Raw genomic sequence first — 112,405 nt, 5'->3', positions numbered from 1 at the left:
CGTTCCGTCCGGCACACCGTCAAGCGCCTCAGCGCCGCCGGTGAAGGGGGTTCTAAGTAAAACAACAATCACCCGCAACCCGAAAATGAACAGAAATCAGACTTTTTCCAAAAAATGCTGAAAATAGAAACAAAAACAAAGGGTTATGACCCCGCCTAGACCGTCTCACCCAGGCCTTGATCGGTCTTTGTGAGTTACCCACAGGGCGTGGCTTCAATCGGTGCGGCACCACCCTACTATATATAGGGTATATGCGCAGCTTTTCCACTAATCGGCGCGACTCGGGGCGGGCGAGTCGGTCTCTGCGCCCAGCATCGACTCGCCACCAAGGGTCCGGGATCGCGGGCTGAACGGCCATGAAGGCTTGGGGGATTTACGCAAAATCACCGCAAAACCGGTTTTGCGGTATAGGTATTGGAAACTATTGTCTTATGAAGTCTGACATGGGACCGTTATTGCCGTGATGCAGGCTGTGCCCCTGACAGACGAGGTCGCCAGATTGCACCTGACCGCGGCGCCACATCGGCTATGACTGACCGGCTTTGACCGAAGGGAGCGGTTTGCCCAAGGGGGCCAGAGGCGGATCAGTGGGGGATCAGGCGGGCCGAATTTTGATCACGGCGAGGCCGAGACAGGGCCCTGCCACCAGGACCCGGCCCTGTTTTCTGCTCTGGGCCGGAGCCGTTACATTCATTCCCGCCAGGCAAAACCCGCAGGCGGGCCGCATTCAAGGACATTGGGCGCGATGATCACAAACGGGGAAATTGCCCCCCCTGCCCCCCCAAAGGCCACTGGCGCGCAGACAGCTGGCCTGCGCATGGAGCTGCGGCGTGCAACCCGCGGCGAACATGATGCGGCAGAGGCCGCCTTTGCGCCGTTTCATGCGGCGCCAGCGCAGCATCTCAGCTGGTTTCTGGGATGTCAGCTGGTGGCGCTGCGCCCGCTTTATGCACTGGCGAGCCGCTCTGGCGCGCAGGCAGAGGCGTTGATTGGCGATCTGTTGAAGGCACTTGAACAGGACTGTGCCGACAGGGGGTGGCACCCAGCGCCGGTCGCGGGCCATGGCGCGCAGACGGGCCGCGACCTGGACGGGCTGGCGATCGACTATCTTGTGCTGGGCTCTCGCCTTGGCACCGAGGTGCTGCGCCGCAGGTTGATGGAAGAGGCAGACGACCCGCTGCCTGCCTATTTTGCCCCTCGCCCGCACAAGGACATGTGGCAGCAAAGCTGCCGTGAACTGGATGCAATCCCCGCAGACAGCCCGCGCGCTAAACGGTTGATTGACGATACGCGGACCGGATTTTCGTTTTTTTACGCCGCAGCGCGCGCAAATCCGATTATGATCGGCACAGATATTCAACCCATTCTTTGACGTGACCAATACGAAGGCCCTGAAATGGCAGCCCAGCACACCCTGACGCAAACAGATTTGACAAATTGCGACCGCGAGCCGATCCACCAGCTGGGTCGGGTGCAATCCTACGGGGCCCTCGTGGCTGTCTCTGATGACTGGCTGGTGCAGCATGCCTCGGACAATCTCAAGGACATCCTGGGCGTGGATGCTGCCAGCGCCATCGGGCGACCGATCAGCGAATTTATCGTGGCCGATGCCTTTACCCGGATCCGCCGCAGCCTGGGGGAACTGTCGGAGCCCGACAGCTCGTTGCGGTTCTTCAAGGTGGTGCTGAAGAACAGGGCACAGTCCTTTGATGTGAGCGTCCATCAAAGCGGCCGACACCTGATTCTGGAGTTTGAGCCCAAGACAAGCGGCAGCCAGCGTGATGTCATCTCGGAGGTTTACCCCTATTTCAGCAAGCTGCAGCGCAATGGGGCACTGGCGACACTGGCGCGCGGGGCTGCGCAGGGGCTGCAGGCGATTTCTGGTTTTGACAGTGTGATGGTCTATCAATTTCAGCCAGATCATTCCGGGCAGGTGCTGGCCGAGGCACGGCTGGACGGGCAAAGCAAATATGACGGCATGTTTTTCCCCGCCTCCGATATTCCCGTGCAGGCGCGTGCCCTCTATACACGCTCGCTGCTGCGTCTGATCGCCGATGTCGACGATCCCGGCTCCGCCATCAACCCGCCGTTCAAGGTGGATGGTGCGCCGCTTGACCTGTCGCTGTCGGTCACCCGCTCTGTTTCGCCCATTCATCTGGAGTATCTGCGCAACATGGGGGTCAAGGCCTCTATGTCGGTGTCGATCATGAAGGATGGCGAACTCTGGGGGCTGTTTGCCTGCCACCACCACAGCCCACGCTATATCGACTACGAACGCCGCACCGCGGTGGAGATGTTTGCGCATATCTTCTCGTATGAGCTGTCGCAGTACGAAACCTCTCAGCGCGCGCGTGAGGAAAAGGACATCAACCGCCTGCAGACCCGCCTGATGGCGATGATGGCGGATGGCCAACCGTTTGAAGACAGCCTGTTTTCCGTCTCCCGCGATATTCAGGACGTGATCCCCCATGACGGGCTGCTTCTGTATTCCGACGGGGTATTTCACACCACCGGCACCACCCCCACGCTTGAGGAAACACGCGCCCTTGCGCGGATGCTGGATGGCAATATCGGCACCACCGTGTTTTCCACCAATCAGCTGGAAACCATTCATCCGCCTGCACAAGATTATGTGGAACGCTGCGCAGGCATTCTCGCCATTCCGATTTCCAAACGACCACGGGACTATCTTGTCCTGTGTCGCCGCAATATCAGCCAGACGGTCAGTTGGGCGGGCGATCCGACCAAACCGATGTCGATCGGGCCCAATGGGGTCAGGCTCACCCCCAGAAAGAGCTTTGAGGTCTGGAAGGAAACTGTCGAATGGCGGTGCTCCCCCTGGAGTGATGTGAACCTTTATGCCGCCAACCTGCTGCGGACCGTTCTGCTTGAGATTTTTCTCAAGGTGACAGAGGCGGCCAATGCCGAAAGAAAACGGGCACAGGAACAGCAGCAGCTGCTCATTGCCGAGCTCAATCACCGGGTGCGCAATATCCTGAACCTGATGCGGGGTCTCGTCAGTCAGACCAAAGGGTCGGCGCGCACCTTGTCGGAATTCACCGACAATCTGGATGGGCGCATCCATTCGCTGGCCCGCGCCCACGACCAGCTGACCAGCGAACGCTGGGTTCCGGCCTCCTTGCGCACGCTGATCGAATGCGAGCTGGAGGCCTATGCCGAACAGAGTGACACAAAAATGCACATCACCGGCCCTGATGTGCTGATCATCCCGACCGCCTACACCACGCTGGCGCTGGTTTTGCATGAATTGACCACAAACTCGGTCAAGCACGGCGCGCTCGGCACGGATGCGGGGCGCGTTGAAATCACGCTGAGCGAGGATGACAGCGGCGCGTTGCTCATTGGCTGGATCGAACGCGGTGGGCCCGCCGTCATCCCCCCGGAACGGCGGGGCTTTGGCAGCCTGATTGTCGAAAACTCGATCCCGCACGAACTGAAGGGCGATGCCGATATCAGCTACAAGACATCCGGGTTTGAGGGGCATTTCCGCATTCCGGCCAGCTATCTTGACTGCTTTATCTACGCAGATGATACCCCCGTCACCCCAAAGGAAGAGCCCAAGATCAGCGATGCACCGCGCCTGACCGGCAATGCCCTGATCGTAGAGGACAGCCTGATCATCGCGATGGATCTCTCTGCGATGATGGAAGACATGGGGTTCTTCGAGGTAAAGACTGCCAGCAACGTCAAGAAAGCAATGGCTGAACTCGAGACGGGAGAGTTCGATTTCGCCGTGCTCGACGTCAATCTGGGAAGCGAGCAATCGATCCCGGTCGCCGAGGCGCTGCAAAAACGCGGCGTCCCCTTTGTGCTGACCACCGGCTATGGGGATGCCAAGGATGTGGTCGGCGGCTACCCCCCCTGCCCGATCGTCCAAAAACCGATCTCGGAGGACACATTGGTCAAGGCCTTGATGGACGCGCAGAACAGACTGGCAAGCAAAGACAGTTAAAGAAAAAAGGCGCGGGTGGAACATGCCCGCGCCTCTCCCCCCATCTGACCTGACACCCTCAGGGGGCGACAGCCCCACAGCCAAAGTCGTCCTTACAGGTCCACCTCGATCACCCCGTCCTTTTCGGCCGCGCGGGATTGGCACAGAATCACCGCCTCTTTGCGCTGTGCCTTGGACAGAACAAAATCGCGGTGCTCCACCTCGCCTGACACCAGCCCGCATTTGCACACGCCGCAGATGCCGTCGGAACATTTCACATCAATATGAATGCCGTTCTCTGCCAGCACGTCCGTCGCGGTTTTCTCGGCTGGCACATGCAGGCTGCGACCGGACCGCGCGAGCTTCAGGGTAAAGTCGTGGTTTTCATACTCCGGCACCTCCGGCACCGAGAAGTACTCCAGATGGCGCGCCTCCTCCGGGAACCCCTGCCGTTCTGCCGCCTCCATCACACCGCTCATGTAGCGGTCCGGCCCGCACGTATAGACGTGCCAGCCGTCCTGATAATCCGCCAGCACCTGGTCCAGATCCGCGCGGCTGCCCTCGTCGGACACATGAACATGCACATGTTCGGCCCAGGGCATTGCCGCCAGATCATCCAGATACCCCGCATCCTTGCGGGAGGAGACGGAATAATGCAGCTCAAACGGCTGACCCAGCGCATGCAGACGATGGGCCATGGCAATCATCGGCGTGACACCAATGCCGCCCCCCATCAGGAAACTGCGGCGCGCGCCCTCCTCCAGCGGGAAATGGTTGATCGGCTTGGAGATAAAAACCCGCCGCCCCTTGGTGAAAATCCGGTGCAGCAGTTTGGAACCGCCTCGCCCCAGATCTTCGCGCAGTACACCGATCTGATATTTCGAGCGATCCGCCGGATCCCCGGACATGGAATACTGGCGCAGGAATTCCGGCGCGACCACAATGTCCAGATGCGCGCCCGCCGTCCATTCGGGCAAGGGGCTGCCGTCGAGGCTCTTGAATTCGTATTTGGTGACTCCGTCGCTCATCACCTCGACATGTGACACCTCGACCCGCAAGACCGGGCTGTCGCCGTCATTGGTATAGATGTGATCCCAGTCACCGCTCTCGCCGCGGGCGCGACGGGCCTTGTATTCCTCGGCCGTGACCATTGCCTGATAGGCCTCGATGCCCGCCTCGCGATCCATCGGAAACGGATAGGGCCAGGGATGCGGCGCCAGATGGGCGGGATACACCGCAAGCGTCTGATCCTCATAGCGCAGATCCAGGTCCTTTTGCAGCGCGCGCGCATTGACCGGGTGGCGCGTCGGGCGATAGCCGCCGTCGTCTTCCAGCTCCAGATCCCACCACCATTTCTTGGCCGGGTTCATCTCGCCGTTGCCGACCATATCGTCCAGCTTGGCCAGTGCAGGCGCCGCCGCAGGCATGTTCATCGCCGCCCAACGGAATGGTTTTTCCTTGAATATCCCCTCCAGGTTCCAGGGGCAGGTCTTCATGCACCGCCCACACATCGCGCCCCCCGGCGTGGTGATGCGATAGGTGGTGCATTTCTGGCTGTCGGATTTCCAGATCTCATAGCCATTGAACATCAGCTTCGGCCCGGCCGTGATCGCCCCCGAAGGGCATTCGCGCGCACATTTGTTGCAAGCCTCGCAAAACGCCTGAAGACCAAAATCAATCGACTTGTCATGGGCCATCGGCATGTCGGTGGTAACAACCCCAGACTTCAATCGCGGCCCAAGGAAGGGGTTCAGGATCACCTCGCCAATCCGGCTCACCTCTCCCAGCCCAGACAACAGCAACAAGGGCGGCTGCAACACCTCGCCGTCCATCACCGTATGGGCCTTGGCCTTGTAGCCAAGGTTGCGGATTTGCCGCGCGATGACACCGCCCAGCAGCGAAAACCGCAGATAGGCCCGCATCGACTGCGCCACCGCAATCCAGTCATCGCCAGAGGTGCCCTCGGTGGTGTCAAAACCCTGATCGACAATCATCGAAATCGCCTGATCGTGCTCCGGGTGGATTTCGGCGCCGGTGGCGTCATGGCTGTACCAGGTCCACTCCGGACAGCGGCTGATTCCGACCGCATCAATCCCTAGCCAATAGCTCGCCGCCTTGATGTTGGCAGCGTTGCGTTCCGCATCCGTGGGTCGTGGTGCCTGCGGGGCCGGCGCGCCATCCTGCAGCAGCACAAACGCCCCCAGCATCCGCCGCTGCGCCATAGAGGGCGCGGCCTTGCGCACGTAAAACCCGCCGGTTGCGGCTTGCTGGTTGGTCTTGCCCATGTCACCGAACTGGCTGCGGGCAAACATATCGGCGCGTTTGGGCACCCGCGCCACCCGCGCCTCATCAATATAGGTGGTGGGGTCCGCAACCCGTTTCAGCGTCTCAAACGGGTGCGGCCCATCGCGGAAATCACGGTGGGCAAAGGGGTCGCCATTCAGCGCTGAGCGTTCCGACCCGATCCCCAGCCACCACTTCGGCCCCTTGACCTGCATAACCGGCTGCAAATCCTGCGGCAGCAGCGGCTTGTCCTGCGCCATCTCGAAATCGGTGGTCACAACCGCGACGCCAAACCGCGTCCCCAGATAGGGGTTCACCAGCTTGCCATCCTCAACCGTGGCAAGCCCCGCCGCAACGGTCAGCTGGTTGAGATCAACATCCGCCGACGTCCCGGTATGCGCCTTGGCGTCCCAGCCCAGCAGGCGAATGTAGTTTGCCAGCACCACCGCCGTTTCCGAGGCCCGCAGACAAGCGCGGTGCCGCTCTGCCCCGTCCAGCCAGTCACATCCCGCCTCATCCGGGCGCGGGTCGCGCGGCATCTCGTAGAGAAACACAATCGAATGGGTGTGATCGCCAATGGTGGTCGGCGGTGCCTCCATCGCGTCCCGCAGATCGGCCATGATCATATCAATGCCAGAGGCCAGCGTTTTGGTCTGGCGCGTTTTCAGATCATGGGCCAGGCGGTCGATATCTGGATTGCGATAAGGCACATCCAACCGGGCAGAGCCAGGCATCGGCCCGACCCCCACCATCGCCGCATCGCTGAAATAGCCAAAGGCCTTGATGTGATCGGCCCGCTCCTGCGGATCGCTTGGACACGCGGCCTGGGCCTTGTTGACCAGCCCGTCACGGATCGCATCCATCATCGCCTGATATTCGCCCATCGCATTGACGATTGAGGCGGGCATATCCGGGCGGCGAAAGTTCAGTGGCTGGAACCGCGGCACCGCGGCAAGATCCGGCATCCCGCCCGGCTGCAATCGCTCCATCGGGAACGGCCCCAAATGCATCGGGCGCGTGCGGGTAGAGAACAGACGAAGAGACATGGCAGGATCCCATTGCAGGAGAAAGCTGCCACAGATGTACCCCAGAAATCGGAGGTTGGAATAGGCTCCAACATCCAATTTATCAAAAAACAATCTAACTAGCTGTTTTTATTTCATACAATATTACGCCGCCAGCGCCGTCATAAAGGCAACTTCGCGCACGCGGCCCCCCTCGACCACCAAGGCAGAGCCGGGCAGCACCTCGACCCACCGGCTGCTGTCACTGTCCAGAGGCTCGGACGTGACGATCACCCCTTCGTCATAGACCCGGTAATACAGGCTCGGCGCGTGGCGATCAGAGGCATAGCGCGCGGCAAACAGGCGCTCTCCGTCGGACCAGCAGGCGCCAAACCGCATATGCGGCGTGGTGCCGTGGGCACGAGACATCGTTTCCACCTGCTGCACAGCCGCCGCCACGGCGCCAATCGGATCCGCATCCATCCCCAGACCCAGCGCAATAAGGAAAATCGCCTCGCTCTCGGTTCCACCCAGGCGACAGTCATAGACATGATCGGGGATCAGCATATCCAGCTGCTTGCGGAACTGCATGTGACCGCCGGCCTGCCCATTGTGCATAAAGCTCCATTTGCCACTGGCAAAGGGATGGCAATTGTTGCGCGACACGGCGGTTCCGGTCGAGGCGCGCACATGGGCCAGAAACAGTCCCGTCTTGGTGTGACGCGACAGCTGGGCCAGGTTCGGATCAGACCAGGCCGGGTGCGTGTCCTTGTACAGACAGGGCTCTGCCCGTTCCGAATACCAGGCCAGACCGAACCCATCGGCATTGATCGGTGTCTTGCAGATCAGCGCATGGCGGCACTGATGAACCAGCGAATGTTCAGGCACAAACACCAGATCCTCAAGATAACGGGGCGCCCCCTGCCAGGCGAGAAGACGGCACATTATGCCACCTTCGGCGCAAAGCGCGCAGTTGCTGTATCCACACTGTAACCTGCACTATAGCGGCCCGGATCCAGCGCCAGCGCCCGGACGGCCTGGATGATCGCATCGGCCTTTTCATCACTCAGCAACGCGGAGAAATTGAGCCGCGTCCAACCCGGCTTCTCGATCTCCTGCCCCGCCAGAATGGCCGCCCGCATCTGGTCGGACTGCTGCTGGTCAATGCCCAGCAACCGATGGGCATAGGGACCCGCACAGGCACAGCCACCGCGCGCCTGCACCCCGTAGATATCCGACAGCATCCGGGTGAACAGCTGCTGATGCACCAGCTCTCCGGTTTGCGGATCACGCAGCTGGAAGGAAAAGATCGGCAAGCGGTCCTGGGCCTCGGGATTGCCAAGGATATGCAGATTGTCCAGATCGGCCCAGCCGCGCAACGCCCGCTGGCGCAGCTCTTCCTGCCGGTCGCGCAGGAACGCAGCCCCCATCGCCTCCTTCACCAACAGACACAGCGCCGCACGGATGTCACCCACCACATTCGGCGTACCGGCCTCTTCGCGCGCGGCCAGATTGTCGGCGTAGTCATGCTGCCAGGGGGACACGAATTTAACGGTGCCGCCGCCCGGCAATGTCGGGCGCGTGCAGGCAACTGCCGCCTTGCGCAGGATCATGACCCCCGACGCCCCAGGCCCGCCAAGAAATTTATGCGCAGAAAAAACAATGGCGTCCTTTTCCGCATCGGTGCCTGCCGCCATGTCCATCGGCAGATACGGGCCACCACCGGCATAGTCCCACACCACCCGCGCGCCATACCGGCGCAGAAGGCGGCTGACCGCGTCGGTATCGGTCACAATCCCGGTCACGTTCGAGGCTGCCGAAAACGCCCCCACAACCAGACGCCCCCCACCTGTCTGCGCCGCCAACAGCGCCTCAAGCGCGGCCATATCGGGGCCGCCATCCTGGGCTTCTGGCACTTCGACCACCTCTGCACCGCTTTCACGCCACGGCAGAATGTTGGAGTGATGCTCATAAGGGCCAAGGATAACCAATGGGCGCGCGCCCTGTGCAGCGGCCTCGCTCACCCCAAGAAGATGCACCAACCGGTTGAGCCCAGCCGTCGCCCCCGATCCCGTGAACACGGTCGCAAATCGATCATCCGCACCACAGATCTGCGCAATCCGCTGCCGCGCGGCCGTGCGCAGGCGGGTCATGAAACTGCCGCAGTATGACGCTTCGGTATGGCTGTTGGCGTAATAGGGCAGCACCTCGGTCAGGACAAAGTCCTCCACCTGCCGCAGCGCCCGACCCGAGGCGACGTAATCGGCATAAATCATCGCCAAAGGCCCGTTCGGCCCCGGCAGCGGTGCTCCTTCGCCGATGACACCAGCGCGCAGACGGTCAAGACAGTCCGGCCCGGACAGCGACGCGCTGAAACGATCAAGAAGCTCAGGAGGAGAAGAAAAGGTGGTCATTTGATCGGCCCTTATTGCTATTGACCAATAACTACCCCCTCCGGGCCGAGGATTTGTTTTCAAAACCTGATTGCAAACCACCTATTTTCGAGTGAATGACCACCGTTTTCCGAAAATTAAGGTCAAACGACACAATTCAGGAAAATCACCCTCTCATATGATCGGGAGACCTGCCGAGTCATTGGGTCAGACCATCACGGGTGATCGGGCAACACCTGCGCCAGTGCAATTGCCAGTTTGTCGGTGATTTCCCCGATCTGGTCCTCTGTCAGGATGAAGGGGGGCGCCAGCAGGATATGGTCGCCATTGCGCCCGTCGCGCGTTCCCGCCATCGGGTAGCAGATCAGCCCCGCCTCAAAGGCCGCTTTCTTCAGCCTGCCCGCAATGCCAAGCCCGGGATCAAAGGGCATCTTGCTGTCGCGATCCGCCACCAGCTCAATGCCGCGAAACAGACCACGCCCGCGCAGATCGCCCACATGCGGATGCTGGCCAAACCGCGCAACCAGGGCCGCGTGCAGTTTGTCGCCCATCTCGGCGCTGCGCTGCACCAACCCGCGATCCAGCAGGGCCCGCACCACCGCAAGCCCCGCCGCCGTCGCCACCGGGTGGCCGATATATGTGTGACCGTGCTGGAAAAACCCGCTGCCGCCTTCAATCGCGTCATAGATCTGACGGCTGCACAACATCGCACCAATCGGCTGATAACCAGCCCCAAGCCCCTTGGCGATGCACAGGATATCTGGCGCAACGCCATCCGCCTCGCAGGCAAACAGATGCCCTGTCCGCCCCATGCCGCACATCACCTCATCGAGAATGAGCAGCACGCCATATTGGTCACAGATCTCGCGGATGCGTTTGAAATACCCCTCAACCGCCGGCACCGCGCCAGAGGTCGCCCCCACCACAGGCTCTGCCATGAAAGCCATGACCGTCTCAGGCCCAAGCCGCAGGATCTCTGTCTCCAGCTCATTGGCGACGCGCTGACCATAGTCATAGCTGCTCTCGCCATCGCCCCGGTCAACATATTCATAGCAGGGGGCAATATGCGAAATATCAATCAGCAGCGGCGCAAACTGCTGGCGCCGCCATTCATTGCCGCCCGCTGCAAGGGCGCCAAGCGTGTTGCCATGATAGCTTTGCCGCCGGGCGATCACATGGCGGCGCGCGGTGTCGCCCCGCTCCAGATGGTATTGCCGCGCCAGCTTGATCGCCGCCTCGGTCGCCTCTGACCCGCCAGAGACGAAATAGACCCGATCCAGATCCCCCGGCGCCTGCGAAATCAACAGATCCGCCAGCGCCTCTGCCGGTTCTGACGTCATGAACCCGGTATGGGCAAAGGCCAGCGTGCCGACCTGTGCCTGCACGGCGGCAATCACCTCGGCGTCGGAATGCCCCAGACAGGACACCGCCGCCCCGCCCGAGCCGTCAAAATAGCGTTTGCCATCGGCATCGATCAGATAGCAGCCCTCCCCTGCAACCGCAGTGGGCAGATTGGCCTTGGTGTGGCGCGGAAAAACATGGCTCATGACTGGGCTCCTCGATCACCAGAAACAGATATCACACGCGGGCTGTGCCCCGCAGCACGGGCCAATGCGACAAAGCCCGCAACAGAGGCCGCATTGTCAGGATACTCCGATCCGTCCGCAGCCTGGGTATTGTTTTCAAAACCGATCCGCAGCCGCCCCCCGGCCTCAAGCCCCGCCAGCAGGCAGGCGTGCTCCTGTCGGCCAAAGGCGCACAGCCCCCAGTCCAGATCCAGATCAGCCGTTTGATTCAGCAACGGGCGCAGCTCTTCCGGCTCGGCCAGACGCGGCGGTGCATATTGACCCAGAACAAAAATCACCGACCGCATCTGCGCCGGGATGTCCCCGCGCCCATAGGCCTGACGCAACTGCGCAATACACTCCGGCCCATAAAGGATGTGCTGCACCTCTGTCCCTGCCTCCGCGCAGATTGCATAGGCCCGCGCGGCCAGTGTCCAGTCCCGCGCCATTTCGCGAACCGACACAGAGGCCGCCGCCGGGCGCAACGCCTCCAGGCACGCCAGTTGATCGCCAACACCAAAGATGCCTGCGCTTTCGGTGGTGATCTGTATCGCCATATCCGGTGCCGCCTCGCCAACCGCTGCCATCGCCTCGCGGTAGCGCCCCGCATCCAGCGAATGCCGCCCCTCTCCATCCCGCACATGCAGGTGGATTGCCTGCGCCCCGGCGGCAAAACACCGCGCCGCGGTTTCTGCCAGGTGTTCGGCCGTGATCGGCACACCTGCATGATCCGCCGGGCTGCGCCGCGCCCCGTTGGGGGCCACCATCAAATCAAACTCTGCCATTGCTCAGGTCCGTGATTGCCCCATGAAAAACAGGGGTCCGCTATTCGTCGCCCCCACCCTGCGCCGCCTTTGGGCCTGTCTCAATCACCCAATCGCAGAACAAATGTTTTCTTGCCTCTCGCCGGATCTGCACCGACCCACAGATGGATCCCAGCGTTGCTAACCTGGGCCGCCCGCCTGCTCCACCCCGTCTGGCGCTAAACCGCGTATGCAACTGGACCTAGAGCAATCCCCGTATTTAGCGTTTCGTAACCACAGGGCGAGTCTGACCGGCCAAGCCGGCGCCAGATCGCATTTTCAAACATTGAGAGAAAGGACATGTCATGGACGGCACGTTCAACGAAAACGATCTGAGTCGCGTCATCGCCGCCGACAAGGCCAATGTCTGGCACCACCTGATCCAGCACAAACCCTTTGAGGAAAACGATCCCCGCATCATCGTCGAGGGCAAGGGCATGCGGGTCTGGGATCAAAACGGCAAGGAATGGCTTGACGCCGTGTCCGGCGGCGTCTGGACCGTCAACGTGGGCTACGGCCGCGAAGAAATCTGCAAAGCCGTCTACGACCAGCTGATGAAGCTCTGCTATTTCGCCCAGTCCGCAGGCTCCATCCCCGGTGCGCTGTTTGCAGAGAAGCTGATCTCGAAGATGCCGGGCATGAGCCGGGTCTATTACAACAACTCAGGCTCCGAGGCGAACGAGAAGGCCTTCAAGATGGTGCGCCAGATCGCGCACAAGAAATACGGCGGCAAGAAAACCAAGATCCTGTACCGCGACCGCGATTACCACGGCTCCACCCTTGCGGCGATGTCCGCAGGCGGTCAGGAAGAGCGCAACATGCAATACGGCCCCTTCGCGCCCGATTTCGTGAAGGTTCCTCACTGCATGGAATACCGCAAGCACGAGCTGGGTCTGGAGCATCTCTCCGGCAAGGAATTCGGCATCGCCGCCGCCAACCTGATCGAAGAGGTCATCCTGCGCGAAGGCCCCGACACCGTTGGCGCGCTCTGCCTTGAGCCGGTGACAGCAGGCGGTGGTGTTATCGAGGCACCCGAAGGCTACTGGCCGCGCGTGCAGGAGATCTGCAAACAGTACGACATCCTGTTGCACATCGACGAGGTGGTCTGTGGCGTTGGCCGCACCGGCACCTGGTTTGGCTACCAGCACTACGGCATCCAGCCCGACTTCGTGACCATGGCCAAGGGTGTTGCCTCCGGCTATGCGGCGATTGCCTGCCTCGTCACCACCGAGGAGGTCTTCAACATGTTCAAGGATGACGCCAGCGATCCGCTGAACTACTTCCGCGACATCTCCACATTTGGTGGCTGCACCGCAGGCCCGGCGGCTGCGCTGGTCAACATGCAGATCATCGAGGACGAGAACCTCCTCGACAACTGCATCGCCATGGGAGAGCGGATGAAATCCAACCTCGAGGCGCTGATGGAGAAACATCAGGTCATCGGTGATGTGCGCGGCAAGGGTCTGTTCCTCGGCGCTGAACTGGTTGTCGACCGCGAAACAAAAGAGCCGGTAGACGAGAAACTGGCGCAGGCGGTTGTGGCTGAATGTGGCAATCAGAACGTCATCATCGGCGTGACCAACCGCTCCATTCCGGGCAAGAACAACACCCTGTGCTTCAGCCCCGCGCTGATCGTCACGCCGGAAGACGTGGACAAGATCACCGACGCGGTGGACGTGGCCCTGACCAAGGTGTTTGGCTGATATCTCCCCACCGGGTCTGACAGACCGGACCTGACAGACAGGGCCATCTGGCCTGATGAGAAAGTCAAAAGGTGGCCCTTTTATACGGGCCACCTTTTTTGCATTTCTGGGTCGAACACCTCCGACCAAGGACACGCAATCATGTGGGCTTCTCCGCTCTCCCTGACCGGTAAAACCGTCTCCCTCGTCCCTCTTTCACAAGACCACGCCAGCGATCTGGCAGAGGCCGCCGCCGACGGCGACCTGCATCAACTGTGGTACACAACCGTCCCCGCCCCGCAGGATGTCAGCGCAGAGATCACCCGCCGCCTCACCCTGCAAGACAGCGGCAGCATGGTCCCCTTTGCCATCCTCGACCGCAGCGGGCGCGCGGTGGGCATGACCACCTACATGAATATCGATGCGCCCAATCGTCGGCTGGAAATCGGCTCCACCTGGTATCGCAGATCGGTACAGCGCAGCGGGATCAACACGGAATGCAAACGGCTGATGCTCACCCATGCGTTTGAGACGCTGGATGCCATCGCGGTAGAGTTCCGCACCCATCGTCTCAACCGCCAAAGCCGCGCCGCCATCGAACGGCTCGGGGCGCAGCTGGACGGGATCCTGCGGGCGCATATGATACTGGCCAACGGCACCCTGCGCGACACTGCGGTCTATTCGATCACCGCCGCCGAATGGCCCACAATCCGCGCCCATCTCCTGCATCTGTCAGACAGGTAACGCGCGCCCCGAACGCGCAGCGCCGCGCATCTGCGCGGCGCCTGGCCCAACGGGCGCGGGGCAATCTCTGATTGCTCTGCTACGGGCGGGAGCCCTGCCCGCACGCGCCCGACTGCTGCTAGATCATCTGAAACAGGATCCCCGACAGGATCGCCCCGGTGACCCCCAGCGCCAGATAGGTGGCAAAGACCTGCGGCTTGACCAGGGACCAGACCGCCGCCATCGCCGGGATCGAACTGACCGCCCCCGCCACCATGAACGCCATTGCAGCGCCCGCGCTCATGCCCTGATCCATCAGCCCTGCCAGCAGCGGCGGCGCGACATAGGAATTGAGGTATGCAGGCATCCCCACCAACGCGGCGGTAACGATGGGCAAAACGCCCTCTCCCCCCACAACAGTGGCAATCAGATCCGCCGGAACATAAGACACCAGGAGCGCCTCCAGCACATAGGCCAAGGTCAGCCATTTCACCAGAAACAGGCCGTTGCTGACAAACTCCTGACGGAACTGGCTGCGCCGTGTCGGCTCTTTCCAAAAGGCCCAGACCGGGGCTGTCGCCTTTGGCGTACCACAGCCACAGCAGCCCCTGCGCGATGCCTGTTTCAGCGGGCTGGCAAAGGCCCCGGCCCCGCGCAGCGCCTTGATGGCAAAGCCGCCAAACAGCCCAAGCGCCACTGCCGCCACCGCCTTGCCAATGGCAAAGGGCCAGCCAAGCGCCCCAGCCGTAATCAGCAGCGTCGGCGGGTCGATCAAGGGCGAGGCCAGCCAGAACGCCATCACCGCAGACAACGGAGCCCCCAGCGCCAAGAGCCCGGCAATAAACGGGATCACCTCGCAGGAACAAAACGGAGCAAGCCCGCCAAAAACCGCAGCAAGAAAGATCATCCGCACTTCGCGCCCCTCAAAGGCGCGCGCCACCATCACCTCGGCCCCCGTCGCCTTCAGATACGACAACAGCAGCACCGCAAAGAGAATGTAACGCCCGGTATGCAGCAACGCCGCCCCGGCAAAGCGGATGACCTCCCCCAGATTGGCGGGATCCAGAACCGCCACCGCCAGCAGGATCGCCACACTCAACGCCCATGGCGTTTTGATCCCCCGCAGAACAAACCCAATGGGGCGGGGGGCTTGGGTCAGATCAGCCATCGTTTGCCACCTCCTGCTCTGGCGGCGCATCCGCGCAACACTCACTCAGGATGAACGCCGCCAGTCGTTTCAACTGCGCGTAATCGGCGGTGTTGTAGGTGCTGCGCCCTTCCCTGCGCTGCAAGATCAGCCCCGCGCTCGCCAGGAGTTTCAGGTGATGGGCCAATGTGGAGGGCGCAATCCCCGTGCGGGCCTGAATATCCTGCACCATCAAGCCGCCTTCACCTGCGCGCACCAGACAGCGCAGAACCGCCAGCCGCGCCTCCGACCCCATCGCTGCAAATCCACCCGCCGCATGTTCCCAGTCCATACCGTACCTCTTGTCCCCATCTTGGCCTTAATTGATTCGATAAAACTAGTTTTATGAATTTAAATTCCTCCCGCAAGAGGTCAAAAACAGGTAAGTCCAGATTGCACCCCATTTATGTCCAGCCTACAGTGGTTCATGGCCATCTCTGTCGACACCTTCTTTCTGAACCCCGATGCGCAAGGCACCCTGCAGGCGCAGATCCAGGAAATGATTGCCGAGGGTATTCTCTCCGGCCGCCTACGGGTGGGAGAGAAACTGCCCTCCTCGCGCAAACTTGCCGCGCATCTGGGCATCAGCCGCATCACCGTGACGCTCGCCTACACAGAGCTTCTGGCCAATGATTACCTGATCTCCAAGGGCCGGTCTGGGTACTATGTATCTGAAAACGCACCCGTTCCGCCCACCTATGCGCCCTCACAGAAATCTGCCGATACAGTGGATTGGTCATCGGCCATCGTCGGCTGCTATTGCGGGGGCGACACGCCGCGCAAACCGCAGGACTGGCGCGATTACCGCTATCCCTTCATCTACGGGCAGGCGGATGCCTCGCTGTTTGACCACGCCAACTGGCGGCTCTGCGCCCTGCGCGCGCTGGGGCAAAAGGATTTTGCCGCGCTCACCAATGATTACTTCGATCAGGACGACCCGCTTCTGGTGGAATATATCGCCCGCCACACCCTGCCCCGCCGCGGCATCTCTGCCCGGCCAGAGGAGATCCTGATCACCCTTGGGGCGCAGAATGCGCTTTGGCTGGTGGCGCAGCTTCTGTTGGGACCGGGGCGCAAGGCCGCGCTTGAAGATCCGACCTATTACACCCTGCGCGATCAGCTGGTCTATCGCGGCTGCGAAATCGACTGCCTGCCAGTGGATCATGACGGGCTGCCGCCCGACACCATCAGCGCGGACACCGATGTCATCTTTACCACCCCCAGCCACCAGAGCCCGACCACAGCCACCATGCCGATGGCACGGCGCAAACAGCTGCTGGACCGGGCCCGCGACATTGATGCGGTGATTGTCGAAGACGACTATGAATTTGAAATGTCATTCCTCGGCGCGCCATCACCAGCGCTGAAATCGCTCGATGCGGATGGGCGGGTGGTCTATGTGGGCAGCTTTTCCAAATCGCTGTTTCCGGGCCTGCGCCTTGGCTATCTGGTGGGCTCCGAACCCTTCATCCGCCAGGCCCGCGCCCTGCGCGCCAATGTGCTGCGCCACCCCCCTGGCCACGTGCAGCGCACGGTGGCCTATTTCCTGTCTCTTGGGCACTACGACGCCCAGATCCGCCGCATGGCCAAGGTCTTGCACGATCGCCGCTGCGTGATCGAAGACGCGGTAAAGCAGCACGACCTCAGCGTCGCAGGGGTCGGCGTTTACGGCGGCTCCTCTCTGTGGATGCGCGCCGATGAGGGCATCGATACCGCCGAGGTGGCACAGCGGCTCAAGGAAAAAAGCGTCATCATCGAACCCGGTGCGCCCTTCTTTGCACCCGAGCACCGCAAGCAGAATTACTATCGGCTTGGCTACTCTTCGATTCCTGCCAACCGGATCGAACCGGGTCTCGCCCTGCTCGCAGACGCGCTGCGCCCCGCAAAAACCACGATCACCGCCTGAGCCACCGCCCCTTTCGCAGGCCGCCCCCTCCGCCATGGGCCGCCCAGTAGTCGCGCGTGACACCGGCACAAACGCCAGCCCGAACGGGCTGCAGTGCAGCAATTCTTTCCCCCTGAAATACTGGTATTAAGCCGGGCCGGGAACTGGCCCTAACCGCCTTTCGCCCGGCGGAATAAACCGGATGTATCCCGGCCCCCGTGCCGGCCCTTTTGGCGTCTCATCAGGAGAATACGCGATGAAAATGACCACCGAGGAAGCATTTGTAAAAACACTGCAAATGCACGGCATCCAACATGCGTTTGGCATTATCGGCTCGGCCATGATGCCGATTTCCGACATCTTCCCCGATGCGGGCATCACCTTCTGGGACTGCGCCCACGAAGGCTCTGGCGGGATGATGGCGGACGGCTACACCCGCGCCACCGGCAAGATGTCGATGATGATCGCCCAGAACGGCCCCGGCATCACCAACTTCGTGACCGCCGTCAAAACCGCCTACTGGAACCACACCCCGCTCCTGCTGGTCACTCCGCAGGCCGCAAACAAGACCATCGGTCAGGGCGGTTTCCAGGAAATGGAACAGATGCGCATGTTTGCTGACTGTGTGGCCTATCAGGAAGAGGTCCGCGATCCCTCCCGCGTGGCCGAAGTGCTGAACCGTGTGATCATGAACGCCAAACGCGCCTCGGCACCTGCACAGCTGAACATTCCGCGCGATATGTGGACCCAGGTCATCGACATCGAACTGCCCGCCATCGTCGAATTCGAGCGTCCCTCCGGTGGCGAAACCGCCGTCAGCGACGCCGCCAAACTGCTGTCCGACGCCAAGAACCCCGTGATCCTGAACGGCGCCGGCGTGGTCCTGTCCAAAGGCGGCATTGCCGCGTCGCAGGAACTGGCCGAACGTCTGGATGCACCGGTCTGCGTGGGCTATCAGCACAACGATGCCTTCCCCGGCAACCATCCGCTGTTTGCAGGCCCGCTCGGCTACAACGGCTCCAAGGCCGGGATGGAGCTGATCAAGGACGCTGACGTCGTTCTGTGCCTCGGCACCCGTCTGAACCCCTTCTCCACCCTGCCAGGCTATGGCATGGAATATTGGCCCACGGATGCCAAGATCATCCAGGTCGACATCAACCCCGACCGCATCGGCCTGACCAAAAAGGTCTCTGTCGGCATCATCGGCGACGCGGCCAAGGTTGCGCAGGGCATTCTGGCACAGCTGAGCGATACCGCCGGTGACGCAGGCCGCGAAGAGCGCAAGAACCGCATCGCGGAAACCAAATCCCGCTGGGCCCAGCAGCTGACCGAAATGACCCACGAGGACGACGATCCGGGCACCACCTGGAACCAGCGCGCCCGTGCCGACAAACCCGAATGGATGAGCCCCCGCATGGCATGGCGCGCCATCCAGCAGGCCCTCCCGCGTGAGGCGATCATCTCGTCCGACATCGGCAACAACTGCGCCATCGGCAACGCCTATCCCTCCTTTGACGAGGGGCGCAAATACCTCGCGCCCGGCCTGTTTGGTCCCTGCGGTTATGGTCTGCCCGCCATCATCGGTGCCAAGATCGGCCAGCCCGACACGCCGGTTGTGGGCTTCTCCGGCGACGGCGCCTTCGGCATCGCGGTGACCGAGCTGACAGCCATTGGCCGCGAAGAATGGCCCGCCATCACCCACGTCGTCTTCCGCAACTACCAGTGGGGTGCGGAAAAGCGGAACTCCACCCTGTGGTTTGACGACAATTTCGTCGGCACCGAGCTGGACGAGCAGGTGTCCTATGCAGGTATCGCCAAGGCCTGTGGCCTGAACGGCGTCATCGCCCGCACCATGGACGAGCTGACTTCGGCGCTGGCACAGGCCATCGAAGACCAGAAAAACGGCAAAACCACCCTGATCGAAGCAATGATCAACCAGGAGCTGGGCGAGCCGTTCCGCCGTGACGCCATGAAGAAGCCGGTCCGCGTGGCAGGCATCGACAAGGCCGACATGCGCGAGCAGCAGGTCTGACGCTTATGCCCCTGCCTTTTGATCTCTCAATGGGCGCGGGCGCCTTTCTGGCCGCCGCATTGTTTGCGGCGGCCTTTATCCGCGGATATTCGGGCTTTGGCTTTTCCGCGATTTTCATCATTCTCGCCGCTCTCGTCACCAATCCGCTGCCGCTGATCCCCGTGGTCTTTGCCTGCGAGATTGCGATGACCGCCTTTCAGGCGCGCGGCATCCGTCCCCATATCGACTGGCGCAGGTCCTGTGCCCTGCTGGCAGGTGCCGCCGTTGCGACGCTGCCTGCGGTGGCCGTGATGGCCCGCCTCGGCCCGGATCAGGCGCGACTGGTGATTTCCGTGCTGATCCTCGCGCTCAGCCTGCTTTTGCTCAGCGGCTGGAGCCTCCCCCGCCCCATCGGCACCGCCGGTCATGTCGCTGTGGGCGTTGCCTCCGGGATGGCCAATAGTGCAGGCGTCGGCGGTCTGCCTGCCGCCGCGTTCATGACCGCGCAGCCCATCCCACCTGCAGTGTTCCGCGCCACGATGATCGTGTTTCTGACCGGCATTGACCTGATGGCCCTGCCGGTGATGTCCGCCCATGGGCTGACCGGACCCGACACGCTTTGGGGTGTGATCCTTGCCTTTCCGATCCTCGGCGCAGGCGTCTGGGTCGGCTCTCGCGGTTTTGCGCTCGCCGCGCCACATCTGTTTCGCCGCTATGTCGTCACGCTGATGGCAGGCCTTGCCGCTCTCAATATCGCAAAGGCCGCACTATGAGCCCGACCTCCGCCACCGATATTCTGGTCCTCAACGCAGGGTCCTCCTCGATCAAATTCGCGATCTTCGATGCGGATCTCACCCAGCGCATTGCGGGTCTGGCAGAGGGGATCGGCACGCCGCAATCGCGTTTGCGCATTGCAGACACCAGCAGCGACAACCAGTTCCCCACCCACGCAGAGGCCCTCGCCGCGATTCTGGCGGCACTGCCTGCACACGGGCTTGATCCGACGCGGCTCGCTGCTGTGGGCCACCGGGTTGTGCACGGCGGGCGCAAACTGACCAAGCCGGTGCGCATCACCCCTGAAATCCGTGGTGAAATCGCCGACTGCACACCGCTTGCGCCGCTCCACAATCCGCACAGTCTCGCGGCGATTGACACGATGGCCGCCACCGCGCCCGACCTGCCGCAGTTTGCCAGCTTTGACACGTCGTTTCACGCCACCAACCCCGAGGTCGCCACCCGCTACGCGATCCCCCGAGTCGAAGAAACCAAGGGCATCCGCCGCTACGGGTTTCACGGGCTGTCCTACGCCTCGCTGGTGCGGCGCCTACCAGAGATTTCCGGCGCTCCGCTGCCCTCGCGCCTGCTGGCCTTCCACCTTGGCAACGGCGCCTCGCTTTGCGCGATCCGCAATGGGCAATCCGTTGCCACCACAATGGGCTATTCGCCCCTGGATGGGCTGACCATGGGCACGCGGTCGGGCGGGATTGACGCCAATGCGGTGCTGCGCCTGGTCGAAGACAACGGGCTGGACCGCACCAAGGCGATCCTGAACAACGAAAGCGGTCTTCTGGGCCTGTCGGGCGGCAAATCCGACATGCGCAACCTGATGCTCGACCCCAGCGCAGACAGCGCCTTTGCCATCGAACATTTCTGCTATTGGAGCCTGCGTCACGCAGGCAGCCTGATTGCCGCGATGGAAGGGTTGGATGCCATCGCCTTCACCGGCGGCATCGGTGAAAACGCCGTGGGTGTGCGCGCCCGTATCCTGCGCGGGCTGGAATGGATCGGCGCGCGGATGGATGTCGATGCCAACCACGCCCGCAAACCGCGCCTGCATGCGGGCAGCTCCAAGGTGGCGATCTGGGTGATTGAGGCCGAGGAAGAGCGCCAGATCGCGATGGACGCCCAGACGCTGATGGGGGCGCCATGATCGCCGCCCCCGCCCTCCTGTCACATCACATGCCGGATCAGATCTGCGCCACCGTCAGCACGGTCGCCGCCACGATATCCTCAACCGAGGCGCCCCGGCTGAGGTCACAGACCGGCTTGGCAAAGCCCTGCAAGAACGGCCCCAGCGCCTGCGCGCCGCCCAATTCCTGGCACAGCTTATATCCGATGTTGCCTGCATCCAGCGTCGGGAAGATCAGCACATTGGCCTCGACCGGCGCGATGCCTTTCTTCTCGGCAATCACCGGGTTCAGTGCCGCATCTGCCTGCACCGGGCCTGCAAATCCACTGGCCTCTGCTGCCGCGCGCACCAGCGCCACGCTGTCGCCATCGCCGGATGTGCCGGTGGAAAACGACAGCATCGCGACCCGCGCAACCCCCAAGAGCGCCTCTGCCGACCGCGCAGAAGCCCGTGCAATATCAGCCAGTTGCGCCGCATCCGGAGCCACGTTGACCGCACAATCGGCAAACACCAATTCGCGCCCGTCCGGAAACACCATCAGGAAAAACGACGAAGCCGTACTGACCCCGGCATCCAGTCCGATGCCGATGCTGGCCGCCTCGATCACCCGGCGCGTGGGCACATCCGCCCCCGCCACCATCGCATCCGCCTCGCCCGCAGACACCATCGCCGCCGCGCGGTACAGGGGTTTGGAGAGCATCCGCTTCGCGATGCCTTCCTTCATGCCGCGCGCCGCCACCAGCACCTCGACATGCGCGTCGGACACCGGCGCCAAAGGCACCGCCTCCACCAGCCCCTCACGGGTCAGCTGGTCCACTGCGGCCGCCACTCTGGGGTCATCCATCTCGGGAAACACCACCCGTGCCTTGCGATCCCGGGCCAGCGCATATGCGTTTTCAAGTACAGTCATTTTGATCTCCCTTGCGGGGAAAGGAGCCAGCAATGAGCGATAACGTCAAGATCAACCGCGGCCTCAAGGGGATCTACTTCGAACGCTCCGGGGTTTCCGACATTGACGGCGCCAAGGGCGAGCTGAGCTATCGGGGCTACTCCATCCATGATCTGGCCACCCATTCCACGTTTGAGGAGGTGTGCTATCTGCTGATCCACGGCGACCTGCCAACTGCGGACCAGCTCGCAGCATTCGACACCGCCCTGAAAGCCGCGCGCGTGTTGCCTGCCCCGGTGCTGGATATCATCCGCGCCACCAAGGATGGCCACCCGATGGACGTGCTGCGCACCGCCGTCTCTGCGCTTGCCGCGCTCGAACCAGACAGCCAGCAGGTGGGCGAAGAGGCCTTCGTCGCCAACGGCATCCGACTGATCTCGCAGGTGCCGATCATCATCGCCGCCCATGACGCGATCCGAAATGGCCGCGAGGTTGTGGCCCCGGACATGGATCTCAGCCATGCGGGCAACTGGCTTTGGATGCTGAAGGGTGAAAAACCCACGCCAGAGGCCACCCGGCTTGCGGATGTCGATTTCATCCTGCACGCGGAACATGGCGCCAATGCCTCCAGCTTTGCCGCGCGCGTCACTATCGGGACCGAAACCAATCTGCACGGCGGCATCGTCACCGCACTCTCCACCCTTGCCGGTCCGGCCCACGGCGGTGCTGCCGAGGACGTGATGAAAATGGTGCATGAAATCGGCACGCCCGACAAAGCGGCCGCCTATGTGAAAGCCAAGCGCGCCGCCAAGGAGGCCGTCACCGGCTTTGGCCACCGCGTCTACCGCAAGGAAGACCCACGCGCCCGCCACATGCGCGAAGGCGTGCGCCAGCTGGGCGAGGAAATGGGCGCACCGGAATGGTATGAAATCCTGCAAGCCGTGGTCGACGCAATGCAGCCCTACGCCCGCCACGGCCTGAACGTGAATGTCGATTTCTACTCGGGCGTGATCTACCAGCTGCACGGCATCGCGATGGATCTTTACGTGCCGATCTTTGCCATCGGCCGGATGCCCGGCTGGATCATCCAATGCATCGAACAGCAGCGCGGCAACATCCTGATCCGCCCGCTGACCCTTTACAACGGGCCCGAACCCCGCGCCTATACTCCGCTAAACGCGCGCTGATCCACGCAATCCGCGCCCCCCCACAAACAAACGCCGCCCGGCCCCATGCAGACCAGGCGCATCACCAGACAGGGATATCAGACAGGGACACCATGGCACATACACAGCCCCAGCTAGACACCTCGCCGCCCGTGTCGGAAGAGATCCGCCAGACCACCTGCTACATGTGCGCCTGCCGCTGTGGCATCAACGTCCACATGAAGACCGACGACACCGGCAAGAAACGCGTGGCCTACATCGAAGGCAACCGCGACCACCCGGTGAACAAGGGCGTGCTCTGCGCCAAGGGCTCTGCCGGGATCATGCAGCACAACGCCCCCTCGCGCCTGCGCGCGCCGATGAAACGGGTCGGCCCGCGCGGCTCTGGCAAGTTCGAGGAAATCTCCTGGGACGAGGCGCTGGACATCGCTGCAGGCTGGCTGGAACCGATCCGCAAGGATAACCCGGAAAAGCTGGCCTTCTTTACCGGGCGCGACCAATCCCAGAGCTTCACCAGCTTCTGGGCGCAGAACTTTGGCACCTGCAACTATGCAGCCCACGGCGGGTTCTGCTCTGTGAACATGGCCACCGCAGGCATTTACACGATGGGCGGTGCGTTCTGGGAATTCGGCCAGCCCGACTGGGATCATACCAAGCTGTTCATGCTGTTTGGCGTCGCCGAAGACCACGACAGCAACCCCATCAAGATGGGCATCGGCAAGATCAAGGCCCGCGGTGCCCGCGTCATCGGGGTGAACCCGATCCGCTCCGGCTATAACGCCGTGGCTGACGATTGGGTCGGCATCACACCGGGCACCGACGGGCTGTTCATCCTGTCGCTGGTGCATGTGCTGATGAAGGCGGGCAAGATCGACCTTGAGTATCTCAGCCAGTTCACCAACGCGCCGGTGTTGGTCAATCAGGATCCCGACAGCCCCGACTACGGCCTGTTCCTGCGCGACGACCACGGCGCGCCTCTGGTGATCAACCGCAAGACCGGCCAGCTCGCCCCCTTTGACATGCATGGCGTGCGCCCTGACCTCGGCGGCTCTTTCACCATGGGCGACATCACCCATGTGTCGGTGTTCCAGCTGATGGCCCAGCGCTATCTCAGCGACGACTACGCCCCCGAAGCCGTGGCCGAGCGCTGCGGCATCCCCGCCAAGCGCATCCGCTCTATCGCCGCCGAACTGGCCCGCGTCGCTTTTGACGAAGCCTTTGAAATCGAACGCGAATGGACCGACTTCCGGGGCGAGACCCACAAAACCATGAAGGGCCGCCCGGTCGCCATGCACTCCATGCGCGGTGTCTCGGCCCATGCCAATGGCTTTCAGACCTGCCGCGCGCTGCATGTGTTGCAGATCCTTCTGGGCACGGTGGAGGCGCCGGGCGGCTTCCGCTTCAAACCGCCCTACCCCAAACCTGTCACCGCGCACCCCGCACCACATTGCCGCGTCACCCCGAACAAACCGCTGGACGGCCCGCATCTGGGGTTCGTGCACGGCCCCGAACATCTGGCGCTGAAGACAGACGGCAGCCCCGCCCGCATCGACAAGGCGTTCACCTGGGAAAATCCGATGTCCAGCCACGGGCTGATGCATATGGTGATCTCCAACGCCCATGCCGGTGATCCCTACAAGATCGACACGCTGTTCATGTATATGGCGAATATGTCGTGGAACTCCTCCATGAACACGCGCGGCGTGATGGAGATGCTGACCGATACCGACGAGAACGGCGATTATGTGATCCCCCGGATCATCTATTCCGACGCCTATTCCTCGGAAATGGTGGCCTATGCGGATCTGATCCTGCCCGACACCACCTATCTGGAGCGCCACGACTGTATCTCGCTGCTCGACCGTCCCATCTGCGAAGCCGATGGCGCAGCGGACGCAATCCGCTGGCCGGTTGTCGAACCCGACCGCGACGTGCGCGGGTTCCAGACCGTTCTGGTGCAGCTCGCCAACAAGATGAAACTCCCCGGTTTCACCAACGAAGACGGTACAGCCAAATGGCAGGACTATGCCGACTATATCGTGAACCACGAACGCAAACCCGGCATCGGCCCGCTTGCGGGGTTCCGGGGCGAGGACGGCAGCAAGGTTGGCCGGGGCGAGGTGAACCCCGAACAGCTGAACAAATACATCGAAAACGGCGGCTTCTTCATCGAACACATTCCAGAGGAAGCTCAGTATTTCAAACCCTGGAACATGGCCTATCAGGACTGGGCGGTGAACCTCGGTCTGTATGACAGCCCACAGCCCTATCTGTTCCAGCTTTATGTAGAGCCCTTGCGCAAATTCCAGCTCGCCGCCGAAGGCCACGGCGAACGCCAGCCCCCTGAACATCTGCGCGCCCGTATCAAGGAAACGATGGACCCGCTGCCGATCTGGTATGAAACCGACCAGCACGGCAACGACGGCTACACCGTCAATGCGCTCACCCAGCGCCCGATGGCGATGTATCACTCCTGGGGCACCCAGAACGCCTGGTTGCGCCAGATCCACGGCCGCAACCCGCTTTATGTGCCGACCAAACTGATGCGCGAAAACGGTCTCAGCGATGGCGACTGGGCCAGGGTCTCCTCTCCGCATGGCGAAATCACCGTCCCGGTGATGGAGATGGCCGCGCTCAATGAAAACACCGTCTGGACCTGGAACGCCATCGGCAAGCGCAAGGGCGCCTGGGCGCTGGAAGAAAACGCCCCCGAGGCCACCAAGGGCTTCCTGCTCAATCACCTCATCCACGAACTGCTGCCCCCCAAGGGCGACGGGATGCGATGGGCGAACTCTGACCCGATCACCGGTCAGGCGGCGTGGTTCGACCTCAAGGTCAAGATCGAGAAAGCCGCCGCGCCGGATGACATGCAGGAAAGCCAGCCAGCCGTCCCGGCGCAGGACTCCCCGGTCGGCACCGGCCCGAAAGAACTGAAGTGGAAAGTAGGCAAATGACCGAGCTCCCCAACTCCACCGACCGCAAGATGGGTCTGGTCATTGACCTGGACACCTGCGTGGGCTGCCATGCCTGTGTGATTTCCTGCAAGGGCTGGAACACCGAAAACTATGGCGCGCCCCTCAGCGATCAGAATGCCTATGGCGCCGATCCCTCCGGCACCTTCCTCAACCGCGTGCATTCCTATGAGGTCCAGCCCCCCGAAGGTCACGCCCAACTGGTGCATTTCCCCAAATCCTGCCTGCACTGCGAAGACGCGCCCTGCGTCACCGTCTGCCCCACCGGCGCCAGCTACAAGCGGGTGGAAGACGGCATCGTGCTGGTCAATGAATCCAACTGCATCGGCTGTGGCCTATGTGCCTGGTCCTGCCCCTATGGCGCGCGCGAGCTGGATCTGGCCGAAGGGGTGATGAAGAAATGCACCCTCTGCGTCGACCGGATCTACAACGAGAACCTGCCAGAGGTGGACCGCGTGCCATCCTGTGTGCGCACCTGCCCGGCAGGCGCCCGCCATTTCGGAGATCTGGGCGATCCTGACAGTGATGTCTCCAAACTGGTGGCAGAGCGTGGCGGCATGGACCTGATGCCGGAAATGGGCACCAAACCGGTGAACAAATACCTGCCCCCCCGCCCCAAGGACCAGATCGACGATCAGATCGACATCCTCGCCCCCCTCCTTGCCCCGGTCGCAGAAGAGCCCAAGGGCTTCCTTGGCTGGCTGGACAAGGCGCTCGACAAACTCCCGGGTCACTCTGAAGGGGGATCGAACTGATGCATCCCGCACCCTCTGTTATCATCTTCACCACCCTCTCTGGTCTCGGCTTTGGCCTCTTGACCTTTCTTGGACTCGGCAAGCCCGAGGTGACGGGCTGGGTGGCCTTTGTCTTCTACGCCATCGCCTTTGGCTTTGCGGTGGGCGGGCTTCTGGCCTCGACCTTTCACCTGGGCCGCCCCGAACGGGCCTGGCGCGCCTTCAGCCAGTGGAAAACCAGCTGGCTCAGCCGCGAAGGCATCTGCGCTGTTGCCGCCCTCGTGGTGATGGGGCTCTTTGCCTTTGGTGCGGTGTTCCTCGACACCCATTGGTGGGCGCTTGGCTGGATCGGCGCGGCGCTGTCGCTGGCGACGGTCTTCACGACCTCGATGATCTACACCCAGCTCAAGACCATTCCGCGCTGGAACATGTCGCTGACGCCGGTGATGTTCCTGTCCTTCAGTCTTGCTGGCGGCTCGCTGCTGGCCGGGGCCGAGGCGTTGGCACCCTGGCTTCTGGCTATCGCTGGCGCCGTACAGCTGGCCTATTGGGCCAAGGGCGATCAGGCCTTTGCCACCTCGGGCACCGATATGGGCACCGCCACCGGTCTTGGTGATCGTGGCACCGTTCGCGCGTTTGAACCGCCCCACACCGGCTCCAACTACCTGTTGCGCGAATTCGTGCATGTGGTCGGGCGCAAACATGCGCAGAAACTGCGGGTGATTGCCTTTGCCCTTGGGTTTGCGCTGCCCTTGATCTGCCTGATCCTGCCGGTTGAGGGCCTGATGCTCAAACACCTGCTCGCAGGCATTGCCGTGCTGCTGCATATCGCAGGTGTTGCCACCTCGCGCTGGCTGTTCTTTGCGCAGGCCGAACATGTGGTCGGGCTGTACTACGGCAAACGCTGAGCCATCCCAAAACACCCAACATCAGGGCGCCCCAGTGGCGCCCTTTTTTCTTGCAGGCTGCATTTTTTCAAAAAATCTCACCCCCCATGTCACAAACCCATCCGCTGGCTCGTCCTATTTCTGAACCCATCAGAAAGGACCAAATGATGTCGCAACGTCTTGATTATTTCTCTGTCGCCGGTGATCTGTTCAAACCCATGATGGCGCAGGAAAACCTGTTCAAAAACAGCACACTGGAATACAGCGTGGTGGAACTGGTGAAACTGCGCGCCTCCCAGATCAATCGCTGTGCCTTCTGCATCCACATGCACACCCACGAGATGCGCGCCCATGGCGAAAGCGAGGACCGGATGCATCTGCTGAACGCCTGGCGCGAATCCCCGCTCTACACGCCCCGCGAACGCGCGGCGCTGGCTTGGTGCGAGGCGCTGACACGGGTCGAAACCACCGGCGCACCCGATGCCGACTATGACGCCGTGGCAGAGCTGTTTGACCCGCGCGAGCAGGTTCTGCTCACCCTCTTGGTCAGCGCCATCAACAGCTGGAACCGCATTGCAATCGGCTTTCGTACCGCCCACCCTGTGAGCGAGACCACCACAGGGGCCAACGCCGCGTGACAGCACAGACCAAAGACACAGGAACCGATGCGTTCCTGACAGCGCGGCCGCGATTGTTTGCGGCCGCCTACCGGATGCTGGGCAGCGTGACAGATGCCGAGGACATCCTGCAGGACGCCTATCTGCGCTGGCAGTCGGCCCCCAAGGGGGAGATTCTGGACCCGACCGGCTATCTCATGCGGATCACCACGCGGCTGTGTCTTGATCAGCTGAAATCGGCCCGTGCCCGGCGCGAGACCTATCCGGGCGAATGGTTGCCGGAACCGGTGCTGACGGATGATGCCACTGACCAGCTGGACCACGATGTCTCGGTTGCGCTTTTGCTGGCGCTGGAAACCCTGTCGCCTCTCGAACGCGCCGCGTTCTTGCTGCATGACATCTTTGACAGCTCCTTTGGCGATGTGGCCTCTGCGCTCAATCGCTCGCCAGAGGCCTGCCGCCAGCTCGCCACCCGCGCGCGGCGCAAGGTGCAGGCGCTGCGCCCTGACACCCCTCCGCCCCCGGCCCTGGACGACGATCAGGGCCGCACCCTGACAGAGGCGTTTTTCCGCGCCTCCAAAACCGGGGACACCGCCACGCTCACCCGGCTCCTTGCGGATGGGGTGCAGATGGTCTCGGATGGGGGCGGCAAGGCCACCGCCGCGCTCAACCCGATCTTTGGCCAGGCCAAGGTCTTGCGCCTGCTGGAGGGCCTCGCCCGCAAAGGCGGTGCGCAACTGCCGCAGCTCTGGCGGTTTTGCCATCTGAACGGCCTGCCTGCCGTGGTCAGCCGCGAAGAAGGGGGCATCGTTCAGGCGGCGGCTCTGGACATAACAGAGGGGCGGATCACGCGGATCTATGTGGTGCGCAACCCCGACAAAACGCGTCACCTTGCCCATCTTCTCGTTTGATACCAGGCAGTTATGACAGAATCGACACCAAAAACCCTGGGGTGTTGCGCCCCCTGCGCACGCTGGGGTGACGATCTGTCAGGACCGCAATGCTAAGGTACTCGCGATCGCGATCTTTCGCCGGTTTGGCACCCGGCACCCCAAGGAGACGCGCCATAGGTCTGATGACCTCCGGCGCCGTTGCACGACGTTACGCACACAGGGCGCGCTCTTGCGCCCTGACCCTCCTGCCCTTCCCGGGATCACCACCGGGGCGGCGCCGCCTTTTTACCTTCACCAAGTCCGACCGCAGGCATGTGACCCTAAACCGCCGGTTAGAGACAGAAGACAGCCAAAACGAAACAGACCGGAACGCAGCAGCGTCCCGGCCTGACAAAGCATGTCTATGCTGCTGATCTGCGCTTACAGCAGGCCCGCATGCGCCATGGCGGCATCAATTGCGGCCTTGGTGCTGTCTTCCAGACCCGTGAGCGGCAGGCGCACCTCTTCGCTGCACAGGCCCAGTTTCGACAGGCCGTATTTCGCACCCGCCAGACCCGGCTCGATAAAGATCGCCTCATGCAGCGGCATCAGCTTGTCCTGATACTCCAGCGCCAAGGCGTAATCCCCGGCCAGCGTCGCGGCCTGGAACTCTGCGCACAGCTTGGGCGCGACGTTTGCAGTGACGGAAATACAGCCAACACCACCGTGGGCGTTAAAGCCCAGCGCGGTGGCATCCTCGCCCGACAGCTGGATGAAATCCGCACCGCAAGATGCGCGCTGCTGCGACACACGCGCGATATCGCCGGTGGCGTCCTTCACACCGATGATGCGCTCCAGCTTGGCCAGTTCCCCCATCGTCGCCGGGGTCATGTCGATGACCGAACGACCGGGGATGTTGTAGATCACGATCGGAATATCGGCACAGTCGTGCAGCTCGCGGAAATGCGCGAGCAGACCCCGCTGGGTCGGCCTATTGTAATAAGGCGTCACCACCAGCGCGGCATCGGCGCCAACTTCGGCGGCAAACTGCACAAACCGCATGCCCTCAACCGTGTTGTTGGACCCCGCACCCGCAATCACCGGCACGCGACCAGCGGCGGTTTTCACCACCTCGGCAATCACGGTTTCATGCTCTTCATGGGTCAGCGTCGGGCTTTCGCCGGTCGTGCCAACCGGCACCAGCGCGCTGGAGCCCTGATCGATGTGCCACTCGACCAACCGTTTGAGCGTATCCAGATCCAGCTCGCCGTTGGAAAACGGGGTGACGAGGGCTGGCATAGAGCCTTTGAACATGGGCACGCTCCCTTTTGCTGTTCGTGTGGGCGGGCAAGACGCCGCCAAGGTGATGGACATGCCGGGGAATTGAGTTGATACCGGCAGGCCACGGTTTATCGTAGATGGCTGTATGCCCGGAACGTTGGAAAATGCAAGAGATGACACGCATTCTGGCCCTTATTATCCTCATTTCCGCCACTCTGGGCGGCACCGATGCCAAAGCGGTGGATCTGGGCCGCGCATTGGAGCTGATGCGCGAGGAAAAATGGCGCGAAGCAGGCCGCAGCGCAGGCCAGGAAACCACCATCGCCCGGGATGTGATCGAATGGCACCGCCTGCGCGCCGGCGAAGGGTCGGCTGCGGATGTCATGGCCTTTCTGGCGCGTCGTCCCGACTGGCCCGGCCTGCCGCTCCTGCGGCGGCGCAGCGAAGAGGTGATCGCCACCGCAAGCCCCCGCACGATTCTCGCCTTTTACGAGGGCAACCGCCCGCAAACCGCGCGCGGGGCGCTCAGCTATGCACGCGCCCTCAAGGCGGCAAATCGCGACGGAGACGCCCGCGCAGAGCTGGTCATCGCCTGGCGCAGCCTACCGATGGGCGCGGACACGCAGGCCGATTTTCTGAAAGGCAACGGTGACCTCCTCGCCCCGCATCACGCGGCGCGGCTGAACCGGATGCTGTGGGACGGGCACCACACCAGCACAGCGGGCGTCTTGCCGCTGGTCAGTGACGCACAGCGCAAACTGGGAGAGGCGCGTCTGGCGCTGCAAAAGGACGAACCGGGCGTGGACAGCCGGATCGCCGCCGTTCCAGAGGCGCTGCGCGATGATCCGGGGCTGGCCTATGACCGGTTCACCTGGCGCGACCGCAAGCGGCGGCAGAATGATGCGATTGAACTGCTGATGGATCGCAGCACCTCGGCCGAGAAACTGGGCAAGCCGGAAAAATGGCTCCGCCGTCGCCGGGATTTCGCGCGCCAGCTGCTGCGCGACGACAAATACGAACGCGCCTATCAGCTGGCCGCACATCACTTTGCCACGCCGGACATGGGCTATGGCTATGCCGACAGCGAATGGATCGCAGGCTATATCGCCCTGCGCAAGCTGCGCGACCCCGAACTGGCGGTCTATCACTTTGAGCGGTTTCTGGCGGCTGTCTCCTCCCCGATTTCCGTCGGGCGGGGCGGCTATTGGCTGGGTCGTGCCCATGCGGCACTTGGCGATGCGGACAAGGCGTATGCCGCCTATGCCCGTGCAGCGGAGTACCAGACCTCCTTTTACGGCCTGCTCGCAGCCGAGGCCCTGGGCCGCCCGTTCGACCCGGATCTGGCAAACCCGCCCCCAGTGCCGGACTGGCGCTCTGCGGCCTTCCTCAACACCTCGGTGGCGCAGGCGGGGCTGTTGGCGCTGCAAGCCGGCGATCTGGCGCTGGCTGAACGGTTCCTCACCCATCTGGTCGAGGGGCTGGACGCCGAGGCCGCCCGCCAGCTGGGAGAGATGGCCGTGGCGATGGATCGGCCACATCTGGCGGTGATGATTGCCAAACGCGCGGCCTCTGACGGGGAAGAGCTGGAAGCGGCCTATTTCCCGCTGCACCCGGTGGCCAAACGCGACCTGCCGATGGCAGAGGAAATGACACTGGCCATCGCCCGCAGGGAAAGCGAATTTGACCCAAGCGTCATCAGCCACGCAGGTGCGCGCGGTCTGATGCAGGTGATGCCGGCAACCGCCGATCTGGTGGCGCGCCGCATTGGCACCAGTGACGATCACTCCACCGGGCGGCTGATTTCCGACTGGCCCTACAACGCGCTTCTTGGCAGCAACTACCTGGCGGGCCTGGCCAAGGAATTCGACGGAAACGTGGTGATGATGGCAGCGGGCTACAACGCCGGCCCCCACCGCCCGATCGCGTGGATGGAACGCTATGGCGATCCCCGCGATGGCGAGCCTGACATCATCGACTGGATCGAACACATCCCCTTTAACGAGACACGCAACTACGTGATGCGCGTCACCGAGAGCCTGCCTGTTTATCGCGCCCGGCTGGGCAAACCCGCCCTGCCCCTGCCGTTTTCAAAAGAGCTCGCAGGCTCAACCCTTCTGGCGTTCGCGCCAAAGGGTGAATAGCCCCGCCGCCACGATAATGGCCGCACCGATGGCGACATTGGTGCGGATCACCTCGCCAAAAACCACCACCCCAAGCGCTGCCGCCCAGATCAGGTGGAAATAGGCAAAAGGCTGCACCGCGCTGGCCTCGGCCATCTCGTAGCATTTGATCAACAGCCAGTGCCCGGTCACGCCAGACACGCACAAAAGCCCCATCCACCGCCAGTCGCCGGGGCTCATCGGCTCCCAGTACCACATGCCCACAAGGGTCATCGCCACCATGCCCGCCACCCCGGTCCAGAAGAAACTGGTGGCGGTACTGTCGCGCCGCGCGGCGTAGCGCGTGATCAGACCATAAAGCGCAAACATCAGCGCTGAGATGAACGGGATGATCGCCAGCGGATCAAACACGCCAACACCCGGCTGCAGGATGATCAGCACGCCAACCAGGCCAACGGAAATCGCCGCCCACCGCCGCCAGCCAACCGTCTCGCCCAGAACCGGCCCGCTCAGGGCTGCAACCAAAAGCGGATAGCAGATAAAGACCGCAACGCTTTCGACCAGTCCAAGCACGGTAAAGGCATAGACCGCAACGCAGATTTCAGCGACCAGCAGCACGCCGCGAAAGATCTGCAAGCCCAGCTGATCGGTGCGCGCCGTTGCCCGGATCCCGCCCGGTGCACGGGCAGCAAGCGCGATCACGAACAGCGCAAAGAACCAATAGCGGATCATGATGACCATAAAGGTGTTGTACTGCCCCGCCAGATGCCGCGAGATCCCGTCCTGCAGGGCAAACACGATGGTTGCCGCAATCATCAAAAGCACACCGGCGGTGACGTTGTTCTTCTGGGTGATCCGGGGGGGATGGGGCTCCAGTACCTTGGCGTCGGGGCGCATGGTCATCGCAATCGTGCCTTTGTCATATGCCGCTTGCGCCCGAAACCGGGCGTGCGGGTCACTTCAAATCCGGCGGCCTCCAGCCCGCGGCGGACGAAACCCGCCGCTGTATAGGTTGCCGCACTGCCACCTGCCGCCGTGTGACGGGCGACCTCGCCCAGCAGGTCATCCTGCCACAGCTCCGGGTTCTTGGCCGGGGAAAACCCATCCAGAAACCAGGCATCTGCCTTGCCTGTCCACTCTGGCAGCGACACGCGGGCGTCGCCAGTGATGACATTGACCCGCAGATTGCCCAGGTCGCAAGAGCCCGTCCCGCCCCAGACCGCCAGGAACCGCTCGGCCCAGGGTGCCACCTCGGGAAAGGCCTGAAGCGCGCGGGCCATATCCTGCGTTGCCATCGGAAAGGCCTCGAAACTGGTGAAATGCAGCACCGATGGCGCGGCGCAGCCTTCCTGCGCCTGCTCCCATGCGCGCCAGGCGGTCAGCAGGTTCAGCCCGGTGCCAAAGCCCAGCTCTGCAATGTGGAAATCCGCACCCGCCTGTGCCGCATCGGCAAAGCGCGCCGCCAGATCATTGCCGTCCAGAAACACATGCTCTGTCTCGGCTAGCCCGTTCTGGATCGAGAAATAGGGATCATCAAACTGATCGGAAACCGGAATGCTGTCATCCCGCCAGCTGAGCCGTGCCTGCTGGTCTGCCATGCTATAATCCCCTAAGTGATGCGGTGGAACGGCGCGACACTGGCGAAAGGGTGCGAAAATGGCAATGGCAGATATCACCGTCCGGGGCGCCGGGATCTTTGGGCTTTCGATTGCATGGAGCTGCGCACGCCGCGGCGCATCGGTGCAGGTGATCGACCCCTTTGGGGCGGGCGCGGGCTCCAGCGGCGGGCTGGTCGGCGCGCTGGCGCCGCATGTGCCTGAGAACTGGAACCCCAAAAAACAATACCAGCTGGAAAGCCTGCTGATGGCCGAAGGTTTCTGGGCCGACGTGCAGGAAACCGGCGGCGTCTCTTCCGGGTATGGTCGCACCGGTCGGATCCAGCCCATCAACGACCAGCGCACTCTGGACCTTGCGCGCGCCCGCGAAGCCACGGCGCAGACCTATTGGAAGGGCGAGGCCGAATGGCGCGTCTGTCCGGTCTCTGACATGGGACCGTGGGTGCCGCCCAGCGCCACGGGCTATGTGGTCCACGACACGCTGAGCGCCCGGATGCACCCCCGCCGCGCCTGCGCCGCGCTGGTCGCGGCCCTTGCCGTCATGGGGGTAGAGGTTCAGGCAGAGGCACCTGATGAGGGGCTGGTGGTACACGCCAAGGGCTATGCCGGGCTGCTGGAGCTGAATGAAACACTGGCCGGTCCCGGTGGTCTGGCCGAGGGCAAGACACTGGGCAATGGCGTGAAAGGTCAGGCCGCGCTCCTGCGCTTTGCCGAAAACCCGGAGGTGCCGCAGCTTTATGCCGATGGTCTGCACATCATTCCCCATGCCGACGGAACCCTTGCCATCGGCTCCACCAGCGAGCGCGACTTTGACGCGCCGGACACCACCGACAGCCAGCTGGACGAGGTGATCGAACGCGCCTGCGCAGCGGTGCCGGTTCTGCACGGCGCTGAGGTGATGGAACGCTGGGCCGGTGTGCGCCCCCGCGCCCGCTCGCGCGCGCCGATGCTGGGGGCGTGGCCCGGGCGCGAGGGGCATTTCATCGCCAACGGGGGCTTCAAGATCGGCTTTGGCATGGCCCCCAAGGTCGGCGCGACGATGGCGGATCTGCTGCTGGACGGGCAGGATGATATCCCCGAAGGTTTCCGGGTCGAAGATAACTTCTGACGGTCAGACCAGGGGGCTGAAAGATGATCGCCTATATCACCATCGGATCCAACGACCTGCTGCGCGCCAAGGCGTTCTATCAGGCGATCCTGCCCCCGCTTGGCTATGATTTCAGCGAAGGACGCGAGGGGCTCAGTTTTGTGCTGCCCGTGCCGGAGGGAGAGCAGCCAAGCGCGCCAGATGTCTATGTCAAACGCCCCTTCGACGGCGCGCCTGCCACTGCGGGCAATGGCATGATGGTGGCTTTTCAGGCCCGCACGCAGGCCGAGGTGCGTGACCTGCACGGCGCCGCACTGGCCGCAGGTGGGCAGGATGATGGCGCGCCGGGGTTTCGCGCGGCCTATAGCGCAGGGTTCTACGTAGGGTATCTGCGCGATCCGGATGGCAACAAGATTGCACTGTTTTCCAGCAACCCGGATGAGCCGAGCCGCGACGACTGAGGGCGCGGAGCAAAAAAACCCGGAGCGCGGCTCAGACGCTCCGGGTTGGATCGACGGGGCGGTGCTATGGCTCAGCGCGCGATTTCCGCCTTCAGCTTGTCCATCAGCGCCTGCAGCGTCTCGACATACAGCTCACCCTTCAGGTGGCCGTTGTCGTCAAACTCCTGGTAGGAGGCCGCAAGATGGACCTGCGGGCCTGCCAGCACGCGGGGCTGGAACGGCACCAGGAAACTGCGCAGCAGCATCTGGGCCTTTTCCCCACCAGACCGCCCCGCCGCAGCGGACATGATCGCAACCGGTTTGTCCTGCCAGGGGGCATCGCTGGTGCGGCTGATCCAGTCGAGCGCGTTTTTCAGAACGCCAGAGGGTGCGCCGTTGTATTCCGGGGTCGAAATCAGCACGGCATCAGCGCCTTTGATCAGATCCGCAAGGCGCTGCACGGCGGCGGGGATGCCCGTGGCCTCTTCATCGTCGCCATTATACAGCGGCAGGTTCAGATCGGCATCGATCACCTCTGCGTCGCCGAACAGGCGGGTGGCTTCAGCCAGGAGTTTGCGGTTGGTGGCCTCTGCGCGCAGCGAGCCGGAGATGGTCACAAGGGTCGGGGTCGACATTTTCGGGCCTCATCATTGGGGTGTTGTCTCTGCCCAAGAACCTATTCCAAAGCCCGCCACAGAAAAGCCCGACCGCCGCGCAGTCACTGTGCAAAATAGAACATCAGATCGTAATTATAGACATAACTACGCGAAAATGCACAAAGCAACAATTCGCCAGACATGAAAATGGCCGCGCCCGGTGGGGCACGGCCAGATCAAAACTGTTACTGCAGCAAAGCCGATCAGCCCTGCGGGATCACCACGATTTCGACACGACGGTTGCGGGCCTTGCCTTCGGGTGTGAGGTTGGACGCCACTGGCTGGTCCTCGCCCCGGCCAATGATGGCCAGACGGTTGTAGGGCACGCCACCGGCCTGGATCTGATCCGCAACCGCGTTGGCGCGGCGTTCGGACAGGGCCTGGTTGTAGCTCGCGCTGCCGTCGCTGTCGGTGTGGCCGATGACCTGCACCAGGCTGTTGGGATAGCGCACGAGGCTCGCTGCAACCTTGTTCAGGTCAGAACGGACCGCAGGCGAAATGGCAGAGCTGTCGGTGGCGAATGTCAGGTCATTGGGCAGCGACACGATCAGCCGGTCCCCGGTGTTGACGATGGTGATGCCGTCGTTGGAGATCGACTGGCGCAGCTCGCGTTCCTGCGCGTCCAGCTGGTTGCCGATCACGCTGCCTGCTGCGGCACCGACGATGGCCCCGGTTGCGGCACCAAGGCCACGGTCGGAATCATTGGTGAGCGCGCCAACCCCGGCCCCGATGATACCGCCAATGATGGCCCCCTGCTGGGTGTTGCTGCCGTTGGTGCCGATGGTGGCGGGATCAGTACAGGCGGTCAGGCCCAGTGCGGCCGCCAGAATACCGGCGGTGGTGAGTTTCATCTGCATCATCAAACAATCTGCCTTTGTTCTCTCGACCGGGCTTTGCCCGGCCAGTTATCCGACGGAATATTGGTGTGCCCGCAGGATATCACAAGACATGGCCCTGTCCCCTCGGCAATTTCCCGCCAGCGTCACGGGACGGACAGCCCATCACCGGACCGCAAAGGATGCCCGACGGATCAGGCCGTGCCGCCCCGCTGCCCGTCATCGCGGGCGGCCTCATAGGCGAGCATGGCGCGCTTGACCGGCAGACCCCAGTGATAACCGCCCAAAGCACCCGATTTACGCAGCGCCCGGTGGCAGGGGATGAGCCAGCTGACAGGGTTGCGGCCCACGGCCGTTCCCACGGCGCGCACCGCTTTCGGGCTGCCGATGGACTGGGCGATTTCGGAATAGGTGCTGACATGGCCTGACGGGATCCGCAGGAGCGCCTCCCAGACCTTGATCTGCAAAGGCGCGCCGATCAGGTGCAGCGCGGTCTCTCCCCGCTGGGCAAAGGCCGCATCGACCATCGGGCGCAGGGCCGTCGGATCCTCGACGTAATCGGCATCGGGCCAGCGGCTGCGCATGTCTGCCATCGCAGGCTCTGCGCCGGTTTCGGCGGCAAAGGCCATGCCGCAGATGCCCTTTTCGGTGCCCATCACCAGCGCCAGACCAAAGGGGCTGTCAAACCACCCCCAGGAGATACGCAACCCCGCCCCCTTGCGGGCAAAATCGCCGGGGCTCATCGCCTCCCAGCGGACAAAGAGATCATGCAGGCGACCAGAGCCGGACAGACCAACCGCATGGGCGGCATCAAGGGTGGTGAAGCGATGCTGCAGGAGAGATTTGGCATGGCCGAGGCGCAGATATTGCTGGTAGCGTTTGGGCGAAACCCCGACCCATGCAGAAAACAGCCGCTGAAAATGCGCCGCGCTCATCCCCATCGCGTCGGACAGATCCTCAAGGCTGAGATCCGCCCCATCCGCATCAATCAGCTCGATGGCCCGTTTGATGACGCCGTAATGATAGCTCTGCTCTGTGGTGTCTGTGCTGTTGTGCATCGTGTCTGCCTCATCGGCGCATTCCTGTCCTGAGCCCACCCTACATCCATGACGCGTGACAGCGCGACCCGGATCTTGCGGGAAGTGATCTGCCCCGGTCAAACGCGCGTAGAGACTGTGGCACAAGGGTGTTCTGGTTAGGATCAGGACAACCAGTCCGGCTTTTCTGTTTGCGCCGCGCGCGGCTGCGCGGCATTAAGGAGCGCGATGGCCAAGCAACTCGATTATCATACGCTGCGCGAGATCTTCACGCGCTTTCAGGACGCCGATCCCGAGCCCAAGGGCGAGCTGGAGCACGTCAACGTCTATACCCTTGTGGTGGCGGTGGCGCTGTCTGCGCAGGCCACGGATGCCGGGGTGAACCGGGCCACGCGCGAGCTGTTCAAGATTGCCGACACCCCGCAGAAGATGCTGGACCTCGGCGAAGAGGGGCTGATCGAGCACATCAAGACGATCGGGCTTTACCGCAACAAGGCCAAGAACGTCATCAAGCTGTCACGCATCCTGGTGGATCAATACGGCGGCGAGGTGCCCAATTCACGCGCGGCCCTGCAATCCCTGCCCGGGGTTGGCCGCAAGACCGCAAATGTGGTGCTGAACATGTGGTGGCGCCAGCCTGCGCAGGCTGTGGACACCCATATCTTTCGCGTGGGCAACCGGTCCGGCATTGCGCCGGGCAAGGATGTCGACGCGGTAGAACGCGCCATCGAAGACAATATTCCGGCGGATTTTCAGCTGCATGCCCACCATTGGCTGATCCTGCACGGACGCTATCATTGCAAAGCGCGCAAGCCGCAGTGCCCTACCTGCATCATCCGCGACCTTTGCCAGTTTGAGGACAAGACCCAATGAAAACCTATCAACTCGTCGGGATCGGCAATGCTGTTGTCGACGTGATCAGCCAGTGCGACGACAACTTTCTTGAGCATATGGGCATCGAGAAGGGCATCATGCAGCTGATCGAGCGTGAGCGCGGCGAGGTGCTTTATGCGGCCATGCAAGAGCGGGTGCAGACCCCCGGTGGCTCTGTCGCCAACACGATTGCCGGCGCAGGGGCGCTGGGGCTGGATGCGGCCTTTATCGGCCGGGTGCATGATGATGCGCTGGGGCGGTTCTATGCCGATGCGATGGCCGATGACGGCGTTGATTTCGTGAACCCGCCGGTTGCGGGAGGTGAGCTGCCGACCTCGCGGTCGATGATCTTTGTCTCGCCTGATGGGGACCGGTCGCTGAACACCTATCTGGGCATTTCCTCGGAACTGTCTTCGCAGGACGTTCCCGACGAGGTCGCAGGCCAAGCGCAGCTGATGTTCCTGGAGGGCTATCTGTTCGACAAGGACAAGGGCAAGACCGCCTTTATGGAGGCTGCGCGCGACTGCCGTCTGGGCGGCGGCAAGGCCGGTATTTCGCTGTCGGATCCGTTCTGCGTGGAACGTCACCGGGCCGATTTCCTCAAGCTGATCGAAAGCGAGCTGGAGTTTGTCTTTGGCAATGAGGACGAGGTGAAATCGCTGTTCGAGACCGACGATCTGGATGCGGCACTGGCCCAGCTGTCGGCGATCTGCCCGCTGGTGATCTGCACCCGTTCGGCGGATGGCGCCACTGTCATCACCAAAGAGGGCCGTGTGGATGTGCCGGTTGAAAAGGTCACGCCGCTCGACACCACCGGGGCGGGCGACCAGTTTGCAGCGGGCTTTCTCTTTGGCTTGTCGCAGGGCCGCGATGTGGAGACCTGCGCCAAGATGGGCAACCTCTGCGCCGCAGAAGTCATCAGCCACATCGGCCCGCGTCCCGAGAAGGACATGAAAGAGCAGCTGCAGGCGGCGGGTCTGCTCTGACCCCGCTGCACCCAAGCGATGCGAAAGGCCATCCTTCGGGGTGGCCTTTTACGTGTTCACAGAGTCTAGTTCTGGGTCATCAGGAATTCGGCAACGGCCTGATAGGCTGGCAGAGATGTCGGGTCGATAAACCCGTTCTGCGCCCGCGGATAAGACGCCAGGCGCACCAGAACCATGTCGGCGGTGGGGTCGACATAGATGGTCTGCCCGTGAACGCCGCGCGCGGCATAGGCGCCGTGATCGTTGTGAAACACCCACCATTGGCTGGTATAGCTGCCGTTCGGAATGCTGGGGAAGCCGCTGAATTTTGACTGATCTCCTCCGCCTGCGATGGTTTGTGCCACCGCCGCAGGGAACACCCGTTTGCCATTCAGCGTCCCCTCGTTCAGCATCAGCTGCCCCAAGCGGGCGAGATCGCGAAGTCCGGCTGTCACCCCACCCCCGGCGAAAGGCACCCCTTTGCCGTCAACGGTTTGGTAGGCGTCCATCTCTGCCCCCATCGGCCGCCACAGCCGCTCGGAGGCAAGCTCTGTCACCGCCTTGCCAGTCACCCTGCTGATCACCCAGCCCAACATATCCGAATTGATGGTCTTGTAGTGAAATGCCTCGCCATGCGCTCCCTCCGGGCCGACCTGCTGGAGGTATTCCCAGTACCCGTCGGGACCATCGTAATCTGCCGGTTTTGGCAGCGGGCTTGCGGCGCGGGAATAGACCCAGATGTCTGCCTCCGGGTCCGAATAATCCTCGGAATACTGCACCCCGGTTGTCATATCCATCACCTCGCGCACCGTCGCGGTGGCAAATGCGCTTTGGCCGATTTCGGGAATGATGTCCTTGACCGTCAGACTGTCATCCAGCCCCCCTTCTGCCACCAGGATCTCAGCCAGCAGGCCCGTGATTGATTTCGTCATCGACATGATCGCATGTTTGCCATCCTCACGCAGACAGCCGAAGTAGCGTTCATAGACGACTTGTCCCTTGTGCATGATCAGCATGCCGTCGGTGTAATTGGCATAAAGCGACTGATCCCAGGTCATGTCTTCAGTCGCATTGGTCGGCCGGAAGGTCAGCGCATCGATCTGGCGGGCGAGATCTGCGAAACGGGCTGGGCTGGGATAGCTTAGCGGGATGGGGGCGCCGGTGCCGCGGCTGATTTCCTCGGTCGGCAGAAATTCCCGCAGGTGGCACACCGACCAGCGCAGTTTGGGAAAGCTGAAATAGTTGGCGTCCGGTTGGGTGATCAGCCGCTCATCAGGTGGGGGAAATCCCTGCATCCACCCCATCACGGTCGGATCAGAGTCCTGTGCCGAGAGGACCCCGGTCTCGGCAAGGACCATCTGTGCGCCAGTTGCCAGCGCAACCACCGCTGCAGCGACGCCCGCCTTAGAAGTTGAAAACCACATTTACGAAACCTCCCGTCCATGTTGATGCGCCTGCGCCCACGACCTCATCAATGCCGTCGCCGGGAAAGGAGACGGACAGGCCCGCAGTCAGAAACGTATTTCGATTGAGGATGCGGCTCCACTCCAGGAACAGATCGTCCGCAAGATGGGCGTCTTTCACCCCCGACACCAGATTGCCTGAGGCATCGACACGGGTGGCCTGGCCAAACTGGATCGGACTCTTGAGTTCGTTCGCGCGAATATGCGCATAGCGCAGGGTCAGCGTATCCTTTGGGCTGGGCTTGGTGCGCAGCGCGAGGGTCAGCGCCCTGACGTTCGAATTCAGGAAGGTCGAGGCAGATTTGGATCCCGTGGCCCAGGCGCTGGGGCTGCCTTCGTAAAACAGCGGGTCAAAGCGTTCGAGGCGCGGCGTGGTCGGATCATCCCCTGAAAACGTCTGATACCCAATCGTCAGGGAGGGGGACCAGGGAAGGGTTTCGAATGTGTAGCCCGCCGTCACCCGCCCGGCCCAGGCCCTGAGATCAATGTCGGAATTGCGTTGATAGGCCAGATCCGTCGTAAAGGTCCAATTCGACAGCGCACCACTGTAAGGGTTTGATTTTGCGTAAATGTTCAGCGTGTTTGTGCCGTTTCGGGCAGCGGGCAGGATCGACGGGGTCGCGCCAGCCTTGGGATAGGGCGCACCAGAGGAGAGAACATGCACAAAGGTCGCCCCCACATACCCGCCGGCCGCGTAGTCGTGACGCAGATCAAAGCCTGCCAGCTCGTTGCCATTGTCCTTTGAGGGCAGTTCATTGGGATCGAGATAGAACAAGGTGGCGGTTGTGCGATCAGACGACAGCCGCGCAATGAGTGCACGTTCCCAGGCCTTGCGCGGGCCGAGCTTCAGGGCCCCCCGTTCAAAGCCGCTGGTCGCACCATTGGAGATCAGCATGCCCGTGCCCAGCTTCAGCTCGCGCGCGCCAACAGAGACGTCATAGGTCAACCCGCCCGGGACATCGCCTCTGAGGCCCAGAAAATACTCTTCTGGTGTGGTTCTGCCGGTGTTGCCCGTGTCAAAGGCATCCCTGCCCCAACTGTAAGAGACCACCGCCGAGACCTTGCCATAGAGGGTCAGACCGGTGTCGAACTGGCGTTCGAAACTCAGCCCCGGCTTGAGGTAGAGTTCCAGCCATTCCGTATCCGCATCGAAGTTGGCGCTGGGGGCGGTCACTGTGGCGAGATCCCAGAACAAGTTCTGTTCGGCCACGGCGTTCAGACCATATTGCAGATGTGTTCGCACCGTGGTGCCGTTGGCGTCATAGAGCACCTTCCGGTCAGGTTGCTGCGCATGAGAGGGCGCGCCGTGGAGCGCGACGTTCATCAGACCGGCCGCAAGAACCACCCTGACCCCGCGCCAAGAGTTGCCATGCAATCTGCGAACTGTGCACGCGAACATCTGATCTGCCCCCGTTCGTCAGGGCCCGTTTGTTCAGGGCCGCCCGTTCCGGGAGAGGTAAATCACATTTCCGTTACGTCAAGACAGCCCGCATCCGCATCATGCGGGCGCGGGGCGCGGGGTCAGTCGTCTGATGCCACCTGCAGCGCCTTGGACAGAAGCGCGTTCAGTGCTGCCTGCTCCTTTTGGGTCAGCCCGGTCAGAAGCTCTGCCTGTGTCTGGACATGGGCGGTGGCCACCTCGTCGATCAGGGCAAGGCCCTTGTCGGTCAGTCCGATCAGAAAGCTGCGGCTGTCGTCGGGGTTGACGCTGCGCGACACCAGCCCTGCCGCTTCGAGCCGGTCGATGCGGTTGGTCATCGTTCCCGAAGACACCATCGTGCTGCGCAAGAGATCACCCGGAGACAGGCGATAGGGCGCGCCCGAACGGCGCAGGGTCGCCAGCACGTCGAACTTGGCCCCGTTCAGGTCATAGCGCGCCCAGGTTTTCTGCATGCCCTGCTGATAGGCCTGCGCCAGTCGCCCCACCCGTCCGATCACCGCCATGGCGGAGACATCAAGGTCCGGGCGTTCCTTTTCCCATTGCTGGGTCACAAAATCTACGTGGTCCATGGGAACTGTTTAGCAGTTGGTATCTTGACGTCAAGAGAATCGCACATATCTTGACGCCAAGATAAATGAAAGGAGCCTGCCATGCAGAGCCGAGATCTGATCCTGACTGCGATCGCGCCAATCGTCTGGGGCAGCAGCTATATCGTCACAACCTCGTTCCTGCCGGAACATTCGCCACTGACCGTGGCCCTGCTGCGGGCGCTGCCTGCGGGGTTGTTGTTGCTGGTGCTGGTGCGGCAATTGCCCCCGCTCGCCTGGGTGCCCCGGCTTCTTGTGTTGGGAGCGCTGAATTTCTCGATTTTCTGGGTGCTGTTGTTCACCACCGCCTATCGCCTGCCCGGCGGGGTTGGGGCCACTTTGGGCGCGGTGCAGCCGCTGGTCGTTGTGTTTCTTTCTGCGCTGGTTCTGAAAACGCCGGTGCGCGGCGTGCAGGTGATGGCAGCTGCGCTGAGCGTGGCGGGCGTTGCCCTTTTGGTGCTGACCCCTGCTGCCAAGCTGGACACGCTGGGGGTGGTTGCCGGATTGGCCGGGGCGGTGACCATGGCGGGCGGCGTTGTGCTGAGCCGGAAATGGCAGCCGCCTGTGTCGCTCCTGACCTATACCGCATGGCAGCTGACTGCCGGTGGGCTGCTGTTGCTGCCGGTCACCATCTGGGCCCTGCCGGATATGCCGCAGTTCAGCGGGCAGAACATCCTGGGGCTGGCCTACATGAGCCTGATTGGCGGCGCGCTGACCTATGTTCTGTGGTTTCGCGGGATTGCCCGGCTGGAGCCTGCCTCGGTTTCGCTGCTTGGGGTGCTGAGCCCACTGGCGGCCGTGATCCTTGGCTGGGCCTTCATGGGCGAGGTGCTGAGCGCGAAACAGGCTCTGGGGGCGGGACTGGCGTTGTTCAGCCTGTGGCTGGGTCAGGTCAGCTGGCGCTGGCGTCCGCGCAAACCGGCCTCGGCCTGACGGCGCCGCTGCTGCACAAACGACATCAGGCCCGGTGATGCCGGGCCTGATGGGGGAAGGAAACGGTTGTCTGTGCGGTCCGGGCGGCCCGTCTCAGCGGTCGCGCCAAGGGGTGCAGGCGCGGCCAGCGTGGCAGGCCAGAACGTCGCGTGCGGCCTGACCATCTTCGTTGGAAAAGCCAAAGCCGCCGCAGGGGTTTTCCTCCAGCACCAGTTCATCACCGCGCTGTTCGAGAAAGGCCACGTAGCGCAGGCCATCCTCGGCAGAGGCACACCACGGACCAAGGCAGAGGATTTCCAGTGTCACGGGAAGCTCCACCTCGCGCTGGAAACCGCCCTCTGTCAGCAGTTTGCCACTGAGACTTGCCGGAATGGCGGTGCGCGGCGGCGTGTTGTTGGGGTCATCGCTCGGCGCTTTGGGCAGGGCCGAGGCATCAAAGCGCAGAATGCCATCGACCACGACATAGCTCTTGTCCGACTTTGACGCCTCAAGATAGCCGTCGGCAGGCCCCCAGGGCACACAGCTGAGCGCAGAGGCGGGCCCCGCCAGTGAGGCTGCGGCTGCAAGAGCGGCGGCCATGAGGGTGGCGGTGCGGGGAAGTGAGAACATGATCCAATCCTTGTCACTGCAGGGCAGATAGATGTCGGATCATAGATGGTCCTGAAATTCCTGCACGACCCGTTCGTAAACCTCGCGCTTGAACGGCACGATCTTGCTGACCAGCTGATCCACGGGCAACCAGCACCAGGTCGAAAATTCCGGATGGTCAGTGTCGATATTGACCTGATCGTCCTGCCCCAGAAAGCGCATCAGATACCATTTCTGTTCCTGCCCGCGATATTTGCCGCCCCAGAAATGCGGCACCACATCCGCAGGCAGGTCATAGGGCAGCCAGCCGTCGCTTTCGGCGATGATTTCGATCAGGTCGGGGGTGACGCCGGTTTCCTCTTCCAGCTCTCGCAGTGCGGCCAGACGCGGGTCTTCGCCCTTGTCGATGCCGCCCTGTGGCATCTGCCAGGCGTCTTTGTGTTTGTCCATGCGCTGGCCGACCCAGACGTCGCCTGCCGCGTTGATCAGCATGACGCCCACATTCGGACGGTATGGCAGGGCGGCGATCTGTTCTGGGGTCATGGGGCTCTCCATCTGTTTGTGGCTCCCTGTGTAGCGCTGCCCCCGCGTCGCGCAAGAGGTTGACGCCGCGTCTGAAGTGACAATCCCATGGCAGACAGGCAATTTTTGCCGACGACGATCAGGGAGAGTGTGATGACTGCGTACCCGAAACTGCTGGCGCCGCTGGATCTTGGCTTTACCACGCTGAAGAACCGCGTGCTGATGGGCTCCATGCATACCGGTCTGGAAGAGACCAAGGACTGGAACAGGGTTGCGGAATTCTACGCAGACCGGGCGCGCGGCGGCGTGGCCTTGATGGTGACAGGCGGCATTGGTCCGAACCTGGAAGGTTCGGTTCTGCCGGGGGCCGCGATGATGACCAGCGACGAGGATGTCGCCAACCACAGCATCGTCACCAAACGCGTGCATGATGCCGGCGGCAAGATCGCCATGCAGATCCTGCATGCGGGCCGCTATGCCTATGGGCCGAAATGCGTGGGGCCAAGCCCGGTCAAATCACCGATCTCCCCCTTCCCGCCCAATGAGCTGGACGAAGAGGGTATCGAAAAGCAGATCGCCGATATCGTGAACGCCGCTGTTCTGGCGCAGAAGGCGGGTTATGACGGTGTCGAGATCATGGGCAGCGAGGGTTATTTCCTCAACCAGTTCCTGGTGACCCATACAAACAAGCGCGAGGACCGCTGGGGCGGATCCTATCAGAACCGGATGCGCCTGCCGATCGAGGTGGTGCGCCGCACCCGCGAGGCAGTGGGCACGGATTTCATCATCATCTACCGCCTGTCGATGATCGACCTTGTGCCCAATGGCTCCACCTATGACGAGGTGGTCGAGCTGGCGCAGGAGATCGAAAAGGCCGGTGCCACCATCCTCAACACCGGCATCGGCTGGCATGAGGCGCGCATTCCCACCATTGCCACATCCGTGCCCCGCGCGGCCTTTGCCTGGGTGACGAAAAAGCTGATGGGCAAGGTGTCGATCCCGGTGATCACATCGAACCGGATCAACACGCCCGCGGTCGCCGAAGAGGTGCTGGCCGAGGGCTGCGCCGACATGGTGTCGATGGCGCGCCCGATGCTGGCAGATGCGGATTTTGTGGCCAAGGCCGAGGCGGGCAAGGCCGATCAGATCGCGCCGTGCATCGCCTGCAATCAGGCCTGTCTGGATCATACCTTTGGCGGCAAGCTGACATCCTGTCTGGTCAACCCGCGCGCCTGCCATGAGACCGAGCTGGTGCTGACCCCTGCCGAGACCAGCAAGACCATTGCCATCGTTGGCGCGGGCCCTGCGGGTCTGTCCACGGCGCTGGCGGCGGCGGAGCGCGGCCATAAGGTGACGCTGTTTGATCGCGCAGGCGAGATCGGCGGCCAGCTGAACATGGCCAAACAGGTGCCCGGCAAGGAAGAGTTCTGGGGGCTGGTGGATTGGTATCGCACCATGCTGGCGCAAAGCGACGTGACGCTGGAATTGAACCGCGAGGTATCGGCGGGTGATCTGCAGGGCTTTGACGAGGTGGTGATTGCGACGGGCGTGGTGCCGCGCGATCCGCAGATCCCCGGTCAGGACCGCGCCAATGTGGTCGATTACATCGACGTGCTGCGCCACAAGGCCGAGGTCGGCAAACGGGTGGCGGTGATCGGTGCGGGCGGCATCGGCTTTGACGTGTCGGAGTTCCTGCTGCACGCAGGCGAGAGCGCGACCGAGAACCTGCCGCTGTGGATGAAGGAATGGGGCGTGGCGGACCCGGCAGAGCACCGCGCCGGTCTGGCCCCCGAAGGCCCGCAGCCCGAGGCGCCCGCCCGCGAGGTGACGCTGTTGCAGCGCAAGGCAGAGCGCCACGGCAAGCGGCTTGGCAAGACCACCGGCTGGATCCACCGCGCCACGCTCAAGATGAAGGACGTGAATTTCGTCGGCGGCGTGAACTACGAAAAGATCGACGACGAGGGCCTGCATGTGAGCTTTGGCGAGGCGCGCGAAAACCCGACGGTGATCGCGGCCGACACGGTTGTTCTATGCGCAGGCCAGCTGTCTGAGCGCACGCTGGCAGACACGCTGGAGGCCCAGGGCACCCCCTGCCACGTGATCGGCGGCGCAGATGTCGCCGCAGAACTGGACGCAAAACGCGCAATCAACCAGGGCACACGGCTCGCCGCCAGCCTGTGATCACCGCCCCCTTTCGCGGCTCCCCCGTCCCGCCCCCTGCGGGGCGGGGTTTCTTTTTGGCGGGCCCACAGTGGGGGCTACTGTGGGGTGTGAGTGGCCGACACGAACATCCGCCGCAGGCGCTTACTGCACTCCAGTACTGGAGAGTGAGTGGTTCTTAGAGTAGGTGCGCGAGACCTGATTGGATTAGGTGCTCTCATTGAAAGCGGACATTGATAAACAGCATTCATATTCGTTGATTAAGCGGAGGTAGTAATCAAACTCAGCGATAAATTGCTATGTTTCTCCGATGAAGGACGAGCAGCCGCGAAATCGTAGACACAAAGAGACGGAGGACGTGCCTGCGACCGAGAAAAAAACTGTGCCTAGGTGGAAGCAACAGGCATTCAAGATGGTTTGGCCGCTTCACGCCCGCTATCCGAACTTCATCCCCAACCCTTATGGAGACGACAAAGCCTACTACGGGAAGCGCGATGCAGAGAGCAACGCAAAGTCGGCGCTCGATGAAGGTGTTACGCTCCGGCTGGGCTGCATCATGGTTAGTGAGATTTTCGGCCCGAATGAGATCGAGACTTTATACGACGGCCTTGAGAAGATTGGCTGGGACAGGGAAAGTCCCTCGGTTCGAGACGAATCAAACATTGACTGGCTGAAGACGCAGCGTCTCTACGGCAGCGAAGGCACGATGCCGCTCGGTTGGATTCATCGCCCCGATGACGCAAAGAAATATGTCGGCCTTCGATATACGGCGGAATTTCCGAAGTACTTCTCATCTCTTCTGGTCAATATTTCGCAGTTAACGCCTTCAACGACCTGCATGAGTGTCGGATTTGTTCTCACCGATGAGGCTGCGCTCGAATATGCCAATGCGCTAAATGAGCCCGCGAAGACGACACACGTTCCGAAGCGGCGTTCCAGAGCCTACTCGATCATGGGCGTAGAGCATGTGAAAGAAGAGCGCGTTCGGCGCATAAGGGAAAAGTACCGCAACGCCGGTATCTCTTGGCTATCGATGAACTTTCCCGGATTCTTCAGCGAGCATTGCGAAAACAGTAAATTTCCAACGGTAGAATTTTTGTCTTTGGACGGGTTCACGCCGTTCAACGAAGAGGCGCATAGAGATCGGGGCTGGGGCCACTGGTCGCGCTTCGTCAATATTGCCCATCATTTCAATAGTTGGACGTCTTCATCTGTACCGTCCTTGAGATTTTCGTTCGATGCTGGACACCGCGAAAACACGCCAAATCATATGACAGTTGCTCTGCGTTGGGATGATCTAAGCGAGGAAGACTTAAAGTTCTACAGAAGCGACTCATTGGGTAGCCGAACCTACTTCGCCAATGAACGGCTTGTCGGCATCATCGCCAGATACGCGCTTGCGGCCTATCTTCGTGAGGTGCTTCGACGCCTCAAGGAAACTCGTCAGTCCTTGTCGGCGCGTTCGAACGCGCTTCGTTCCACAAGTGAGGTCGAGAAGATTAGTGAATTCTTCAGACGATCTATCGGCGTGCCATCGATCGCGCGCGAAGTTTTGGCGCTTTCCGAGGACGATGCATCGTTCCGGTGGAACGCCACTGGTTTTACGCAGCAAAGTCATCGGGATGAAGAAAAGCCGCATGAGATTAAAGAAGGCCTGAAATCGTTTCTTGGTCTACTCTCGCGACAGCTTATTGAAGAAGATCAGGACACCCGTGAATTCCTAAACCAGCTTTCATCCGCTTTGGGCACCAAGGAAAGCATCGCGGCGCAGCAACGCATGGAAAGGGTTACCTTACTCGCATTGATTGTAGCTGTGATTTCGATGGCTGTTGCGATCTACACAGCGTTAAATACATGAAGGTTTCCAGTCGAGAACGGAGCCACTTTTCGACCAGTCTATGTAATATCTGCTTTGGTGAAGATACTCCGTAGCGTCAATCGCTGCGTTGAATGTCCGTTATGGGCTGATCGGGCCAGGAGCCGTGTCCGATCACCCCGACTTTGTAAAGCTCACTTCCAGCCCAAAGCCGTCATCGGCTATTGCTCAGGTCGCAACCGCAGCGAATGCCCGCATAGTCCGCACATCGGTCGCTTGACTGACCTTGCCCCCCGGCCCCGAAAGCGGCTGTTTGGACTTGTTTCAACCGAGTGGTGCAGGAACATCTGGCTGGTCAGCCCCGACCTGACCGTCTCTCCGCCGGGCTTCTGGGGCTGGCGAAGGGGGCGCTGGTCACTGTGTGCGGGGGGGTGCTTTGCTGTTTTGGGGATTTGCTCTGCCCCCTGTGACATCTGCCCGCCCTGCCCTCGGTTGATGTGACCTGCCCCAACCCGCGCCAATTTGCCAGAACCTGCGGTGGACCGGGGCCGGGGCATTGCGTCTTGGTGCGGGACGGGGGATGGTCTGGGCATGGCGCGCGAGACAGAGTTCACCTATGACACAGTAACACCCGCGGCGCGGCGGCATATCCGGGTGTTTCAGCTGCACCAGTTTCTTGACCGTTTCGCCATGGGCCTGACGGTTGCGGTTGCGGCCCTGGCGTTGACGGATCGGGGGATGGACCTGTTTCAGATCTCGCTGCTGTTCGGGGTTTATTCGCTCACCACCATGGCGATGGAGCTGCCTTTTGGCGGGCTTGCTGACAGGATCGGGCGCAAGCCGGTCTTCCTTGCGGCGGTTGTGGCCAGCCTGATGTCGCTGGCGCTGTTTCTGTCATCCAGCAATTTTGCCGTTCTGGCGGCGTCGTTTGGCTGTATCGGGTTCGGGCGCGCCTTGCGGTCGGGGACGCTGGATGCGTGGTTTGTCGAAACCTTCCGTGCGGCGGCGCCGCAGGTGGATGTGCAGCCTGCCCTTGCGATGGCGCAATGGGCCAATGCGATGGGTCTTGCGCTTGGTGCCGTTCTGGGCGGGCTGCTGCCCGATCTCATGCGCGCGACGGGGGTTGGGTTCGGGATCAGCATCTATGATGTGTCCTATGCGGCGAGCTTTGCCGTGATGCTGATCGTGCTGGTCTACACCATGCTGGCCATCCACGAAGCGCCACGACCGCTGAGCGCCCGCGCCCTTGGTCAGGGGATCGGATCGCTGCCCTCGGTGATGGCTGAGGCTGGCCTGCTGGCAGTAAGACACCCCAGCCTTTCCATGCTTCTGGCGGCTTTGGCGCTGTTTTTGATGGCAACCAACCCGGTCGAGGTGATCTGGCCCACATATGCCAAGCCAATGCTGGATGCAGGTTTTGCCAACAGCATGATCGGGGGGCTGACGGCGGTTTATTTTTTCTCTGTCGCGTTTGGTGCGTCACTGGCTGCGCGGATCAGCCGCCTGTTCAAACGCCGCCACGCGGTGACCCTTGCGGCGCTGTTCACGGCGCTTGCGGCCGTTCAGCTGGCCCTTGCCCTGCAGGGGGGCATCGTGGGGTTTGTGGGGGTCTTTGTCGTCTTTGCCATCCTGCTGGGCGCGAGCGAGACCCCGGCGAGCACCATCCTGCACGGCTGTGTGGAAGACCGTCAGCGATCCACCCTGCTGTCGCTGCGATCCCTGATCCAGCAGCTGGGGGCCGCGGTCGGGCTGGTTCTGGCCGGGGCGATTGCCGAGGGGTCTTCCACCACGGTCGCCTGGAGCGTGGGTGCCGTCTGTCTGCTGGTGGCGGCGGTGCTGTGCGTGGTGCTGGCAAGACGACTGGCTGCCGGGACACGTTGAGCGCGTTACCAGCCATCCTGCGACCGCGGGGCTGCGGGATCGGCCGCGGTGGATCCCCCACAGGTGAGGCAGCTGTCTGCACCGGCCTGCGCCGGTTCGACCAAAATGGTGATCTCGGCCACAGGGGTCACGTGACCCGCCGCTTGCAGGCCCAGCTGATGCAGACCTGTCGGCAGATCGAGGGTGCGGCTGGTGTGCCCGGCGGGCAGCGGTGTCCTGTCCAGCGGCATATGGTTCAGCGTCAGGTGATACGTGCCCGCCTGCGGGATCTGCAGAGTGAGCGTCGCGGGGCTCGACAGGATGTCACCATCCTGGGGGCTCAGGATCCTGGGTGGCCCGGCCTGATCGGCAGAGCCTGCGCCCGCCGTCAGAGCGAGGACAAGGGAGAGGGCAAGAGCGCTGGCAGCTCCTGTCCCCTTCCCTCTCCCCCTTGCTATCCCGGTGGGCCGCAAGTGTTTCACGTGGCAACAGGATCATGCACCGCGCGGGCATCTGCCGGGGCCTGATCGCGCCGGGTCATGCCGTAGTCGCGCAGCACAGCGGCCACCCGCAGCCGGTAGTCGCTGAACACGCTTTCGCGGCCCTCTGTCTGGCCTGCGCGATGCGCGCTGAGGGAGCGCCAGTTGGCCACGGCCTCCTCGCTTTCCCAGAACGACAGCGACAAGAGCTTGCCCGGTGTTGTCAGGCTCTGAAACCGTTCGACAGAGATGAAACCCTCCACCTCTTCCAACAGCGGCTTCAGACCGGCGGCGATGTCGAGGTAGCGCTCGCGCGCGCCCTCCTTGATTTCGACCTCGAAGATCACGGCAATCATTGATGCCCCCCTTGATGGCGGTGGATGTGTCGCTGCTGGCAGCAGACTGAGGAAACGCACATGGTCGGTTCTGTCAGCTGTCCGAGACCTTCTTAAGCCATGTGCGATCCTCGCGCAGGATGAATTTGCGGTCCTGCGCAAAGGCATAGTTTTCCTGCCCCAGCGGATCAGCCGCAAGGCGCGCGCGATAGGCTTCGTATGTGGCCAGATCCGCCACATCATAGATACCGTAGGCCAGCGTAGACGAGCCCTCATGCGGGGCGAAATAGCCGATCAGATTGGCGCCACAGCGCGGAATGGCCTGCCCCCAGTTGCGGGCATAGGTGGTGAAGTCGTCCCGCTTGGTCGGGTCGATCTGGTAGCGGATAACACAGGTCAGCATCGGGGATTCCTTTGTTGATGACTGCCCCGATGACTAGCGGTTCGACCCGGCCAGACGGTTCGCCCTGTATCTAACTGTGCCGTTACTCGACGCGGATGGTGATGACGTCGGACATGATGGGCCGCGCATGAGGCACATGACCGGCATCCCCCAGAACCAGCTGGAGCGTGTGTTCGCCCGGTGCCAGTTCCAATGTGGTTTCCGTCTGGCCACCACCGAAGTGCAGGTGGTTTTCATCCGACGGCAGACCATAGGCCAGCTCATCCGCGCCATCCTCTCCCTCTCCAAGGGGCGGGCGGTCGATCAGCAGGTGGTGGTGGCCGGTGTTTTCCTTTTCCGTGCCAGCCGGTGCCACCCCCATGCCCCGCAGGCCAAAGACCACGGTGACGGGTGAGGACACGATATCGCCGTCCTTGGGTGACACGAAATAGACGCTGGCGCCATCTGGGGACGGCGTTGTGCCGCCGGTGATCCCCGCGGACGGAGACAAAGCAGCCGCCGCAATCGCAGCCGCGCGCATGGCCCGCCACATGGGCTGGGCAGAGACGATGGATATCATAACAGATCCTCCCATTTACAAACAGACAGCCAAGTGTAGCACAGCTGCCCCCGGCCAAGGGCAAAGCATAACAGGTTCACAATTTCCCTTGTTCGCCGCGCAGGATCTGGTGATGGTCCCAATGCGGGCCTGCGGTTCAGCGCAGCCGCCACATAAGGTCGGTGCGGGACATGGTGTTTCTGGTCATTTTGATGGGGCTGACGCCCAGTTTTCTGATGGTGGGCCTTGGCGGGCTGTTGCGTCGGCGGTTGTCTCCCGAGGCCTGGCAGGGACTGGACCGGCTGAATTTTGAAGTGCTGTTTCCGGCGCTGTTGTTCTTTGCCGCCTGTGGCAGGCCGATCACCTTTGGCGATCTGGGCCGCATTGGCCCTGCGGTCTGGGCGGTTCTGTTGCTGGCGCTGGCTCTGGGTGTGGTGGCGCGCGGGTTCGGGCCTAAGAGGTTTCTGGATTTTGCAGGCGCGTGGCAGACGGCCTGGCGGTTCAATTCTGCCATCGCCTTTGTTGCGGTGCAGACGGTGGGGCCGGATCTGACCGGGCAGATGGCGGTGGCGATCGGCATGGCGGTGCCTGTTGCCAATGTGCTGGCGGTCACGGCCCTGTCGCGGGGCGGTAGTCTGTCGCTGGGTCAGACCCTTTTGAAAATAGCGCTCAACCCCTTTTTGATTGCCTCTGTCGCAGGGGTCGCCGTGGGGCTGTCGGACTACAAACTGCCCGACCCGATCCTTGCACCGGCAGAGATGCTGGCGCAGGCGGCCATTCCGATTGCCTTGTTGTCGATCGGGGCCACGATGAACTGGGAGGCGCTGGCCCGGCTCAATGCCTTTCATGGCTATCTCTGCCTTGTGCGGTTGGTGCTGGTGCCGCTTGTGGTGTTTCTGGCCTGTGTCAGCCTGCCGGTCGCGGACGATCTGGCGGCGGTGTTGATCCTGTTTGCGGCCCTGCCGACGGCTTCGGCTGCGCATGTTCTGGCGTCCGCCTTCGGCGCGGACCGGGAGCTGGCGGCAACGTTGATTGCCCAGTCCACCCTGCTGAGCGCGCTGAGCCTGCCTGCATGGATCCTGCTGATCAAGCTGGTGTTTCAGACAGGTTAACCGCCTGAAAACTGGCACATCTCCTGGCAGGCCCCGGTGTTTCCGCTGCGCGAACGATCCCTGTAAAACCCTGCAATTATCCCACAGTTGCCCCCTTCTTGCCCGATTTGGCGATCATCACTGGTGTCCGACACGATAATTCGAGGACGCGAGAACATGGACCGACTGACCGAAATGGAGGCCTTCGCCAATGTGGTGGATCAGGGCGGCTTTACCGATGCGGCCAAGAAGATGGGCATCTCGAAATCCGCGGTGTCCAAACATGTTTCCAGCCTTGAGGCCCGGTTGGGCGCGCGGCTGCTGAACCGGACAACCCGGCGCGTGTCGCCCACCGAGATTGGCCTGGCCTATTACGACCGCGCCCGCCGCGTGTTGAATGATGCGGGCGAAGCGGATGCGCTGGTTACCTCCATGCAGTCGGCGCCTTCGGGATTGCTGCGCATTTCGGTTGCGACGGATTTTGGCGTCAACCACCTGTCGCCTGTCCTGTCGGATTTCCTGCGGGACTACCCGGAAATCACCGTCAACATGGTGTTGAACAACCGCTATGTGGAACTGATCTCCGAAGGCTTTGACATGGCCCTGCGGATTGGTGAGCTGGAAGACAGCTCTTTGCGGGCGCGCAAGCTGACGGAGACCACCAAGCGGATGATCGCCTCTCCTGCCTATCTGGAGAAGTTTGGCCGCCCGCAGAAGATTGACGATCTGAACACCCACAAGCTGCTCCATTACTCGAACCAATCGAGCGGCAGCATGTGGAAGATCACTGCGCCGTCGGGCGAGAAGCGTCAGGTGCGCACCTCTGGCTGGTTGTCGGTGAATGACGGGCAGTCGCTGCTGAATGCCGCGATCTCCGGGCTCGGCATCGCCTATCTGCCCAGCTATCTTTATTCCGATGCGATGGCGGAGGGGCTGGTCGAGGATGTGATGCCATCGCTGCCGCGCGAAACCCAAGGGATCTATGCGGTCTATCCGCCCGGTCGGTTTACCCAGCCCAAAGTGCGCGCCTTCATTGATTTCCTGGCCGAGGCCTTTGCCGAAAAGGAAGGCATCAACTGGTAAGGCGTTGACAGGCAGAGCTGTCACACCTGTAGAGATTTGAAACCCGCACGGCGCCCGCTGTGCGGGTTTTGTCTTGTCCGCGCGCGGCCCCCACGTCTGCATTGCCTCAATTCCGCTTTGATCGCGCCATGCTGATTTCGGAATCCCCGGCCACAAGGGACGCAGAGGATGACCAACACCCGCCATTTTACGGCCACCACGTGTTACGGTGCCAAGCCAAAGCATTGCCATGACCACGATCAACATTGCCCGCCAGGACGGCACCCCCAGAGAGACCGCCCATACCGTGCGCGAAGACACCTCGTCGCGCGGGGTGGATCTGGACGGCGCGCAGGTCACGGTTGTCTACACGGATGGCACCAGCGAAACCCTGACCTGGCAGGCGCTGGACCCCTACACCACGGGCGGGGCGACTGGCGAGAACATCGATATGTTCTTTGGTTTCAGCTGGCACGAGCTGAGCGCGACCAAACCGATTGCGTCGCTTGAGATCGATCTGGCCCCGGCAAATTCGGTCTTTGACACCACATTTGCGATGGATGATGACCCGGCCGGGGGATCGACGCCCACATCAAAGAACGGCTTTCCCTTCAAGCTGGCGCCGGAATACGAGGATCTGGCAGGCACGATCACTGCGACCTATTCCGACATCGTGAATTTCGAGGGCAGCGCGGCGGTCGGGGATCTTTACACCACCATGACCATCGACTTTACCGGCCTTGAAGGGGGCGGGTTTGTTGGGGATCTGCAGTGGAATTCCGACATTGATACCCTCACCGGGCCCTACAAGGACAGCACACCTCCGCCCTGTTTTGTGGCCGGGACGCTGATTGCAACGGATCTGGGGCTGTTGCCGGTCGAGACGTTGGAGATCGGCGCGCTTGTGGCGACCCGCGACCACGGGTTGCAGCCGCTGCGCTGGATCGGGCGCAGCCGACGCCGCGCGCTGGGGCGGGACGCGCCGGTTGTCTTTGCCGCAAATGCGCTGGGTCGGCATCAGCGGATTGCGCTGTCGCCCAACCACCGGGTGCTGATCGCCTCGGAGCGGGCAGAGCTGCTGTTTGGCCAATCCGAAGTGCTGGTCAAGGCCAAGGATCTGGTCAATGACGGCACGATCCGGGTGCAGGCGGACGGCGCAGAGATCACCTATGTGCACCTGCTGTTTGACCGCCACGAGATCCTGACCGGCAACGGTCTGGACAGCGAGAGCTATCACCCCGGCCTGCAGACGCGCGCCTCTTTTGATGCGGCAACCGAGGATGAGGTGCTGCGGCTGTTTGGCGATCAGGGCGACTATGGCCCGACCGCGCGCATGGTTTTGAAATCACACGAGATTGGGCTTGTGCTGCCTGCCTAGCGCGGGATCAGCACCACTTCGACGCGGCGGTTTGCTTCGCGCCCTGCAGGGGTCTGATTGCTGGTCAGCGGGGCCATGTAGCCCGCACCGGCCACAGCAATCCTTGCGCGGTCGACTGTGCTGTCCTCGAGCAAGCGGCGGCGCACAGCATCGGCGCGGCGTTCCGAGATTGCGATATTCTGATCCAGCGAGCCCACGGTGTCGGTGTGCCCCACCAGCAGAATGTCAAACTCCGTGTTGTCCTGCAGAAAGCTGCTGAGGGCCACGAGGCTGTCATAGGGTTTTGCGCCCAGTTCAACGGCGCCGGTTTCAAACTCCAGATCCCCCAGAACCGCATGGCCCGATTGGGTCAGGCGTGTGATCAGATCCGCCTCGCCAATCAGCGCAGGCTGTGGCGGCGGGCCTTCTGTCGTATCATCCGGGGCGATCACCACCCCGGTGCCGGTTGCGGCGGTGGTTGGTGTCACCTCGATCACCTGCACATAGGTGGCATTTCCAGAGCGCGACACCAAAAGGGTCACGATGCGCCCATCGGGGTGTTCTGCCGACAGGAAACTGTAATTGCTGATATCCACGGCCATATCCGGCGCGGGGATCACTTCGATTGCGAAACGGAAGTCGAAACCGCCGCAGGTTTGGGCCGGGCATTGATAGAGCGGTTCAAACCCCGCCTCGACCAGCTGCGCGCGCAGCGGGGCCAGAACCTGCAGTACGGTGGCATCGCCAGACAGCCGCCAGCTGCGACGCAGGATACGACCTTCGACCTCGCGGGTGGGAACACCGATACCCAGATGACCGCCGGTGCTGCCGTTGACCGGGCCAAGGGGAACCGCATAGGTGCCTAGCGCAGTGGGCCGCTCTGCCAGTTGGCGTGCGCCGACCGGTAGCTCTACCCCTTGGGCATGGGCCGGAATGCCCGCAAGGCTGAAGGCTGCGAGCCAAGCCGTGGTGCCAAACAGGCGCCATTGGCGAAAAGAGGAGAGCGGCGTCATGAAGTCAGCCCGGCTTTTGGATCAGTCGCGGAATTGCGCGTGGTATTCGTCATTGGGCACCATGCCCGTGGCGCTGGCGACGCGGTTGGACATGTTGAAGAAACCCGTGACATTGGCGATGTCCCAGATATCGCGATCGCTAAAGCCGTGGTCGCGCAGGATCTGGCGGTCGGCCTCTTCGATTTCGGCGCTGGCCTTGGTTGCTTTGGCCGCAAAGTCCAGCATGGCCCGCTGGCGCGGTTCGATTGGCGCGACGCGGTAGTTCATCACCAGCATTTCGCCCAGCTTTGGGTCGCCAGACTGCTGGCGCACCGCCGCGCCGTGGGCGACAAGGCAGTAAAAGCAGCTGTTGATGGAGGAGACCACCACCGCGATCATCTCGCGCTCCAGCTTGCTCAGCCCGCTGTCGGCCAGCATCAGGTCATTGTACATCGCGGTGAACGCATTGAGCTTGTCGATGTCAAAGGCATTGGCCCGCAGCACGTTGGGCACCATGCCCAGCTTGTCCTGACAGATGTCGAAATACTTCTGCGTTTCAGGCGGCAGCGGATCCACCATCGGCAGGTCAAGCGCGGTTGGGGCATCGGTGTTGCGGGTCATCGGTTACACTCCCTCTGGGTTGTGCCGATAGTGGTAACGCCCCGCCACGGTCATGCCAAGTGAGGCATAAAGACCATTGGCGCCCTCATTGGCCTTGGTGCAAAGAACCGCCAATTCCTGCGCGCCCTGTTCGGCCGCCCAACGCGCAGCACGGCGCATCAGCCATGCGGCCATCCCCTTGCGCCGCTGATGCGGCAGGATTTCCAGCGCATGCACCATCGCCACCCCGTCGTGGATGGCAAGGAAACCGGTGCCTGCCGGGCTGTCATCCCAGCGCCCCAGGAGCGCCGTTTTGGGCCCCTTGGCCCGCTGCATCACGGCAAAGCGTTCCGGGCCGATGCCGCCCTGCGCCCAGATTTCGTGCTGGATCGCCAGTGGCTCCCAGACGCAGAAGGCGGTGACGGGCGGGATGTCGATGTCACAGAGGTGATCGGCCGGGCAAGTCCAGAGCACCACGGGATCCTTGACCACATAGCCACGTGCCGCCAGCTGTGCGTCCAGACTGTCTTCGCCGTCGCGGATCATGAAGAGCGGGTCCTGCCCCATCTCTCTCATGGCGGTCTCGGCTGTTGCGATTTCTGTCTCTGTCGCGGTGCCGCCCTCGACTGTGGCGGCAGAGACCCGGCTGCCGCCCCCCTGCCCTTCGCGCAGGGTCACGGGGCCGAGGGAAAAGCTGCGATAGCAGGGCCAGGTGCCTTCGGTGACGGCGTAGTATTTCGGGTCGGTCTGCACGTCAGCGCCGTGCGATCCTGCGCCACTCACAGGCCAAGATCCCGCGCCAATTGGGTCATGGCGGCATCCACCCGTGCCCCATCAGACCCCCGCACCACGACATTCGCGCCAAAGGCGCCATTGTGCTGGAACGGGTAACATCCGATCGACAGATCATCGAATGCATCGGCAACCGCGGTGAGAATGGGGGCGATATCGCCTTCGCCACGCTCGACCCGCAGGGTTTGTGACAGAAGCGGCGCACCGCCTGTCAGCGTCGGCAGCACAGAGGCCACCATGGCCTGAAACACACTGGGCACACCGGCCATCACATGCACGTTGCGCAGCGTAAAGCCCGGCGCGGTCGAGACAGGATTGTCGATCAGCGTGGCCCCATCGGGGATACGCGCCATCCGCAGACGGGCGGCGTTCAGCTCCTGCCCGGATTTATCGTAATGGGCCTGCAACAGAGCCCGCGCGTCATCACGCACATCCAGATGCACGTCAAAGGCCTTGCTGATGCAATCCGCTGTGATGTCATCATGGGTCGGCCCGATACCACCGCTGGTAAACACATGGTCGAAACTGTTGGACAAGGATGTCACGGCGGCGATGATCGCGGCCTCATCGTCGCTGACGATGCGCACTTCCTTGAGATCGATACCGTGTTTGGTCAGCTCTCCCGCGAGGAAGTACATATTGGCATCACGGGTGCGCCCGGACAGGATTTCGTCTCCGATCACCAGCATGGCTGCGGTTGGGTTTGCCATTTGCCTTTCCTCCTCTTGATCCAAGTCTAGGGCAGGTATAGGCCCTGTGCCATGCGCTTTCCAACCCCTCTCCTCCGTGCCAGGCTGATCCGCCGCTACAAGCGGTTTCTTGCGGACTGCGAGCTGCCTGACGGGCGCGAAGTGACCGCCCATTGTGCAAACCCCGGCTCCATGATGGGGCTCGCGGAACCGGGCAGCATCGTTTGGCTGGAACCCAACGACGATCCGAAGAAAAAGCTGAAGTACGGCTGGCGTCTGGTCGAGGTTCGTGGCGGCACGCTGGTGGGTGTGGACACATCTGTTCCGAACCGGGCGCTGAAAACCGCGCTGGAGGCGCGTCAGATCGCGCCGCTCGCCGCCTATGAAACGGTGCGGGCAGAGGTGAAATATGCCGAAAAAAGCCGGATTGATTTTTTGCTGAGCCAGCCCGGCCTGCCCGACTGCTATGTGGAGGTCAAAAGCGTCACGCTATCGCGCACAGCCGGTCTGGCGGAGTTTCCGGACAGTGTGACAGCGCGGGGAGCCAAGCATTTGGGCAATCTTGCGCAGATGTGCCGTGCCGGTCATCGCGCGGTGCTGCTGTATCTGGTGCAGCGGGGCGATTGTGACCGCTTTGCCATCGCGCGCGACATTGACCCGGCCTATGGCGCGGCCTGGGATGAGGCCGCAGCAGCAGGTGTGGAGCGACTGGTGATTTCGACCTCGATCACATCCGAAGCGGTCGAAATCGCCCAGCCGATTGTCGCGGAGTAGTGGGATCAGGCGGCTGCGTCCGCCTCGCCCTTGGCGGTCTGCTCTGCCGCGTCCCCGTCGGCGGTTGCGTTTTCGTGGATCACGGTGCGGGTCGGGAACGGGATGTCCACGCCTGCCTCATCCAGCGCCTCTTTGACCTTGCGCTTCATGTCGGCCTGATACTGGAAATACTCTGCCGCATCGACCCAGACACGCACCAGGAAATCAACCGAACTGCTGTTCAGAGTGTTGACCTGAATGAACGGTTCCGGCTCTGCGTGTGAGCGGCTGTCGGACATGATCGTGTCGCGGATCACCTGCTCTGCCGTGGCAAGGTTTGCCCCATAGCCAACCCCGAATGTCCACTCTGCGCGGCGGGTGTCGTATTCGGAATAATTGGTGATCGTGTTGCCCCAGACCTCGGAATTGGGAATGATCACCTTGAGGTTCGACAGGCTGGCAATCACGGTGTTGTTCAGGGTGATGTCCTTGACCGTGCCCATTTCGCCGTTCACGTCGATGAAATCCCCCAGCTTGAAGGGGCGGAACAGGATGATCATCACGCCGGCCGCCACATTGGACAGCGCGCCTTGCATCGCAAGGCCGATTGCCAGACCGGCAGCACCGATTGCGGCGATGATCGAGGTGGTCTGGACCCCGAATGTGTTCAGCACGAAAAGAACCGCAAAGGCGAGCACGACATAGCGCGCCACCGTGCCAAGGAAGTGAAACAGCGTCGTGTCGAGGCTGGCGTGGCTGTCGCCCAGCCGCACGATGCGCCGTTTGACCCAGCTTGCGACGATGAACCCGGCCACGAGGATCACGACAGCCGCGAGAACATTGCCCATCAGCTCTGCCAGAAACTCAAGCGTGATGAGGTCTGACAGCGTCTTGCCGTTGTAGATTTCGGTGTTCATCAGGCTCTGCAATGCTTCCATCCCATATGTTCCTTTTCGTTGTTTGGTCCCCGGACGTTGCCAGAAAAACGCCATTCGCGCGCAAAAGTTCCCCCTGCGGTGCGGCCGTGGCTCTGGCCCTTTGGCTGTGAACCCCTTACATAGCTATCCCAAAGACACCCGATGGAGCCCCGCCAGATGAGATCGAAAGACGGCCGCACGACCAAAGACGGCATCCGTATTTATGAGCCCGGCGATTTTGCCGGCATGCACGCTGCCGGTGCGCTGGCTGCGCGGATCCTTGATGATATCGCAGAGCATGTGTTTCCCGGTCAGACCACCGGTGAAATCGATCGTCTCATCACCAAGATGGTGGAAGACGCCGGGGCCACCTCGGCGACGATCGGCTACAAGGGCTATCAGCACGCCAGCTGCATCAGCGTGAACCATGTGGTCTGCCACGGGATTCCGGGTGACAAGAAGCTGAAGGATGGCGATATCCTCAACATCGACGTCACCGTCATCGTTGATGGCTGGTTCGGGGATACCAGCCGGATGTATGTCGCAGGCAAGCTGTCGCGCAAATCCGAACGGCTGATTCAGGTGACGCATGACTCACTGATGAAGGGGATCGAGGCGGTCAAACCCGGCAACACCTTTGGCGACATCGGTCATGCGATCCAATCCTATGTCGAAGCACAGCGCATGAGCGTCGTGCGCGATTTCTGCGGTCATGGTCTGGGTCTGGTGTTCCACGCGCCGCCAAACGTGCTGCACTATGGTCGCCCCGGCACCGGCCCCGTTCTGGAAGAAGGCATGTTCTTTACCATTGAGCCGATGGTGAACCTGGGCCGTCCAGAGACCAAGATTCTGGCCGATGAATGGACTGCCGTGACGCGCGACAAATCCCTGTCGGCCCAGTTTGAACATTCGGTCGGCGTGACCGCGGACGGGGCCGAGATTTTCACCCTGTCACCGGGCGGCAAGTTTCATCCGACCTACGGGTAAGGGGCCATATCCCCACAAAGAAGGGGCGTGCCGATTGGCGCGCCCCTTTTTGGTTTGTGACCTTTGCGGTCCAACCTGTCTGGTGCCGGACGCAGGCCCGGCCCAAGCGATCAGAATTTGCAGCGTTTCTTGTTGGCCAGTGCAACCAGCACTTCGTGGCGCTCGTTTGCGGCGGCCAGCGCTTCGGTGGCATTGGCGTGGTTGCCGATGATCGCAGGCCAGAACAGCAGGGCAGCCGCGACGTTTGCGCCGGAGACGGTTTTGCCTTTCTTGGCTTCTGCGCGGATCTCTTCCAGCTGGACCAGCTGGGTTTCAATCTCGCCGCAGGTCAGTTTGCTGTCACCCACCTGGGTCTTGGTGACCACGTCGGGGGAGACACAGCCGCTCAGGGTCAGCGCAGCGGCGGCTGCGACGATGGTAAGTTTGGTTTTCATGACTGTCCCTAGTCTTTGATGGTTCGTCTTTTTGTTGTGTCGGACCCATGCGCAAGGGCCTGCGCGGGTCTTGTGCATGGCATACTACACAATCTGTGGTTGACAAATGTTGAATAAAGACGATTGGGATATTTTTCAGTCTTTTCCGAGAGATGAGCCTGCCTACCGTCGTTTCCAACGGCGTTTCCGTCACAATCCGATCAGATAGGGCACCTGCGTCATGGTGGTAATATGTTCGGCGTTGTGTCGCGTCAGGCGCAGACCTTTGCCGTGCGGGTCAAAACCAAGACAGCGCATACCGGCGCGGGCGGCTGCGATGGCGCCATTTTCGCTGTCCTCAACCACCAGACAATCGCGGGCCTGAACGTCGAAATGACAGGCCGCGGCAAGGAACAGATCCGGGTCGGGTTTGCCGGTCTTGAGCGTGTGGGCCGAGAACATCGCATGGGGGTGGAACAGCTCCCACAGGCCGTTCTGACCAAGGGTGATGCGCATCTTGTCCTCGCTGCCGTTGGAGGCCACGCAGAAGGCAATGCCGCGCTCTTGCAGGAGGGCCAAAAGATCCGAAACCCCAGGCACCAGCGAGACGCCCTGGCGCAGGCGGGCATAGGTTTCCTCGTAGACCTCTGCAACCCAATCCGCAGGCAGGTCTGCGCCACGCGCGATCGCCTTTTGGCGGACCTCGGCCATGGTGCCCCCAACAAAGAGATCCATGCATTCCGCAAGGGACAGATGCAGACCGTAGCGCGCCAGGTTATCGGCAAGAACCTGATTGCTGAGCGTTTCACTATCGACCAGCACACCGTCACAATCAAAAATCACCAGTTTTGGCGTGGGGTATGTGGTCGGCATGGTCCTATCCTTTTTGCTGTCTGCTCATCTCTCGTGCCACAGCAACGTTACATGGGTGTCGCCGTATTTGCGGCTGTCGTGCAGGCTAAAGCCATCCGGGGCCTGCATGGGGCTGTTTTCTTCCCAGACCACCAGCGAATCCTGTGCGAGCCAGCCGCCTTTGACGGCCGCCGCCAGGGCCTTTTGACCGAGAGCTTTGCCATAGGGCGGATCCAGAAAGACCACGTCAAACGGCGCGCCATCATTGACCGGCAGGCGGGTGGCATCGCGACGGATGAGCCGCGCGCGATTCTTGATGCGCAAGAGATCGATGTTCTTGGTGACGAGCCCCTGCGAGACGCGGCCATCGTCCACAAATACCGCCTCCGAAGCGCCGCGCGACAGCGCTTCAAGCCCCAGCGCACCCGTACCTGCAAAGAGATCCAGCACCCGCTGCCCGTCGAAATCGACCAGATGGCTCAGCACGTTGAACAGGCTTTCGCGCACGCGGTCAGTGGTGGGGCGCAGATGGGCGCCGGCGTCCCCCTTGCCCACACTGGTCAGCGCGCGGCCACGGAACTCTCCCGCGATGATCCTCATGCGCGCAAAAGCGGCTTCAGATCCGCCTCTGGATCAGCGACCACGCCCTTGTCGGCGGTGCGCCCTGCCTCAATCAGACGTTTCGCCACCATATAGGCGCGGGGATCATTCATCGCGTCCACCGCCACCAGCTGATCGCCCGTGTAATACCAGAAGGACGTCGCACCATCGCTGCCCTGACGGGTGACAACATTGTCGTAGCCCGTGTTCAGCCCTGCAATCTGCAGTTTGACGTCGTATTGGTCGGACCAGAACCACGGTTTGGCCACATAGGTTTCTTCAGCGCCGAGCATATTCCGGGCCGCGACCTCTGCCTGATCGATGGCGTTGGGCACGCTTTCGAGCCGGATGCGGCTGCCGCGGTACGGGAAGGATGCACAGTCGCCCGCAGCCCAAATCGCCGGGTCCGACGTGCGCCCGTGTTCATCCACCTTGATGCCGTTTTCAATCGTCAGCCCTGCGGTCTCGGCCAGGGATGTGGCCGGGGTGATGCCGACGCCGACCACGACGAAATCCACCTCAACCGTGCTGCCATCGCTGAGCACGGCGCGTTTGACGGTGCCGTCTTCGCCCTCCAGCCGTTCAAGGCCGATGCCTTCGCGAATATCGACACCGTGGCCGCTGTGCAGCGCGCGGAAATAGTCGGAGGTCTGGGGGGCCGCGACCCGCTGCAGGATGCGGTCGGCCATTTCCACCAGCGTGACAGAAACCCCGCGTTTGGCGCAGACGGCTGCGGCCTCAAGACCGATATAGCCGCCCCCCACGATCAGAGTGCGCGCGCCCTCCCTTACAACCGGGGCCATCGCGTCCACGTCCGCCAGATCGCGCAGGACATAAACGCCCTGCAGATCGCCACCTATCGCGGCGGGCAGGCGACGCGGGCTGGACCCGGTGGTGAGCGCCAGCTGGTCGTAATGCAGCACCTCATCCGCGAGGGTCACGGTCTTGGCCGCCGGGTCAATCGCCTGCACCTCATGGCCCAGTTTCAGAGTGATATTATTGTCGGCATAGAAGCTTTCGGGGCGCAGATAGAGCCGTTCCAGCCCCATTTCGCCCAGCAGATAGGCCTTGGACAGCGGCGGGCGCTGATAGGGGACGACCGGTTCGCTGCCGATGAGGGTGATCTCGCCCTCAAAACCCTGCTTGCGCAACTGCGCCACAAGAGACGCGCCTGCCTGCCCGGCTCCGATTACGACGAAATGGGTCATTGGCGGCCCTCTCTCTTTTTGCTGTCTTGCTTTGTGGTCTGTGGCTGCGCAACCCTCTGGCAAGGTTGCTGCCCGACCCTATATGTGAGGGGATATAAAACACAATCATGGGAGAGGAACAGATCATGATTTCCGTCGGAGAGACCCTGCCAGAGGCGACATTGACCCGCATGGGGGCCGAGGGCCCGGAGCAGGTGAACATGGCTAACCTGACCAAGGGGCGCACAGTTGCGATTTTCGCCGTGCCGGGGGCGTTTACGCCGACCTGTCACTCTGCCCATGTTCCCAGCTTTATCCGCAGCAAGGACGCGCTGGCGGCCAAGGGTGTGGACGAGATCATTTGCATCGCGGCGAACGATCCCTTTGTGATGAAAGCCTGGGCCGAGGCAACCGGCGCAGATGCTGCGGGCATCACCATGTTGTCGGATGCGGAATGCGGCTTTACCGATGCGATTGGCATGCGGCTTGATGCGCCTGCCGTGGGTCTGGTCGGTCGATCGCTGCGCTATGCGATGTTGGTCAAGGACGGCGAGGTCGCCATCATGAATGCAGAAGAAAACCCCGGTCAGTGTGAACTGTCCGCTGGTGAGGGCCTGCTGGACGCGATGGGCTGAGCCCTGCTGTCCAGCCCCAGGAACACGAAAAAGGCGCGGCAGGATCCGCGCCTTTCTTATATTTTGGTCGGCCAGAATAGCAGCTGGCCGGGGCAGTCTGCGACCGCGCCTAAAGCAGGCTTTCCATCTTGCGGGCAAGTTTGGCGTCCAACGCGCTGAGCCCGCCGACATCATGCGTGGTCAGCACCACCTTGACCTTGTTGTAGGTGTTGGACCATTCGGGATGGTGATCCCATTTTTCGGCCCAGATCGCCGCGCGGGTCATCCAGCCGAAGGCGTCGACAAAGCTGTCGAAGACAAAGGTTTTTTCGATGGCGTCGCGGCCGTCCACCTCTTTCCAGCCCGCGCTGAACAGCGGGTCAAGCAAGGGGCCTCGGGTGGCGGCGGATAGGATTTCTGTCATTGTTGTTCCTCCACATGCGCTTTGCGGAACGGACCGTAGTCGGTCAGGATTTCGATCTCTTCCTCGATGGCACTGCGCTCGGCCTCGAGGTAGCGGGCGATGGCATCAGCAAAGCCCGGATCCCCAACCCAGTGCAGGCTGTGGGTCTGGGCTGGCAGATACCCGCGCGCCAGTTTGTGTTCCCCCTGCGCGCCAGCTTCGACCTTTGACAGGCCACGGCTGATCGCCTGATCGATGGCCTGATAGTAACACAATTCAAAGTGCAGGCAGGGGTGGTGTTCGCTACAGCCCCAATAGCGGCCATAAAGCGTGTCGCGGCCTAGGAAATTCAACGCACCCGCGACGGGCACACCGTCACGTTCAGCCAGAATCAGCACCATGTCGTCAGCCATCGTCTGATGGGCAATGTCGAAAAAGGCCCGCGTCAGGTAGGGAGAGCCCCATTTGCGCGCCCCTGTGTCCTGATAGAAGGTCCAGAAGGCATCCCAGTGCTCGGCGCGCAGATCCGCCCCATGATAGGCCCGAATTTCCCCGCCGAAGCCTTGCGCCTGCGCGCGTTCCTTGCGGATGGTCTTGCGCTTGCGCGATGACAGCGCGGCCAGAAAACCATCAAAGCTGCCATAGCCTTCGTTCAACCAGTGGAACTGCTGGGTGATGCGGGCCATCAACCCCATCTCCGCACCGATCCTGGCCTCGTCCTCTGTGCAGAAGGTCACATGCAGCGAGGAGACATGGTTGTCTGCCGCCAGCTGCACCGCGCCCTGCACCAGTGCCGATTGGCCGATCCCGTCAAAGCCGGGTTTGACAAGAAACCGCCGGCCCGTGGCTGGGGTAAACGGCGCGGCAATCTGCAGCTTTGGATAGTAGCGCCCCCCTGCCCGTTCATAGGCGTGGGCCCAGTTGTGGTCGAAGATATATTCGCCCTGGCTGTGGGATTTGGCGTACATCGGCGCGCAGGCAATCAGCTCTCCGTTTTGGCGAGCTGTCAGATATTGTGGCTGCCAGCCGGTTCCGGGCCCAACCGAACCGCTGTCTTCCAGCGCGCTCAGGAAACGATGGGTGGTAAAGGGATCGAGAGGCGCACCACCATCGGCGGCCTCCGGGCAGGCGCAGGCGTCCCAGTCGGCTGCCGCCACCTGCGACAGCGCACCGAGAACCGCGATTTCGATCTGCGCCTGTTCCATTCAATTCCTCCGCGACAGACAGTATCTGGGTCCGCCGCGGAAGGGATCAAGCCGAGATATCAGAAAGATACCGCTCGAAGGTGACATTATGCGCAATTTTGCGCGCCTCTTCTTCCATCGCGGCAGAGGTCACGGTCCAGCACAGGATCGGAACCCCCTTGGCGCGCAGCTCTGCAACGCGGGGGCTGGCGAGATCAGCGACCTCGTGGCTGATAAAGCACGACCCGGACCGGTCAAAATCAGGGATCTCGCGCAGATGGTCACAGACCTCTGGCGTCAGTTCGGGCCAGTGTTTGGCCTGATAGCTGCTGGTGGTAATGCCACGCGGCAGATCCGGGGCCAGACGGGCCAGTTCAACCACCGAATGGGGGTTGAAGGACATCAGCGCCACCTCACCCGTGTAGCCCTGCAATTGGCGCACGGTGTCTGCCTCAAGCGTGCCGATGTCGGAGCCCATGTTGCCGTCCTGGTCCTTGAGCTCGATCAGCAGCGGCACGCGCCCATCCACCAGCTCAAGGATTTCTGCAAAATCAGGAATGCACTCTCCATCGCCCCCTTTCAGGGGAATGGCACGCAGCTGGTCGCGGGTGTAATCCGCCACCAGCCCGGTGCCTTCTGCCAGACGTTTGAGCCCGTAGTCGTGGAACACCATCGCGCGGCCATCCGACGACAGTTGCAGGTCCATTTCGATCCCATAGCCTGCCTCGATGGCGGCGCGCATGGCGGCGCGGCTGTTTTCGGGGCGACCGTCCGTCACATCATGCAGCGCGCGATGCGTGATCGGGGTGCGCACAAAGGCGTCTGGCAGTTTCATGGTCATGCGATCTGGAACACGCCGTCGATTTCGACCGCGACACCCAGCGGCAGCGAAGGCGAGCTGACCGCAGAGCGGGCATGACGGCCCGCGTCCCCCAGCACTTCGACCATCAGGTCAGACGCGCCGTTCACAACCTGCGGCTGGTCGGTAAAGCTATCGGTGGAGTTCACGAAGGCCCCCAGTTTCACAACCCGCTTCAACCGGTTCAGATCGCCACCGCATGCGGCCTTGAGCTGAGCCAGAAGCGCGATCGCACATTGGCGGGCAGCTTTCTGACCGGCGGCGACATCCATGTCTGCACCCAGTTTGCCGGTGATCAGCCCGCCTGCATCAGCAGAGATCTGGCCGGAGATGTAGACCATGTCACCTGCGACCACGTAGGGCACATAGTTTGCGGCCGGTGCGGGAGCTGCAGGCAGTTCGATCCCCAGCTCTTTGAGTTTGGCTTCGATATCCATTGTCTTGGTCCTTTGAAACGATTTGGACGAACGCTAACCGGGAAGTGTAAAGGCGGAAAGACGAAATTCGGCCCTTCCGCCTGTGATTTGCGACGATTGACCGCCGCCGGACGGTCCTGCGGCTCAGCTCTCGCGGAAGGCGCGGACGAAGTAGTCCGTCAGCGGCTTTACCAGGTAGGCCAGCGGAGAACGATCGGCGGTGCGGATGTAGCCCTCGACCGGCATGCCCGGAATGAGGGCCGTACCTTCCGGCAAGCGGTCGATCTGCCCCGGATCCAGCGCGATTTCCGTCCGATAATAGGAGATCCCCGTATTTGGATCCTCAAAGGCATCTGCAGAAACCTGCTGCACCGCCCCGAAGAGTTCGGGCGTGCTGCGTTGATCCAGCGCCGGAAAGCGCAGGGTGACAGGCTGGCCGACAAAGATCTGATCGACGTCCGTGGGCGCCACCTGCGCGGCAATGACCAGCGGGCGGTCCTGGGGGACGATGTACAACACCGGCTCGGCCGCCCGGATGACAGAGCGAGGGGTATGGACCTGCAGGCCATAGACGACGCCGGACACAGGTGCCGTGATGTCCAGGCGTTCCAGACGATCCAGCAGGGTGCGGCGCGTTTCTGCCAGCTCCAGCTCCTGATAGCGCAGATCGCGCAGACGGCTGATCGCCTCCTCTCGCTGGCGGGTACCAAGTTTGAGGATTTCGATATCAATCTCCGTGATCCGGCCTTCGGCCTGTGCCTCGCTTGCGATCAGCTCCCCCAATGAGCCCTGCAGATCCGCCTCGCTGCGCTGAAGCGACAGCACGGTGCCCGCCTGTGCAAGCCCGCGATCCAGCAGGGACTGCTGGTTTTCCAGTTGCTCGCGGATCAGCTCCAGCTGGGTGCGGCGCGAGGCCTGTTGGGCCTGGATCCCGGTGATCTGGTTGCTGATCTGGGCGCGGCGCTTTTCCAGCTGTTCGATCTCGCGCGCCACTGAATCACGCCGGGCCAGAAACAACCGTGTCTGCCCCTGCATCAAGTCGCGCACATCGGCACTATTCCTGGCTGCTGTTTCCAGTTCGGGGTCGAAGGTGATGGTTTCGGCGCGGTCGCGCTCTGCCTCCAGCCGGGCGCGGCGGGCGATCAGCTCAAACAGCTGCCCTTCCGTGATTGCCAATTGCGAGCGCAGCTCCCGCGCATCCAGTTGCAAAAGGATCTGCCCGCTCTCGACGGTGTCCCCCTCGTCCACGCGGATGTCTTGCACGATACCGCCATCGAGGTGCTGCACGACCTGCCTGTTTCGATCCACCTCGATCCGCCCCGAGGCAACGATGGCCCCCGCGATGGAGGTGGCAACAGACCAAGTGCCAAAACCACCGATCAGAACCAGCACCCCAATAACGCCCACAATCAGCGGACGACGTGCGGACCATGTTTGCTGGCTGTTCATCGCACACCTCCTGCGCCGGTGGACTGCTGGATGGTCTGATGGTTGGCGACCATTTCCCGCAACACTTTGTCTTTGGGGCCAAAGGCGGTCTGAATCCCCTGATCGACGACCAGCAACAGATCGCATTCCTGGATCGCGGCAGGACGGTGCGCCATGATCAGAACAGAGCGTCCTTCGGCCTTCATCTGACGGATCGCGTTGTTGAGCGCCACCGATCCGTCGTTATCGAGATTTGAATTCGGTTCATCCAATATGACGATCACCGGGTCATCATAAAGGGCGCGCGCCAGCGCCACCCGCTGCATCTGTCCACCAGAAAGCCGCCCCCCTCCCGCGGTGATGCGAGTGTCATAGCCCTCGGGCAGGCGCACGATCATATCATGTGCCGCGGCCTTTTTGGCGGCCTCCACCACCTTTTGGGCGTCCGGGGCTGTGGACAGACGGGCGATGTTCTGGGCAATCGTGCCTTCAAACAGCTGGACCCGTTGCGGCAGGTAGCCGATGTTCTGTCCCAGCACCTCTGGTGCATATTGGTCGATGGAGGCCCCATCAAGCCGCACAGTCCCCGCCGCCGGGCGCCATGCCCCGGTCAGGGCGCGTGCCAGCGTGGACTTGCCTGACCCCGAAGGCCCGATGACACCGATCGCCTGCCCCGGCTCTACCCGGAAGCTGACGTTGCGCAGTTGCGGACGGTTGTCACCCGGAGGGATCACCGCCAGCGCCTGCACTTCCAGCTTGGCCTGAGGTTTTGGCAGCGCGGTGCGCTCTTTCTCTTCCGGTACGGTGGTCAGCAGCTCGGCGAGGTTGCGCCAACCCTTCAGGGCGCGCTGCACCATCGCCCATTGCCCCAGCGCCAGCTCGATCGGCGCAAGAGCCCGCCCCATCAGGATGGAGCCTGCGATCATCGCCCCTGCCGTCACCTGATTTTGCAGCACGAGATATGCGCCAAGACCCAGCATCGCCGATTGCAGAAACAGGCGGAGTGTCTTGGTCAGCGTCGTAAAGCTGCCGCCAATGTCATTGGCGGCCACATTGTCGCCAAGGGCGGCATCGCGCCCCTGCTTCCAACGCTCAAATGCCGCCTGGCGCATGCCCATGGACTGGATCACCTCGGCTTCGGTGCGAATTTCCTCGGACATCAAGTTGGCCCGATGGCCTGAGCGGGCCGCCTCAAGGAGAGGACCGCGCGACAGGATCTGATTGATGATTGCGATGGCGATCAGAACCGCTCCGCCGCCAAGGGCCAACAGGCCCAGCCACGGATGAAACAGGGCAATGCCAAGCAGGAACAATGGCGTCCAAGGCAGATCAAAAGCCGCCCCCAGCACAGGCGAAGCAATCAGACGCTGAACCGACTCCAGATCGCTGAGGCCGGTTTGGGCGACCGGATCGGGTGCCACGGCGGAACGACGGATCATCGCATCAAACACCCGCTGATCCAGACCCGCCTGAAAGCGCGCGCCGATCCGGGCGAGAATACGACCCCGAGCATAGTCCAGCACCCCCATCAGCCCGTAGAGAAAGACCACCAGAAGTGACAGCGCCAGCAGCGTCTCGACCGAGCGGCTGCCAAGAACACGATCATAGACCTGCATCATGTAGAGCGGACCGGTCAGCATCAGCATGTTCACAAAGAAGCTGAATATGCCAACCGCCCAATAAAGCCCCCGACTGCGGCGGCGATGGGCGCGTAACTCGTCGCTCCCGGCCTTATGAAGTGATTTCATCATGACAGGCCTGCACTTCCTTCTAAAAATGCCCTATGTATCCGCTTAGCGCCAAGGTGTCAGCAGGATCTGTTCCATATCTGTCACAAGTCGGTAAACAAACCGAGTCCCCCACTAGGCAGGGCTCAGAAACTTTATAAGTGGGACCACATCGCACCCACAGTAAAATAATGGACTCCGAGCGAATGACTTTTCCGCTGCGACCCTTTTTGATGATGGCCATGGTAACGATGAGCGCGGCGCTTGCAGGCTGTGCGACGCAGGATTCTGTCTCGCGCGCCTCTGGCGAGGTGTTTGACCCTTACGAAAACAGCAACCGCTCTGTTCACAACTTCAACCGCAATGTTGACCGCTATGCCTTTCGCCCGGCGGCCAAAAGCTATGTTGCGGTTGTCCCCAAGGATATGGTGCGCGCGTTCAACAACTTTGCCGAGAACATTTCGATGCCCGGCCAGGCCGTGAATGCGCTGCTGCAGGGCAACCTCAAGGAAGCCGGGATCGCTATGTCCCGCTTTGCCGTCAACACGGTGTTCGGCATTGGTGGTCTGGGTGATCCGGCTTCTGATTTCAACATGCCGCGCGTGGACACCGATTTTGGTGAAACACTGCATGTCTGGGGCGTCGGTGAAGGTGCCTATGTGGAGTTGCCGTTCTTTGGCCCCTCCACTGCGCGCGATGGTGCGGGCATTCTGGTGGATTTCTTTACCAACCCGATCAGCTACGCTCGGCATAATCCGGCCGACAACATCGGCATCTATGCTGAGGTCGTGCGCCGGCTCGGGGATCGTGGCACATATTCCGACACAATTGACTCGATCCTTTACGAAAGCGCCGACAGCTATGCGCAGGCCCGCCTGATCTATCTGCAGAACCGCCGCTTCGAATTGGGTCAAGACCAGAGCGAACTTGAAGGGGTCTATGGTGATCCCTACTCCGATCCTTATGAGGACATCTATGCCGAGTAATTTTCTGACCCGTCGCACCTTCATCGCAACCGGTCTGGCCGGGCTGGCGCTTGCGGCCCTGCCTGCCAAACTGCTCGCCCTGACTGAAGCTGGTGCGCGCACCCTTGTGGGCAGCGTTGTGGGCGATATCAACAAGGTCATCGCCTCCGGCAAGTCCGAAAGCGCGATGATCCGCGACTTTGAAAAGATCTTTGTGCGTTATGCGGATGTGAACATCATGGCCCGCTACGCGCTGGGGGTCGACAGCCGCCGGGCAAGCGCAAGCCAGATGAAGGCCTTTACCCAAGCGTTCCAGGGCTACATCGCGACCAAATACGGCCGCCGCTTCCGCGAATTCATCGGCGGTTCCGTCGAGGTGCAATCCGCGCGCAAGATCAAGGCCGGCTATGAAATCAAGTCGATTGCCAAACTGCAGGGGCAGGCCCCGTTTGAAGTCACCTTTCTGGTGTCCGACAAATCCGGCCGCGACAAGTTCTTCAACATGTTCATCGAAGGCGTGAACCTCTTGCTGACCGAACGCACCGAAATCGGTGCCATTCTGGACCGCAACAAAGGCGACATCGACAGCCTGATTTCAGAACTGAAGCGCCTGAGCTGACGCCCCCGAACCGGGCAGCGGACGTGCAAAACCAAAAAGGCCCCGGTGATTGCCGGGGCCTTTTTTTGTGCTTGGGTTTGTGATCGTGGCTGGGGCCTGGGTCAGTTCCCGAAGATATCGCGCAGGAGACTGTCTACCGCGCGGCCCAGCTCTTGCCCGACATTCGGGCGCTGGCGACGCTGGGGTTCGGGTTGGGGCGGTGGTGCGATCGGCTTGGGAGCGGTCATCGGCAGGGGTTTGGGGGTCAGCCCATCATGCACCCGCACCATGACCTCGCGCCAGATATCAGCAGGCAACCCGCCCCCCGTCACGCCGGACAAGGGCGTGTTGTCGTCATAGCCCATCCAGACACCGGCAACATAGTCGGCGGTGAACCCAACGAACCACGCATCGCGGGCGGCCTGGGTGGTGCCCGTCTTGCCCGCAGCCTGCCAGCCGGGGATCTGGGCTCGTTTGCCACTGCCTTCAGAGACCACTTTCTCCATCATCCAGATCAGTTCCTGGGCGGCCTTGGTCTGGATCACCCGCTCGCCCAGGCCACCGCTTGCCCCCATCAGAGGGGTGCTGTCACCGACCAGTGCCAACTCTGTCACACCATAAGGTGTCACCGAAGAGCCACCGTTCAGAATACCGGCATAGGCGCCCGTCATGTTGATCAGCGTGCTTTCCGATGCGCCAAGCGCCAGAGCGGGGCCAGCGGCCAGTTCGCTTTTCAGGCCAAAGTCACCCGCCACCTGGCGCACCAGGTCGCGCCCGACCGCCTCTGAAACCTTGACAGCCGGCACATTGAGAGAGTCGCGCAATGCCCGCGCGAGCGTAACCTCACCATAGAATTTACGGGTATAGTTTTGCGGGCACCATTGGCCGGAACCGGGAATGTCGAGGCAATATTGGGCGTCCAGCACACGATCCAGCGGTGAATAGCCCAGCTCTAGCGCGGTGGCATAGACAAATGGCTTGAAGGCTGATCCGGTTTGACGCTGGGCCTGTGTGGCGCGATTGAAGACCCCCGACACCCGCGTCTTGCGCCCGCCGACCATAGCGCGCACCGCGCCATCTGCGCTCATCACGACAATCGCGGCCTGCGCTTTGGAGCCTTCGCGGACCTTTGTTTCAAAGACATGCGCCAGCGCCTCTTCGGCTGCGCGCTGTAGACGTTGATCCAACGTGGTGCGGATCACCACGTCTTCGGTGGTTTCCGAGCCAAAGAAATCAGGGATTGTGTCCATGACCCAATCGGCAAAATACCCACCGGCCCGGGCGGCGGCGGCTTCGCTCAGGACGGCCGGATTGTCCTGAGCTGAGCGCATTTCCGCCGTGGTCAGATAGCCCTGCTCCTGCATCAGGCGCAAAACGGTGGCGGCGCGATCCTGCGAGCGTTGCAGGTCGTTTGTGGGCGCCAGCGTGGACGGAGCCGTCAACAGGCCTGCCATCATGGCCGCTTCGGCTGCGTTGACCTGATTGGCCGACTTGCCAAAATAGCGCTGCGCTGCCGCCTCTGCCCCGTAGGCACCGCCACCAAGATAGGCGCGGTTCATGTAGATCGATAGGATCTCGTCCTTGGTGTATTTCGCCTCCATTGCCATCGCAAAGATGGCTTCCTTGGCCTTGCGCCAAAGAGAGCCCTGGCGACAGTCGCGTTCATAGGCGCGTTCACTTTCCCATTCATCAGGGTCATAGACCACGCCCAGACACAGGAGCTTGGCCGTCTGCTGAGTGATGGTAGAGCCGCCATGCCCGGAGAGAGGGCCGCGGCCCTCGCGCAGGTTGATGCGCACAGCGCTCGCCACACCACGGGGGGAGACCCCGAAATGGCGATAGAAACGTTTATCCTCGGTCGCGATGATCGCGTTCTTGAGGAAGGGGGAGACGGTATCAGCGGTCACGACACCGCCAAACTGATCGCCGCGCCAGGCAAAGACCTCGCCATTGCGGTCCGTCAGCGTGACGGAACCACGTGCCCGGCCATCCAGGAGCGCCGAAGCCTCAGGCAATTTGAGGTAGTGATACCCCACCGCGAGGCCGACCAGCGCAATCGAAATCATCCCGATCCGCCACGTAAAGCCCCAAGCAAGACGGAAGGCCCAGCGGAAAGGTGTCAGCAACAGCCACACCAGCCGACCAAGCGCCGACTTGGGTTTGCGCGGCCCACGCCCACCACCGCCCGAACCACCCTCACGCGCCTTGCGCTGACCAAAGAGCCCGAAAAAGCCCCCCTTGCGGGCCTTGCCTGCCGCTTTGGCGCGGGGTTTGCGCGTGCGCGCGGCGGGCTTGGACTGTGCGCCCCGCCCTGAACTCGCATAGCGTTTGTCTGCGACCAGAGGCCGACGCCGCGTTCCTTGTGCCATCTTCCAGATCCTGCCCGGTTTGCCCGTTTTGCGCACAATACAGCGTCGCCGCCGCTTTGTTGAGGGGCAGATTTTGGGCAAATTCCCTCAACACGCCGGGTGTTTTTTAGGCGCACCGGCGAAAGGCCGCCTATTTTTTAGGCTCGCCCCTGCGGCATCGCCGTGAATCAGCCCCCCGAACATTCCACCGACTCGGATCTGCCGATTTGCTGCAGGTGCAAACAGTTCAGATGCAGACAACGCGACAGGGGTTCTGGGATGAAAATGATCATAGCAACCATCAAGCCTTTCAAGCTGGAGGAGGTCCGCGAAGCGCTGACCTCCATCGGCGTTTCCGGGCTGATGGTCACCGAAATCAAAGGGTTTGGCGCACAGGCAGGCCATACCGAAATCTACCGCGGCGCAGAGTACGAAGTGAACTTCGTGCCCAAGGTCCGGCTTGATCTCGTGGTGCCCTCCAGTCTGGCCGATCAGGTAGTCGACACCATCACCCAAACCGCCCGTACCGGCAAAATCGGTGACGGCAAGATTTTTGTCCTGGATGTCGCACAGGCCGTTCGCGTGCGCACCGGTGAAACCAATCACGATGCGCTTTGAGCGCCCGTAAAGGAAGGAAACACATCATGAGAAAATCCACACTATCCCTTGCGGCGATCAGCGCGCTGGCCGCGCCGGGCGTTGCGCTCGCACAAGAGGCCGCAGCGCCGGCAGCGGTTCCGACCGATAGCGTTTTTATCCTCAACTCGCTCCTGTTCCTGATCGGCGGTTTCCTCGTCTTTTGGATGGCTGCAGGTTTTGCGATGCTCGAGGCGGGCCTTGTTCGGTCCAAGAACGTCACCATGCAGCTGACCAAAAACGTCGCGCTCTTCTCATTGGCGGCGATCTTTTACTATCTGATCGGCTACAATCTGATGTATCCGCTTGGCACCTGGTCCATTGACGGCGTGCTGTCTGGCGTCTGGGGTCCCGGTGTTCTGGAAGCCGTCGGCATCACCGCAGAACAGGCCGACGACTATTCCTATGCCTCTACCGGGTCCGACTTCTTCTTTCAGCTGATGTTCTGTGCGACCACCGCATCCATCGTGTCCGGCACCCTGGCGGAGCGCATCAAGCTGTGGCCCTTCCTGATCTTTACCATCGTGCTGACCGCTGTGATCTACCCGCTGCAGGCCAGCTGGAAGTGGGGTGGTGGTTTCCTCGACGAGATGGGCTTCCTCGACTTTGCGGGTTCTACCGTTGTGCATTCTGTCGGTGGTTGGGCCGCTCTGACCGGCGCATTGATCCTTGGTCCGCGTCTGGGCAAGTACAAGGGCGACAAGACCATCCCGATGCCCGGCTCGAACCTGGCACTGGCGACCCTCGGCACCTTTATCCTGTGGCTCGGTTGGTTCGGTTTCAACGGTGGATCCCAGCTTGCCATGGGCAGCGTGGGTGATGTTGCCGACGTCAGCCGCATCTTTGCCAACACCAATGCCGCTGCAGCAGGTGGTGCCGTAGCCGCGCTTTTGCTGACCCAGCTGCTGTTCAAGAAGCCTGACCTGACGATGGTTCTGAACGGTGCGCTGGCTGGTCTGGTGTCGATCACCGCCGAGCCGCTGACCCCGAGCCTTGGCATGTCCACCCTGATCGGTGCTGTTGGCGGCGTGATCGTGGTGTTTGTTGTCCCGATGCTGGACAAGATGAAGATTGACGATGTCGTCGGCGCCATCCCGGTGCACCTGGTTGCCGGTATCTGGGGCACGCTGGCCGTGGTGCTGACCAACCCCGATGCCAGCCTGATCACTCAGCTCACCGGTATCGTTGTTGTCGCGCTCTTCGTGGTGATCGCCTCTGCGGTTGTCTGGCTGATCCTGCGCGCAGTCACCGGCATCCGCGTGGATGAGGAAGACGAGATCAACGGGCTGGATATGGCCGAGCTGGGCATGGAAGCCTACCCGGAGTTCTCTCCCAGCTGATCCCATCACATCCTGAACACAACGATGCGGCCCCCGGAAACGGGGGCCGTCTTTGTCTGTGCCGCTTGTCCCGCATTCGCATCGAAAGTCTGAACGCCCGATACGAAAAACGCCCCGACAATGCGGGGCGTTTTGATTGGCTCAGAGCGAATGCCCCTGTGAGCTGCGTCAGACGCCAGCGTCGACAATCGCCTGTGCCAGGATCGGCACGGTCTGCGTGTTCAGGCCCGCGATGTTCATCCGGCTGTCGCCCACCATGTAGATGCCACTGTCGGCCCGCATCTTTTCCACCATCTCTGGCGAGGTGCCCAGAAGCGAGAACATGCCGCGGTGCTGTGCGAGGAAGCCGAAACGATCAGAACCGGTCAGGCGCTGCAGTTCATCGGCCAGTTGCTGGCGCAGGGTCAGCATGCCCAGACGGGTCTCTTCCAGCTCTGCGGCCCAATCGGCCCGCAGCGCGTCGTCGTTCAGGATCATCGAAACCAGACGCGCGCCGTGATCCGGCGGGAAGGAATAGTTCTGACGGTTGAGGAAGGCCAAGGTGCCCTGGTTCAACGCCTGTGCGCCTGCGTCCTGAGACACCGCCATCAACAGACCCGTACGCTCACGGTAGATGCCGAAGTTCTTGGAACAGCTGGCCGCGATCAGACACTCGGGCGTATTGGCCGCAACATAGCGCACACCCTGGGCGTCTTCCTCCAGACCATCGCCAAAGCCCTGATAGGCAATGTCGATCATCGGGATCAGACCGCGTTCATTCAGGATCGCGACAACTTCCTGCCACTGCACCATGTTGAGGTTGGCACCCGTCGGGTTGTGGCAGCAGCCATGCAGCAGGACCACATCGCCTTTGTTGGCCGTCTTCAGGTCCGCGACCATACCGTCGAAATCGACGCCACAGGTTTCGCGGTCGAAGTAGCGATAGGCGACCGTTTCGATGTTGAGATAGTTCAGGATCGAAATATGGTTCGGCCAGGTCGGGTTCGACACAAAAACGCGAGCACCCGGGTTGGCCATCTTGATCAGTTCAAACGCCTGGCGCACGGCGCCGGTGCCCCCCGGTGTCGCCGCAGCAGCGATGTTGCCGCGCGCAACGCTGTCGGACAGGATCAGCTTGATCATCGCATCGGAATAGGCCGGATCACCTGCCAGACCGACATAGGATTTAGAGGTCTGCTCTTCCCAGAGTTTGTGCTCTGCCGCCTTGATGGCGCGCATGACCGGCGTCACCCCTTCGGCGTTCTTGTAGACGCCCACGCCAAGATCAATCTTGGTCTCGCGCGGATCGTCGCGATACATCTGCATCAGCGCCAGGATCTTGTCCGCTGGCTGGGGTTTCAGGGTTTCGAACATCAGGCTTCTCCGGTTGCAACGGGCAGTGTCGGGAAGGCGCCCCACTCGGTCCAGGAGCCGTCATAGAGCGCATGATCGGTCTTGCCGAAACGCTCCATCGCGAGGCTGAGGACAGCAGCGGTGACACCTGACCCGCAGGTGGTAATGGCTGGTTTGCCGAGGTCGACGTCGGCGCGTTCGAAAACAGCGCGCAGCTCGTCCGGCGATTTCATGGTCTGATCGCTGTTCAGCAGGCTGGTAAAGGGCACATTGCGCGAGCCGGGAATATGGCCCGAACGCAGACCCTCTCGTGGCTCGGGAACCGCGCCCTGAAAGCGTTCTGCTGCTCGTGCGTCGATAATCTCGTGGTCACCGAGCTTGGCTGCGGAGGACACTTGCGTCACATCGCGCACCAGATGGTTTTGCACCCGCACCGTCATGTGGCGATCCCGGATCACTGGCGGCAGATCCTCAACCGGGTGGCCCTCGGCCTGCCATTTGGGCAAGCCGCCATCCAGCACGGCAACATTGGTCTGCCCCATGAGGCGGAACATCCACCACACCCGCGCGGCGGAACGCAGACCAGAGCCGTCGTAGACCACCACCTGATGGCCGTCCCCCACCCCCATGGCCCGCAGGCGGGACATGAATTTCTCGACCGGGGGCATCATATGCGGCAGATCCGAGCGGTTATCGGCGATATCGTCGATGTCAAAGAAACGGGCGCCGGGAATATGGGCGGCTTCATATTCGGCCTTGGCGTCGCGGCCTTCGTGCGGCATGTACCAGGACGCATCAAGAAGCCGTAGGTCCGGATCCTTGAGATGTGAAATCAGCCAGTCTGTCGACACAAGCGTTTTGGGATCGTCCACGATTACCGCCTCCTGTCATGTAAGCTGTCGAAGCAGTACAACCGACCGGACAGAGTCGCAAGGGAAGCCGGCAGGGTCACGCAATATTATGACCCGGCCACACTGTGGCAGATTGCCTGCCCCCTGCTGGCCGGACCTTTTGCAGCAGCTCGGCTGCGCGTTCGGCTCAATTGGTCGGTGTGCTGTGCGCGTGCGCTGTGCATATACCCGATGCGTTAGCGCACCACCCGCAAGACAGCACGAGACTGGGGGCGGTCAACAGCCGCGGCCTGCAGGTGTTCGGCCCGCTCCGCCGCGGGAAAGCGGTGTGCGAAACCAAGGGCGGCCCGGATCAGATCCGCATCCATTCGGCCCATCAGCAAATCCGCCAGCGCATCGCGGGCCTGCGATGTCTGATCCCGCCGCATGTGGTGCAGAACCAGCAAAAGCGCCGCCTCGTCCGCGCTCAGCCGGTCCCGTTGATCGAGATCCAGCGGATCGTGCAGTTCCACCCCTTGGCCGCGCAGCGCGTGCAGTCGCGCAACCACCGGCACCAGGGCCTGCGCCACGCCCAGACCGAAACTCGCCCCCCAGCGTTCTGCCGCAATCTGAAACGCATGCTGCCAGGCCTGGCTCTCGGCCACCTGCAAACTGGTCAGAAGATGGCGCAACACCGGGAGCATCCCTGCCTCGAACGGATCAAGGCACAGAGAGTCACACGAAATGGCGGTCTCATCGGTCGCGGAAAACAGGGCAACAGTCATGGTGCAAAGCTCCTTATGGGCCAGGCGCAGGTCGGGATCGGAAGAACAAAGACAGAGGTGCCGGGCCTGACGCGAGGGTGAGTCTGCTGGGTCGCGGATATCTGACTCATTTTGTCAGAATTAGCAACCCCACCCTTGCACGCAGGTTTTCAGGCACATGTTCAGGAGCAAATTCAGGAAAAAAACCGCCAGCCGGGGCAACGGCAGACGGTTTGGAATAAGCTTGATCCTGTGCGGAAGGTTGGCTCAGCCGTGGTCTTTCAGCAGGCGCTGTTTCTGCCGCGACCAATCGCGTTTCGCTTCGCTCTCGCGCTTGTCATGGTTCTTCTTACCTTTGGCGATGCCGATCTTCAGCTTCGCCAGCCCGCGGTGATTGAAGTACAAAACAAGCGGCACCAGGGTCATCCCCTTGCGCTGTGTCGCATTCCACAGGTTCGACAGTTCCTTGCGCGACACCAGAAGTTTGCGGCGGCGGCGTTCCTCGTGTTTGAACATCTTGGCCTGTTCGTATGGCGCAATATAAGAGTTCACGAGCCACAGCTCTCCGTCATCCACGGTCGCGTAGCTCTCTGCGATGTTGGACCCACCCGCGCGCAGAGATTTGACCTCGGACCCTTCCAGAAGGATCCCGCACTCCAGATCATCCTCGATCGCATAATCAAACCGCGCGCGGCGGTTTTCAGCGATCACTTTGTAATTCGGGTCTGTCTTTTGCTTGGCCATGCAAACGGATGTAAGGCGCTGCAGGGAAAGGTGCAAGGTGGCGCAACGCCTGTCCGGGACGGAATTCCATGCATCAGACCTGCCCGTTCACAGTGCGGCACCCAAGGCAGCCCCTTTCAGCCGCCCATCCGGCACGGTCCCTAACTTGCCCTTGCCGTGCGATTGCTGCGCAAGAGCGTGAAGGCGCCACTGATCACGATCACCGCACTGCCAGCCAGGGTCCAGGCATCTGGGCTCTCGTTGAAGACAACCACCCCAAGGATCATCGCAAAGATCAGACGGGTGTAGCGGAAGGGCGCCACCACCGAGATTTCGCCAAGACGCATCGCACCGATCAGCGCATGATAGGCGACCACACCAACAAGGGTCGCAGCCACTAGATCAACGCTGGTGGACAGATCAGGCAAAGCCACAGGCCCACCGAACGGCAAGGCAACGGCACCTGCAACAATCAGCATGGCAAACCCCGCCAGCCCAAGGTGGGCATTGGACAGCCCCTTGGGCGCGGCGCGGGTTGCCAGATCTCTGCCTGCAAAGCCCAAAGTGCCCGCCACGGCAAACAGCGAGGCCAGCTCAAACCCGCTGGCACCGGGGCGCAAGATCATCAACACACCGACAAACCCTGCTGCGATCGCGATCCAACGGCGCAGGCCCACATGTTCCTTGAAAAACACCACAGCCCCGGCCGATACGACCAATGGGGTGGCCTGCAGAATGGCCGAAGCCGACGACAACGGGGTCAGCGCGATGGCAAGCGTGAAGCACAGGCGCCCGGCCACCTCTGCAACCGAGCGCAGCAGCAGCGCGCGCGTGCAGAACACCGGGTTCCACAGCGGCTCGCTCTGCGCACGCGCCATAAGCGCAAAGATGACCATGCCACCGGCCCCGAAGAGGATCAGGATCTGACCGACAGGCAGGCTCTGCGCTGCGGATTTGATGAACATGTCCTCCAGTGCAAAGGCCGCCATGGCCAACACCATCAAAAGACTGCCGCGCAGTGTATCCATGGGTCTGATCGCTTTCCTAAAATGGCCGACACGACGGTCTGCGGCAGTCTCTGAAATAGACGGGATGGCCAACCCTCTGGGCGCTCATCCCTCATCATCAATAAACCCAGCATTAGGCAGGCGCAGCGGGCGTCACAACCCGTGCCGCTGCGGCCAATTGATCCGGCAGCGCCGCCTGCCGGGTGGGCTGCGGCGTCGCCAGCCCCCTGCCGGGCAGTCAGCCAGCCGGGTCCGCGCGGCGGTAGTGATGCATGTTGAGAAAGGCCGCACCGCTGTCTGAACAGCGATACCCATGGGGTTGATCGGCAGCAAACCGCAGCCCTTGGCCCGTCTCCAGGGCCACCCAATCCTCGCCCCGCAGCACTTCCATCGCGCCTTCCAGGACAAAAACCTCTTCGGTCACGCCACTGTCATGAGGTTGGGAGAGATGGCATTGGCCGGGATGCAGCGTCACATGAAAGGTCTCTGCCGCCAACGCGGGATCAAAGGGAAACACCATCTTGACCGCGATCGAACCGGGAAACTGGACAGAGCGAAAGACCCGTTCCCCACCAGCCGCGAGATCCGGTTGCGCCGCTTCGCCGATCAGCGCGCTCAGCGGGAGATGAAACCCTTTTGCGATCTTCCACAAAGTGGCAATGGTGGGACTTGATTCGCCCCGTTCGATCTGGCCCAGCATGGCCTTGCTGACGCCCGTGATCTCTGCCGCCTTCGAAAGGCTGAGCCCCGCATCCTGTCGAATCTCCCGCAAATTCAAGGTAATGCCGTCTTCGCTCATTCGTGCTGCCTGTCGTATCTCTACTCGGCGCAGACTGTTTGCTGCTGCGCGCCAAAAACCTCTTGTGCGTTATAACGCACAAACGCTACTGTGCGCTATAACGCACGCAACCCGATCTCTAGCGGATCTGCCACCAGAGGAAAACCCGGATGCTCGGTTCCTTGAAACTCTCACATGTCGTTGCGGGCGCGGTTGCCGTGCTGGTGGGCTATACTGGATCGGTCGCGATCATCTTTCAGGCGATTGAGGCCTCCGGCGCCAGTCAGGCGCAGGCCAACAGCTGGATGCTGGCGCTGGGGCTTGGCATGGGGCTGACCAGCCTTGCGCTGTCACTGATCTACCGGATGCCGATCCTGACCGCCTGGTCAACACCGGGTGCTGCGCTTTTGGCCGTCAGCCTGACCGATGTCGCGCTGAGCGATGCGATCGGCGCGTTTCTCTTCTGTGCATCCCTCCTGATCCTCACCGGGGTGACGGGCTGGTTTGCTGCGCTGTCTCGGCTGATCCCGGATGCCCTGGCGAATGCCATGCTGGCGGGATTGCTGTTTCCCTTTGGGCTCGCGGCCTTTTCCGCCTTTCAGAGCGAGACCGCATTGGTCGCGGCGATGGCTGTGACCTATGTTGCCGGTCGGCGGCTCTTTTCGCGCTATACCATTCCGGCTGTTCTGGCTGTGGGCATATTGTGGGGGCTTGGCGATGGCAGCTTTGCCGGTGCTGGACCGCTGGATCTGTCTGTGGCGCAGCCGGTCTTTGTGATGCCAAGCTTTTCCCTGCCCGTACTGATCGGGATTGGCCTGCCGCTTTATATCGTGACCATGTCCTCGCAGAATATGCCCGGCGTGGTCACGCTCAAGGCGGCAGGTTACGCTCCGCCAGTGTCAGCCAGCCTTGTGGTGACCGGTCTGGCATCGCTCCTTCTGGCCCCGTTTGGCGGGTTTACCTTCAATCTCGCGGCGATCACCGCAGCCATTGGATGTGGCCCGGAAGCGGATGAAAACCCCAAAACCCGCTATTTGGCCGGTGTCATGACCGGCGTGTTTTATATCATCGTGGGTCTTGGCGGCGCCACTGTCATCAGCCTGTTCCTGATCGCCCCCAAGGCGCTGGTTGCCACGGTTGCGGGTCTTGCGCTCTTGTCGACAATCTCCAACAGCCTGTCCGCGGCATTGCAGGAGCCGCAGGGACGTGACGCCGCCCTGATCACCTTCATGGTCACGGTCTCCGGGGTTGGTTTCTTCGGCATCGGAGCCGCCTTCTGGGCGCTGCTGGTCGGGATTGTCGTGAATCACCTGATTTCGGCCCCCGCAGCACAGGCGCCCCCACCACAAGAGACACCAACCCCTGCCCGGCCCTGAGCGGGCCAGGACCTTTCAGACGCGACCAAACACCCCGAAAACCCACATAAACCACCAGATAATTACCGAAGACCGCCCCGACATGTTGCCTTTATTGCGCAAATCGTGTCCCTGAGGGGCAAAGACAAGGGAACCAGCCAGATGCCAATGTACCGATCCAGAACCTCCACCCACGGCCGCAACATGGCGGGCGCGCGCGGCCTGTGGCGCGCCACCGGCATGAAGGACGATGATTTCGGCAAACCGATCATCGCCATCGTCAACTCCTTCACCCAGTTCGTACCCGGCCACGTCCACCTGAAGGACCTGGGCCAGATGGTCGCCCGCGAGGTCGAAGCCGCTGGCGGGGTCGCCAAGGAGTTCAACACCATCGCGGTGGATGACGGCATCGCCATGGGACATGACGGGATGCTCTATTCCCTGCCCTCGCGCGAGGTGATCGCGGACAGCGTCGAATATATGGTCAACGCCCATTGTGCAGACGCGATGGTCTGCATTTCCAACTGCGACAAGATCACCCCCGGCATGTTGATGGCCGCGATGCGCCTCAACATCCCGGCGATCTTTGTTTCCGGCGGCCCGATGGAAGCGGGCAAAATCGACATTGCCGACCTCGACGCCAAGAAGATCGACCTGGTTGACGCGATGGTCGCCGCCGCCAACGAAAACCTGACCGATGAGCAGGTCCAGCACATCGAGGAAAACGCCTGCCCGACCTGTGGCTCCTGCTCCGGCATGTTCACGGCAAACTCGATGAACTGTCTGGCCGAAGCGCTGGGTCTGGCGCTGCCGGGCAACGGCTCCACCCTCGCAACCCATGCCGACCGCAAACAGCTGTTCCTCGAGGCCGGCCGCAAGATCGTCGACATCACCAAGCGCCACTACGTGGGCGAGGAAAAAGGCCTGCTGCCGCGTGAAATCGCGACTTTTGATGCGTTTGAAAACGCCATGAGCCTTGATATCGCAATGGGCGGCTCCACCAACACGGTGCTGCACCTTCTGGCGATCGCAAACGAAGGCAAAGTCGATTTCACAATGACCGACATGGACCGGCTCTCACGCAAGGTGCCATGCCTGTGCAAGGTCGCGCCCAACACCGAGAACGTCCATATGGAAGACGTTCACCGCGCGGGCGGTATTTTCTCGATCCTGGGCGAACTCAGCCGCGCGGGCCTGCTGCATAACCATTGCGCGACGGTTCACTCCAGCTCCATGGGCGAAGCCATCGCCAAATGGGACATCAAGGTCGCCAACAACCCCGAAGCCGAAGAACTGTTCAAAGCGGCCCCCGGCGGCGTGCGCACCACGCAGGCGTTTTCGCAGTCCAACCGCTACAAGGAACTGGACGACGACCGTGAAAACGGGGTGATCCGCTCCAAGGAACATGCCTTTAGCCAGGACGGTGGTCTGGCGGTGCTGTTTGGCAATATCGCCCGCGACGGCTGCATCGTGAAAACCGCCGGTGTGGACGAGAACATCCTCAAGTTCACCGGCTCGGCCTATGTCTGCGAAAGCCAGGATCAGGCGGTCAGCGATATCCTGACCGGCAAGGTCAAAGAAGGCGATGTGGTGGTGATCCGCTACGAGGGGCCGCGCGGCGGTCCGGGCATGCAGGAAATGCTCTATCCGACCTCCTACCTGAAATCGAAAGGCCTCGGCAAAGCCTGCGCGCTGCTGACAGATGGCCGTTTCTCCGGTGGGACGTCAGGTCTGTCGATCGGCCACGTCTCTCCAGAGGCGGCTGAAGGCGGTGAAATCGGCCTGGTTCAAAACGGCGATACCATTGAAATCGACATCCCCAACCGCACCATCAACCTCGCGGTATCGGATGACGAACTGGCCGCGCGCCGCGAAGCCCAGGACGCCGCGGGCTGGAAGCCGGTAAAACCACGCAAGCGCAAGGTCTCAACCGCGCTCAAAGCCTATGCCATGCTGACCACCTCAGCCGCCAAGGGTGCTGTGCGCGCACTGCCTGACGACGAGTGATCGCCGCCAAATGAGTTGTGAATTACCCTCGCAGTGCTTTGGCCTGCGGGGGCTTTTTATTTGGGCCTCATGATGCACAAGTTTCTCCTCACAGGGTGTTCCGGCGGTGGGAAATCGACGTTGATTGAGGCGCTGGCAGGCAGAGGGATCACAACCGTACCAGAACCCGGCCGCCGCGTAATCGCCGCTGCACAGGCGGCTGGCAGCGATGCCTTGCCCTGGCAAAGCCTTTCGGCCTTTTTGGCGGATACGCTTGAACTGGCACATGCGGATCTGGCCCGATTGAAGGATACAGCTGCCCCGGTTGTTTTGATCGCGGCGTTTTGGACGCTGCGGTCGCCTTGCGCCACCATTGTGGCACGCCGCTCGACCACAGTTTTCGGGGCGCGTTCCCGTATGCAAGCTGCGTGTTTGTCGCCCCGGACTGGCCGGATCTCTTTCAGGTCGATGCAGAGCGCAGACACAGCCTGCAAGATGCACAGGCAGAATACAGACGGATTTTGACGGCCATTCGTGAACTGAGGCTGGAGCCTGTCTTCCTCCCCAGAACAACGGTTGCAGACAGGGTTTCATTCGTGATGGACGCCATCCGTTCCCGATCGTAAGGCAGGCGTTTGGGCGCAGTCACCGCCCATTCCCTCACCTTTCCCGAAATACTCCCGCCGGAGGCGCGCCGCGCCAGCGGCGCCCGGCCCAACCGGGTCAGATCATGCAATGATCGCTACCCGGGCGGGAGCGTTGCGCAGCCGCAGGTCACTCGCCCAATTTGGCGTGGACTTCATCCAGATCTATTTCACCCACCGGCATCTTGTTGGCCGGATTGTCGACGTCATATTTGAACACCTCGAAATCGCGTTTGTAGATTTCATAGACCAGATGCATCGACAGATCGTCGAAATAGTCTTCGACCGGATGGGCGCGTTTGGGGCCGTGGCCCTCGCTTTCGTTGAACCGCGGGATTGTGGCCAGATCCACCTGATGCGGCGTCTCAATGGTGTTCAGCACATCCTGCATGCCCTCGTTGAACCGCTCGGTCCAGATCACCTTGTTGTAGCGACCACCATTGCAGATGAAGGTAGAGACATGCCCTGATGTCGCTGACCAATGGATGTCGGGATCCATGGGACGACGAAAGCGGATGGTGTCGCGCACAAACAGCAAAAAGCGGCGAAAGCTCTTGATCTGGTCGAACTCCTGCTTGCCATCGTCGCCGCCGACATCAATGCCGTAATCGTAAATCAACCGCGGCACCAGATTGCCGCGATAGCGTTTGCCGTTGCGCTGGATGCCGCAGATCTTGTCGAAAAACGAGCTCAACACCCGCGTGTATGGATTGCGCACACAGGTAAAGGCATAAGTTTCCTGTCCCTGTACGGCGCGGACGATCTTGTCCTGGCTGTCGGGCAGCGCCCATTTGTGCAGACCGCTGGTCGCATCGTGAATGTCGCCGTCAAAGAACTGCCCATGATCGGAATAGTAAAGAATCTGACCGATGGTGGAGCAGGCGCATTTGGGCACTACGCGATACACCACGCTTTCGCTCTCTGTCATCCAAGTGCCTGGAAATCCCATCATCTGTCTCCGCTTGCCCTATCCGGCAATAATGTCAAAGCTGTTATTAAAACGCGAATAATCCGGTTTATTCAGACAGAATTCGTCAGTATCAAGGAAACAATCAAACAAAATAAGGCATCGGGGCGTCTTCATGGCGAAAATTGCATATGTGCTGCTCTGCCACAAAGACCCGGACGCCATTATCGAGCAGGCAGAGCGTCTGACGGCGGTTGGGGACTATATCGCGATTCATTTTGATGCCCGCTCTTCGGAAGCGGACTTTGACCGTATCCGGCAGGCGTTGCAGGACAATCCCCATGTCTGCTTTGCCCACAAGCGCATCAAATGCGGCTGGGGTGAATGGTCGTTGGTTGAGGCGACGTTGAAGGCCCTGGAAAGCGCGGTTGCGGCCTTTCCGCAGGCGACCCATTTCTACATGGTCTCTGGCGATTGCATGGCAATCAAAACCGCCGAATACGCCCACAGGCTGCTGGATGCGCGCGATTGCGACTACATCGAGAGCTTTGACTTCTTTCAGAGCGACTGGATCAAGACCGGCATGAAGGAAGACCGGCTGATCTATCGCCACGTGTTCAACGAACGCACCCAGAAGCGCCTGTTTGAACTGAGCCATCGCCTGCAAAAGCGGTTCGGCCTGCGCCGCAGCCCGCCAGAGGATTTGCAGATCCAGATCGGCAGCCAATGGTGGTGCCTGCGCCGTCGCACCATCGAATGGCTGCTGGATTTCATCCGCAAACGGCGTGACGTCGTGCGGTTTTTCCGCACCACCTGGATCCCGGATGAGACGTTTTTCCAGACCCTAGTCCGTCACCTCGTGCCAAGTGCTGAAATTGAATGCCGCACGCTCACCTTTCTGATGTTTTCAGACTACGGGATGCCGGTTCAATTCTACAACGACCACTACGATCTGCTGCTTGGGCAGGATTTTCTGTTTGCCCGCAAGATCAGCCCCGAAGCGGAAGAGCTGAAAGCACGGCTTGGCGCGCTCTACGCCGCCGAGAATGTTGAGTTTCAGATCTCTGACGAAGGACGCAACCTCTACTCTTTTCTCACCCAGCGCGGGCGCGTCGGCCTGCGCTTTGCGCCGCGGTTCTGGGAAACAGAGGGGACACTGGGGCGGGACCGAGAGTTGCTGATTATCACCTGCAAGAAATGGCACGTCGCCAAGCGGCTGATCGCCAAATTGCGCGAGATGAGCAACATTCCAGCGCTGGCCTATCTGTTCGACGAGGAAGGCACGGAGATGCCTGCGCTTGGCGGAATTGAAAAGACAATCTGGAAGCGGACGCGCCACCGCCGGGCCTTGGTGCGAATGTTGTTCGACTATTATGAAACCGACCGCATGGTGATCTGCCTGGATCCATCGGCCTTTGATCTGATGCAGGATTTCAGTTCAGATCGCTCGGTGACCCGCATTCTGCAGATCGATTGCACATTTGATGATGCCTATCTCATCGGTCACGCAGAGCGGATCGGCCTTGCCGGGCCGCAGACATCGCAGTCGGCACTGGACAGCATCTTGCCGACGATCCGCAATGACATTCAGTTTGAAACCGATCGCATCCGCGACGTGGGCTTTACACATTACGGGCTGATCCGCGATGGCGATACCGACGAGCAGATTGCCGATCAGTTGATCCCGTTCCTCGGCGTGGACCGCGACACCGCCCTGGCGCTGGCGCGCACGGAACATCTGTTTGCGGATTGATCCCCGCTTTCCGTCCGCCTCTGGCCGAGACAGGGACCCGGCAACAAAAAACCGGGACGCACCTGCCCCGGTTCCATTTCTCGTCTCGTGGCGCGCGACGGCCTAGCTTGACTTCCAGCTGCTGAGCCAACGGCGCAGCCGCCCCTGACGTTCCGCGATTGCATCCCCCGCCGCATACAGGCTGTCTTCGACGTTTTCGACCATTGGATCAATCCGGGCCCGGCGGAACCTGCGCCAGCGGACATAGATCGCCCAGAAGACGGCTGCCAGCACGATGAGGAAGATGATAGTGAACCAGTTGGTCGGCTTATCGTCCGGCCCTGCGACCGTGCGGATCGTCACGGCATTGGGAAACGCAGACAGGAATTCATTGCGCCACCCATAGTGCATCACTGCCACCCACTCGGGGTTGGCCTTTGTGGAAATGCTGTCATTGGCGTCGGTGTAGAGATTGGCGGTGTCGAACTTGAAATACGGCGGCCAGTTCCAGCCAGTGTCTTCGTTCCGGTAGACGATGTTGCGCCCGTTCGGACGCACGGCCTGAATGAACTGCACGTCGCGATTGCTGATCTCGGCGGACTGGCTATCGGGCGTCGACCAGAAAATCCGGGTCCAGTCGTTCAGCTCCTGGCGTTCCTCGTAGGTGTTGACGATCCGAACCACGTCATATTGCGGCAGCGTGTAGTGCAGAAAGGCACCAAACAGCACCCAGATGGTGATCAGGAAAACCCATTTGATGGTACGCATCGCGCCACCTCACATGAAATTAATGACATAGACCAAGAGCATCAGAGCCCCCAGCGGAATGATATAGACCAGCAGGATCAGTTTGCGTCTGAACGAGCGGTCGTATTGCCTCAGCCCCCGCTGGATGAAGGCCGCGCGGTCGCCGGTCAACCCCTTCTGTTGCCAGCGACGGCGGAGTTTGGCGCGCCGCACCTCGCGCGAGTAGAGAGAGACCGCCAGATAGACGAGTGTGAGCCCCACAAACAGGATCAGAACGAGGCGGAAAAACCCAAACATCACTGGCCACCGATCTGCATGAGATTGGATCTTGTGTCGGTTATGACCATGTCCAGCTGCATCTGCCCTCTCGCCCCGCCTTGCAGAGATATGGGATAAGTAAACAGAGTTTACATCCCCCCTCCCAAAACGCAAAACAGCCCGGCCGTTGGGTTCGGGCCGGGCTGCAAGGGCATTCGCAATGGCGTGGTGGTCAGACGGGCTGAACCTTGCTCAGGATCAAGAAGGTCATCAAGCCGAAAGGCGGCAACGGCTGGTTTTCCTCAAGTGCAAGATCATCTTCGCTGAGGACCGTTTCGATCTGGAAATCGGAATGCCAGCCCAAAAGGTTTGCAAATGGCGCGGAGGCCCGTTCGAGAAAGGCCAGAACCCCTTTGTCGCGCAGGAAATGGTTGGTGACGACCAGCTTGCCACCGGGTTTTAGCACGCGGGCGATTTCCCCCATCACCTGTTCCGGGTCAGGAACGACAGACAGCACGTGCATGGCCGAAACCGTGTCAAAGGTGGCATCGGGAAAATCAAGCTGGCGGGCATCCATCTGACGCAGTGCCTCGATGTTATCGAGATTGTTGTCCTGCACCCGTTGGCGCGCCTTTTCCAGCATGTCCTCGCTGAAATCGATGCCGGTCACTTTGAGGTCTGGTTTGTAAAGAGGGAGGGACAGGCCCGTACCGACACCCACCTCAAGCAGACGACCGGTCCGGTTCGCGTTCACATAACCAACCGCGCGCTTGCGTCCGACGTTGGTGATTGCGCCAAAAGTTCTGTCATAAACCGGCGCCCAACGCGCGTATGACGATTCAACTGCCTTGATATCCAATTTCCCACCCTAACAACTACACGCCGTCCTCCGGCGTTTTTCTTCGTACCAACCCCCAGGCCACCATGGCAGCGTACCCAAGGCACAGGATCACAAGTGTTATCCATGCGTAAATCAGGACAGCCGCTCCCGCAAAGGCAAAACCGACCAGGAAGTACTTCACATTTTCACGCGAAATCTTGACCGCCTTGAGAGACCAGGTTGGCACATGGCTGATCATAAGCAATCCGATGACAACCATGTGAATGCAGATCAGCACATCAGGGATCACCGGCGCATCTGCAAAGGCAAAGGAAATAAACATCGGCAGCATCGCCAAAAGAGCCCCGGCCGGTGAGGGAACACCAACAAAATAAATGCTTTTGGCGGCGACTTTTTCTTCTGATTTTGTGGAGACGTTAAATCGGGCCAGACGCACGACGCAGCAGACCGAGAAGACCAGAACCGCCAGCCAACCAAGGCCCCGCATGTCCTGCAGCGCCCAATAGTAGATCACCAGTGGTGAGGCGACGCCGAAGTTCAGGAAATCCGCCAGCGAATCCAGCTCGGCTCCCATTTTGCTGTCGCTGCGCAGGATTCGCGCAAGCCGTCCGTCAAAGCCATCCAAAATGGCCGCTGCCAGGATCAGCTGAACCGCGAGCGTATAGTTGCCCTGCACCCCAAACCGGATGGCAGACAGACCCGCGCAGATCGCAGCAATGGTCATCATGTTGGGCAGCAACTGGATCAGCGCGTATTCGGAACGTCGTTTTTCTGGGCGGTCGGTCATTATGGTGATGTCCTTCTTCGCGGCATATTTGCCTGCGGTCGCGGCGCAAAGCGCCATCAGCGACATATGCCTGAACCAACGCCGCCGCGCAACGGCTGGTCCACCTGCGGACAGCTTGGGCAGCTTGGGCAGGGCTGGCTGGGCAGGCACGGGTTGGCACAAACGAAACGGCACCGTGCAATGCACGGTGCCTGGCCCAACGGTGAGCGCCCGTCAGGGCGCAGAGCAGGCGGGAGCCCCACCTGCCCCACAAGATACGGATCCTGCGCGATCAGCCGACCACGTTGAACTCCGGCCCGTAGGGGTATTTGGTGATGTTTTCGTTGCCGTCCTCGTGGATGATCAGGATGTCATGCTCACGGTAGCCCCCGGCGCCCGGCTGGCCATCAGCGATGGTCAGCATCGGCTCCATCGAAATCACCATGCCCGGCTCAAGCACCGTGTCGATGTCCTCACGCAGTTCAAGGCCCGCCTCGCGGCCATAATAGTGCGACAAGACACCAAACGAATGGCCATAGCCGAAGGTGCGGTACTGCAGCAGATCCTGCTCTTCAAAGAAGGCGTTGATCTGATGGGTGATTTCCGCACAGCTCGCCCCCGGTTTCAAAAGCGAGATACCCAGTTCATGGGCCGCCACATTGGCCTCCCAGATGCGCAGGGACTCGGCGTCGACCTCTTTCACGAACATGGTGCGTTCCAGCGCGGTGTAATAGCCGGAAATCATCGGGAAGGTGTTCAGCGACAGGATGTCCCCGCGCTCCAGCCGGCGGCCCGTCACCGGGTTGTGGGCGCCGTCGGTGTTGATGCCCGACTGGAACCAGACCCAGGTGTCACGGTACTCCGCATCCGGGAAGCGCTTGGCAATCTCCAGCTCCATCGCGTCACGGCCCGCCATCGCCACATCGATCTCACGCGCGCCTTCCTTGACCGCATCGCGGATCGCAAAGCCGCCAACGTCGGCCACCGCCGCACCGGCGCGGATAATCTCCAGCTCAGCCGCGGATTTGCCCATCCGCTGGCGCATGGTCGGCTCGTAGAGGTCAACCAGCTGCGATGGCTTCAGGAAATGTTCCAGCTTGGCCTTTTGCAGCAGGGTCAGGTGATCGCTCTCATAGCCGACGGCAACACCCTCGCCGCTTACCGACAGGATGGCACGCCAGAAATTGTCGCGCTGCCAGTCGGTGTAGGTGATGTTGTCGCAGAACGACCGGCGCCAGGGCTGGCCCGCGTCGATGCCAGCCGAGATGGTCACGGCCTCGGAGGCGGTTACCACCAGGCCGTAGGGGCGACCAAAGGCACAGTACGTGAAGCCCGAGTAGTAGGAGATATTGTGCATCGATGTGAAAACAGCAGCGGACACACCGGTGTCTGCCATGATCTTGCGCAGGCCTGCGATCCGCGCCTCATATTCAGAGACAGCAAACTGCAGCGGCGCCTTTTCGCCGTTGTGAAAACGATACATTTCAGGACGTGAAGTCATAGTGACCCTTCCATCTTACAAGAAAGGTCCCGGCGTTCAGGACGTAATTTTGAGATTTGAAACGGGCAGCATGCCAAGCATGCGGCGACGCCATCGCCTTCCCGTCCCGACACAATGGGCGAAGCGGCCCGCCGCCGCTAGCCCGAAATCACCAACCATCGCCGAAAAACGACATCTCTCAAACAGAAAGGACCGCGGATATCCACGGTCCTTTCGCCAAATGGTCTGGCGGGGTTAGGTCACCAGCAACTTCACCAGATCGCTTTCCGGATCTGCGAGGGGTTCGATCACGTTGAAATGGTGCCTGCCAAAGGCAATGACGTGATCTGCCTCCCAGGCTTCGGTCAGCCAGACGGCCTGATCCAAAAACGCAGGGCGTTCCTCTCCGCCCACCCAGACAGTGACCTCGGCGGGATAGCGGTCTTGCATATCCACCGGGCTTTCGGCGGCGGCGCTGGCTGCGTCCATCTTGAACTTGTCGTTCATTGAAGTCCGCAAAAGTGGTCTCAAATCCGCCAGCGGCGAAATCGGCACCACCCTCTGGATGCGCTCTCCGACGTCTGCAGGCAGCAACGACCGGTCCAGCATCCGCGCGACGAGATGCCCACCAGCGGAATGTCCGGCCAGCGAGATCGGCCCTGCCACCTCTGCCGCGATGGCAGTCACAGCCGCCGCAATCTGGCTGGTGATATCGGCAATCCGAACCCCGGGGCACAAATCATAGGAAGGCAGTGCCACCGCATACCCGTGGGCCAAAGCCCCGACCGCAAGATGCGACCAACTGGACTTATCGAAGGCCAGCCAATAGCCGCCATGGACAAAAATCATCAGGCCCTTGGGCTCTCCCTCCGGGAAAAACAGATCATATGCCTGACGCGGGCTTTCACCGTAGGAAACATCAATCCGCGAGCGTTCCCGCATCGCATTGCGGAAATCCTCGGCTGAGGCTGCCCAGCGTGGCGGATAGCTTGCTGCATTCTCGATATAGACCCCGTTGGCATAGGCATCATCCAATTCCATGCCAGCCCTCCCCTTATGTGTTGTTTGCCCTACCTGACTATCTTGAGAAGAACATGTCAAACGCACAGGAGCTGTCATCTGGCGGGCTCATCAATGGTTGCCCCATGAGGTCAGCCCTCTATCTGCCGCTGGATTTGATCAAATTCTGGACTCATCACTCTTTCTGGACATATCAAGTGACAGCTGATTTCCATTTCCAGCAAACGACATCCGGGAGACAAGCCATGCTTGACGCGACTACAGATCTGAAATCCCTGCTCAAAGACACCAGCCTGCTGGAAAGCCGGGCCTACGTCGGCGGCCAGTTCGTTGATGGAGAGGACGGCACCTTTGACGTGATCAACCCGGCCCGTGGCGACGTGATCGCGCAGGTGGCCGATGTCAGCCGCAGCCAGGTGGCGGGCGCCATCGCACAAGCAGAGGCAGCACAAAAGGACTGGGCCAAATGGACTGGCAAGGAACGCGCAGCCGTATTGCGCAAATGGTTCGACCTGATGATGGAAAACCAGGAAGACCTGGCCGTAATCCTGACCGCTGAAATGGGCAAACCCCTGGCAGAAGCGCGCGGCGAGATCGGCTATGGCGCCTCTTTCATTGAGTTCTTTGCCGAAGAAGCCAAACGCATCTATGGCGAGACCATTCCGGGCCACCAACGTGACAAACGCATCACTGTTTTGAAACAACCCATCGGCGTTGCGGCTTCGATTACACCGTGGAATTTCCCCAATGCGATGATCACCCGCAAGGCGGGGCCCGCACTGGCAGCAGGCTGCGCCTTTGTCGCACGCCCAGCCGAGTTGACGCCTCTTTCTGCGACCGCTCTGGCCGTATTGGCAGAGCGCGCAGGCATCCCCGCCGGTGTGTTCAACGTTGTCACCTCTTCCAATGCATCAGAGACCGGCAAGGAGTTCTGCGAGAACAACGCCGTGCGCAAGCTGACCTTTACAGGCTCTACCGAAGTGGGTCGCATCCTGATGCGGCAGGCGGCAGACACTGTTATGAAATGCTCGATGGAACTGGGCGGCAACGCGCCCTTTATCGTCTTTGATGACGCCGATCTCGACGCTGCTGTCGAAGGAGCCATCATGTGCAAGTTCCGCAACAACGGCCAAACCTGCGTTTGCGCCAACCGGATCTATGTGCAGGCTGGGGTATACGACGCCTTTGCCGCCAAGCTGAAGGACGCCGTGGCCAAGATGACGGTTGGCGACGGTCTGGCAGAGGGCACCCAGTTTGGCCCGCTGATCAACCAGAAAGCCGTCGAAAAAGTGCAGGCGCATATTGCCGACGCAAAGGAGAAAGGCGCAGAGGTGATCCTGGGCGGCAATCCCTCTGAACTGGGCGGCACCTTTTTTGAGCCGACAATCCTTACCGGCGCGACCCAGGACATGGTTTTCTCTCAGGACGAAACCTTTGGACCGATGGCACCCCTCTTCAAATTCGAAACCGAAGATGACGTGATCGACATGGCCAATGACACCATCTTTGGTCTCGCCTCTTATTTCTACGCCAAGGATCTGAGCCGGGTCTACAAGGTCGCCGAAGCGCTGGAATATGGGATCGTCGGCGTCAACACCGGCATCATCTCGACAGAGGTGGCCCCGTTTGGCGGGGTCAAGCAGTCAGGCCTGGGCCGTGAAGGAAGCCATCACGGCATCGAGGACTATCTGGAGATGAAATACATCTGCATGTCGGTCTGATCCGCCTCACAAGGCCCCGTCAAGCGGTTGTCGGGGCCTTGCATCATCAAAACTACATCAAACCGTCACAGTCCCGTTAGGCAGAAACGGCAGGAGCAAGGGCAGTCCATTGTCCAACTTTCGGAGTAGCCGATGTTTCCGCGCCTCATGTGCCTGACCTCTGCGCTGGCCCTCACCACCGGTGCCGCCCAGGCAGAGAAATCCTTTAACCGCATTGCCGCCTTTCCCGTTGTCCAGAACATGACTGCCGGTGAGGATCAAACGCGCGAATCCTCGCCAGAGATCATCGACGCGACCGCAGATGGCATGACGCTGGTCTATACCGACAGCCCAATGCAGGCGCTGGGGCTGATTGATATCACCGACCCTGCCAAACCCGCACCCAAGGGCAATATCGCCCTGCCCGGCGAACCCACATCGGTCGCAGTTATTGGCAGCACGGCCTATGTCGGCGTGAATACCTCTGAAAGCTACACGCAACCCTCGGGCCTGCTGAAATCCATCGACACTGAAACGGGCTCTGAAACGGGCTCCTGCGACCTGGGTGGTCAGCCGGATTCTGTCGCGAAATCCAAGGACGGCGGCTTTCTCGCTGTGGCGATCGAAAACGAGCGGGACGAAGACCTGAACGATGGCATGCTGCCACAGATGCCTGCAGGCAACCTTGTCTTGGTGGATACCACCAAGACGGGCCTTGATTGCGCGTCGATGAAGGTCGTGAGCCTGACAGGCCTTGCCGATATCGCAGGCGAGGATCCGGAGCCTGAATATGTCTCGATCAACGGGCTGGGGGAAACCGTCGTCACGTTGCAGGAAAACAACCACCTGGTGGTCGTCTCCAAGAACGGCGAGATCGTGACGCATTTCTCTGCCGGTTCGGTGGATCTTGACGGGATCGACGCAACTGACGAACGCGGCGCGCTGATCTTCAACGAAAGCCAGACCGCGCGACTGCGTGAACCCGACGCCGTTACCTGGATCGACGACACGCACTTTGCCACCGCAAACGAAGGGGACTATCAGGGAGGTTCGCGCGGTTGGACGATCTTCAACAAGGACGGCACTGTCGTCTACGACAGCGGCACCTCCTTTGAACATGCCATCGTGCAGATTGGCCACTACCCCGACAAACGCTCTGACGCAAAGGGCGTCGAACCCGAAAGCGTGACCTTCGCTGAATTTGACGGCACACCCTATGTGTTTGTCGGAGCGGAGCGCGCATCAGTTGTCGGCGTCTACGATGTCAGCGATCTGGCCAATCCGGTGCTCACACAGCTGTTGCCCTCGGGTGTTGGCCCGGAAGGTTACGCAGTCCTGCCGGAACGCAACCTGCTGGTCTCTGCCAACGAGAAAGACCTGATCGAGGACAAGGGCCCCCGCGCGCACGTGATGATGTACGAGTTGCAAGACGGCGCCCCCAACTATCCACATCTGACCTCTGCCGGGGCGGAGGAACTGATCGGCTGGGGCGCACTCTCTGGCATGGTGGCGGATGCGGATGGCATGATCTACGCGGTCAACGACAGCTTCTACGGCTTCCAGCCTTCGATCTTCAAAATTGATCCCAGCCAGACGCCTGCCCGTATCGTCGACGTGATCCGCATCCATCGGCAAGACGGCAACCCGGCCCAGAAACTTGATCTCGAAGGCATCACGCTGGACGGCAACGGCGGGTTTTATGTCGCCTCGGAAGGGCGCACTGATCGGGTGACCCCACATGCCATCTATCACGTCTCCAAAGACGGGCTCATCAAAGCCAAGAAGGGCGAAATCGGACTGCCTGCCGAGCTGATGGCAGTTGAACGACGCTTTGGCTTTGAAGGCATCACCAAGGTCGGTGACACGCTGTGGATGGCGGTCCAGCGGGAATGGAAAGATGACCCCAAGAACCACGTCAAACTGGTGGCCTATAATCTTGAGACCAAGGAATGGGGTGCGGTGCACTACCCCAAGGCAGAGCCTGACACCGGTTGGGTTGGTCTCTCGGAGATCGTGGCCCACGGCGATCATGTCTACGTGATTGAGCGCGACAACCAGCATGATTTCCGCGCTGTCACCAAAAAGGTCTATCGCATCCCGCTGGCCGAAATGCAGCCCGCACCGCTGGGTGGCGAACTGCCGGTTGTCAGCAAGGAGCTGGTGCGCGATCTGCTGCCGGATCTGACCGCAACGGGCGGCTATGTGCTGGACAAGGTCGAAGGCCTCGCGATCACCGCCGAGGGAGAAGGCTATATCCTGACCGACAACGACGGTGTTGATGATGCCTCGGGCGAGACGATGTTCTTCTCGATTGGGCCTGTGGATACGGCCACGACCAACTGATCCGACCCGTTCTTTTGACAAACGCAAAACAGCCCCCGGTGGATTGCCGGGGGCTGTTGTGGTTCATCAGGGGTGCAGCCATCCGTGCAGCTCACCCCTGTCTGAAGTCAGATCAGTTGACCGGCTTGGCGTCCAGTTTCGGCGCTTTGGTCGATGCGATTTCGATCCGGCGGGGTTTCAGCGCCTCGGGCACTTCCCGGTGCAGATCGATATGCAGCATCCCGTCAGAATGGCTCGCGCCTGTGACCCGCACGTGATCAGCCAGCGTAAAGCGGCGCTCAAAGGCGCGGGTGGCGATGCCGCGGTGGAGATACGTGCGGTCGCTGTCGTCGTCGGATTTCTTGGCCGAGACAACAAGGGCATTTTCCTTGACCTCGACGCTCAGATCCTCTTCGGAGAAACCGGCGACGGCAATCGAGATCCGATACGCATCAGCTGCGTTTTTTTCGATGTTGTAGGGCGGGTAGCTCGGCTGGGCCACGTCGGTGCTCAGAGCACGATCCATGAGATCTGCGATCTGGTCAAAACCGATGGTGGCACGGTGCAGCGGGGCAAAATCAAAACTACGCATTTTTCATCCTCATCTTGAGCGATTTTCTAGCGTGCCCTCCCCTCTGGGACGGGCATCAGGTTGCTCGGGCCCCGATCGACGGCGACCCGATGACACTGAGATAAGGACTGTTTTGAGGGGTTCAAGAGGTCGGGCAACTGCGGATGTCGCGCGCCTAGTTCTTGATGAATTTCGCCCCACCCGACCGGGCCCGTTCGCCGACACGCACACGACCCACACCGGGGGGCATCTGACCGGCGGATCGGCCATTTCCAAGCTGAGCCCGCAGCAAATCCAGCTCTTCCGCCAGCGCAGAGCCCAGCGCCACTTGCTGACCAGAGACTTCAGCCTTGGCCGACACCACAGACACGATACGTGCTCGCCCCCCTTCGAACGAGAACACAGGCGCCCCCGAAGAGCCGTAGTCGACATCACAGGACATCACCAACACCCCCTCCTGGCGGGCCATTACGGCGCAAACGTCCTGCAAAGATGGCGCCTCAGAGCGATCATGGGCATAAGAAACCACGCCGATCCGCGCCCCTTTCTGAGGGCGCAAACTGGTCTCAAATGGGGTGACGGTCGTGTTGCGGATCGGGCGCTGTAGCTGCAACAAAGCAATGTCATTGCGCACCCGATCCGTCGACAGCTCTCCGTCGAATACATAGTTCGGATGGATCACCGCCTGGCGTACACTGCGATAGGCCGAGGCACGCCCATTTCGCCACCCCGCCAGAAACTCGATCGTTTGCGGGGCAATCCGGGTGCGGCTGTCGCGATCAAACAGACAGTGCGCCGCAGTAAGGACCAGATCAGGGGCAATCAAGGCACCGGTGCAAAAGCCCTCTCCATTCACGTCGAGCCGCCCAACGGCCTGCCAATCCCGGCCAGCCTCGGTTGTCTCCAACCGCTGCAGACGGCTGTCCTGCGCCTGCGAAACCTGCGGCGCCGCAATGGCAAGAAGCGGCACCAGAAGCACGGCACATGCACGCGCGAGCCGCCACTTCCCTGCTGCCATGTCTTTGGCCAGTGCTGCCATAAGTGATGTGCTCCGCGCTGAAATTGCCTGCCGTCTGGGATAACGCCCCCTTCAGGCGAAATTACGGCACAGACCGGGCAATTGCACCCGCGAAAACACAACACCCCGCCGATGACAGGCGGGGCGTCGCTTACTGTGATTTGCGATAGCGCAGCGGCATCAGCGCAGGATCGGCACCTCTCCCGCACGGCTGACGGTGTTCCCTGCCTCCATTGCGCGGGGCTTGGGCCCACCAGTGGCCCAGTCCAGCAGCTCAACTGTGTGGACAATGGGCAGCCCGGTGGCCGAACCGATCTGCATCATGCAGCCGATATTCCCGGCTGCGATCAGATCGGGGTTCCTGGCCTCAAGCGTCTTGACCTTCCGCGCCTTCAGCTCGGCTGAAATCTCCGGCTGCATCAGGTTATAGGTCCCCGCAGAGCCGCAACACAGATGCGGATCAGCCGGCTCAACGATCTTGAACCCTGCCCGTTTCAACAGCGTCTTCGGATGGGTCTTGATCTGCTGGCCATGTTGCAGAGAGCAAGCAGCATGATAGGCAACGGTCAGCTCTTTGTCTGCCCCCTCTGGCAGATCCAGCTGCATCAGCAGCTCTGATATATCCATCGCCAACGACGACACCCTTGCCGCATCCTCTGCCAGCGGATCGTTACGGAACATATGCCCATAGTCCTTCACAGTCGTGCCGCACCCGGAGGTGTTGATGACAATCGCGTCCAGCCCCTGGCCGTCCATCTCTGCACACCAGGCCCGGATATTCTTGGCTGCGGTCGCATGGCTTTCGTCTTCGCGGCCCATGTGATGGGTCAACGCCCCGCAACATCCCGCACCTTCGGCCACCACCACCTCGCAGCCAAAGCGGCGCAAAAGACGGATTGTCGCGTCATTGATATCAGTGTTGAGCGCCTTTTGCGCACAGCCCGTCATCAGAGCCACCCGTTTCCTGCGCGGGCCAGTTGGATGGAAACTCTGCGGATCGTCGTTGCGGCTCACCGGTGGGATGTGCTTTGGCGCCATATCCAGCATCGCCCGCAGCCGCGCATCCGGAACAAGACCACGAAACGGGCGGGCCAGCTTTGCCCCGAACAAGGCAAGCCGGAAACGACCGGGATAGGGGAGGATTCGCGCCAGCAGCCAGCGCAACGCGCGGTCGCTCCAGGGGCGGTCATAGTGCTTTTCGATATAGGCACGGGCATGATCGACCAGATGCATGTAATGCACCCCAGACGGGCAGGTCGTCATACAGGCCAGGCACGACAGGCAGCGATCGATATGTTTGACCGTCTTGGCATCCGGCGTGCGCTGGTTTTCCAGCATATCCTTGATCAGGTAGATCCGGCCACGGGGGCTGTCCAACTCGTCTCCCAGCACCTGATACGTCGGACAGGTCGCTGTGCAAAAACCGCAATGCACGCAGGTTCGCAATATCTCATTGGCGCGCTGGGTGCCGGGATCCTGGAGCTGCTCTTCGGTAAAGGTCGTTTGCATATCTTTATCCCATCAGTCCCGGACTGAGGATCGCGCGCGGATCGAACTGCGCCCTGAGCCCGGCAGAAATCGCGGCCAGCGGGGCGGGCTCTGGCTGAAAGCGCGCAATGGCGCCACGTGTCTGCGCGCTGGCCCGCACCAATGTGGCATGGCCCGGCACGTTCATTCGGGCACGCAAATCGGTTCCCTCTTCCATCAAGGCCCAGATCAATCCGCCGCCCCAGTCGAACTGCAGCGCTGTCGCCCCCAGCGTCTGCGCCAAAACGATCGCATCAGACGGTTTGACCGAGATCCGCCAGACGTCTCCCGGTTTGTCATGAAAGGCCGCAACGTCGCGGATTCCCTCCCACAAGGCAGCGCCTTCGCCCAGCGTCATACGCGCCTCGCCAAATTTCGCCAGCGCCTGCAAGAGCGCCTCGCCGCGATACGCAACCGAGGTCTCAAACCCCTCAACCCGGATGAAGACGGTGCCCGCATCAGGGTCATATGCCGCCCCGGTCACATCATAGGGCGATCCCAAAGCAACCGACATCGCCGCCACCGCTGTCGCCAGATCAGCCACGTCAACAGCAACCGTCCCGCAGGCCTCGGCCATTGGCAGCACCTTCAGGGACAGCTCGCTCAGCACCCCCAGGGTGCCATATGCACCGGCCATCAGCTTGACCAGATCATAACCCGTCACGTTCTTCATCACCCGGCCACCGTTGCTCAGGACATCGCCCCGACCATCCACAAACCGCACCCCCAAAAGAAAATCGCGCGCTGCTCCGGATTGGATGCGCCGGGGCCCAGAGGTGTTGGCGGCAAAGACCCCGCCCATGGTCGGCACCCCCTGCGTGCCAAGCAATCCACGGTGATCCATAGGCTCAAAGGCCAGGCGCTGGTTCTCGCCCGCAAGGATCTTCTTCACCTCTTCAACAGGCGTGCCGGCCTGCACCACCAGCGTAAGCGCGCCGGGCTCATACAGGGTCACACCGCTAAGACCGGCGACCGACAGTGGATCCCCCTCCCCCGAACTGCCACGGGTGCCACCGCCCCGGATGCTCATAGGTCCCTTGGCGGCCGCAATGATGTCGGCCAGTTCGGCCTCGCTCTGAGGTGTCATGGTTTCACCTTTTCAAAAATACTCTGGGGGTGTGGGGGCAAAGCCCCCGCGACTGGCCCGCATCAAGGGCCTGTCAGGCCAGTTCCTATTCTGCGGCCATTGCGGGCGCGCGGCGGCTCTGTGTTGTGGACAAGGGAAAGACCTTGGCCGGGTTGAGCAGCCATTTCGGATCAAAGACATCCTTTACCCGCAACTGGGCCTCGATATCGGCTGGCCGGTACTGATGCAGCATCAGGTCACGCTTTTCGATACCGACACCGTGTTCACCGGTCAGACACCCCCCCACCTCAACGCAGAGTTTAAGGATCTCGGCGCCAAAGGCCTCGCAGGTTTCCAGATCGCCGGGCTTGTTGGCATCAAACAGGATCAGCGGATGCATGTTGCCGTCACCGGCATGGAATACATTTGCAACGGCCAGTCCGAATTCCTTGCTCATCTCACCGATCCGGCGCAGCACATGCGGCAGCGAGGTCACAGGGATCGTTCCATCAAGGCACATATAGTCGTTGATTTGCCCCATGGCGCCAAAGGCGGATTTGCGACCCAGCCAGATCCGGGCGGCTTCATCGCTGTCGGTGGCCTCGCGCAGTTCAACAGGGTTATGCGATCTCGCAATATCGGTGATCAGTCGGAGCTGGTGGTCAATCTCTGCTTCGCTGCCCTCGACTTCGATGATCAGCAGCGCCTCACACATCGGATAACCCGCTTTGGCAAAGGCTTCGCAGGCCTCGATACAGGGTCGATCCATGAACTCGATCGCAACCGGCAGAACACCGGCCTTGATGATATCGCTGACACAGGCGCCTGCCACCTCATTGCTGTCATATCCGATCAGAACGGGGCGGGCGCCTTCAGGTTTGCGCAGGATCCGAAGGGTGGCCTCTGTCACCACGCCAAGCTGTCCCTCACTGCCACAGATCACCCCCAGAAGGTCGAGGCCGCCAGCGTCCAAATGAGCCCCCCCGATTTCAACCACGGTGCCATCCATCATCACCATGGTCACCCCCATGAGATTGTTGGTCGTCACCCCGTATTTCAGGCAATGCGCTCCGCCGGAGTTCATGGCGATATTGCCTGCGATTGCACAGGCCAGCTGTGAAGACGGATCAGGCGCGTAAAAGAAGTCTTCCTCCTCGACCGCACCCGATACGCTGAGGTTGGTACGCCCTGTCTGTACGCGGATTGTGCGGTTCGCATAATCCGTTTCCAACACGTCGTTCATGCGGGCCACACCAAGGATCACACAATCCGCCGTCGGGAGCGCCCCGCCGGCCAGCGAGGTTCCGGCCCCGCGCGGCACCACTGGCACCCCCTCTTCGTGGCAGATCCGCAGGACGTCGGAAACCTCCTGTGTGCTGCGCGGCAGCACAGCCAGAAGCGGTGGGCATTTGTAGGCCGTCAGCGCATCACACTCATAGGCACGGGTCTCTGCCTCGTCCTCGATCACCGCGTCAGCGGGCAGGACCTTGGCCAGACGCTCAACCAGCCGCGACTTGCAGGCCAGAATGGCGGGGTTCGGGGATGGCATCTCCATGGGGCTCTCCTCTTTGGTAAAATAATATGACCAATTTTCCGATCTGGCAAGCCAGTTGTTCGGCGGGTAAGTTGACCACATGACATTGATTGACCGACTGGCCCTGTTCTCTCCTCTCGATTTGATTGCCTGCACCCTGCTTTTGCTGAGCTGGCTGAGCATTGGCTGGCGCATTGAAAACGCGCCCAAGGGCAAACCATCAGTTTCAGAACTGATGGCACAGTTCCGGCATGAGTGGATGATCCAGATGGTGTCACGCCAGCCGCGTATCTTTGATGCCCAATTGATCAGCAACCTGCGTCAGGGAACGGCGTTTTTCGCGTCAGCCTCGATGATTGCAATCGGCGGCGGCCTGGCGCTGATTGGCAACACCGACCAGCTGGTCGGTGTCGCGCGCAACCTCAGCCTCGACAGTGCGCCAGCCTTTGTCTGGGACGTGAAAATCCTGCTGGTCCTTCTGCTGCTAAGCAACGCGTTCCTGAAATACGTTTGGGCTCACCGGCTATTTGGCTACTGCTTTGTCCTGATGGGAGCAGTGCCAAACAGTGGAGACGCCCCCAATGCGTTCAAACGCGCAGAGCAGGCCGCGGATCTGTCGATCACTGCCGCCCGGAGCTTTAACCGTGCGATGCGATCAACCTATTTCTCGCTGGCCTCTGTCGCTTGGCTGGTGGGCCCACTTGCCCTGATCGCCACGACGTTGATCACCCTCGCGGTTCTTTACCGGCGCGAATTTGCCTCGCAATCCCGCCAGATCCTGCAACGTCTGCCAGCGGATACAAAGCCCCCGCAAACTTCTGCCTAACACCGGGCACCTTGCGAAATGTCAAAGACAGCCGGGCGAATCCGACCTAGGCTGGATCCATGTTGAAAGCTCTGACCCTTGCCTGTGCCACCTGTCTGCCCATCGCTGCCTGGGCCGATGATCCGCGCATCCTTGAGGCAACCGCAACCCAAACCGGCAGCAGCTGGCGGATCAGCGTAACGCTGAGCCACCCGGACACCGGCTGGGATCATTATGCTGATGGCTGGCGGGTTCTGGACATGGACGGCAATCCGCTTGGCCTGCGCGAGCTGGTGCATCCCCATGTCAACGAACAGCCATTTACCCGGTCGCTGGCAGGAGTGGCGATCCCGGATGGCACTGAACAGGTCAAAATCCAGGCGCGTTGCAATGTCGATGGATGGGCAGAGGCGTCCTATATCCTCGTGCTCAACTGCGACGCCAGCTGCTAGGCGAGTAGCGCCGGGCAGCTGTCAGACCCGGTGATAGGGACTGCCTGCCAGGATCGTGGCGGCGCGATAGACCTGCTCTGCCAGCAGGACCCTGACCAGCATATGCGGCCAGACCATCTTGCCCAGAGAGATGGAAAAATCTGCCTCAGCACGCAGGCTGGGATCGATCCCATCCGCGCCACCGATGACAAAGGCGACATCCTGGCGCCCTGTATCGCGCCAATCAGCCAGCCGTTTCGAGAAATCCGGTGACGTCAAAAGCTTGCCACGTTCATCCAGCGTACAGATGACAGCCCCCTTGGGGATTGCCTTGCGCAGGAGATCAGCCTCGGCAGCCATCCCTGCATTTTTCTTGTCCTCGACTTCGATCACCTTGCAGGGGCCAAGACCCAAGGCCCGGCCCGTACGGTCAAACCGCTCAAGATAGTCATCAATGAGCTGCTTCTCCGGGCTGGCCCGTAGGCGCCCGACCACACAAAAATGAAGTCGCATGGAAGATCTTTCGATTCGGGCCTGCAGGGATCAGCGGCGCATTGCCGTGGCAACTGGCGCCAAGGATCGCACAGGCCGATCCAGTCAGAACCGGCCTACCCGGTTCTGCGGTCAGGCTGTCTTCAGTTCTCGCTCTGCGCTGGTGAGGTGCCAGCAGGAAGCCACATCTTTTCGAGTTGATAGAACTCGCGCACTTCCGGACGGAACAGATGGATGATGATATCGCCAGTGTCGATCAACACCCAATCGCCAGTATCCTTGCCCTCGACCTTGCACAGCAGGCCGTAGTCCTGCTTCAGCCGGTCGGCAAGTTTCTCGGCCATGGACGCGACCTGACGGGTCGAACGGCCCGAGGCAATAACCATGTGATCGCCAATGGCTGTCTTGCCGCGCAGATCGATCTGCACAACATCTTCGGCCTTGTCGTCATCAAGCGAGGAAAGAACACGCGCCAGCAGCTGATCGCTGGTCGGCTGTGATTTGGTGGCCATTACAGCCACACCGCGGCCTGCATCTTGGGCCGCCTGAGGTTCGGGTGACAGGACATTGTCCTCCTTGTAGCGCGCCGCCGGTCCCCCGGCGCTGGGGTAGTCTCAATTTAGCAAGGCAGACGTGCTTTTTCAATGAACCTTAAACGAGAGGCTGCATTGCGTGGCACGCAGGCCCACCACCTCCCCCACGGGAATGGCTCAACCACTCTCTGCGCTCTCTCCACCGCGGGTTTCAGCGACTTCAACCGACAGCGCATCATTCATCACCCGCACCTCCCGCTGCGGGAACGGAATGGACACGCCCGCGTCTTTAAACGCATCCCACAAAGCCAGATAGACGTTGCCACGAATATTGGTGAGACCTCCGGTGGGGTCATCAATCCAGAACCGCAACACATAATCCACGCTGCTATCGCCAAATCCGATGATGTGACACACCGGCGCGCGCTTGCCGCCGCTGAGCACACGGCTGACCCCTTTTGCGGCGTCGATAGCCACGCGCCGCACCTCGTGCGGGTCATCCCCATACGCGGTGCCGAACTTCAGATCCAGCCGGACGAATCGATCCGAGTGAGACCAGTTCACCACCTCATTGGTGATGAAATCCTCGTTCGGAATCAGGTATTCGCGCCCATCCCGTGTGACCACAGACACATAGCGCGCGCCAAGGGAATTGATCCAGCCAAAGGTCTCGCCGAGCGAAATCACATCCCCCGGCTTGATGGATTTATCCAACAGGATGATGAGGCCTGAAACGAGATTGGACACCACCTTCTGCAGACCGAAACCAAGACCAACACCAATCGCGCCGGACAGAACCGCAAGGCCGGTGAGATCAATGCCTATCGCCTTCAGCCCGATGAAAAAGGCCCCGCCAAGCAGAAGGATCTGAGCGAGCTTTGCTCCGAGGACCTGCATCGAGGGCGAAATGTCGGGATTGTTGCGGATCCTGTTTGCCGCCACGGATGAAACCGCGCGCGCCAGCGTAAGCATAACCCCCAGGATCACGATGGCCTGCACGATGAGGAACAGGGAAATCCTCAGATCGCCAAAATCAATCGCTATACTGTCGAGAAAGGCCGTCGCCTCGGCCGTCAGACCCAGAATTCTAAGGGTAATCCACACCCACGCGCCGTATTTGACCATCTTGCGCAGCAGCGGATTGGCCACGAGACGGGTGGCAAAGGACACGATCAGCCAAGCCAGCGACAGGTTGGCGATCACCACAAGCACCCGCGAGCGACTTGGCCAGGTGATCTCTTGCATGATGAGGACCGTGGACCAGATCAAAAGCACAAAAAGGATCCCTCTGATCCGTTTATGCACCACAAGCCCTGCCCGGATCCGCCACTTTGGCCATCCTGCGCGGCCTCGCAGCCAGTCATGAAAGCTGGCCGCAATCGGACGCGCCAGCAGCGCCGCAATCAGAAATAGGCCCGCAGCGATGCCCAGTTGGTAGGCATTCCAAGGCCGCAGCAGAACCTCAGCCGTATCTGTCAGAAAAGCCCACAGCTGCTGGCCAAACTCGATCGCCTCTGCCGTGCTCTCAGCCAGCGCATCTTTTGTTTCGATCTGTTCTTCCGGATCCATGATGCTCCCTATCTCAGTCAGAAGTCTGCCGCCCCTTGCCGCGAGGATCAAGGCAGGACATTCCGCAACCGGTTTGCATCTGGGCCAAGACCTTGTTCACCGCAGTCCAGAACGAATCTTGATTGCAGCGCCCAGCAGATGTATCTGACAGCCATGACCCACGTTTTGGCCCACCATATCGAGCTGCAAGACCGCGCACGCCTGCGCGAGCGGTTCTTTGGCGCCGCCCGCACGGTCCTGGCGCGGCTATAAGGCTGCCGCCAAGCCCTTTTGCCAGCTATATTCCAAAAACTACGGGAGAGGACTCATGTCCCCCAAAACGCTCTACGACAAAATCTGGGATGCGCATGTCGCGCATGAAGCCGAGGACGGCACCTGCCTGCTCTACATCGACCGCCACCTGGTTCACGAAGTGACCAGCCCGCAGGCATTCGAAGGCCTGCGCATGGCCGGCCGCAAGGTGCACGCACCGGAAAAGACCATCGCCGTGCCGGATCACAACGTGCCGACCACGCTCGACCGTGCCAAGGGCATCGAGAACGAGGAAAGCCGCATCCAGGTTGAGGCCCTCGACAAGAACGCCCGCGAATTCGGCGTGCATTACTACCCGGTCGATGACGTCCGCCAGGGCATCGTGCACATCGTCGGCCCGGAACAGGGCTGGACCCTGCCCGGCATGACCGTGGTCTGCGGCGACAGCCACACCGCCACCCACGGCGCCTTTGGCGCGCTGGCACATGGCATCGGCACCTCCGAGGTCGAGCACGTGCTGGCCACCCAGACGCTGATCCAGAAAAAGTCCAAGAACATGAAGGTGGAGATCACCGGCAAGCTGAAGCCGGGCGTGACCGCCAAGGACATCACCCTCGCGGTGATCGGCGAGACCGGCACTGCCGGCGGCACCGGCTATGTCATCGAATATTGCGGCGAAGCGATCCGTGATCTGTCAATGGAAGGCCGCATGACCGTCTGCAACATGGCCATCGAAGGCGGCGCGCGCGCCGGCCTGATCGCGCCGGACGAAACCACCTTTGAATACGTCAAAGGCCGCCCGCACGCCCCCAAAGGCGCCCAGTGGGAAGCGGCGCTGAACTGGTGGAAGACGCTTTACACCGACGAAGGCGCGCATTTCGACAAGGTCGTCACCCTGAAGGGCGAGGACATCGAGCCGGTTGTGACCTGGGGCACCTCCCCCGAGGACGTGCTGCCGATCACCGGTGTGGTTCCATCGCCTGAAGACTTCACCGGCGGCAAGGTCGAGGCAGCACGCCGCTCGCTCGAGTACATGGGCCTGACTCCCGGCCAGAAACTGACCGACATCGAGATCGATACCGTGTTCATCGGCTCCTGCACCAACGGCCGCATCGAAGACCTGCGCGCTGTGGCAGAGGTCGTGAAGGGCAAGAAGATCAAGGACGGCATGCGTGCCATGGTCGTTCCGGGCTCTGGTCTGGTCCGCGCTCAGGCCGAGGAAGAAGGCATCGCCGAGATCCTCCAGGACGCAGGCTTTGAGTGGCGCCTTGCGGGCTGCTCCATGTGTCTGGCGATGAACCCTGACCAGTTGTCCGAAGGCGAGCGTTGCGCCGCAACCTCCAACCGCAACTTCGAAGGTCGTCAGGGCTACAAGGGCCGCACCCATCTGGTGTCGCCTGCGATGGCTGCCGCCGCTGCCCTTACCGGCAAGCTGACCGACGTGCGCGAGCTGAATTAAGGAGCGAGCAAAATGGAAAAGTTCACAAAAATCCAAGGCATCGCTGCCCCCATGCCGCTGGTCAACATCGACACCGACATGATCATCCCCAAGGTGTTCCTGAAGTCCATTCAGCGCACCGGGTTCGGAAAGAACCTGTTCGACGAGATGCGCTATAACCGTGACGGCTCCGAGATCGAGGACTTCGTGCTGAACAAGCCGCAGTACCGCGACGCCGAGATCCTGATCGCGGGCGACAACTTTGGCTGCGGCTCCTCGCGCGAACATGCGCCTTGGGCCATTGCCGATTTTGGCATAAAGTGCATCGTGTCCACATCCTTCGCGGACATCTTCTTCAACAACAGCTTCAAGAACGGCATCCTTCCGATCGTCCTGCCGCAAGAGCAGGTCGACATCCTGATGAAGGACGCAGAGAAAGGCGCCAACGCGCGCATGACTGTCGACCTGGAAGCGCAGGAAATCACCACTTCCGATGGCGAGGTGATCACCTTCGAAGTTGATGCGTTCAAAAAGCACTGCCTGCTGAATGGTCTGGACGACATCGGCCTGACAATGGAGAAATCCGCATCCATCAAGTCGTTTGAGGACAAGGCCAGCCAGGAACGCCCCTGGGTCTGATTGCCCTGCACATGACATCATCAAAGCCGCCCGATCCGGGCGGCTTTTTTGTTTCGCGGCCCCGCCCCATGCGAGGGCGTCAAAACTTTGCCACATTGATTGCCAAGTGCCCATCCTGGAGCCGCGACCGATTGGTTTGAGGTTTGATTGGAACAGGGCGTATGGGGGCCTGTTGATAAGTCATTGATTATACACAGCCCTCTGGCCGTTACTGATGCAAACTGGCACCAGTCGGCCTGTGACTGAGGCAAAATGGACCTGCACCCCCTCACCCCTGCTTGAGCGGAATCGGGTTTGCAGGCACAAATAAGGCGGAATTGAGGCACGGTCCGGTAAAGACACCCCAGCAAGGGATGCGCCCGGATCACCAAGTTGGAACACGGCACGGCAATGTACCGGCTGGTCCGATTTGAGAGGATCGAGACGTGATAACACGCATTTCAGGCGCGGCCATCCGAGGCGTTTTCATCGCATTGCTGATCGCGATGCCGTCTCTGCTCTTGCCTGTTGCGGCCACCAAATCACCCGAAGTGATCGCCCTTCTTGCCATTCTGGCCGCAGGTCTGACATTTGCGGAATACTCTTCGAACTATCCCAGTTTCATGGAATTCCGCGATGCGCCCCCACTCAACCGGATGCGGTTCGTCGCGCTTAGCCTCATGGTTCTTTCGCTCAGCCTGCTGGCACGCCATCCGCTCGAGGGCACGGCTCTGACCGGATTGCTCAGCGGCTTGGCCTATGGCTTGGCTGGGGTGCTGGATTTCCCGTTCTCCCCGGTTCAATTGACTGGGCTGATGATGCCCGCCCATGCGCCTGCACCTTTGTTGGCGCAGGTGATGGCAGCTGCCGCGCTGGCCTTTGTGATCGCGTTTCTTGCTGTAGCGAGCTTTTTCATCGCGATCCGCTGGCAGAACTGGCCGCTTGGCAATGGGCCGTTCAACGTATGGACCAATCTGCCC

The 112,405-nt window shown here is 61.4% G+C and carries 104 protein-coding genes and 1 pseudogene (1 of these 105 cut by a window edge); 45 read left to right on the top strand and 60 right to left on the bottom strand.

The annotated features are described in order from the left end of the window. The first annotated feature begins 745 nt into the window (after nt 1–745). Both NIT7645_RS11190 and NIT7645_RS11185 read left to right on the top strand, forming a co-directional pair. Nucleotides 746–1,372, top strand: coding sequence for a heme oxygenase-like domain-containing protein (locus tag NIT7645_RS11190; protein ID WP_008562101.1), 627 nt, complete (start codon nt 746–748; stop codon nt 1,370–1,372). 24 nt (nt 1,373–1,396) lie between these two features. Continuing rightward, nucleotides 1,397–3,973 carry an HWE histidine kinase domain-containing protein gene (locus tag NIT7645_RS11185; RefSeq protein WP_008560276.1) on the top strand — a complete coding sequence of 859 codons (2,577 nt, stop codon included), beginning with the start codon at nt 1,397–1,399 and terminating at the stop codon, nt 3,971–3,973. A 92-nt stretch (nt 3,974–4,065) separates the two neighbouring features. Here NIT7645_RS11185 and NIT7645_RS11180 read toward each other — a convergent pair whose 3' ends face one another. The 5 genes from NIT7645_RS11180 to NIT7645_RS11160 form a co-directional block, all read right to left on the bottom strand. Next, the gene (locus NIT7645_RS11180; RefSeq protein ID WP_050687115.1) at nt 4,066–7,281 is read right to left on the bottom strand and encodes a 2Fe-2S iron-sulfur cluster-binding protein; all 3,216 of its coding nucleotides are present in this window, start codon (nt 7,279–7,281) and stop codon (nt 4,066–4,068) included. A gap of 123 nt (nt 7,282–7,404) precedes the next feature. After that, on the bottom strand, nt 7,405–8,184 hold the full coding sequence (locus NIT7645_RS11175; protein WP_008562405.1) for a class II glutamine amidotransferase: 780 nt from the start codon (nt 8,182–8,184) through the stop codon (nt 7,405–7,407). After that, nucleotides 8,184–9,653 (bottom strand): aminotransferase class V-fold PLP-dependent enzyme, encoded by a 1,470-nt coding sequence (locus tag NIT7645_RS11170; RefSeq protein WP_008562980.1) that lies wholly within the window; start codon nt 9,651–9,653, stop codon nt 8,184–8,186. Before NIT7645_RS11170 ends, NIT7645_RS11175 begins: the two co-directional genes overlap by 1 nt. Before the next feature lie 194 nt (nt 9,654–9,847). Continuing rightward, the gene (locus tag NIT7645_RS11165) at nt 9,848–11,179 is read right to left on the bottom strand and encodes an aspartate aminotransferase family protein (protein WP_008563284.1); all 1,332 of its coding nucleotides are present in this window, start codon (nt 11,177–11,179) and stop codon (nt 9,848–9,850) included. After that, entirely contained in the window at nt 11,176–11,982 is an 807-nt protein-coding gene (locus tag NIT7645_RS11160; protein ID WP_008561173.1) for a beta-keto acid cleavage family enzyme, read from the bottom strand. Before NIT7645_RS11160 ends, NIT7645_RS11165 begins: the two co-directional genes overlap by 4 nt. 323 nt (nt 11,983–12,305) lie before the next feature. Between NIT7645_RS11160 and NIT7645_RS11155 the strand changes: the two genes are divergently transcribed. Further along, nucleotides 12,306–13,703: an aminotransferase family protein gene (locus tag NIT7645_RS11155; RefSeq protein WP_008562833.1), complete on the top strand. Its 1,398-nt coding sequence runs from the start codon at nt 12,306–12,308 to the stop codon at nt 13,701–13,703. A 141-nt stretch (nt 13,704–13,844) separates the two neighbouring features. Further along, on the top strand, nt 13,845–14,426 hold the full coding sequence (locus tag NIT7645_RS11150) for a GNAT family N-acetyltransferase (protein ID WP_008562501.1): 582 nt from the start codon (nt 13,845–13,847) through the stop codon (nt 14,424–14,426). 118 nt (nt 14,427–14,544) lie between these two features. Here NIT7645_RS11150 and NIT7645_RS11145 read toward each other — a convergent pair whose 3' ends face one another. Together NIT7645_RS11145 and NIT7645_RS11140 are read right to left on the bottom strand one after the other, a co-directional pair. Then, on the bottom strand, nt 14,545–15,573 hold the full coding sequence (locus NIT7645_RS11145) for a permease (protein ID WP_008560376.1): 1,029 nt from the start codon (nt 15,571–15,573) through the stop codon (nt 14,545–14,547). Continuing rightward, nucleotides 15,566–15,883: an ArsR/SmtB family transcription factor gene (locus tag NIT7645_RS11140; protein ID WP_008563205.1), complete on the bottom strand. Its 318-nt coding sequence runs from the start codon at nt 15,881–15,883 to the stop codon at nt 15,566–15,568. The genes NIT7645_RS11145 and NIT7645_RS11140 overlap by 8 nt, the downstream gene beginning before the upstream one ends. 135 nt (nt 15,884–16,018) lie before the next feature. Here NIT7645_RS11140 and pdxR point away from each other — a divergent pair, with 135 nt between their 5' ends. From pdxR to NIT7645_RS11120, 4 genes are all read left to right on the top strand, one after another. Further along, nucleotides 16,019–17,497 carry a MocR-like pyridoxine biosynthesis transcription factor PdxR gene (pdxR, locus tag NIT7645_RS11135; RefSeq protein ID WP_037302682.1) on the top strand — a complete coding sequence of 493 codons (1,479 nt, stop codon included), beginning with the start codon at nt 16,019–16,021 and terminating at the stop codon, nt 17,495–17,497. Nucleotides 17,498–17,732: 235 nt separating this feature from the next. Then, complete coding sequence (xsc, locus tag NIT7645_RS11130) at nt 17,733–19,508, top strand: sulfoacetaldehyde acetyltransferase (RefSeq protein WP_037302681.1); 1,776 nt, start codon at nt 17,733–17,735, stop codon at nt 19,506–19,508. Nucleotides 19,509–19,513: 5 nt separating this feature from the next. Next, the gene (locus tag NIT7645_RS11125) at nt 19,514–20,260 is read left to right on the top strand and encodes a TSUP family transporter (protein WP_050687062.1); all 747 of its coding nucleotides are present in this window, start codon (nt 19,514–19,516) and stop codon (nt 20,258–20,260) included. Next, nucleotides 20,257–21,417, top strand: coding sequence for an acetate/propionate family kinase (locus NIT7645_RS11120; RefSeq protein ID WP_008562892.1), 1,161 nt, complete (start codon nt 20,257–20,259; stop codon nt 21,415–21,417). The genes NIT7645_RS11125 and NIT7645_RS11120 overlap by 4 nt, the downstream gene beginning before the upstream one ends. Before the next feature lie 37 nt (nt 21,418–21,454). Here NIT7645_RS11120 and NIT7645_RS11115 read toward each other — a convergent pair whose 3' ends face one another. Beyond that, nucleotides 21,455–22,306: a phosphate acyltransferase gene (locus tag NIT7645_RS11115; RefSeq protein ID WP_008562800.1), complete on the bottom strand. Its 852-nt coding sequence runs from the start codon at nt 22,304–22,306 to the stop codon at nt 21,455–21,457. A gap of 32 nt (nt 22,307–22,338) precedes the next feature. Here NIT7645_RS11115 and NIT7645_RS11110 point away from each other — a divergent pair, with 32 nt between their 5' ends. The 6 genes from NIT7645_RS11110 to NIT7645_RS11085 all read left to right on the top strand — a co-directional run bounded on the left by NIT7645_RS11110 (nt 22,339) and on the right by NIT7645_RS11085 (nt 29,572). Further along, nucleotides 22,339–23,472: a citrate synthase gene (locus tag NIT7645_RS11110; protein WP_008559578.1), complete on the top strand. Its 1,134-nt coding sequence runs from the start codon at nt 22,339–22,341 to the stop codon at nt 23,470–23,472. A 92-nt stretch (nt 23,473–23,564) separates the two neighbouring features. Further along, complete coding sequence (locus NIT7645_RS11105) at nt 23,565–26,405, top strand: molybdopterin oxidoreductase family protein (RefSeq protein ID WP_008561286.1); 2,841 nt, start codon at nt 23,565–23,567, stop codon at nt 26,403–26,405. Next, entirely contained in the window at nt 26,402–27,178 is a 777-nt protein-coding gene (locus NIT7645_RS11100; protein ID WP_037302680.1) for a 4Fe-4S dicluster domain-containing protein, read from the top strand. Before NIT7645_RS11105 ends, NIT7645_RS11100 begins: the two co-directional genes overlap by 4 nt. Beyond that, nucleotides 27,178–28,065 carry a dimethyl sulfoxide reductase anchor subunit family protein gene (locus tag NIT7645_RS11095; protein ID WP_008562153.1) on the top strand — a complete coding sequence of 296 codons (888 nt, stop codon included), beginning with the start codon at nt 27,178–27,180 and terminating at the stop codon, nt 28,063–28,065. The genes NIT7645_RS11100 and NIT7645_RS11095 overlap by 1 nt, the downstream gene beginning before the upstream one ends. 146 nt (nt 28,066–28,211) lie before the next feature. Continuing rightward, nucleotides 28,212–28,682, top strand: coding sequence for a carboxymuconolactone decarboxylase family protein (locus NIT7645_RS11090; RefSeq protein ID WP_008563214.1), 471 nt, complete (start codon nt 28,212–28,214; stop codon nt 28,680–28,682). Then, complete coding sequence (locus tag NIT7645_RS11085) at nt 28,679–29,572, top strand: sigma-70 family RNA polymerase sigma factor (RefSeq protein ID WP_008561844.1); 894 nt, start codon at nt 28,679–28,681, stop codon at nt 29,570–29,572. The genes NIT7645_RS11090 and NIT7645_RS11085 overlap by 4 nt, the downstream gene beginning before the upstream one ends. Before the next feature lie 402 nt (nt 29,573–29,974). On the opposite strand, the gene dapA is transcribed toward NIT7645_RS11085, so the two are convergent. After that, the gene (dapA, locus tag NIT7645_RS11080) at nt 29,975–30,847 is read right to left on the bottom strand and encodes a 4-hydroxy-tetrahydrodipicolinate synthase (RefSeq protein ID WP_008558780.1); all 873 of its coding nucleotides are present in this window, start codon (nt 30,845–30,847) and stop codon (nt 29,975–29,977) included. Nucleotides 30,848–30,987: 140 nt separating this feature from the next. On the opposite strand from dapA, the gene NIT7645_RS11075 reads away from it, so the two are divergent. After that, nucleotides 30,988–32,955, top strand: coding sequence for a lytic transglycosylase domain-containing protein (locus NIT7645_RS11075; RefSeq protein ID WP_037303070.1), 1,968 nt, complete (start codon nt 30,988–30,990; stop codon nt 32,953–32,955). Here NIT7645_RS11075 and NIT7645_RS11070 read toward each other — a convergent pair. Both NIT7645_RS11070 and mnmC2 read right to left on the bottom strand, forming a co-directional pair. Then, the gene (locus NIT7645_RS11070) at nt 32,920–33,837 is read right to left on the bottom strand and encodes a DMT family transporter (protein ID WP_037302679.1); all 918 of its coding nucleotides are present in this window, start codon (nt 33,835–33,837) and stop codon (nt 32,920–32,922) included. The two genes, NIT7645_RS11075 and NIT7645_RS11070, sit on opposite strands and share 36 nt — an antisense overlap. Next, nucleotides 33,834–34,532, bottom strand: a complete 699-nt coding sequence (mnmC2, locus tag NIT7645_RS11065; protein ID WP_008560917.1) for a tRNA (5-methylaminomethyl-2-thiouridine)(34)-methyltransferase MnmC2 — start codon at nt 34,530–34,532, stop codon at nt 33,834–33,836. Before mnmC2 ends, NIT7645_RS11070 begins: the two co-directional genes overlap by 4 nt. A 58-nt stretch (nt 34,533–34,590) precedes the next feature. Between mnmC2 and NIT7645_RS11060 the strand changes: the two genes are divergently transcribed. Beyond that, the gene (locus NIT7645_RS11060; RefSeq protein WP_008562391.1) at nt 34,591–35,658 is read left to right on the top strand and encodes an NAD(P)/FAD-dependent oxidoreductase; all 1,068 of its coding nucleotides are present in this window, start codon (nt 34,591–34,593) and stop codon (nt 35,656–35,658) included. 23 nt (nt 35,659–35,681) lie between these two features. Further along, on the top strand, nt 35,682–36,098 hold the full coding sequence (locus NIT7645_RS11055; RefSeq protein ID WP_050687060.1) for a VOC family protein: 417 nt from the start codon (nt 35,682–35,684) through the stop codon (nt 36,096–36,098). 71 nt (nt 36,099–36,169) lie between these two features. Here the strand turns inward: NIT7645_RS11055 and NIT7645_RS11050 are convergent, their stop codons facing one another. The 3 genes from NIT7645_RS11050 to NIT7645_RS11040 all read right to left on the bottom strand — a co-directional run bounded on the left by NIT7645_RS11050 (nt 36,170) and on the right by NIT7645_RS11040 (nt 38,627). Next, the gene (locus NIT7645_RS11050; protein WP_008562509.1) at nt 36,170–36,712 is read right to left on the bottom strand and encodes an NADPH-dependent FMN reductase; all 543 of its coding nucleotides are present in this window, start codon (nt 36,710–36,712) and stop codon (nt 36,170–36,172) included. Between the two features lie 224 nt (nt 36,713–36,936). Further along, complete coding sequence (locus NIT7645_RS11045; RefSeq protein WP_037302678.1) at nt 36,937–37,593, bottom strand: YiaD family glycine zipper/OmpA-like lipoprotein; 657 nt, start codon at nt 37,591–37,593, stop codon at nt 36,937–36,939. 170 nt (nt 37,594–37,763) lie between these two features. Next, entirely contained in the window at nt 37,764–38,627 is an 864-nt protein-coding gene (locus NIT7645_RS11040; RefSeq protein WP_008559604.1) for a methylated-DNA--[protein]-cysteine S-methyltransferase, read from the bottom strand. Between the two features lie 207 nt (nt 38,628–38,834). Between NIT7645_RS11040 and nth the strand changes: the two genes are divergently transcribed. Further along, nucleotides 38,835–39,479 (top strand): endonuclease III, encoded by a 645-nt coding sequence (nth, locus tag NIT7645_RS11035; protein ID WP_008561607.1) that lies wholly within the window; start codon nt 38,835–38,837, stop codon nt 39,477–39,479. Then, nucleotides 39,476–40,465 carry an adenosine kinase gene (locus NIT7645_RS11030; protein WP_008561943.1) on the top strand — a complete coding sequence of 330 codons (990 nt, stop codon included), beginning with the start codon at nt 39,476–39,478 and terminating at the stop codon, nt 40,463–40,465. The genes nth and NIT7645_RS11030 overlap by 4 nt, the downstream gene beginning before the upstream one ends. 65 nt (nt 40,466–40,530) lie before the next feature. Here NIT7645_RS11030 and NIT7645_RS11025 read toward each other — a convergent pair whose 3' ends face one another. The 3 genes from NIT7645_RS11025 to NIT7645_RS11015 form a co-directional block, all read right to left on the bottom strand. Next, the gene (locus tag NIT7645_RS11025) at nt 40,531–41,868 is read right to left on the bottom strand and encodes a serine hydrolase domain-containing protein (protein ID WP_037302677.1); all 1,338 of its coding nucleotides are present in this window, start codon (nt 41,866–41,868) and stop codon (nt 40,531–40,533) included. Next, nucleotides 41,849–43,231: an alginate export family protein gene (locus NIT7645_RS11020; protein ID WP_110732339.1), complete on the bottom strand. Its 1,383-nt coding sequence runs from the start codon at nt 43,229–43,231 to the stop codon at nt 41,849–41,851. Before NIT7645_RS11020 ends, NIT7645_RS11025 begins: the two co-directional genes overlap by 20 nt. Before the next feature lie 197 nt (nt 43,232–43,428). Next, nucleotides 43,429–43,917, bottom strand: a complete 489-nt coding sequence (locus NIT7645_RS11015) for a MarR family winged helix-turn-helix transcriptional regulator (RefSeq protein ID WP_008561245.1) — start codon at nt 43,915–43,917, stop codon at nt 43,429–43,431. A gap of 81 nt (nt 43,918–43,998) precedes the next feature. On the opposite strand from NIT7645_RS11015, the gene NIT7645_RS11010 reads away from it, so the two are divergent. Beyond that, the gene (locus NIT7645_RS11010) at nt 43,999–44,868 is read left to right on the top strand and encodes an EamA family transporter (protein ID WP_008563141.1); all 870 of its coding nucleotides are present in this window, start codon (nt 43,999–44,001) and stop codon (nt 44,866–44,868) included. 93 nt (nt 44,869–44,961) lie between these two features. On the opposite strand, the gene NIT7645_RS11005 is transcribed toward NIT7645_RS11010, so the two are convergent. Then, on the bottom strand, nt 44,962–45,477 hold the full coding sequence (locus NIT7645_RS11005; RefSeq protein WP_008560195.1) for a hypothetical protein: 516 nt from the start codon (nt 45,475–45,477) through the stop codon (nt 44,962–44,964). Nucleotides 45,478–45,516: 39 nt separating this feature from the next. Then, on the bottom strand, nt 45,517–45,999 hold the full coding sequence (locus NIT7645_RS11000) for an RNA pyrophosphohydrolase (protein ID WP_008560404.1): 483 nt from the start codon (nt 45,997–45,999) through the stop codon (nt 45,517–45,519). 132 nt (nt 46,000–46,131) lie between these two features. On the opposite strand from NIT7645_RS11000, the gene NIT7645_RS10995 reads away from it, so the two are divergent. The 3 genes from NIT7645_RS10995 (at nt 46,132) to NIT7645_RS10985 (ending at nt 51,835) form a co-directional block, all read left to right on the top strand. Continuing rightward, a complete protein-coding gene (locus NIT7645_RS10995) occupies nt 46,132–48,159 on the top strand; it encodes an NADPH-dependent 2,4-dienoyl-CoA reductase (RefSeq protein ID WP_008561761.1) in 2,028 nt (675 codons plus the stop codon). A 289-nt stretch (nt 48,160–48,448) separates the two neighbouring features. Then, nucleotides 48,449–49,996 carry a hypothetical protein gene (locus tag NIT7645_RS10990; protein ID WP_008563221.1) on the top strand — a complete coding sequence of 516 codons (1,548 nt, stop codon included), beginning with the start codon at nt 48,449–48,451 and terminating at the stop codon, nt 49,994–49,996. 549 nt (nt 49,997–50,545) lie between these two features. After that, nucleotides 50,546–51,835 carry an MFS transporter gene (locus NIT7645_RS10985; RefSeq protein WP_037302674.1) on the top strand — a complete coding sequence of 430 codons (1,290 nt, stop codon included), beginning with the start codon at nt 50,546–50,548 and terminating at the stop codon, nt 51,833–51,835. A gap of 5 nt (nt 51,836–51,840) precedes the next feature. Here NIT7645_RS10985 and NIT7645_RS19450 read toward each other — a convergent pair whose 3' ends face one another. From NIT7645_RS19450 to NIT7645_RS10965, 4 genes are all read right to left on the bottom strand, one after another. Continuing rightward, nucleotides 51,841–52,296 (bottom strand): hypothetical protein, encoded by a 456-nt coding sequence (locus tag NIT7645_RS19450; RefSeq protein ID WP_131724149.1) that lies wholly within the window; start codon nt 52,294–52,296, stop codon nt 51,841–51,843. Beyond that, nucleotides 52,293–52,649, bottom strand: a complete 357-nt coding sequence (locus NIT7645_RS10975) for an antibiotic biosynthesis monooxygenase family protein (RefSeq protein ID WP_008562096.1) — start codon at nt 52,647–52,649, stop codon at nt 52,293–52,295. The genes NIT7645_RS19450 and NIT7645_RS10975 overlap by 4 nt, the downstream gene beginning before the upstream one ends. A 73-nt stretch (nt 52,650–52,722) precedes the next feature. After that, on the bottom strand, nt 52,723–53,031 hold the full coding sequence (locus NIT7645_RS10970) for an NIPSNAP family protein (RefSeq protein ID WP_008561547.1): 309 nt from the start codon (nt 53,029–53,031) through the stop codon (nt 52,723–52,725). Nucleotides 53,032–53,113: 82 nt separating this feature from the next. Beyond that, nucleotides 53,114–53,590 carry a DUF4399 domain-containing protein gene (locus NIT7645_RS10965; protein ID WP_242656122.1) on the bottom strand — a complete coding sequence of 159 codons (477 nt, stop codon included), beginning with the start codon at nt 53,588–53,590 and terminating at the stop codon, nt 53,114–53,116. 170 nt (nt 53,591–53,760) lie between these two features. Between NIT7645_RS10965 and NIT7645_RS10960 the strand changes: the two genes are divergently transcribed. The 3 genes from NIT7645_RS10960 (at nt 53,761) to NIT7645_RS10950 (ending at nt 57,100) form a co-directional block, all read left to right on the top strand. Beyond that, nucleotides 53,761–54,681: an AEC family transporter gene (locus NIT7645_RS10960; RefSeq protein ID WP_037302673.1), complete on the top strand. Its 921-nt coding sequence runs from the start codon at nt 53,761–53,763 to the stop codon at nt 54,679–54,681. A 156-nt stretch (nt 54,682–54,837) separates the two neighbouring features. Next, on the top strand, nt 54,838–55,743 hold the full coding sequence (locus NIT7645_RS10955; protein WP_008560556.1) for a LysR family transcriptional regulator: 906 nt from the start codon (nt 54,838–54,840) through the stop codon (nt 55,741–55,743). A gap of 229 nt (nt 55,744–55,972) precedes the next feature. Further along, a complete protein-coding gene (locus NIT7645_RS10950; protein ID WP_008561470.1) occupies nt 55,973–57,100 on the top strand; it encodes a Hint domain-containing protein in 1,128 nt (375 codons plus the stop codon). Here NIT7645_RS10950 and NIT7645_RS10945 read toward each other — a convergent pair. Genes NIT7645_RS10945 through NIT7645_RS10930 form a run of 4 tightly spaced genes read right to left on the bottom strand, consistent with a single transcriptional unit; the run spans nt 57,097 to nt 60,173 of the window. Next, complete coding sequence (locus NIT7645_RS10945) at nt 57,097–58,092, bottom strand: OmpA family protein (protein ID WP_008562341.1); 996 nt, start codon at nt 58,090–58,092, stop codon at nt 57,097–57,099. The genes NIT7645_RS10950 and NIT7645_RS10945 overlap by 4 nt on opposite strands. Before the next feature lie 21 nt (nt 58,093–58,113). Next, nucleotides 58,114–58,692 (bottom strand): peroxidase-related enzyme, encoded by a 579-nt coding sequence (locus NIT7645_RS10940; protein ID WP_050687057.1) that lies wholly within the window; start codon nt 58,690–58,692, stop codon nt 58,114–58,116. A gap of 3 nt (nt 58,693–58,695) precedes the next feature. After that, nucleotides 58,696–59,454 (bottom strand): GNAT family N-acetyltransferase, encoded by a 759-nt coding sequence (locus tag NIT7645_RS10935; protein WP_008560015.1) that lies wholly within the window; start codon nt 59,452–59,454, stop codon nt 58,696–58,698. Beyond that, nucleotides 59,451–60,173 carry a competence/damage-inducible protein A gene (locus NIT7645_RS10930; RefSeq protein ID WP_008558956.1) on the bottom strand — a complete coding sequence of 241 codons (723 nt, stop codon included), beginning with the start codon at nt 60,171–60,173 and terminating at the stop codon, nt 59,451–59,453. The genes NIT7645_RS10935 and NIT7645_RS10930 overlap by 4 nt, the downstream gene beginning before the upstream one ends. 51 nt (nt 60,174–60,224) lie before the next feature. Between NIT7645_RS10930 and sfsA the strand changes: the two genes are divergently transcribed. Beyond that, on the top strand, nt 60,225–60,926 hold the full coding sequence (gene sfsA, locus NIT7645_RS10925; RefSeq protein WP_008560588.1) for a DNA/RNA nuclease SfsA: 702 nt from the start codon (nt 60,225–60,227) through the stop codon (nt 60,924–60,926). A gap of 5 nt (nt 60,927–60,931) precedes the next feature. Here sfsA and NIT7645_RS10920 read toward each other — a convergent pair whose 3' ends face one another. Then, nucleotides 60,932–61,843: a mechanosensitive ion channel family protein gene (locus NIT7645_RS10920; RefSeq protein WP_008562638.1), complete on the bottom strand. Its 912-nt coding sequence runs from the start codon at nt 61,841–61,843 to the stop codon at nt 60,932–60,934. Nucleotides 61,844–61,999: 156 nt separating this feature from the next. Between NIT7645_RS10920 and map the strand changes: the two genes are divergently transcribed. After that, nucleotides 62,000–62,809, top strand: coding sequence for a type I methionyl aminopeptidase (gene map / locus NIT7645_RS10915; protein ID WP_008559721.1), 810 nt, complete (start codon nt 62,000–62,002; stop codon nt 62,807–62,809). 110 nt (nt 62,810–62,919) lie between these two features. Here the strand turns inward: map and NIT7645_RS10910 are convergent, their stop codons facing one another. The 4 genes from NIT7645_RS10910 to NIT7645_RS10895 all read right to left on the bottom strand — a co-directional run bounded on the left by NIT7645_RS10910 (nt 62,920) and on the right by NIT7645_RS10895 (nt 65,882). Continuing rightward, nucleotides 62,920–63,243 (bottom strand): YgdI/YgdR family lipoprotein, encoded by a 324-nt coding sequence (locus NIT7645_RS10910; protein ID WP_008562945.1) that lies wholly within the window; start codon nt 63,241–63,243, stop codon nt 62,920–62,922. A 189-nt stretch (nt 63,244–63,432) separates the two neighbouring features. Further along, entirely contained in the window at nt 63,433–64,095 is a 663-nt protein-coding gene (locus NIT7645_RS10905; protein WP_008561460.1) for an HAD family hydrolase, read from the bottom strand. Between the two features lie 24 nt (nt 64,096–64,119). Continuing rightward, on the bottom strand, nt 64,120–64,674 hold the full coding sequence (rsmD, locus tag NIT7645_RS10900; RefSeq protein WP_008561380.1) for a 16S rRNA (guanine(966)-N(2))-methyltransferase RsmD: 555 nt from the start codon (nt 64,672–64,674) through the stop codon (nt 64,120–64,122). Next, on the bottom strand, nt 64,671–65,882 hold the full coding sequence (locus NIT7645_RS10895) for an NAD(P)/FAD-dependent oxidoreductase (RefSeq protein ID WP_008561582.1): 1,212 nt from the start codon (nt 65,880–65,882) through the stop codon (nt 64,671–64,673). Before NIT7645_RS10895 ends, rsmD begins: the two co-directional genes overlap by 4 nt. A 125-nt stretch (nt 65,883–66,007) precedes the next feature. Here NIT7645_RS10895 and NIT7645_RS10890 point away from each other — a divergent pair, with 125 nt between their 5' ends. Beyond that, on the top strand, nt 66,008–66,496 hold the full coding sequence (locus NIT7645_RS10890; RefSeq protein ID WP_008560365.1) for a peroxiredoxin: 489 nt from the start codon (nt 66,008–66,010) through the stop codon (nt 66,494–66,496). Nucleotides 66,497–66,605: 109 nt separating this feature from the next. On the opposite strand, the gene NIT7645_RS10885 is transcribed toward NIT7645_RS10890, so the two are convergent. From NIT7645_RS10885 to NIT7645_RS10860, 6 genes are all read right to left on the bottom strand, one after another. Then, nucleotides 66,606–66,899 (bottom strand): 4a-hydroxytetrahydrobiopterin dehydratase, encoded by a 294-nt coding sequence (locus NIT7645_RS10885; RefSeq protein WP_008561695.1) that lies wholly within the window; start codon nt 66,897–66,899, stop codon nt 66,606–66,608. After that, nucleotides 66,896–68,083: a GNAT family N-acetyltransferase gene (locus NIT7645_RS10880; RefSeq protein ID WP_050687055.1), complete on the bottom strand. Its 1,188-nt coding sequence runs from the start codon at nt 68,081–68,083 to the stop codon at nt 66,896–66,898. The genes NIT7645_RS10885 and NIT7645_RS10880 overlap by 4 nt, the downstream gene beginning before the upstream one ends. A gap of 46 nt (nt 68,084–68,129) precedes the next feature. Continuing rightward, entirely contained in the window at nt 68,130–68,903 is a 774-nt protein-coding gene (locus NIT7645_RS10875; RefSeq protein WP_050687052.1) for a glycerophosphodiester phosphodiesterase family protein, read from the bottom strand. Then, complete coding sequence (locus tag NIT7645_RS10870; protein ID WP_008562435.1) at nt 68,900–69,358, bottom strand: RidA family protein; 459 nt, start codon at nt 69,356–69,358, stop codon at nt 68,900–68,902. The genes NIT7645_RS10875 and NIT7645_RS10870 overlap by 4 nt, the downstream gene beginning before the upstream one ends. 123 nt (nt 69,359–69,481) lie before the next feature. Continuing rightward, nucleotides 69,482–70,786, bottom strand: a complete 1,305-nt coding sequence (locus tag NIT7645_RS10865) for an HlyD family type I secretion periplasmic adaptor subunit (RefSeq protein ID WP_008559288.1) — start codon at nt 70,784–70,786, stop codon at nt 69,482–69,484. Then, the gene (locus NIT7645_RS10860; protein WP_008559971.1) at nt 70,783–72,516 is read right to left on the bottom strand and encodes a type I secretion system permease/ATPase; all 1,734 of its coding nucleotides are present in this window, start codon (nt 72,514–72,516) and stop codon (nt 70,783–70,785) included. The genes NIT7645_RS10865 and NIT7645_RS10860 overlap by 4 nt, the downstream gene beginning before the upstream one ends. 182 nt (nt 72,517–72,698) lie before the next feature. Between NIT7645_RS10860 and NIT7645_RS10855 the strand changes: the two genes are divergently transcribed. After that, nucleotides 72,699–73,478: an MlaA family lipoprotein gene (locus tag NIT7645_RS10855; protein WP_037302672.1), complete on the top strand. Its 780-nt coding sequence runs from the start codon at nt 72,699–72,701 to the stop codon at nt 73,476–73,478. Next, nucleotides 73,468–74,076 carry an MlaC/ttg2D family ABC transporter substrate-binding protein gene (locus tag NIT7645_RS10850; protein WP_008558830.1) on the top strand — a complete coding sequence of 203 codons (609 nt, stop codon included), beginning with the start codon at nt 73,468–73,470 and terminating at the stop codon, nt 74,074–74,076. Before NIT7645_RS10855 ends, NIT7645_RS10850 begins: the two co-directional genes overlap by 11 nt. 101 nt (nt 74,077–74,177) lie before the next feature. Here the strand turns inward: NIT7645_RS10850 and NIT7645_RS10845 are convergent, their stop codons facing one another. Continuing rightward, complete coding sequence (locus NIT7645_RS10845) at nt 74,178–76,424, bottom strand: transglycosylase domain-containing protein (RefSeq protein ID WP_037303067.1); 2,247 nt, start codon at nt 76,422–76,424, stop codon at nt 74,178–74,180. A 258-nt stretch (nt 76,425–76,682) separates the two neighbouring features. Between NIT7645_RS10845 and NIT7645_RS10840 the strand changes: the two genes are divergently transcribed. Both NIT7645_RS10840 and NIT7645_RS10835 read left to right on the top strand, forming a co-directional pair. Beyond that, the gene (locus NIT7645_RS10840; RefSeq protein WP_008558947.1) at nt 76,683–77,021 is read left to right on the top strand and encodes a P-II family nitrogen regulator; all 339 of its coding nucleotides are present in this window, start codon (nt 76,683–76,685) and stop codon (nt 77,019–77,021) included. A gap of 26 nt (nt 77,022–77,047) precedes the next feature. Continuing rightward, complete coding sequence (locus tag NIT7645_RS10835; RefSeq protein ID WP_008561021.1) at nt 77,048–78,379, top strand: ammonium transporter AmtB; 1,332 nt, start codon at nt 77,048–77,050, stop codon at nt 78,377–78,379. A gap of 168 nt (nt 78,380–78,547) precedes the next feature. Here NIT7645_RS10835 and NIT7645_RS10830 read toward each other — a convergent pair whose 3' ends face one another. From NIT7645_RS10830 to NIT7645_RS10805, 6 genes are all read right to left on the bottom strand, one after another. Further along, a complete protein-coding gene (locus NIT7645_RS10830) occupies nt 78,548–79,732 on the bottom strand; it encodes an amino acid aminotransferase (protein ID WP_008562206.1) in 1,185 nt (394 codons plus the stop codon). Further along, complete coding sequence (gene sseA, locus NIT7645_RS10825; RefSeq protein ID WP_008560098.1) at nt 79,732–80,583, bottom strand: 3-mercaptopyruvate sulfurtransferase; 852 nt, start codon at nt 80,581–80,583, stop codon at nt 79,732–79,734. Before sseA ends, NIT7645_RS10830 begins: the two co-directional genes overlap by 1 nt. A gap of 215 nt (nt 80,584–80,798) precedes the next feature. Beyond that, nucleotides 80,799–81,326 carry a hypothetical protein gene (locus NIT7645_RS10820; RefSeq protein ID WP_008561315.1) on the bottom strand — a complete coding sequence of 176 codons (528 nt, stop codon included), beginning with the start codon at nt 81,324–81,326 and terminating at the stop codon, nt 80,799–80,801. 246 nt (nt 81,327–81,572) lie between these two features. After that, nucleotides 81,573–82,049: an SsrA-binding protein SmpB gene (gene smpB, locus NIT7645_RS10815; protein ID WP_008560278.1), complete on the bottom strand. Its 477-nt coding sequence runs from the start codon at nt 82,047–82,049 to the stop codon at nt 81,573–81,575. 140 nt (nt 82,050–82,189) lie between these two features. Further along, nucleotides 82,190–83,056, bottom strand: a complete 867-nt coding sequence (locus NIT7645_RS10810; RefSeq protein WP_050687050.1) for a DMT family transporter — start codon at nt 83,054–83,056, stop codon at nt 82,190–82,192. Between the two features lie 217 nt (nt 83,057–83,273). Then, nucleotides 83,274–83,834 (bottom strand): helix-turn-helix domain-containing protein, encoded by a 561-nt coding sequence (locus NIT7645_RS10805; protein ID WP_008559755.1) that lies wholly within the window; start codon nt 83,832–83,834, stop codon nt 83,274–83,276. A gap of 149 nt (nt 83,835–83,983) precedes the next feature. On the opposite strand from NIT7645_RS10805, the gene NIT7645_RS10800 reads away from it, so the two are divergent. The 3 genes and pseudogenes from NIT7645_RS10800 to NIT7645_RS19840 all read left to right on the top strand — a co-directional run bounded on the left by NIT7645_RS10800 (nt 83,984) and on the right by NIT7645_RS19840 (nt 87,780). Next, nucleotides 83,984–85,189, top strand: a complete 1,206-nt coding sequence (locus NIT7645_RS10800) for a benzoate/H(+) symporter BenE family transporter (protein WP_050687048.1) — start codon at nt 83,984–83,986, stop codon at nt 85,187–85,189. Between the two features lie 141 nt (nt 85,190–85,330). After that, nucleotides 85,331–87,175 (top strand): dihydroxy-acid dehydratase, encoded by a 1,845-nt coding sequence (gene ilvD, locus NIT7645_RS10795; protein WP_008559887.1) that lies wholly within the window; start codon nt 85,331–85,333, stop codon nt 87,173–87,175. 69 nt (nt 87,176–87,244) lie between these two features. Further along, nucleotides 87,245–87,780 (top strand): annotated as a pseudogene (locus NIT7645_RS19840) (AAA family ATPase). Between the two features lie 148 nt (nt 87,781–87,928). On the opposite strand, the gene NIT7645_RS10785 reads toward NIT7645_RS19840, so the two are convergent. Next, entirely contained in the window at nt 87,929–88,747 is an 819-nt protein-coding gene (locus NIT7645_RS10785; RefSeq protein WP_008560237.1) for a sulfotransferase family protein, read from the bottom strand. Between the two features lie 133 nt (nt 88,748–88,880). Between NIT7645_RS10785 and NIT7645_RS10780 the strand changes: the two genes are divergently transcribed. After that, on the top strand, nt 88,881–90,458 hold the full coding sequence (locus tag NIT7645_RS10780; RefSeq protein ID WP_008562045.1) for a DUF5928 domain-containing protein: 1,578 nt from the start codon (nt 88,881–88,883) through the stop codon (nt 90,456–90,458). A 102-nt stretch (nt 90,459–90,560) separates the two neighbouring features. Here NIT7645_RS10780 and NIT7645_RS10775 read toward each other — a convergent pair whose 3' ends face one another. The 6 genes from NIT7645_RS10775 to NIT7645_RS10750 form a co-directional block, all read right to left on the bottom strand. After that, the gene (locus NIT7645_RS10775; RefSeq protein WP_008561354.1) at nt 90,561–91,205 is read right to left on the bottom strand and encodes a DUF1523 family protein; all 645 of its coding nucleotides are present in this window, start codon (nt 91,203–91,205) and stop codon (nt 90,561–90,563) included. A 9-nt stretch (nt 91,206–91,214) separates the two neighbouring features. After that, on the bottom strand, nt 91,215–91,481 hold the full coding sequence (locus NIT7645_RS10770; RefSeq protein WP_008560965.1) for a hypothetical protein: 267 nt from the start codon (nt 91,479–91,481) through the stop codon (nt 91,215–91,217). A gap of 193 nt (nt 91,482–91,674) precedes the next feature. Continuing rightward, nucleotides 91,675–92,301: a class I SAM-dependent methyltransferase gene (locus NIT7645_RS10765; RefSeq protein WP_008559890.1), complete on the bottom strand. Its 627-nt coding sequence runs from the start codon at nt 92,299–92,301 to the stop codon at nt 91,675–91,677. Between the two features lie 16 nt (nt 92,302–92,317). After that, nucleotides 92,318–93,070, bottom strand: a complete 753-nt coding sequence (locus NIT7645_RS10760) for a CDP-alcohol phosphatidyltransferase family protein (protein ID WP_037303066.1) — start codon at nt 93,068–93,070, stop codon at nt 92,318–92,320. 271 nt (nt 93,071–93,341) lie between these two features. After that, nucleotides 93,342–94,550 carry an aminopeptidase P family protein gene (locus NIT7645_RS10755; protein ID WP_050687044.1) on the bottom strand — a complete coding sequence of 403 codons (1,209 nt, stop codon included), beginning with the start codon at nt 94,548–94,550 and terminating at the stop codon, nt 93,342–93,344. Between the two features lie 234 nt (nt 94,551–94,784). Further along, nucleotides 94,785–95,570: a hormone-sensitive lipase gene (locus tag NIT7645_RS10750; RefSeq protein WP_050687042.1), complete on the bottom strand. Its 786-nt coding sequence runs from the start codon at nt 95,568–95,570 to the stop codon at nt 94,785–94,787. A gap of 224 nt (nt 95,571–95,794) precedes the next feature. Here NIT7645_RS10750 and NIT7645_RS10745 point away from each other — a divergent pair, with 224 nt between their 5' ends. Together NIT7645_RS10745 and NIT7645_RS10740 are read left to right on the top strand one after the other, a co-directional pair. Next, nucleotides 95,795–97,270 (top strand): NAD-dependent succinate-semialdehyde dehydrogenase, encoded by a 1,476-nt coding sequence (locus tag NIT7645_RS10745; protein ID WP_050687039.1) that lies wholly within the window; start codon nt 95,795–95,797, stop codon nt 97,268–97,270. Nucleotides 97,271–97,402: 132 nt separating this feature from the next. Next, nucleotides 97,403–99,592, top strand: coding sequence for an esterase-like activity of phytase family protein (locus NIT7645_RS10740; protein WP_050687037.1), 2,190 nt, complete (start codon nt 97,403–97,405; stop codon nt 99,590–99,592). 112 nt (nt 99,593–99,704) lie between these two features. On the opposite strand, the gene NIT7645_RS10735 is transcribed toward NIT7645_RS10740, so the two are convergent. The 5 genes from NIT7645_RS10735 to NIT7645_RS10715 form a co-directional block, all read right to left on the bottom strand. Then, nucleotides 99,705–100,163: an Hsp20 family protein gene (locus NIT7645_RS10735; protein ID WP_050687036.1), complete on the bottom strand. Its 459-nt coding sequence runs from the start codon at nt 100,161–100,163 to the stop codon at nt 99,705–99,707. A gap of 154 nt (nt 100,164–100,317) precedes the next feature. Continuing rightward, the gene (locus tag NIT7645_RS10730) at nt 100,318–101,181 is read right to left on the bottom strand and encodes a trypsin-like serine peptidase (protein WP_110732337.1); all 864 of its coding nucleotides are present in this window, start codon (nt 101,179–101,181) and stop codon (nt 100,318–100,320) included. 159 nt (nt 101,182–101,340) lie between these two features. Continuing rightward, nucleotides 101,341–102,669 carry a glycolate oxidase subunit GlcF gene (gene glcF, locus NIT7645_RS10725; RefSeq protein WP_050687033.1) on the bottom strand — a complete coding sequence of 443 codons (1,329 nt, stop codon included), beginning with the start codon at nt 102,667–102,669 and terminating at the stop codon, nt 101,341–101,343. 4 nt (nt 102,670–102,673) lie between these two features. After that, nucleotides 102,674–103,774 carry an FAD-binding protein gene (locus NIT7645_RS10720; protein ID WP_050687031.1) on the bottom strand — a complete coding sequence of 367 codons (1,101 nt, stop codon included), beginning with the start codon at nt 103,772–103,774 and terminating at the stop codon, nt 102,674–102,676. An 85-nt stretch (nt 103,775–103,859) separates the two neighbouring features. Beyond that, entirely contained in the window at nt 103,860–105,308 is a 1,449-nt protein-coding gene (locus tag NIT7645_RS10715; RefSeq protein ID WP_050687029.1) for an FAD-linked oxidase C-terminal domain-containing protein, read from the bottom strand. A 79-nt stretch (nt 105,309–105,387) separates the two neighbouring features. On the opposite strand from NIT7645_RS10715, the gene NIT7645_RS10710 reads away from it, so the two are divergent. Together NIT7645_RS10710 and NIT7645_RS10705 are read left to right on the top strand one after the other, a co-directional pair. Then, complete coding sequence (locus NIT7645_RS10710; RefSeq protein WP_050687027.1) at nt 105,388–106,113, top strand: DUF599 domain-containing protein; 726 nt, start codon at nt 105,388–105,390, stop codon at nt 106,111–106,113. 59 nt (nt 106,114–106,172) lie between these two features. Next, on the top strand, nt 106,173–106,544 hold the full coding sequence (locus NIT7645_RS10705) for a hypothetical protein (RefSeq protein ID WP_050687025.1): 372 nt from the start codon (nt 106,173–106,175) through the stop codon (nt 106,542–106,544). 21 nt (nt 106,545–106,565) lie between these two features. On the opposite strand, the gene rlmH is transcribed toward NIT7645_RS10705, so the two are convergent. The 3 genes from rlmH to NIT7645_RS10690 form a co-directional block, all read right to left on the bottom strand. Continuing rightward, the gene (gene rlmH / locus NIT7645_RS10700; RefSeq protein ID WP_037302670.1) at nt 106,566–107,036 is read right to left on the bottom strand and encodes a 23S rRNA (pseudouridine(1915)-N(3))-methyltransferase RlmH; all 471 of its coding nucleotides are present in this window, start codon (nt 107,034–107,036) and stop codon (nt 106,566–106,568) included. 122 nt (nt 107,037–107,158) lie between these two features. After that, nucleotides 107,159–107,527: a ribosome silencing factor gene (gene rsfS / locus NIT7645_RS10695; protein WP_008562485.1), complete on the bottom strand. Its 369-nt coding sequence runs from the start codon at nt 107,525–107,527 to the stop codon at nt 107,159–107,161. Between the two features lie 198 nt (nt 107,528–107,725). After that, a complete protein-coding gene (locus NIT7645_RS10690; protein ID WP_050687023.1) occupies nt 107,726–109,117 on the bottom strand; it encodes a mechanosensitive ion channel family protein in 1,392 nt (463 codons plus the stop codon). Between the two features lie 138 nt (nt 109,118–109,255). On the opposite strand from NIT7645_RS10690, the gene NIT7645_RS10685 reads away from it, so the two are divergent. The 4 genes from NIT7645_RS10685 to NIT7645_RS10670 all read left to right on the top strand — a co-directional run. Further along, nucleotides 109,256–109,369, top strand: coding sequence for a hypothetical protein (locus NIT7645_RS10685; RefSeq protein ID WP_008560989.1), 114 nt, complete (start codon nt 109,256–109,258; stop codon nt 109,367–109,369). Between the two features lie 55 nt (nt 109,370–109,424). After that, the gene (gene leuC, locus NIT7645_RS10680) at nt 109,425–110,828 is read left to right on the top strand and encodes a 3-isopropylmalate dehydratase large subunit (RefSeq protein WP_008560856.1); all 1,404 of its coding nucleotides are present in this window, start codon (nt 109,425–109,427) and stop codon (nt 110,826–110,828) included. A gap of 12 nt (nt 110,829–110,840) precedes the next feature. Further along, nucleotides 110,841–111,446 (top strand): 3-isopropylmalate dehydratase small subunit, encoded by a 606-nt coding sequence (leuD, locus tag NIT7645_RS10675; protein WP_008561597.1) that lies wholly within the window; start codon nt 110,841–110,843, stop codon nt 111,444–111,446. A gap of 425 nt (nt 111,447–111,871) precedes the next feature. Then, nucleotides 111,872–112,405 carry the 5' portion of a hypothetical protein gene (locus tag NIT7645_RS10670; protein WP_046211852.1) on the top strand. It continues 300 nt past the right edge of the window, so 534 of the gene's 834 nt are visible here — the first part of the coding sequence; it begins with the start codon at nt 111,872–111,874; its stop codon lies off the right edge, out of view.

Origin of the sequence: Phaeobacter italicus, assembly GCF_001258055.1 — a bacterium.
GTDB classification, from domain to species: domain Bacteria; phylum Pseudomonadota; class Alphaproteobacteria; order Rhodobacterales; family Rhodobacteraceae; genus Phaeobacter; species Phaeobacter italicus.
Note: the sequence above shows the minus strand (reverse complement) of the source record. Positions and strands in the feature narration are given on the sequence as shown.

Coding starts and splice junctions, on each gene's coding strand:
- NIT7645_RS11140 (WP_008563205.1), bottom strand. CDS start 15,883: ATGGACTGGGAACATGCGGCGGGTGGATTTGCAGCGATGGGGTCGGAG.
- NIT7645_RS11115 (WP_008562800.1), bottom strand. CDS start 22,306: ATGACTGTACTTGAAAACGCATATGCGCTGGCCCGGGATCGCAAGGCA.
- NIT7645_RS11075 (WP_037303070.1), top strand. CDS start 30,988: ATGACACGCATTCTGGCCCTTATTATCCTCATTTCCGCCACTCTGGGC.
- map (WP_008559721.1), top strand. CDS start 62,000: ATGAGATCGAAAGACGGCCGCACGACCAAAGACGGCATCCGTATTTAT.
- NIT7645_RS11190 (WP_008562101.1), top strand. CDS start 746: ATGATCACAAACGGGGAAATTGCCCCCCCTGCCCCCCCAAAGGCCACT.
- NIT7645_RS10890 (WP_008560365.1), top strand. CDS start 66,008: ATGATTTCCGTCGGAGAGACCCTGCCAGAGGCGACATTGACCCGCATG.
- NIT7645_RS10970 (WP_008561547.1), bottom strand. CDS start 53,031: ATGCTGACCTGTGTTATCCGCTACCAGATCGACCCGACCAAGCGGGAC.
- NIT7645_RS11100 (WP_037302680.1), top strand. CDS start 26,402: ATGACCGAGCTCCCCAACTCCACCGACCGCAAGATGGGTCTGGTCATT.
- NIT7645_RS10760 (WP_037303066.1), bottom strand. CDS start 93,070: ATGACCGACCGCCCAGAAAAACGACGTTCCGAATACGCGCTGATCCAG.
- NIT7645_RS10750 (WP_050687042.1), bottom strand. CDS start 95,570: ATGGAATTGGATGATGCCTATGCCAACGGGGTCTATATCGAGAATGCA.
- rsmD (WP_008561380.1), bottom strand. CDS start 64,674: ATGAGGATCATCGCGGGAGAGTTCCGTGGCCGCGCGCTGACCAGTGTG.
- NIT7645_RS11005 (WP_008560195.1), bottom strand. CDS start 45,477: ATGTTCTCACTTCCCCGCACCGCCACCCTCATGGCCGCCGCTCTTGCA.
- NIT7645_RS10770 (WP_008560965.1), bottom strand. CDS start 91,481: ATGTTTGGGTTTTTCCGCCTCGTTCTGATCCTGTTTGTGGGGCTCACA.
- NIT7645_RS10710 (WP_050687027.1), top strand. CDS start 105,388: ATGACATTGATTGACCGACTGGCCCTGTTCTCTCCTCTCGATTTGATT.
- NIT7645_RS10850 (WP_008558830.1), top strand. CDS start 73,468: ATGCCGAGTAATTTTCTGACCCGTCGCACCTTCATCGCAACCGGTCTG.
- rlmH (WP_037302670.1), bottom strand. CDS start 107,036: ATGCGACTTCATTTTTGTGTGGTCGGGCGCCTACGGGCCAGCCCGGAG.
- NIT7645_RS11125 (WP_050687062.1), top strand. CDS start 19,514: ATGCCCCTGCCTTTTGATCTCTCAATGGGCGCGGGCGCCTTTCTGGCC.
- smpB (WP_008560278.1), bottom strand. CDS start 82,049: ATGGCCAAGCAAAAGACAGACCCGAATTACAAAGTGATCGCTGAAAAC.
- dapA (WP_008558780.1), bottom strand. CDS start 30,847: ATGTTCAAAGGCTCTATGCCAGCCCTCGTCACCCCGTTTTCCAACGGC.
- mnmC2 (WP_008560917.1), bottom strand. CDS start 34,532: ATGGCAGACCAGCAGGCACGGCTCAGCTGGCGGGATGACAGCATTCCG.
- NIT7645_RS11105 (WP_008561286.1), top strand. CDS start 23,565: ATGGCACATACACAGCCCCAGCTAGACACCTCGCCGCCCGTGTCGGAA.
- NIT7645_RS10975 (WP_008562096.1), bottom strand. CDS start 52,649: ATGATTGCCGTGATCTTCGAGGTCGAAATCAAGGAGGGCGCGCGCGAG.
- NIT7645_RS10845 (WP_037303067.1), bottom strand. CDS start 76,424: ATGGCACAAGGAACGCGGCGTCGGCCTCTGGTCGCAGACAAACGCTAT.
- NIT7645_RS10885 (WP_008561695.1), bottom strand. CDS start 66,899: ATGACAGAAATCCTATCCGCCGCCACCCGAGGCCCCTTGCTTGACCCG.
- NIT7645_RS11110 (WP_008559578.1), top strand. CDS start 22,339: ATGAGCGATAACGTCAAGATCAACCGCGGCCTCAAGGGGATCTACTTC.
- NIT7645_RS10930 (WP_008558956.1), bottom strand. CDS start 60,173: ATGGCAAACCCAACCGCAGCCATGCTGGTGATCGGAGACGAAATCCTG.
- NIT7645_RS10875 (WP_050687052.1), bottom strand. CDS start 68,903: ATGACCATGAAACTGCCAGACGCCTTTGTGCGCACCCCGATCACGCAT.
- NIT7645_RS10855 (WP_037302672.1), top strand. CDS start 72,699: ATGACTTTTCCGCTGCGACCCTTTTTGATGATGGCCATGGTAACGATG.
- xsc (WP_037302681.1), top strand. CDS start 17,733: ATGAAAATGACCACCGAGGAAGCATTTGTAAAAACACTGCAAATGCAC.
- pdxR (WP_037302682.1), top strand. CDS start 16,019: ATGGCCATCTCTGTCGACACCTTCTTTCTGAACCCCGATGCGCAAGGC.
- NIT7645_RS10895 (WP_008561582.1), bottom strand. CDS start 65,882: ATGACCCATTTCGTCGTAATCGGAGCCGGGCAGGCAGGCGCGTCTCTT.
- NIT7645_RS11185 (WP_008560276.1), top strand. CDS start 1,397: ATGGCAGCCCAGCACACCCTGACGCAAACAGATTTGACAAATTGCGAC.
- NIT7645_RS11150 (WP_008562501.1), top strand. CDS start 13,845: ATGTGGGCTTCTCCGCTCTCCCTGACCGGTAAAACCGTCTCCCTCGTC.
- NIT7645_RS11030 (WP_008561943.1), top strand. CDS start 39,476: ATGAAAACCTATCAACTCGTCGGGATCGGCAATGCTGTTGTCGACGTG.
- NIT7645_RS10715 (WP_050687029.1), bottom strand. CDS start 105,308: ATGGAGATGCCATCCCCGAACCCCGCCATTCTGGCCTGCAAGTCGCGG.
- NIT7645_RS10945 (WP_008562341.1), bottom strand. CDS start 58,092: ATGACGCCGCTCTCCTCTTTTCGCCAATGGCGCCTGTTTGGCACCACG.
- NIT7645_RS10775 (WP_008561354.1), bottom strand. CDS start 91,205: ATGCGTACCATCAAATGGGTTTTCCTGATCACCATCTGGGTGCTGTTT.
- NIT7645_RS10840 (WP_008558947.1), top strand. CDS start 76,683: ATGAAAATGATCATAGCAACCATCAAGCCTTTCAAGCTGGAGGAGGTC.
- NIT7645_RS10705 (WP_050687025.1), top strand. CDS start 106,173: ATGTTGAAAGCTCTGACCCTTGCCTGTGCCACCTGTCTGCCCATCGCT.
- NIT7645_RS10785 (WP_008560237.1), bottom strand. CDS start 88,747: ATGGGATTTCCAGGCACTTGGATGACAGAGAGCGAAAGCGTGGTGTAT.
- NIT7645_RS11045 (WP_037302678.1), bottom strand. CDS start 37,593: ATGATGCAGATGAAACTCACCACCGCCGGTATTCTGGCGGCCGCACTG.
- NIT7645_RS10950 (WP_008561470.1), top strand. CDS start 55,973: ATGACCACGATCAACATTGCCCGCCAGGACGGCACCCCCAGAGAGACC.
- NIT7645_RS10690 (WP_050687023.1), bottom strand. CDS start 109,117: ATGGATCCGGAAGAACAGATCGAAACAAAAGATGCGCTGGCTGAGAGC.
- NIT7645_RS10905 (WP_008561460.1), bottom strand. CDS start 64,095: ATGCCGACCACATACCCCACGCCAAAACTGGTGATTTTTGATTGTGAC.
- leuC (WP_008560856.1), top strand. CDS start 109,425: ATGTCCCCCAAAACGCTCTACGACAAAATCTGGGATGCGCATGTCGCG.
- NIT7645_RS10755 (WP_050687044.1), bottom strand. CDS start 94,550: ATGACTTCACGTCCTGAAATGTATCGTTTTCACAACGGCGAAAAGGCG.
- NIT7645_RS10830 (WP_008562206.1), bottom strand. CDS start 79,732: ATGTTCGAAACCCTGAAACCCCAGCCAGCGGACAAGATCCTGGCGCTG.
- NIT7645_RS11145 (WP_008560376.1), bottom strand. CDS start 15,573: ATGGCTGATCTGACCCAAGCCCCCCGCCCCATTGGGTTTGTTCTGCGG.
- rsfS (WP_008562485.1), bottom strand. CDS start 107,527: ATGGCCACCAAATCACAGCCGACCAGCGATCAGCTGCTGGCGCGTGTT.
- NIT7645_RS10965 (WP_242656122.1), bottom strand. CDS start 53,590: ATGATATCCATCGTCTCTGCCCAGCCCATGTGGCGGGCCATGCGCGCG.
- NIT7645_RS10735 (WP_050687036.1), bottom strand. CDS start 100,163: ATGCGTAGTTTTGATTTTGCCCCGCTGCACCGTGCCACCATCGGTTTT.
- glcF (WP_050687033.1), bottom strand. CDS start 102,669: ATGCAAACGACCTTTACCGAAGAGCAGCTCCAGGATCCCGGCACCCAG.
- NIT7645_RS10720 (WP_050687031.1), bottom strand. CDS start 103,774: ATGACACCTCAGAGCGAGGCCGAACTGGCCGACATCATTGCGGCCGCC.
- NIT7645_RS10810 (WP_050687050.1), bottom strand. CDS start 83,056: ATGGATACACTGCGCGGCAGTCTTTTGATGGTGTTGGCCATGGCGGCC.
- NIT7645_RS11040 (WP_008559604.1), bottom strand. CDS start 38,627: ATGCACAACAGCACAGACACCACAGAGCAGAGCTATCATTACGGCGTC.
- NIT7645_RS10995 (WP_008561761.1), top strand. CDS start 46,132: ATGACTGCGTACCCGAAACTGCTGGCGCCGCTGGATCTTGGCTTTACC.
- NIT7645_RS11090 (WP_008563214.1), top strand. CDS start 28,212: ATGTCGCAACGTCTTGATTATTTCTCTGTCGCCGGTGATCTGTTCAAA.
- NIT7645_RS10740 (WP_050687037.1), top strand. CDS start 97,403: ATGTTTCCGCGCCTCATGTGCCTGACCTCTGCGCTGGCCCTCACCACC.
- NIT7645_RS10910 (WP_008562945.1), bottom strand. CDS start 63,243: ATGAAAACCAAACTTACCATCGTCGCAGCCGCCGCTGCGCTGACCCTG.
- NIT7645_RS11025 (WP_037302677.1), bottom strand. CDS start 41,868: ATGTGGTTTTCAACTTCTAAGGCGGGCGTCGCTGCAGCGGTGGTTGCG.
- NIT7645_RS11070 (WP_037302679.1), bottom strand. CDS start 33,837: ATGACCATGCGCCCCGACGCCAAGGTACTGGAGCCCCATCCCCCCCGG.
- sfsA (WP_008560588.1), top strand. CDS start 60,225: ATGCGCTTTCCAACCCCTCTCCTCCGTGCCAGGCTGATCCGCCGCTAC.
- NIT7645_RS11015 (WP_008561245.1), bottom strand. CDS start 43,917: ATGGACCACGTAGATTTTGTGACCCAGCAATGGGAAAAGGAACGCCCG.
- NIT7645_RS11050 (WP_008562509.1), bottom strand. CDS start 36,712: ATGTCGACCCCGACCCTTGTGACCATCTCCGGCTCGCTGCGCGCAGAG.
- NIT7645_RS11170 (WP_008562980.1), bottom strand. CDS start 9,653: ATGACCACCTTTTCTTCTCCTCCTGAGCTTCTTGATCGTTTCAGCGCG.
- nth (WP_008561607.1), top strand. CDS start 38,835: ATGGCCAAGCAACTCGATTATCATACGCTGCGCGAGATCTTCACGCGC.
- NIT7645_RS11010 (WP_008563141.1), top strand. CDS start 43,999: ATGCAGAGCCGAGATCTGATCCTGACTGCGATCGCGCCAATCGTCTGG.
- NIT7645_RS10780 (WP_008562045.1), top strand. CDS start 88,881: ATGGCGAAAATTGCATATGTGCTGCTCTGCCACAAAGACCCGGACGCC.
- ilvD (WP_008559887.1), top strand. CDS start 85,331: ATGCCAATGTACCGATCCAGAACCTCCACCCACGGCCGCAACATGGCG.
- NIT7645_RS11020 (WP_110732339.1), bottom strand. CDS start 43,231: ATGAACGTCGCGCTCCACGGCGCGCCCTCTCATGCGCAGCAACCTGAC.
- NIT7645_RS10835 (WP_008561021.1), top strand. CDS start 77,048: ATGAGAAAATCCACACTATCCCTTGCGGCGATCAGCGCGCTGGCCGCG.
- NIT7645_RS10870 (WP_008562435.1), bottom strand. CDS start 69,358: ATGGATATCGAAGCCAAACTCAAAGAGCTGGGGATCGAACTGCCTGCA.
- NIT7645_RS10730 (WP_110732337.1), bottom strand. CDS start 101,181: ATGGCAGCACTGGCCAAAGACATGGCAGCAGGGAAGTGGCGGCTCGCG.
- NIT7645_RS10745 (WP_050687039.1), top strand. CDS start 95,795: ATGCTTGACGCGACTACAGATCTGAAATCCCTGCTCAAAGACACCAGC.
- NIT7645_RS10860 (WP_008559971.1), bottom strand. CDS start 72,516: ATGATGAAATCACTTCATAAGGCCGGGAGCGACGAGTTACGCGCCCAT.
- NIT7645_RS11155 (WP_008562833.1), top strand. CDS start 12,306: ATGGACGGCACGTTCAACGAAAACGATCTGAGTCGCGTCATCGCCGCC.
- NIT7645_RS11095 (WP_008562153.1), top strand. CDS start 27,178: ATGCATCCCGCACCCTCTGTTATCATCTTCACCACCCTCTCTGGTCTC.
- NIT7645_RS10990 (WP_008563221.1), top strand. CDS start 48,449: ATGAAGGACGAGCAGCCGCGAAATCGTAGACACAAAGAGACGGAGGAC.
- NIT7645_RS11180 (WP_050687115.1), bottom strand. CDS start 7,281: ATGTCTCTTCGTCTGTTCTCTACCCGCACGCGCCCGATGCATTTGGGG.
- NIT7645_RS11175 (WP_008562405.1), bottom strand. CDS start 8,184: ATGTGCCGTCTTCTCGCCTGGCAGGGGGCGCCCCGTTATCTTGAGGAT.
- NIT7645_RS10920 (WP_008562638.1), bottom strand. CDS start 61,843: ATGGAAGCATTGCAGAGCCTGATGAACACCGAAATCTACAACGGCAAG.
- NIT7645_RS10940 (WP_050687057.1), bottom strand. CDS start 58,692: ATGACCCGCAACACCGATGCCCCAACCGCGCTTGACCTGCCGATGGTG.
- NIT7645_RS10685 (WP_008560989.1), top strand. CDS start 109,256: ATGTATCTGACAGCCATGACCCACGTTTTGGCCCACCATATCGAGCTG.
- NIT7645_RS11000 (WP_008560404.1), bottom strand. CDS start 45,999: ATGACCCCAGAACAGATCGCCGCCCTGCCATACCGTCCGAATGTGGGC.
- NIT7645_RS11165 (WP_008563284.1), bottom strand. CDS start 11,179: ATGAGCCATGTTTTTCCGCGCCACACCAAGGCCAATCTGCCCACTGCG.
- NIT7645_RS11055 (WP_050687060.1), top strand. CDS start 35,682: ATGATCGCCTATATCACCATCGGATCCAACGACCTGCTGCGCGCCAAG.
- NIT7645_RS10880 (WP_050687055.1), bottom strand. CDS start 68,083: ATGGAACAGGCGCAGATCGAAATCGCGGTTCTCGGTGCGCTGTCGCAG.
- NIT7645_RS10805 (WP_008559755.1), bottom strand. CDS start 83,834: ATGAGCGAAGACGGCATTACCTTGAATTTGCGGGAGATTCGACAGGAT.
- leuD (WP_008561597.1), top strand. CDS start 110,841: ATGGAAAAGTTCACAAAAATCCAAGGCATCGCTGCCCCCATGCCGCTG.
- NIT7645_RS10985 (WP_037302674.1), top strand. CDS start 50,546: ATGGCGCGCGAGACAGAGTTCACCTATGACACAGTAACACCCGCGGCG.
- NIT7645_RS10820 (WP_008561315.1), bottom strand. CDS start 81,326: ATGACTGTTGCCCTGTTTTCCGCGACCGATGAGACCGCCATTTCGTGT.
- NIT7645_RS11160 (WP_008561173.1), bottom strand. CDS start 11,982: ATGGCAGAGTTTGATTTGATGGTGGCCCCCAACGGGGCGCGGCGCAGC.
- NIT7645_RS10865 (WP_008559288.1), bottom strand. CDS start 70,786: ATGAACAGCCAGCAAACATGGTCCGCACGTCGTCCGCTGATTGTGGGC.
- NIT7645_RS10960 (WP_037302673.1), top strand. CDS start 53,761: ATGGTGTTTCTGGTCATTTTGATGGGGCTGACGCCCAGTTTTCTGATG.
- NIT7645_RS11120 (WP_008562892.1), top strand. CDS start 20,257: ATGAGCCCGACCTCCGCCACCGATATTCTGGTCCTCAACGCAGGGTCC.
- NIT7645_RS11060 (WP_008562391.1), top strand. CDS start 34,591: ATGGCAATGGCAGATATCACCGTCCGGGGCGCCGGGATCTTTGGGCTT.
- NIT7645_RS10955 (WP_008560556.1), top strand. CDS start 54,838: ATGGACCGACTGACCGAAATGGAGGCCTTCGCCAATGTGGTGGATCAG.
- NIT7645_RS10800 (WP_050687048.1), top strand. CDS start 83,984: ATGCTCGGTTCCTTGAAACTCTCACATGTCGTTGCGGGCGCGGTTGCC.